Raw genomic sequence first — 115343 nt, forward strand, 5'->3', positions numbered from 1 at the left:
TGTACCAGTATTTAATACTGTTGCAGAAGCAAAAGAAAAGACGGGAGTAAATGCTTCGGTTATTTTTGTGCCTGCTAAATTCGCATCAGATAGTATTCTGGAAGCTATAAACGCAGAATTAGACGTTGTAGTTTGTATAACAGAACATATTCCTGTTGCTGATATGGTAAAAGTTCGTCGTTATTTAAAAGGCAAAAAGACACGTATGATCGGACCTAACTGCCCAGGAATAATGACTACTGATGAATGCAACATCGGTATTATCCCAGGTTCAATACACAAAAAAGGTCATGTTGGCATAATCTCCCGTTCAGGAACTTTGACTTATGAAGCTATGTATCAGATGAGCAATGCCGGTATCGGCCAGACTACTATTATTGGTATAGGCGGAGACCCTGTAAAAGGAACTGACTTCATCGATGTTTTGGAATCCTTTAATAAAGATGACGAAACAGAAGCTGTACTGATGATCGGTGAAATCGGCGGAACTGCAGAAGAAGATGCTGCTAAATGGATAAAAGCCAATATGAAGAAACCTGTAGCTGCTTTCATAAGCGGTCGTCAGGCGCCTCCGGGCAAACGTATGGGCCATGCTGGAGCTATTATTTCAGGCGGTAAAGGTTCTGCTGCCGATAAAATAAAAGCTTTGAATGCTGCTGGAATTGAAGTTGCGGACACTGTTGCCCATATGGGTGAAACAATGGTCAAGACTTTGAAAAAAGCAGGAATATATGATAAATGTCACAATTGCTGATAGAAATATTTTTGTCAGTAGATAAATTTTAAATTAAAGAATTAGCACCTATGGTATACAGCGAATAGAAATAACATAATAACATACGAGACACGGTAGATAATTGCTTATTATTTATCGTGTCTTTTATTTTATGGCTATATTATGATTTTGCAGCTCATTTATGATAAAATAGTAAAGTGAGTTTTTAGTTCAACGGATTTTCCGGTGAACTTTTAATTATGTTTAACCATATGGCTATAAAATATAGATTAGATACTTATTACAATAAGGGTTATATAAAAGGGAGATATTGATGGAGCAACTGCATAATGAAATAAAAAAAAGGCGCACATTTGCTATAATATCACATCCAGATGCTGGTAAAACGACACTTACAGAAAAATTGCTTTTATATGGTGGGGCCATACATTTGGCTGGTTCTATAAAATCAAGAAAAGCACAAAGACATGCTGTGTCAGATTGGATGGAAATAGAAAAGCAGCGTGGTATATCTGTAACATCAAGTGTGCTGCAGTTTGACTATGCGGACTGTCGTATAAATATCTTAGATACTCCCGGGCATCAGGACTTCAGTGAAGATACTTATCGTACATTGATGGCAGTAGACAGCGCTGTAATGGTCATTGATGCTGCAAAAGGAATAGAAGCGCAGACGAAAAAGCTTTTTAAGGTATGTAAACAGAGGAATATTCCTATATTTACTTTTGTCAACAAATTGGACAGATTTGGCAAGGCGCCGCTTGATTTAATGGCAGAAATTGAAAGTGTTTTGGGAATACGCGCTTATCCGATGAATTGGCCTATTGGTATAGATGGTCAATACCATGGTGTATATGACAGAAGAAAAAAACATGTAGAGCTTTTTTCGGCGGATGATTCACATGGGCAAAAAGAACGTGAGTCTGCTATTTATTCTATGGACGATAAAGAAATAATAAATAGAATTGGCGAAAATGAATACCAAACGCTTTTAGGTGATATAGATCTTTTGGATGAAGCCGGGGAAGAATGGAATGATGAAAAAGTCTTTCATGGTGAATTGACGCCGATGTTTTTTGGTAGTGCTATGACGAATTTTGGCGTGAGAAATTTTTTGGAAGAATATCTGCGTCTGGCGCCGGCACCTCAACCACATGAATCGACAGCAGGCACTATAATGCCGGAGGATGAAAAGTTTTCGGCATTTGTCTTTAAAATCCAGGCAAATATGAATCCTGCGCATCATGATCGGTTAGCTTTTATTCGTATTTGTTCCGGTAAATTTGCACGTAATATGCAGGTTTTCCATGTACAGGGAGATAAAATCATAAAACTTTCCCAACCGCAGCAGTTTTTAGCGCAGGACAGGCAGATAATAGACGAGGCTTATCCTGGAGATATAGTGGGACTGTTTGATCCGGGCATATTTGGTATAGGTGACACTATTTGCGATATTAAGAAGAAATTTAAGTTTGCTGATTTTCCAGTATTTCCACCGGAACGTTTTGCGCGGGTCGAAGCTAAGGATACAATGAAGCGTAAGCAATTTATAAAAGGAATAACGCAATTGACGCAAGAAGGGGCAGTCCAATTGTTTGAACAGCCCGGTACCGGTATGGAAAGTTACATAGTTGGCACAGTTGGCCAATTGCAGTTTGAGGTTTTGGAGTATCGTTTAAAAAATGAATACAATGTTGATATAGTGATAACTATGCAGCCTTTTGAAGTGGCAAGATGGCTGGAATTTAGCAATGGGGCACCTGTAACTCCTGAGTCCTTGCATGGGGCAGATAGAGGCATGTTCGTTAAGGATATGAAGGGCAGGCCTGTCTTGTTAGTGAATAATGAATGGGCACTTGGCTGGATAACAGAAAATAATCCCGGACTGGTGCTGCATAATGTACCACCTGATAAAAAAGAAGCATAAATACTATATCATTATATAAAACTTAAAAGAAGTCACTGCACATTGACGAAATGCGCAGTGACTTCTTTAGGTTTTTGTAGAAAGATATTAATAAATTGCGTACCATACTTTTTATAGTAAATTGGTGTCAAAAGTAGTATTATTCCTTTTTTGTAAAAGAACCATATATTTTTTCTTTTTTCTGCGGGCAAGGTATTTTCTGGCAAAGATATGGGGAATAGCTACGCCTATCGCTATTGCCAATATAGTAAGGCTGGCAATGACACCGCTTTGGAATACTTGAATGAGCGATGTTGTATCGAGGTCATTTATATTTATTAAGCCGAACATTAGTCGGTACATGAATACACCAGGTATCATGGGAATAACAGAGGGGAGTGTTATGACATGCATTGGTGTATGGACATAGTGCACAGCTTTTATAGCTATGAAACTAACCACCATGGCACCGGCGAAGGAACCGGCAGCCAACCCCATATTTAAATCGAAATTTATAAAGTTTCTGGTGCATACGGAGATCACACCGCCCAATGCAACCACCCATAAAAGGCGGCGGGGAACATTAAAAATAGTAGAAAAACCGATTGAAGCGATCGCGGCAGCTATGCTGTAAATAAAATAAGAGCTGTCAGGGCGAGTACTCAATGTTGTGAAGTCCTTTACCTGGCAAAGTTTTATGGCGAGTACGATACCAAAGCTCATACTGCCTACCATCAGTATAGTGTTTACCGCCCGTGTTATGCCAGAAACAATGTAGTTGTCCAGCAGGTCATCAACAGAATTGATTAAGGGGATACCAGGCACGATGAATAGGGCACAGGCTAAAAGGGGATGCCACGGGGTGGCTGAACCGGGAATAAAATGAGTCATATAGGCTAAAATAGTTGCTGCAAAGGAAGAAATAGCTATAGATGCATAAGCATTTATGTCTAATTTGTTGCAGTAAGTGCGGATTATAAAACCTATGGAAGCGCATATAGCAGTATAAAAAAAGGCGAGCCAGTCACAGCCAAATAATTTGCAGAAGCCGCCGCAGGCAAGTCCGGCACCTATAGCAATGAAGCAGCTTGTATATTGTTTTTTTAAGGTAAGGATTTTATTTAGTTTATTTTCATATTGGTCTAAAGTATAATCTTTTTCTATTGCCCGCCAGGAAAGTTTGCTTATGGCGGAAATCTTAGACATATTAATGCCATGCCTGATACATTTTTGGAACTTCGTTATTGAATGGTTGCCGTCACTTATATTAATCATAATAGTGGTGTAGGTGATGTGAATATGCAGCATTTCAGCTGTTATGCCCATGAAAGCAGCTACTCTTTTCATCGTCCTTGTTATGCGGTTTGTGTCAGCAGCATTTTCCATAAGTATTTGACCCGTTTTTAAAATGAGGAGAAGTTTTCTGCCAATTTCAAAATACGGATCTTTCATATATACTTGATTATTATCCATAAATATCATATCCTTTAATATGTATAGTGTATACATAATGTAAAGCTGAATTAAAAAAGTGTCAAATGTTAATAGAAAATCTTATCTATTCCATAAAGTAATAAATAAAATTTTCTGGAAAAATAAACATAAAAAAGCTATAATTTATATATAATATAAATTTTTAGCATATTTACTTAGCTGAGGTTATTACTATGTAAGGATTAATCTATGCAAAAATATCATAGATTAAATAATAAGGAGATATAAATGGAGCTTCAACAATTGGAATATTTTTTATCAATAGCGCATATTGGAAATTTTACAAAGGCTGCTAAGGCTGTATCGATAACCCAATCAGCATTGAGCCGGTCGATAATACGCTTAGAAAAAGAATTAGGTGTGCAGTTACTAAACCGTAATACTAAAGAAGTGACACTTACCAGGTATGGAGAAATGCTTTTAACACACGCTGAACGCATCGTAAAGGAAGAAACGGCAGCGAAGATGGAAATAGATAAACCTGATAAGCAGATAATAAACCTGTCTTTTCTCCATTCTTTAGGAAGTTATATAGTACCGCGCCTTATTAGTAGTTTTCGGCAAACGCATCCAAGCTGCAAATTTAAACTAAACCAAGATAACTCCACTGTCCTTACAGAACTGCTCGTAAAGGGAAAGACTGATCTATGTATATGCTCAAATCTTTTGATGAATGAAACGATTGGCTGGCTCCCCTTATGCTCGGAAGAATTATTTGTGATAGTGCCCCTTAACCATCCTCTTGCTAAAAAAGACAGCGTAAATCTGCAGGACATTGCCGATGAGTCTTTTATAACTTTAAAACCCTTTTATGGTTTGCGCCTTTTGGCAAACCAGCTTTTTGATATGACTGGTGTCACACCGCATATTGAATTTGAGGGAGATGAGATAGTTACCGTAGCCAATTTAGTTGCTGCTGACCTTGGTGTGTCGCTCATACCGAAAATTCCGGGAATGGATCGCTTGAATTTAAAATTTTTACACTTATCGTCACCGCATTGCCGCAGAACTATTGGCATAGCATGGGATACAAGTAAAATGCTTTCTCCTTTGGTTTATGAATTCCAGAAGTTTGCACTTGACAGTTTTGCTGATGAACGGTAAAATTCGAGTTTATTGATTTTATATATCTGGTATGTTAAAATTTTGTTTATAGTAGATAATCAAGGTCGCAGTTATGATATACTGCGACCTTTGTTATTGGCGTGAATGTTTTTTATAGTTAAGTGAGATGAACAAATTGTTTAATAGAGGACTAGTTTTTGCCATGGGAGCTGCTCTGGCATTCAGTATAATGAATATGCTAGTAAAAGAGCTTAGCTTTTCAATGGGCAGTGGGGAAATTGTTTTCGGTAGAAGTATTATTGGTATAATAATATTATTACTAATAATGAAGAAGTTCAATATAAAGTTTTCTAATAGGGATATTTCGGCTTTGGTTTTTCGTGGCGCGGCTGGTGGCCTTAGTATGTTTTTGATTTTTATAGCTATTTCCGGTATGCATTTGGGAGATGTGGCTATACTTCAGCAGTTATCAGCAATTTTTGTTCTTTTTTTATCAGCAGTTTGGCTTAAGGAAAAAATACCTGCAAAAGCGATTCCACCGCTTGTGGTAATAATACTAGGAACGGTTTTACTACTTCGGCCGTGGGAATACAATTCTTTTTCAATATATGCAGTGTTCGCTATTATGGCAGCATTTTTAGCGGCAATGGCATACGTTACGATTAATAGGCTGTTTAAAAATGGTGGACATAATTCATGGGAAATTGTTTTTTATTTTCTCCTTTGCAGTACGTTTATAGGTATGGCTGCCATGCTGAAAAATTTCCATTATCCTAATAACCATGAAATGATTTTACTAGTGGCAATAGGTCTATTTTCTCTTTTAGCGCAAGCTTTGATGACACAGGCATATGGTCTGACAAGTGCCGTATTCGTAAGTTTTGTGCTATATCTTGGTGTCTTTTTCAATGCTTTGTGGGGATATTTGTTCTTTGATGAAATCATGCATGCATTGTCAATAACAGGAGGGGTATTGATAATAGGTGGTTCAATACTTCTAACGATAACAAAGAATAAGCTTCGTAAAAAAAGAATAGATGTTATAAAGAAAGAATGAATTTCGTAAAGAAAGTAGCACTTGAGAAAGGCTGTTTTTATGAATAAGGGAAAAAATAAAATTTTAGCGGGAAAAAGACTGTATATTTTCTTATTTTTTATCGCAGTATTGGCGGGCAGCGGTCTTTTTTATTATTTTTATTGGATGAGAACACCACAATATGCCGTAAAAATAGTAGCTGATGCTGTAAGTAAGCACGATACGGAAACGTTTTATAAATATGTAGATGTTGATAGCGTTTTAGATGGGGCTTACGATGATTATTTTACAGTTTATTTTGCGGAAGATCCTTTTATGAGTAAAAACCCTATCAAAAATTTTGCTGCCGTATTAGTAAAGATGGCTAAACCGCTTGCTGTGTCTGAAATGAAAAAGAAAGTTGATTATTATGTCAAAACAGGAAACTGGCAGGAGGAAAATACCGGGCAGGATAATAATGAAGCAGCTGCCCTAACAGGGAAAAACAGTGATATAACCGGTTTGGCAGCAATAAAGGATATGCATTTCCAAAAGATAAAATTTACTAAAAAAGAGTCTGATAAAGCGATTGTCGGCCTGGCATTTACTGAGGACGGAGAAAAAGATGAAACAGTAATAAATATAAAAATGGAAAAACAGGCTGATGGAGTATGGAAGGTTGTCAGTATAGATAATATGAAAGAGTATGCTGAAAAAATAATTGCGAGAAAAGCGAGTAAAGAAGGTTGAGTTTATGCCGGAAATGCCTGAAGTAGAAACTATACGGCGTACGTTAGCCAAAAATATATTGGGAAAAAGAATAGAACATATAGATATATTATTGCCCAGGCTTATAAAGTTTCCTGAGCCGGATTTATATAGGCAACGTCTTACCGGACAGAAAATAGTAAAAATGCGCCGTGAAGGTAAATATCTTGGTATGCAGATGGAAAATGGCATTATGGCTATCTTTCATTTGCGGATGACGGGACGGCTTTGTTATTTTAAAGATGGGCAGCAGGAAGATAAGTATGCAAAAATTATCTTTTATCTTGATAATGGTGCCAGGCTTATTTACTCGGATATGCGTACTTTCGGTACTCTATACGCAATAAATGATAAGGAACGAGAAAAAATAAAAGGCTTATATGAACTCGGACGGGAACCTTTGGCAAAAGATTTTACGACTGAGTATTTATTGGCAAAGTTGAAAAAGAGCAATGGTAAGATTAAAATGTTTTTATTGAACCAAAAAAATATTGCGGGCTTGGGTAATATTTATACTGATGAAGCATTGTTCCTGGCTGGAATAAATCCTGAGCAGATATGTTCAGCAATAAGCAAGGAAAAAGCAGAAAAGCTGCATAATTCAATAAACCAAGTAATAAGTGCCGGAATAAACGACGGAGGAACCACTTTTCGCGATTATGTTAATGGTGAAGGAATAAAGGGAAAACATCAAAATAATTTGTTTGTTTATGGACAGGCTAAAAAGCCATGTAAAAAATGTGGTACAATAATAGAAAAAATAAAAGTCGGCGGGCGTGGTACATGTTTTTGCCCTAAATGTCAAAAATTGAAATGAATTTTGTAAGGATTATAAGATGTATAAAATTGGTTTGACTGGTGGTATCGCTTGCGGAAAATCAACGGTGTGTTCTTTTTTGCGGCAGGCGGGAGCGGATATAATAGATACGGATAAAATAGCCCATGAGTTATCATTGCCCGGACAGGTTTTATGGCAGGCATATGTCGAACATTTCGGCAGGAAAATCCTGGGTGCGGATGAAAGTCTTGATCGACGCATGATTGGCAATATTGTATTTACTGACAATAGTGAAAAAGAATGGATAAATAATGTAAGCCATCCCCTTATTTTACAAAGGGTGCAAAAGCGGATAGAAGAGTTGGCTAATAAAAAGAAAAAAGTGGTCATTATCGATGTTCCGCTGCTTTTTGAAACGGGCTGGGATAAGTATGTCGATGAAAAATGGGTAGTTTTTGTAGATAAAAAAACACAAGTAAAACGTTTGATAACGAGAAATAGATATAGTTTTGCTGAGGCCAAAAGGCGTATTAGGGCACAGATGCCTTTGGCGTGTAAAGTGAAGCAGGCGGATAGGGTAATTAATACCAGCTATGAGATTGCAAGAAACAAGAGGCGGGTTTTTAGATTATGGTATTCTCTGCTGAAAAGGCTGGAGTATAAAAATGAATGATAACAGCAGATCAGCAATAGATTATTTGTTGAGCGCGGCACAGGGATTTATCATTATTATGATATTTTTGTCTGTAGTTTTTGTGGGTATTTATGAAGGCTTGCAGACGCATGTGATAGAAAAAGTGGAAAAAAAATATTTTTATCCTTATCCGTATGAAGAAGTAATAGATAAGTATGCCAGACAATACAATGTTGATAATTCGCTTGTTGCGGGAATAATTCTTGCTGAGAGCCGCTTTTCCCCTGAGGCTAAATCACATCGCGGGGCTATAGGCCTTATGCAGATAATGCCGGAAACTGGTGCTTGGATAGCTAATAATATAAATGACCAAGGCTATAACGAGAATAAACTTTATGATCCGGAGACGAATATACATTATGGTGTATGGTATTTGTCGTTTTTGATGAAAGAGTTTGGCAATAATGAGATTTTAACAGTGGCTGCTTATAATGCGGGACATGGACAGATTGAAGAGTGGAGCAAGCTTTATGGATGGCGGAAAAACGGGTTTTACGATTATACGCAAATTCCTTTCAAGGAGACACGTGATTACGTCCATCGGGTATTTGACAATAAAAAATCATACCAAAAATTATATGATAAAAAATGATTAATACATTTGACAAATAAACTTCTTCTATGATATTATTTGAACGATATCAATACAATATTGGCCCTTTAATAAAATCCAGCGAGGTTGAAAGGGATATCTGATCTATTTAATGGGATAGCTATACGCTTTCTTGTGCCTTGCGCATGAGAAAGCTTTTTTTATATATGAAAAGGGGCGGATATGGTGGAAAGTAAAAATGTTTCGCTGCGTGGTAAAAATGTTCTTGGTTTAGAATATTTTTCTGCTGATGAAATCGAACTGGTTCTGCAAACTGCTAAGGAAATGAAGAATATTATCAAAAGGGACATAAAAAAGGTTCCTACACTGCGCGGTAAGGCCATAGTAAATTTATTTTATGAACCAAGTACGAGGACACGCAGCTCTTTTGAACTTGCAGGTAAGTATCTGGGCGCCGACGTTATAAATATAACTGCGGGTTCAAGCAGTATCGTTAAGGGAGAAAGCCTTCGCGATACCCTCCTCACAGTTGAAGATATGGGCATTGATGCCATCGTTATGAGACATAAAGCCGAAGGGGCTCCCGAATATGCCACAAAAGTGGTTAAGGCGGCTATAGTTAATGCCGGAGATGGTGCACATGCGCATCCTTCGCAAGGTTTGCTCGACCTGTTTACTATCAGACAGTATAAGGGCGGATTTAAGGGAATAAAATGCGCTATAATAGGCGATATCCTGCACAGCCGTGTTGCCCGGAGCGATATATGGGGTATGCGGAAAATGGGCATAGAAGTGCATTTGGCGGGGCCGAAAACCTTGATACCGCGTTTTCTTTATAAGGAAAAAGGAATTTTTATCCATGACCGTATTGAAGATGCTATCGAAAATGCCGATGTCATAAATGTTTTAAGAATTCAATTAGAAAGACAAAAATCAGGACTTTTCCCTTCGACAAGAGAATATGCCCGTATTTTTGGTCTGAATGATAAGCGGTTAGCTTTAGCGAAAAAGGATGTTTTGGTAATGCATCCTGGACCGATGAACAAAGGCTGGGAAATTTCACCTAAGGTTGCCTACAGCAGTAATTCTGTTATTCAGGAACAGGTAAAAAATGGGGTGGCTGTGCGCATGGCCATTTTAACGCTTATTTTGACAGGAGGAAAAGGCAATGAAGTTATTGCTTAAAGGTGGCAGAGTAATAGATCCGGCCAATGGTTTGGACAAAATTGCTGATGTTCTTATAAAAGATAAGAAGATAGCGGAAATAGCAGCAGATATTCAGGCAGATGATACGACTAAGGTAGTTGATGTAACGGGGAAAATTGTTACACCAGGCCTTATCGATATGCATACACATATGCGGGAACCGGGACAGGAAGCAAAAGAAGATTTTGCCTCCGGTTCACGGGCAGCAGCAGCGGGTGGTTATACGACGATAGCGACAATGCCGAATACGGAACCAGTCGTTGATAGAGCAATTTTGATAGAAGGATTAAAACAGCGGGCTAAAGAAGCTGCTGTCGTCAATATAGAAATAATAGGGGCGTTGACCAAAGGGCAAAAGGGAGAAGAATTGGCAGAAGTAGGCGATATGTGCCAGGCAGGTGCTGTAGCTTTTTCCGATGACGGCCATTATGTACAAAATTCAAAGGTATTGCTTAACGGCCTTGATTATCTGCGCACTTTTGACAAAATCATCATATCGCACGCAGAAGAAACTACTTTGGTAGAAGAAGGCGTTATGAATGAAGGTAAAAGAAGTGCGATGCTAGGGATGAAAGGGCGTCCTACAGTTGCTGAAGATATAGCGGTCATGAGAGATATTTTGCTTGCTGAATATGCCGATGCGCGGATCCATATAGCGCATATCAGCAGTAAAAATGCTGTCGAACTTGTGCGCCAGGCAAAAAAACGCGGAGTAAAAGTGACGGCTGAAGCTACACCACATAATCTTACATTAACTGAAGATATGGTGGATATAGCAGATTCCTCGATGAAGGTCAATCCGCCACTGCGTACAGATGAAGATGTAAAAGCTGTGCAGGAAGGGCTTGTCGACGGAACTATTGATGCGATAGTAACAGACCATGCCGCCCATGCCGAAGAAGAAAAAGACAGGGAATTTAGATACGCGCCAAGCGGTTTTCCTGGCTTGGAAACAGCAGTAGGCGTTCTTTTGACGGATTTGTACCATGCGGGAAAAATCACTTTGCCGCTGTTGATAGAAAAGATGACAGCTTCACCGGCTAAGGTATTTAAACTGAAAAAGGGGACGTTGAGTAAAGAAGCGCCTGCTGATGTTACGGTTATAGATACTGAAGCGGAATGGATAGTTGAAAAAGAAAAGTTTTATACAATGGGGACTCATTCCCCTTTCATTGGCAGAAAACTTAAGGGAAAGCCGATAATGACAATTGTCGATGGTAGAATAATTATGCAAAATGGTATAATTATAGATTAAAATAGATTATAATATATTCTAAAGGCAGATTGTGTAAAATGCAGCTGTCTGCTTTTAGAAGTGTTTATAGATACAGGGACGGTATAATCTTCGGAGGTGCTCTATTTGAAAGGAAAATTGGTTCTTGAGGACGGCAGTACGTTTACTGGTGATCTGCTTGGTGATAAGCCGGCTTCTGGTGAAGTCGTGTTTAATACAGGAATGACTGGATATCAGGAAATTTTGACTGATCCATCCTATTGTTCGCAGATTATAACTTTGACATATCCATTAATAGGCAATTATGGGACTGCTGAAAAATTTAACCAAAGTCGAAAATGTTTCGCAAACGGTTTTGTAATAGGTGAGCTTTGCGAGGTTGGTAGTAATTGGCAAAAAGAAAATGAGCTCAGTGAATTTTTGCAGGCTAATGGCATTCCCTGCCTTTATAATGTGGATACACGTGCGCTGACCCGTCGTCTTCGTTCGGCAGGAACGATGAAGGGAATAATAATAACGACAGATACACCGAAGAACGAATGTGATGAGTTGATGGCAATACCGCTTGAACATAGAACTGTTGATAAAGTAACCACTCCGGAAAAATATGTGCTGGAAAATGATGGACTGCACATAGTAGCAATGGACTTTGGGGTGAAAAAGCACATGCTCGAATCAATGCATGAACGCGGTTGTAAGATAACAGTTGTTCCGGCGCATACTACAGCACAGGAAATTCTTGCGTTGCAGCCAGATGGGATATTTTTGTCAAACGGTCCTGGTGACCCTAAAGACGTGTTGGATATAGTGGAAACAATAAAACAGCTTATAGGCAAGAAACCTATTTTTGGTATCTGTCTTGGCCACCAGCTGATAGCATTGGCCTGTGGCGCGGATACTTATAAGTTGAAATTTGGTCATCGTGGTTCAAATCAGCCTGTCAAGGATTTGCGGACAGGGCGCGTTTATATATCGGCGCAAAATCATGGTTATGCAGTCGATGAAAAATCGCTTGCAAAATTGCCTTTTGACATAACGCATATATCAATGAATGACGGTACGGTAGAAGGAATGCACCACCAGAAACTGCCTTTGTTTTCGGTGCAGTACCATCCTGAGGCGTCTCCGGGACCGGACGACAATACGTATCTTTTTGATGAATTTTGCGCAATGATGAAGAAAGGGGCCAATTAATCGTGCCGAAGAAGGAATATCTGAAAAAAGTAATGGTAATCGGCTCCGGCCCGATAATTATCGGCCAGGCGGCAGAATTTGACTATGCAGGCTCACAGGCCTGCCGCGCTTTGAAAGAAGAAGGACTGGAAGTAGTCCTGGTAAACAGCAATCCAGCTACGATAATGACGGATACGCATATTGCTGACCGTGTTTATATAGAACCGTTGACTGTAGAATTTTTGGAAGAAATTATCAGCAAGGAACGGCCGGACGGCTTACTTGCCACTCTCGGTGGACAGGCAGGACTTAATTTGGCTGTTAAATTGTCTGAACGCGGTGTATTGGCAAAATACAAGGTTGAACTTTTGGGAACGTCGCTGAAAGCCATAAAAAAAGCTGAAGACCGTGAGTTATTTAAAGAAACAATGCAGAAACTGGGCGAACCTGTACCGGAAAGTAAGATTGTCGAAACGGTAGAGGATGCTGTTGCCTTTGCCAATGAAATAGGTTATCCGATTATAGTGCGGCCAGCTTATACTATGGGCGGGACAGGCGGCGGCATAGCCGAGGCGGAAGACGAACTCATAGAAATTGTCATCCGCGGTTTAAAATACAGTATGATTGGACAAGTCCTGATAGAACGTTCTGTAGCTGGCTGGAAGGAAATAGAATACGAAGTAATACGGGACAGTAATAATAATTGTATTACCGTTTGTAATATGGAAAACTTTGATCCAGTCGGTGTCCATACGGGAGACAGCATTGTTGTCGCACCGTCACAAACACTTACAGACCACGAATACCAGATGCTTCGTTCAGCATCGTTGCGCATAATACGCGAATTGGGGATTGAAGGCGGCTGTAATGCCCAGTATGCACTGGACAGTAAAACCAATAATTACTATGTAATTGAAGTTAATCCGCGTGTCAGCAGGTCTTCAGCGCTGGCATCAAAGGCTACCGGCTATCCTATTGCCAAAGTATCGGCGAAGATAGCGATAGGCTATACACTCGATGAGATAACAAATGCCGTGACGCAGAAAACAAAAGCCTGTTTTGAACCGGCTTTGGATTATTGCGTTGTAAAGTTTCCGCGCTGGCCTTTTGACAAATTCGTTTTGGCTGACCATACATTGGGTACGCAGATGAAAGCTACGGGCGAAGTTATGTCCATTGACCGCAGTTTTGAAGGTGCCATACTGAAGGCAATACGTTCATTGGAAATAGGCGTGCATTACCTCAGTATGCAGCATATAGCTGCATGGGATGATAAGACAGTCCTGAAAAATCTGGCACTTATCAATGATGAAAGAATATTTGTCATAGCCGAAGCATTGCGCCGCGATGTTGCTGATGTAGACAAAATAAACGAAATTACTAAAATAGATAAATGGTTCATAAGAAAAATAAAAAATATCATTGATATAGAAAAAAGAATAAAAAGCGAAACCCTGACAGAAAAGTTATTGCTGACAGCTAAAAATGTGGGCATTGCTGACCGTTCGATAGCAGAAATGACAGGGAAAACCATGCTGCAAATTCGTGTCATGAGAAAAGCATTGCGGATTTTGCCCTGCTATAAGATGGTTGATACATGTGCTGCCGAATTTGAAGCGGCAACACCGTATTATTATTCCACTTTTCATGCGCAGGAAGATGAAGTACAGCCTTCCAACAAGAGAAAGGTAGTCGTTTTAGGTTCCGGGCCGATACGCATTGGCCAAGGCGTTGAATTCGATTATTGTTCCGTCCATTCGGTATGGGCTTTACGCGAAATGGGTATAGAAGCAATCATAATCAACAACAATCCGGAAACTGTAAGTACTGACTTTGATATATCTGACAGACTTTATTTTGAACCGCTGACACCGGAAGATGTCCTTAACATAATAGATAAGGAAAAACCGGAAGGGGTAATAGTCCAGTTTGGCGGACAAACGGCAATAAATCTTGCCAGTTCCTTACAGCAGGCAGGCGTGAAAATATTGGGTACGTCAGTCGATGATATAGACCGTGCTGAAGATAGGGAACGCTTTGATGAATTACTGGAAAAGACACATATATTGCGTCCGCGTGGTGAAAGTGTCACCAATGTTAAGGATGCTATAAAGGCAGCAGAAGACATAAAATATCCTTGCGTGATCAGACCGTCTTATGTACTTGGCGGCCGGGCAATGGAAATCGTGTATAACGAAGAAGAGTTATGCGATTATATGGGGCGTGCAGTAAAGGTATCACCGAAACATCCTGTGCTCATAGATCATTATATGGAAGGCAGAGAAGTTGAAGTTGACGCCATTTGTGACGGTAGTGATGTTGTGATTCCGGGTATTATGGAACATATCGAACGCGCCGGCATCCATTCAGGGGACAGTATAGCCGTATATCCGCCGCAGACTTTGTCGGCAAGGGTTATTTACACGATCGTCGATTATACAAAGAGGCTGGCACTTGGTCTCAATGTAAAAGGATTGATGAATGTCCAGTATGTAATATTGAATGAACATGTCTATGTAATAGAAGTAAATCCACGTTCAAGCCGGACAATACCGTTCTTGAGCAAAGTAACCGATATAAAGATGGTCAATGTGGCAACAAGGGTTGCACTTGGACATTCTTTGCAGGAAATGGGATACCATTCGGGGCTTGTTACCCCGAAGCCGTATATTGCGCTGAAAGCACCGGTATTCTCCTTTGCCAAAATGCAGGATGTAGATATTTCCCTCGGACCTGAAATGAAATCAACAGGCGAAGTGATGGGCATAGATTATCATTATTCACGCGCATTGTATAAGGCAATTACTGGGGCAGGTATGAATATACCGACAAATGGGACAATCCTGTTCACAGTAGCGGATAAGGATAAGGAAGAAATGCAGCAGCTTGCTAAGGCCTTTAGTGAATTAGGCTTTAAGCTGGTGGCTACGAAGGGAACTGCAGACTCGATAAGTAAGATGGGAATTGATGTGGATATCGTAGGTAAAGTGCATGAAAGTAAAGGCGATATTCTGGAAATGATCAAGGCCGGAAAAATAAATATGGTAATAAATACGCTTACGCCGGGAAAAACTTCTGCCAAAGACGGTTTTAAAATACGCCGGTCTACAGTAGAACACGGTATAGCCTGCCTTACAGCGCTTGACACAGCATGGCAGGTGCTGCGGGTACTTTCCTTTATGCGTGAACGTCGTTTGGTTTATACATTGGCATTACAGGACTATGTTGGCGGCGGTGATGATCTTGCATAAGCATTTTTTAGCGGATGGTGCAATAATACGCCATGAAAAAATAGGGGCTAATGATGTTTATCTTTTGGATATAGATATTTTTACTAATGCAGAAAGTTTTGCAGCTGGACAGTTTGTCCAGCTGCAAGTTCCGGATGGAGAGATCCTGTTGCGCCGTCCTTTGAGTATAGCGGATGTATCGGGCAGCCGAATAGTATTGATCTACCGTTTGATCGGTAAAGGCACAGAACGCTTGGCAAGGGCTGCTGTGGGTAGCAAAGTGAGTATATTAGGCCCGCTGGGCACAGGCTTTGGCCTTGAATGCAAAAGACCTTTGCTTGTGGGCGGTGGACTTGGCATAGCGCCATTGTTGCTTTTGGCTAAACGTTTTGCGGGACAGGCCGACATCCTAATGGGCTGTAAAAACGCGGCACAAATGGACTGGCCATTGCCATTGTTTAAAAATGTAGTGAAAAATACTTTTATTACGACTGACGATGGTTCAATGGGAATGAGGGGGTTTACTGCAGAACATTTGCCGAAAATATTAGCAGAAAATAGTTATGATAAGGTTTTTGTCTGCGGGCCTGAAATAATGATGAAAACAGTGGCTAAAATAACGGCTGGACATAAAATCGCCTGTGAAGTTTCTTTGGAAAAACGTATGGCCTGCGGCTTAGGAGCATGTCTCTCATGCACTATAGAAACTAGACAGGGCCGTAAAAAAGTCTGCAAAGACGGTCCGGTTTTTAACAGTACGGAGGTATTTTTTGATGAGTGAGATCTCACTTAAAACCGAACTGGCAGGTATAAAAATGAATTCACCGATAATGACGGCATCAGGTACATTTGGCTTTGGTGAAGAATTTGAAGACTTTGCTGATTTTTCTACATTAGGCGCTATTGTTGTAAAAGGCACGACCTTGCAACCGAGAAGCGGGAATAAGGGCATCAGAATAGCAGAAACGCCGGCCGGTATGCTTAACTGCATAGGTCTGGAAAATCCTGGTGTGAAGGTATTCATTGATGAAATATCACCGCGCATAAAAAAATATAACTGCCCAATAATAGTTAATATATCGGGCAGTACAGTAGAAGAATACGGCGAGCTGGCCAACATGCTTGATATTGATGCAGTCGCAGCGGTAGAGCTCAATGTATCCTGTCCAAACGTCAAAGAGGGCGGCATTGCTTTTGGCGTAGAGCCGAAAAGTATGATGTCTGTTATCAGGGCAGCAAAGAAGAATACACATAAACCGGTGATAATTAAGCTTTCGCCCAATGTGACAGATATCGCAATGATGGCAAAGGCAGCAGAAGAGGCCGGAGCTGATGCCATATCGTTGATAAATACCCTTATGGGGATGGCAATTGATATAAATACTTGGCGGCCTGTTTTGGGAAATATTACCGGTGGTCTTTCAGGGCCGGCCGTAAAGCCAGTGGCTTTGCGCATGGTCTGGGAGGTAAGAAAAGCAGTTAGCCTGCCGATAATAGGTATGGGCGGCATAATGAATGCCCAGGATGCCATTGAATTTTTCTTAGCAGGCGCTGATGCTGTGGCTGTAGGAACGGCAAATTTTGTCGAACCAGATATAACAGTCAAAATATACGATGGTTTGGAAAAATATCTTGGACAGAAAAATTTAACTGATATAAAAGATATAATAGGTAAATTACAAGCATAAAAAAATAACTGCATGCAGCTCCTAACTCTAGGCGGTTATTTTGGTTCTATACTAAATGTTGGGGTAAGCAAAAATTCAAGCTTACTCTGACATTATTTTTTTATAAAAAATGTCGTTACAAATATCCTCATTATAATAAACAATTTAAAGCAGCAGGATAATATTCCTACTGCTTTTATAATGCCATAAATTTTTTATAATCTTAACCATTGATGATGAACCTTAGTTTTTATTATCTATATGCAGTTTTTCAAAAATACCAAAGAAGATACTTATGACCATTGCCGAAACAGTGGCAAGACCTATTCCTTTGAGCTGCACCGGACCCAATGTAAGCACGGCACCGCTGAGACCACTGATCATAGTTACGGCTGTCAAAATCATATTTTTGGACTTTGTATAATCAACCTTTTTTTCAATGAGCATACGTATACCGGAGCAGGCTATGATACCAAATAATAATATGCTTACGCCGCCCATTACGGGAACTGGTATGGCATGGATAATAGCAGCTATCTTGCCAATGAAAGAAAATAAGACAGCAAACACTGCTGCGCCACCGATTACCCAGACACTGTAAACGCGGGTTATGGCCATGACACCCATGTTTTCGCCATAAGTCGTATTGGGTGTAGAGCCGACAAGACCGGAAATTATATTGGAAAGACCGTCAGCAAATAGGGAACGATGAAGGCCAGGGTCTTTGATCAAGTCGCGGTGGACGATACTGCCAGTAACGAGGAGATGGCCTACATGTTCAGCAAAGACCACAAACAGGGCCGGCATTATCATCATGATAGCGCTTAAATTGAATTTTGGTTCATAAAAGGTTGGCACGGCAAACCAGGGAGCATTCTGCACGCCTGAGAAGTCGACAATGCCGAGAAAAAAAGAGATAATATACCCGCCGATAACACCAATCAAGACAGGAATAATACCTATAAAACCACGGCCTAAAACAGATGCCAAAATAGTGATAACCAGCGTCAGGCCTGAAGCAATCATGGCCAGATTGGGAGGTATGGAAGGCGCCGCGGCAGGGTCAGGGATGAAACCGGACATAGTGAGGGCAAGCGGTGCGAGCTCTAAACCGATAACACTTACAACTGCGCCCATGGCAGCCGGTGGCAGGACGAAGTCTATCCACTGGGTACCTGTCTTATTAATGATAAATGATAAAATGATAAAGGATAAACCAAAGGCGATAAATCCTCCCTGTGCATCTCCATAGCTCATGTTAGCTGTAGCAAGGACTGCCAGCACAGGTGAAATGAAAGCGAAGCTTGAGCCCAAATATGCAGGAAGGCGTCCTTTACAGATAAATAAGTATAAAATAGTGCCGACACCATTCATAAACAGAGCTGTGGCCGGATTTACTTTTAGGAGAAAAGGCACGAGAACGGTGGAACCAAACATGGCAAACAAATGCTGCAGACTAAGAGGTATCCCTTCTAATAACGGGACTTTCTCTTCAACGTCGTAGTATTTTTTCATGTATTACATCCTTTATAGAGTTTTAAGTTGCCAACCGGTAGAAACATAAAATCAATTTGGCTGGTTTTGTATTTGTGAAATAGCAGCATTTTGGCTGCCCATTTTATAACCGTTCATATCAAGTGTAATAAATGTAAAACCTAATTCCTTAAGTTCATTATAAATCTTTGTACGGAAATCAGGCAGTGCGAATTTGGCAAATTCTTCCGGCATTATTTCAATGCGGGCAAGCTTACCATGGTGGCGGACTCGTATCTGGCCGTTTATATACTGCCGCAGCAAACGTTCAGCCTTATCAACCTGTTCGAGCCTGTCAGCTGTTAAGCTTAAGCCATAAGCAAGGCGTGAGGCCAGACAAGCTTGGCTCGGTTTATTCCAGACGGGCAAATTATATTTATGGGCTATTTGCCGTATTTCCTTTTTACCGATGCCGGCTTCCAGGAAAGGCAATTTTACCATATCTGATAATTCGGCTATAGCTTTCATACCAGGGCGGTAATCCGTTTTGTCGTCAAGATTGGAACCTTCTATGATGTAATTAAAGCCATTTTCTTTAGCCCAGTTACACATATTGGTAAAACGGAATTTTTTGCAATAATAGCAGCGATTTTTATCATTGGCTGCAATTTCAGGAACAGCAAGGTCGTCACTTTTCATTAAAATATGTTTAATGCCGACAATCTTGGCAACTTTTACAGCATCATCCTTTTCATTATCCTGTAAAAGAGGAGAATCAGCGGTGACAGCAATGGCTTTATCACCCAGGGCCAAGTGGGCAGCCTGTGTCAATACGGAGCTATCGACACCACCGGAAAAAGCCACGACTATTTTTTGGTAATCTTTAAGAATTTTAATAAGTTTATCAAATTTGTCCATTTTACACCTCAATAAAAGGTTAGCAGGGAAAATAAACTGGCATTTAATTAGCCATATACAATCCCTATACTATAAAATACAAGTTTTTATAAGTGCAAGCTTTATCTGATTTTAATTATACGATTTGGTTTACGTGGGTTATTTTGTTTGCAGGACTGGGCAGGATAACCAAGTAGACAATGGCCTATGGCAATATATTCGCCAGTTATGCCCCATTTTTTTAGCAGGGATTTTCCTGTTTCACTGGCAAACTCTTCTCGTGCACGGTGTATCCAACAGCTGCCAAGACCGAGAGAGCGCGCAGCGATAAGCATATTGCCTATGATTAAGCTGCCATCTTCGACACCAGTAGGACAGTCTTTTTCGGAAAGGACAATAAGTACCGTCGGTGCACCATAAAAAGGATCTTTGGTATAATTAAACAAATTTGCGTTCATTTTCGATAAAACAGCGATATCTTCTTTATTTTGCAGCGCAATAATTTTCGAGGACTGCCTATTCATACCGTTAGCCGCATAAAGACCGGCTTTTAGGACAAGGTCGAGTTCTTCGTCCGTTATTTGCTTGGCAGTATACTGTCTTACACTGCAACGTTCTAAGATATCAGTTATTGTCTGATTCATAACATAACACCTCCCTGTAAATTATTATTTTACAGCTAAAATATAAATTTTACAAATAATAAACTACAATAATATTCCTGGAAATTAACCTAAAATTAATATTTAATTAAAATAAATAAGAAAAATTTATGTTAATTTTATAAAGCAGACAGATTTTGCCTAATAAAAGAAGAGAAAAACCTGCTGATATAGTAAATATTAATCTGGAGGTATGCCGCGTGGGAATGAAGGGCAGATTGGTAATAAGTTTTGCCATTATTATTTGCTTGACAGCCGCAGTTGGTGTTTATGCTGCCTATTCTTTGCAAACAGTAAACAGTTATTTGCAAATGATGGCAGGCACCAATTTAACGAGAATGACAACAATGCAGGAAACAGTGAGCTTATTGGAAGGGTATCAGGCAGATATATATAAATTGCTGTGGGAGCGAAAAAATGGTGGGCAGTCATCACCGACAGCGGCATTTACAGTAAAGGATTTGGCTGATAAAGCTAAAGAGATAGATGAACATATAGATAAAATGAAGAGATCGGCCAGAGAGAACCAAGCGGAAAATGTCACGGATGTTGAAAATACATGGCAGAGTTATAAAAAAGCTGTAAAGGAAAGAATTATTGATGCGAACGTAGACGATAATGCCGGCATTGAGAAAAGTCTGTCAAACACGGGGGATATGGGTCAAGCCTATAGTAAGTTGATGACCTTGGCAGAAGAGTTCAAACAGTTAAATGAAGGATATGTAAACATAGTAGTAAAAGATGGCGATGCCCAATATAAAAAAGCTGTCATCGTCATGACAGCAGGCGTAACGGCTGTTATATTGGTAACCATCTTGATAGCAGTGTTCTTTGGTAGATATATAAATAAATTTATCAGAAAATTTTTGGATACAGCTGCCAGAAATGCTACTGGAGATTTACGGGCACATTTAGACTTCAAAGGAAAAAATGAATTTGCTAAAATAGCTGATTCATATAATGGGATGCTTGATGATATCTGTATTTTAGTTGGCAATATCAAAAGTATGGCGAAAAAAGTAGTAAATACAGCAGGACAGATAACAGAGATTTCTGCCCAATCGTCAGAAGTGGTGAACCAGGTCGCAGTAGCGGCTTCGTCGTCAGCGGACTCCGTTGAAAGACAGGTAAAAAATATTAATGCCACGGCCTCATTGGTAGATAATATAGCTGACAGTATAGAAAATATGGTGCAGCAGGCAAAAAGTTCAGCAGATGAAGCGGCGGCATCGGCGGAAATTGCAGCAGAGGGCAGCAAATCCATCGGCCAGACCAGAAAACAGATGGAATCGATATCAGAGACAAATAGTAAATTAGTCGAAGGTATAAATTCTCTGGGGAAAAATTCGGAACATATCGCCGAGATTGTCGATACGATAAAAAATATTGCCAGACAGACAAATCTGTTAGCTTTAAATGCGGCAATTGAAGCTTCAAGGGCAGGACAATATGGGAAGGGGTTTGCTGTAGTTGCCGACGAAGTGAGAAGACTGGCAGAGCAATCCCAAACAGCAGCTAAGCAAATAGAAAAGATTATCAATAATATATGTACGCAGACAAGTAATACGGTTCAAATAATGACAGTCAATAGCCGGGAAGTGGATGCGGGGGCGGTAGATGTTAAGCAATCAGGAGAAAGTTTTGAACGGCTGGCAATAATGAACAGTAAAATGTCAGGAAAAATAGAAATGATATCAAGTAAGGCAGACGTATTGTCAGGTTCCTCCCAAAATGTGGTAGAAAGTGTCGGCCGCATAAAAGGGGAAATTGATAATGTAAATGACCAAATCCAAAGCACCTCAGCATCCATAGAAGAGCAATCGGCATCACTCGAAGAAATAGTAGCATCAAGTAAGATGCTAGTCGATATAGCCCAAAGCCTGACCGGGCAAATAAGTAAATTTCGTATATAAAAATATTTTTATTAGAAAGGTCGAATATTAAAGGGAAAATATTAGAAGCTAAAGTGTTTTAAAAAGGAAATGGGGCCGTCGCGGCGAAAGAAATAGGAATGGTATTGATATAGCGTATGGAAAAGAGGTTTCCTTATGAATAGAAAAATTTTGGCTATAACATTCGTTCTTACATTTTTGGCGACGGCAGTAGTTTCAGCCGCAGAACCGCGTTGGCAAAAGATAATAAACGCTAATGAATACAGATATTATTTCGATACATTAACAATTTCGTACGGCAAAACTGCACCTAAAAGTACACGTGATGAAGTAAAAATAGATAAGAATGTAATAAAATTTTATGCGCAGGAAGTATATGTGAATCCGCAGGATATAGCTGAAAAATTGCAACAAATTAATAATAGTGTGAACTGGGGCAGCGTAGCGTATTCGGTAGAAGCATGTGAGTATGATGTGAAAAACAAAAAGATTTGTCAAAAGGATATATCTTTTTTTGACACTAATGGAACATATATAGGAACTGTTACAAGAAATACATGGCATAATATAGTACCGGGCAGTGATGAAGAAACAATATATAATTATATTATCCAATATGCGAAAGACCACAATAAGGAATTAAAACAGCGGTCTTAAAGAAAACTTGATAATAGAAAAAATAATTGGGCAAATAAAAATGGATAGCAAACACCCCTATAAATCAGTAATATTAGGATTTATAGGGGCTTTTTTGTTAGGGATTATTAGTGATTATATTTTAAACACATTTATAGCGTCTTGCAGCTCTTGGGCCATCTGGGAAAGGCTTTGGCTGGCAGAGGCTATTTCATCCATTGAAGCCAACTGCTGCTGAGCAGCGGCCGAAACCATTTGTGATTCATCGGCATTTGATTTACTTACATCATCAATAGTCTTTATAGATTTATTTAGTTTTTCACTATGGGTGGCAATTTCCTGTAAAGCAGCATGGATGTTTTTAATGCCGCCCGTGCTGTTGTGGATGAGGCCGGCTATTTGTTTTAAACTATTGCCGACTGTATTGACACTTTCCACACCTGATTTCACTTTGTCATTACCGGCAGACATGGTTACTACGGCAGATTCCGTATTCTGCTGTACAGTGAGGATTTCTTCGGATATTTTCTGTACAGCCAGCTGGACTTCTTCTGCCAGCTTTCTAACTTCTTCGGCAACAACGGCAAAGCCGCGTCCCTGCTCACCGGCACGGGCTGCTTCGATAGCGGCGTTGAGTGCCAGTAAATTTGTCTGGGAAGCTATACTGGAGATGGTTTCGGTTATTTGACCGATCCGTTTGGATTGTTCGCCCAGTTTTATAATGACATTAGTGGAATCCTGCACGGAAATTTCTATTTCTTCCATATTTTTTATCATGCGGTCGACATCATTACTGCCATCATCAGCGTATTTTGCCACCTGTATTGATTCATCGGCAACATGGACACTGTCATTGACGATTTTTTCAATCGTAGTATTCATTAAATTTACTGTTGATGATACTTCATCAGTGGAAACTGTTTGCTTGTGGATGCCATCAGCCACAGTCGTAATTGAATTGGCCACTTGGTTGGCAGATTGGACTGTTTGGGAAGCGCTGGCAGTCAGTTCTTCACTGGAGGCTGCGATATGTTCGGATTTTTCCTGTACTTTTTTGATAAGACTGTACAATTCATCGCGCATTTTATTGAAACCAGTAGATAAAAGAGCTATTTCGTCTTTACCTGTTACTGTTATTTTTTGGGTAAAATCGCCGGCAGCAATTTTTTCTACATGTTCAGACAAAGCCTGTAAGGGACGGGTAAACTTTTTGGCCAATAAATTAGTGGCAATAAAGACGATCACTAAGGCAAGAATAGTGCCTATTACAAATATCCATCTGAGCGTGTTGAGTGGAGCATAAGCAACAGCTGTAGGGACATTTATACCCAATATCCATTGTGTGGACGGGATTTTTTCATAGACGAGTAAAAGTTCTTTGCCATCTAAGGAATAAGTTGTCATTCCTTTGGTTTGATTGGCACTGTCTAATTGGTCAAGGGCATCACTCAGCGGTTTAAGGGCAGCTGTTTGTTTTATGTTTTTATTTACAGCGTCTTTATCAGGATAAGCCATTACCGTTCCCTGGGTATTAATAAGAAAGGAAAAACTTTCATCAAATGGTTGTATTTGATTTACTGTTTTTAAAATAGTATCGATAAGTACGTCCTCGGATAATACACCACGTAATTGACCGGCACTGTTTTTCATAGGAATGCCGATAGGCAGCGCCATTTTGTTGGTGACTTTATCAAGGTAAGGTTCGCCAAAAGTGAGTTTGCCAGAAGAGGTGGCATCCTTGTACCATGAACGGGTACGGGAGTCAAAATCGGCAGGAGGAGTCCAGCCGGAGCCATCGACGATGGAGCCATCAGCATTGCCAAAATATAAATCACTGATATCGTTGTCAATGTTTTTGAAACCGCTTACCAGAGAATTTGAGATGGGGCCATCTTGGGAAATTTCATTGATTGTTGCAGCCTTGGTGTTGATTACGGCCGCCTTGCTAGAAAGCCAGCCATCAAGCTGGTTTGTGGTTGAGCTGATAATTTCTTGTGCTCTTGCTTCAATTTGTTCCTTCAGCGTTCCTTCTGCATAAAAATATGCCACACATGAGATCATTATGACGATTACGGTCATAAGCAGTGAGAAAACAAGAGTCATTTTACCTTTTAAATCCATTTAAATACCCCCGATTCATTTCTCAGGATAATAAAAAAAAGACTTAAGACAGCGGAAGCTTCTTAGTCTTCTTCGACAAAGAATATTGATTTTTGTCAGCTGGCTATATTCATGCCTATAATACGTTTACTAAAGTAAATTGGGCAGAAAAAGCAGCTAAATAATTGCCATGTAAACAAAATTTAGGCAAAAAAAGATTATCAAAAACTTTCCTTATATAATACAATAATTGCAGTATATTGTCTATATATAATATTTAATTTGTGTCAATTTGCGAAAAAAATAAAACAGCAGATTAAAAATACCTTGAAACTTTCATTGGCATTGAATAGTTCCAAGGTATTTTGCTATTTAGGGATATTGTTTTTATTATCTATATTATTTTAAGCTTTGGCAAAAAGCATACCAAAATTATTACAAGCTTTTTTGTCTTTTTCATCTGGCGTACTATGTACAATTAGACCTTTGTCGTCAAATAAAGAAGCTTTATCATTTTTAACTCTTTCCTGCCAGGTACGCATCCATTCACCGTCTCCCCAGTCATATGAACCAAACAGAGCAACAAGTTTATTAGCAAGATGCGGTTCGAGTTCTGAAAATACCGGTTCAAATTCATCTGCATCTAATTCTTCCGCGCCCATAGCGGAGCAGCCAAATGCTACTTTGGCAAATTCGTCTATGCGGTTTACGGGAAATTCAGAAACCTGGAACAGTTCACAATCACTGCCGGCCTGTTTTATTCCCTCAGCGATAGAATGCGCCATTTGTTCTGTGTTACCGGAGGAGCTCCAATAAATAATTGCGATTTTTCCCATGATATTACCCCTTTTCTTTAATTAGACAGCTGTTTCGATAATATTTTCGAGACTTTTACCTTCTGCCAAATAAGAACAAAAACGATTACAACATTTAGTATACTTGGAAAATAATTTTTCAGCCGATTCAATATCCGAGTATACTTTCCATTGACCGCAGAATTTAAAATTTTGTCCGTTGTTTTTTATAAAACCTTTAACATCAAGGAGCGGATATCCTAAAAAGAGACCTATCTCATGCGGGAACCCTTTTTGCAGATGCATACGTATTTTTAAGTAACGAAGACACGACAACACACTCGTAAAATCTTTGTAGCCATAATATCTCAGAAAAGCTTGATTGCACTCATCAGAGAGAATTTTAGCAAGATTTGCTTTGTGGTAGATAAGTAGAAGACGATAATTTTGTGATTCAGATACGGTAAACATAAAAACATTATTGCAACTTAGGCATTTTCTATATTTTTGCTGGATTTGCCTGAAATTATTTATTTTGTTTTTATTTATTGAAATTAAGTTGCCGGATTTTATTCCAGCCAATGTCGGGGCGCAATGAAACGCAAGTAAATGTTCAAATTGCTTAAAAGACTCCATATATCCACCTCCAAATAGATGATAATGATTTTCAATAGCAACAATCAAATTATAATATAAATGATAATTATTTTCAACAACTTTTTAAAAAAAAATTAAAACGTTGTTGATGTTAATTATTAAAATCTATATAATAAAGTTATGTACATGTAAAAAATGTTTTAACAGACGAGACATTTTTTATTATATTTGTAATATGTTTATATAAAATAAGGGGGATTTACTTATGTTTTCCAGAGGAGATTTTTGGATTGGAATGGCTGTTGGTGTAGTTGCAGGGATTGTGGGATATAAATATGCGGCAAGCCGTAACGCTTCTTTTCAGCCTGCAACTGTAGGTACAGCGGAAGTACCGATGGCTGAACTTATCAAACAGAAGGAAGAATTAGAAGATATGATCGCTGCACAAGAAGCAGCAAAGCAGGAAAAATAATAGCTTTTGATTCATAAGGAGAGATGCTTGGCAAGGTAGTTTAGGCATCTCTTTTTTTATAAGAAGAAAGTTGATCTGACAAAATAGTGGATAATAATTGAAGATGTGGTAAAATCAGCTGGACTGCTTATTTTGTCTGTATTTTTCTGAGAAGATTTTAAAAATATATGAGAAAAGAAAAATAATAAGTTGTCCAGTTTTTTTATTTGCCGATACCAGTTCGGGGAAGGAAGGATCATTATGCGAAAAATGTCTTTGCGATTGCCGTTGTTGTTAAGTATGGGCGGTACGATTTTTTCTTTGATGGGCAGGCGAGGTATGCATAAATATTGGGGAGTAATTTTTACATGTTTTTCGTTTTGGCATGTTTATCAATACAGAAGAAAAATATACAAAGATTTTTATGATTTAATGGAGGAATGGAAAAAATTGGATATATTTTCGTCATTTTTGCCGAGCATGGATTTGGCATCAATCATTAAAAAAGCGGAAATTGCTTCATATATCCCAGGACGGATAAGAATTTACAGCAATCAACTGGTGAATAACGGCTATGCTGAAACCGTCCTGCAAAAAATGATTGGCAGTTATAAAGAAATTGATAATGTAAAAGTAAATATTGTTACGGGATCAGTACTCATAGAATACCGTCCAGAGGTACTTCGCAGAAATAAGGAGTTAGCTGATATTGAACGATATATAAAAAACAAGATAAATAGATAAGAGGAGGTCTTTATATGTCATATGCTGCCGGAATGGCTTTAGGACTCAGCATCGGCCAGAAAGTTTTTGAGTTGTTTAACGATGGGGTAGCAAAATCCAAGAGTAAGGTTTGCGATGTTGTAGTATGTATGCATCTAGTTCATTCACTACCGGGGCGGCGCCGTTATGTTATAGCGGGTTTGAAAAACAATATAGGTCTTGCTGCCATATTGGAAAATTATTTATCACAATTGATATATGTAAAAAAAATAAGTGCAAATCCAATTACCGGATCACTTTTATTAGAATATAATTGCGAAGAAGAAACAGTAGATGATTTAGTAAAATATTTATCAGACCGGGTTTTCGGAACAGTTGACTGTATTAGTAGAATGGGAAATAAAGAATTGGCTGGTCTCGGTAGCCAGCTTTATGATTTTTTTGTTTATTGGAATAATTACTTGAAAGAAAAAACAACTAATGCCATTGATTTTCGCTCTCTCACCGCCTTTATGTTTATAGTTGCGGGATTGCGTAAACTTGTGATGAGAAGACAGACGCCGGCTGCACCGCAATTATTATGGTGGGCGTTTTCTCTGCTTAGGAGATGAAGATGTAGATGAAAAAGTATTTTTTTCGACGGATAAGATTGTCCGTGCCAATGAACAAACGGATGCAGTTCCTTCTTTGTATGCGCTTGCAGACGGGTTCAGATATTGCTTTTGCCAACATAAAAAATGGTGTTCTGACGGTTTATTATGAAGGCAGATGGAAAAATAGCTGGTTAACTGATGCCATGAGCGGTAAAATTGTTGAAGCTGCCCCTAGAAAGAGCAAGGGAAAGAAAGGGAAGGGCAAAGAGGTTGCTGCGGCGGAAACCCAAACTGAAAAATTTGGGCGGGAAGCTTTTGTTTCATTAGGTGGCTTTGTTTTCTTTCAAGTGCTGAAGAAATTTTATCCACAATTTTATGTTAGTATAAGATTACTGCGCAGTGCTTTCGTTTTATTTTCTGCACGTAAGATTATCCATAAAGGATTCGACAGTATTGTCAAAGAAAGGGAAGCCAATGCGGATACACTTACGGCTACTGCCGTAATAGCTTCCGTTATCGCCGGCAAACCTGAATCCAGCTTGACTTTGTTGAGCTTGTCCAATGCGGCAGAAATGCTCACCAGTTATGCTGCGGAACGGGCGAGAAAGCATATTTCCGATTTGTTGAGCCTTGACCAGCAGTTTACCTGGCGGATAGATGCTGATGGTGTAGAACGCCGTACTGCTATAGAGGATATACGGCCTAACGATAAGATTTGCGTTCATTTAGGCGAAAAGGTATGTATTGATGGTATCGTAATAGAAGGCAGCGCTGCAGTCGACCAGGCATCTATTACTGGTGAATCACAGCCGGCCATGAAGCATAAAAATTCACGTGTATATGCGGGCAGTGTGGTGCAAAATGGCGGACTTACCATTTTAGTTGAAAAAGTCGGCGATGATACCTCTATTGCCAGAATAGTCCATTTGGTAGAAGAAGCGCAGACACGCCGCGCACCTGTACAGAATTTTGCTGATCGTATGGCTAATATGCTTGTACCTGTTTCTTTTATAGGAGCGGCATTAGTATATGGGGTAACACGGGATTGGCAAAGAGTGATGAATTTGCTGTTTATTGATTTTTCCTGCGGGTTAAAATTGTCAACGGCTACGGCTGTTTCTGCGGCCATCGCCAGAGCTGCCCAACAGGGGATATTGGTCAAAGGCGGCAATTATATAGAAACACTTGCTGATATTGATACCATAGTATTGGATAAGACAGGAACGATAACTTTAGGGATACCGCAGATTGCTGCTATCCATACTACAGGTGGAGTAAAAGAAAAAGAACTGCTGCTGTTAGCTGGATCTATAGAAAAACATTCACTGCATCCTTTGGCAGTAGCTATCCAGAAATATATTAAAGACCATAAATGGGAAGCACCACCGCATATCAAGACAGAAACAGTAGTAGCCAGAGGTATAAAGGGTACAGTAGCTGATTTTGATGGCGGTAAAGGCGGAACGGTCATTGTGGGCAGCCGTAGGTTTATGCGTGAAGAAAATGTTGTCAATTACAATGAGATAAATGACTTTAAACATACGCTTGGCTCTTCTGTAGTATATATTGCCCGTAATAATAAATTTATCGGCTGCATAGAAATAAATGATCCGATCAGGCCGCAGATGAAGCGGACGCTCAATCAGCTCAGACGCCGCGGCATTGATGAAATAGTAATGCTGACAGGCGATACCGAGGAAGCTGCTAAAGAAGTGGCTTTGAAAATGGATCTTGATTCTTACTACGCAGAAGTATTACCGGAAGATAAGGCGGATATTGTTCGGCGCTTACAGAAGAATGGACGTGTCCTGATGGTCGGCGACGGCATCAATGATGCACCGGCACTTTCTTTTGCTGACATTGGCGTTGCCCTTGGCGGACGGCGGACAGATATTGCTGTTGAATCATCTGATATAACGATAAATTCGGATGACCCGTCTAAACTTATGGAAATAACGCAAATTGGCGATGATACCATGAATATGATCAGACAGAATTTTACGGCCACGATCACATTAAATTCTGTTGCAATGCTACTAGGTGCACTGGGGCGGATTAATCCACTTATTGCAGCTGTAATCCATAATGCAGCTACACTGGCAGTTGTTTTAAACAGCGGCAGAATTTTAATTCCACCGCAAAAAGGAATATTACCGATTGGTAATAGAAAGATAAAATAAAAATTATTTTGTCAAATTTTAAAAACGCAGTATATTTTATGCTGCGTTTTTTTGTTTGCAAAAAATAGCTCATATAGTGTATTTAATTGAACTTATCCACAATGTTATGCACATTTTTGTTGATAAGTTAATAATAATGGGGACGAATGTACGTGAATTTTTTTAAAATAATTAATAGAAAAATGATAAAAAGTCAAATATAACTTATGCACAAAGTTATACACATCCTGTGGATAAAATAGATTACATATTAAATCAGTCATAAATCGAAAAATCTTTATAAGACAAGTAAAAAACATAGATTATGAAGCAGAAAAATCATTTGTTATTTATTCACAGTACTATGTGAATAAAATAATTAAAAATTTTTTATGGATATAGAAAAATTTGTAAAACGTTAATATAAAAAAATAAAATTCCGCAAAAAAAACACATTTTTAGAATAAAATATAAAAAATGAGTCATATATTGATTAAATATACTTTTAAATAACTATGCACGTACTGAAAATATAGTTGTTGATAATTTGTGGCAAAAGTTAAAAGAAAATATTACAGATAATAATTATCTTTTAGTATAAAAAACTAAGGGAAAATGAATATCTACAATAAAAAGAATATAGATGAGAAAAATTGAGAATTATGAATAAAAACATATAAAAAACACTTAATATGGAAGTTTTAAAAATATTAAATACTAACTATAATAGGCACATAGAGAAAATACAGCTGCCGAACAAGCTGGATAATAGTTACATATAATTGGAGGAATTTTTTATGAAGAAATGGGTTTGCAGTGTTTGTGGATATGTATTTGAAGGAGAAAAACCACCAGTTCAGTGTCCTATATGTAAAGCACCTGCTTCTAAATTTGTTGAACAGGCAGGAGATTTAGTATTTGCTGCAGAACATCGCGTTGGTATAGCAAAAGGTGTTGACGAACGTGTAGTAGAAGGACTGCGCCAGAATTTTAATGGTGAATGTTCTGAAGTAGGTATGTATCTTGCTATGAGTAGAGTTGCTGAACGCGAAGGTTATCCTGAAATATCGGAAGCCTACAAGCGTTATGCTTTTGAAGAAGCTGAACATGCGTCTAAGTTTGCTGAATTACTCGGTGAAGTACTGACAGACAGCACCAAAAAGAATTTGGAAATGCGTGTTGCTGCTGAACATGGTGCATGTCAGGGTAAGCTTGATTTAGCAAAATTGGCTAAGGAATTAGGCCTCGACGCTATCCACGATACTGTACATGAAATGGCTAAAGATGAAGCACGTCATGGTTGCGGATTCAATGGCTTGCTCAGACACTATTTCGGTAAATAATTTTAGGATAAAATAATTTTGCCATTTATGAAACTCTTATATAAAAAAGAAAAGCTGTGTGCCTAAGGATGGGCACACAGCTTTTCTTTTTTTATTGGGGTGATTTTATATATACATTAAGGGGTAACCTGTTTATTATAGGGAACACGGTATATTGTTTTAGCCTACCCTAGGGAAATTACGCTCACAATTTATATATGAAAATAAATGGGTCTAATGGATAGCAAGTGGCTTTAATTACTGGTATAGCGATAGGCTGCATATAAAGCATCGGTAAAAAATGATTTTAATCAGCGCTTTCGACAGACCCGTTTTCCTGGGCGAATTGGCTATTGTAAAGTTTTGCATAATAGCCATTTTTTTTCAATAATTCTTCATGTTTACCGCATTCGACAACGTGTCCCTGATCCATGACAATTATTTCATCCGCATTGCGGATGGTCGATAAGCGATGCGCGATGATGAAACTTGTACGTCCCTGCATCATTTTTAAAAAAGCTTTTTGGATACGCAGCTCTGTACGTGTATCAATGTTGCTGGTTGCTTCGTCTAAGATGAGTATAGGTGGGTCTATCATCATAACGCGGGCAATGGTGAGAAGCTGTTTTTGACCTTGCGAGAGGTTACCACCGGCATCCGTTATTATGGTGTCATATCCTTGTGGTAAGCGGCGGATAAAGCTGTGCGCATCTGAGGCCTTAGCAGCGGCTATTATTTGTTCCTCTGTTGCCTCAGGCATACCATAGGCTATATTTTCACGAATGCTGCCTGTAAATAACCAGGTGTCCTGTAATACCATGCCGAAGTTGCGGCGCAATTCATCGCGGGAAAGGTCGGTGATGTTTTTACCATCTATCAATATACGGCCTTCATCTAGTTCGTAAAAACGCATTAAAAGGTTGACAAGTGTTGTCTTGCCTGCGCCGGTACGCCCTGCGATAGCTATTTTTTTCCCTGGGGCTACAGTAAGGTTAAAATCTTTTATCAAAGGACGGTTTTGTTCGTAGGCAAAGCTGACATGGTCAAAGACAATATGTCCTTTGAGCTGAAGTGGAACAGGCGAAGCTGGTTTGTCCGCCTCGCTTGGGAGATCCAAAAGATAAAAAATACGTTTGGCTGAAGCAGCGGCACTTTGCAACTGTGTAAAAACTGCGGTGATATCGTTGAAGGGTTTGGCAAAGAGACTCGAATAGATGAGGAAACTGGCTATATCACCTACGGTTATCTGCCCCATTATGGTCAGAACGCTGCCGCTGACACCGATCACGGCATAGGTTATATTGTTGACAAGGCGTGTTGACGGGTTAGTGAGAGAACCAAAAAATTGCGCGCGGACACCTTTTTCATACAGTAATTGGTTTAAGGCTTTGAATTTGGCAAAAGATCTATCTTCACAGGTAAATGCCTTGATGACATTTTGGCCGGCGATGCTTTCTTCGGCATAACCGTTCAGTAGGCCTAGATAACGAGCCTGCGCTTTAAATAAGTTTTGCGTCTTTTTGGTGATAAAACGAGCCATAAAATATGTTCCGACTGCGGAGAGAAAGACAACAATTGTCATTTTGGGGCTTATATAAAGCATGAAACCTATAGCTCCGAAGATAGTGACTATACCGGTGAGGAGGTTGGCCATGCCTTGAACCATACCATCGGCAATGGTATCAATGTCATTGATAAAGCGGCTGACGATATCACCATGTGAATTGTGGTCGTAAAAACTTACGGGTAATTTGTTGATTTTAGTGAATAACTGATGGCGCAGTTTATTGGCAGTTTTATATGAGATTTCATTGGTAAAATATGTTAAAGTCCAGACAAAAAAACTATTCAAAATGTAAATTAGTGATAATAATTTTAAGATGTCAATGACCATGGCGAAATTAACCATGCCTGGCCCAACCATGGTATCAATGCTGCGGCCTATGTATAAAGGACCGAGCAGGCTGGCAATGACGCTTATAAGTGCCGAAACCAGTGAAAAAGTAAGATAGCCGGGATAACAGGTAATGTAACTGACGCAGCGCGATACAGGCCGACTGATTTTCATGCGTATACCTCCTTGGAAGAAAGCTGTGACAAACAGATTTCGCGATATACTTCACAATCTTTTATCAATGCTGTATGTGTACCGCAGCCAGCTAAAAGACCGTCGTTGAATACAAGAATTTTATCGGCATATTTTATTGAACTGGCTCGTTGTGAAACAATGAGGACAGTGGTCTTTGTATAATTTTTTCTAATGGCGAAACGGACGGCAGCGTCAGTAGCAAAATCAAGGGCACTGGTCGAATCGTCGAGAATGAGGATTTCGGGCTTTTTTACTAAGGCACGTGCTATTGTCAGCCTTTGTTTCTGCCCGCCGGAGAAGTTCAGGCCGCCGCGTTCCACCATGGTTTTATATCCGTCAGGTAATTGGTCAATAAATTCTGCTGCCTGGGATATTTGGGCAGCCTTTTGAAGTTCATCTAGTGAGGCTTTTTCGTCACCCCAGCGCAGGTTTTCTTCAATAGTGCCTGTAAAGAGAATTGCTTTTTGCGGAACTATACCAAATTTTTTTCGCAGATGTGCCAATTCCCAGTTGCGGACGTCAACACCTTCAATGAGCACCTGACCTTCAGTAGTATCATAAAAGCGCGGCAATAGATTTACGAAGGTGGATTTACCGGAACCGGTACTGCCGATTATTCCCACTGTTTCACCGCTATGGATATCAATGTTTAGATGGGAAAGTGCCATATCACCGGTGCTGCTGTATTTAAAAGATACATCATGCAGGCTGATCAGAGGAGCGTCATTATTGGCCGACAAAGGAATGGATACTGATGATTCGGGCAGAGAGGACACTGTATCGAGCACTTGGTTGACACGGGTAGCTGAGGCAAAGGCTTTGGTGAAAATTACCACTAAATTAGAAATAACAATGAGTGCGAGCAGGATTTGTGTTACATAATTGGCAAAGGCAATTATTTGGCCCTTAGCCAGAGTACCTTCATTGATGTGGCTGCTGCCGACCCAGAGGATCATGATAATAACGGTATTCATGATAAAAGTGGTAAGTGGGTTTAAAAGGGCGGAAACATGGCCTATTTGCAAGGCGTTAGCCATAAGGTCATCATTTGTTTTATAAAAGCGCTTTTTTTCTTTTTGTATTTTAGCGAATGCCCGAATAACTCTTACGCCTTCTAAGTTTTCCCGCAATACTGCAGCAGTGCGGTCAAGTTTCTTTTGGTATGAGCTATAGAGGCGGGAGGAGCGTTTGACGATGAAATAAAGAAGTAAAGCAAAGATCGGGGCTGCTCCCCATAACAAGAGGGACAACCGTAAATCCAGCAGCATGGACATGACAATGGCGCCAATGCAGATGAAAGGAGTACGGACAACAAGGCGGATAAGCATGGCAACAGCGAGCTGGAGTTGATTGATATCATTGGTTATTCGGTTGATCAGTGATGCGGTTCCTAAATTATCAAGTTCAGTATGGGAAAGTGATTGTATATGTTGAAATACAGTATTGCGCAGGGTGGTACCAAAACCTTGTGAAGCTTTGGCGGCGAAGTACTGGCAGACCATAGAGCAACAAAAGCCCAAGATTGCCATACCAAGCATCCAGCCTCCCATACGAAGTACATAAGGTAGATCGTGTTTGGCTACCCCGTTATTAATAATAAATACCATCATTGTGGGCAGCAAAAGTTCTAAAATAGCTTCGAATAATTTAAAGATCGGTCCTATAAAACATTCTTTTTTGTAATCCTTCAGGAAAACAGCCAGCTTGAACAAAGTGACCATACCCTTCCATAAGCTTTTTACTTGTAATTCATAATAATTACAAGTATGATTATAATATAAAAAAATATATATTAAAAATATTTAAATTATTAGTATTACATATTAAAAAAATATGGGAGAATATATATGGATATACGGCAGTTAAAATATTTCCTTACCATAGCTGAAGAAGGACAAATCACAGCCGCGGCCAAGAAACTCTGGATGGCACAGCCGCCGCTCAGCCATCAGATGAAAATGTTGGAGGAAGAGCTGGGCGTAGTACTTTTTGAGCGTGGGCCAAGGCAAATATACCTGACGGATGCTGGTAAAATACTTTTTAAGCGAGCCAAACAGATAATAGAGCTTGTCGATTCAACGAGCAAGGAAATAGAGGATTTAAAACGGGGCTTTAGGGGAACGTTAAATATAGGGACAGTATCTTCTTCAGGTAATATTTTATTGAATGAGGGAATTGCAAAATTCCATAAAGAGTACAGCGGTGTAAAGTTTGAAATACACGAAAGCAATACATATACACTCATTGATTTACTTACCAAAGGACTCATTGAGGTCGGTATAGTCCGAACACCATTTAAAAATGAGCTTTTCCACTGTTGTTACGCAAAGGAAGAGCCCATGGTGGCAGCCATGGATAAGAAGTATGATTGGTGCGGTGATAAGCAGATAGAAATGAAAGAATTGGCAGGACGTCCGTTGATAATTTATAGGCGTTTTGCTAAAATTATAAATGAAGTTTGCGAATTTTATGATTTTGTTCCTGAGGTTTTTTGCCATACAGACGATGCGCGTACTTCCATACTTTGGGCCAATGCCGGACATGGTATAGCAATAGTACCAGCTTCGGCGGTCACACTGGCTTCACATGAAAATCTGTGTGTAAAAGTAATTAAAGAAAAAAAATTGCGTACTAAAATAACGGCTATCTGGATGAAGGGACGGTATTTATCCCTTTTAGCCGAAAAATTTATAAATTATTTTGCCTCGATATAAAGAAGGATAATTAACTGTAAAGGAGAAGACAAATACGGTCAGAAAAATTTAAAGGAGGGCAGGCTGCTTTTATCAGCAGGTTGGTATTTAGAGAAGTTTGATGGGATAAATTCTTAGGGATGAGAGAGAGTAAGCATGGAAAAGAAGATTAGTGACATATTAGAGGCAACGACTGGTGCCGAAGTAGCCTGTGCAAATGACAGAAGAATTTCCTATTTGGCAAGGATTAAGCTTGTCATGAATAGCGAAATAGATTTTACGTTAGTCAAAACAGTCAGCGGCAAAGCTTGTAATGTAAAAGAAGTGCCCTTTAAAAAGGATGATGATATTCTTGTCATATTAAAGACCGCAGACTGTTGCTATAGTTACCAAGAAAAATGTACATACATAAAGATGGGGCATTTCTTCACATTAAGTGTAAAACATCCTACCGTTTTACGCCGGGAACAAAAACGTGAGTTTGTCCGCACACCAATAAGTAAAGATATATTGATTTTTATTGTTGCGCAAAATAAACGACAGGAATGTGAACAGCTATTACAAAACGGTTTTTCGATAAATACACGCCAAGTAAAGAGTTTTGATGTAAGTGGCGGCGGGATAGCTTTTTATGATAAGGCGGCCATTGGCACGAAGACGAATCTGCTTGTTAATCTCTCTTTTATCGCACCTGAATTGAATGATTTTCACCAACCGGCAGAAGTGCTGCGCTGTACAAAAGTAAAGGAAAATGAAGAATTATATCTCATCGGTGCGCGTTTTGTGGAGCTTTCTTTTATGACCCAGCAAAAAATAAACCGTTTTGTGTTCGCCCAGATAAGGGAACGTACGCGGAAGAAAAAAAGTATAGAATAATTATTAACAATAACACCGTATAGATGGTACTTATTAATAGACGAGCTTTACGTTTTGTTTTTTCAGAAACGATACCCATTTAGCAGAGGGAATTTTATCAGTTACTATGTAATTTATTTGTTTGAAATTAAGTGTTTTAGCAAAACCGTTATTATCAAACTTAGAATGGTCGGCAAGCAGGATAATCGTCCTGGCTTGTTCGGCCATTTTCTTTTTTATGATGCTTTCTGCTTCGTTGGATTCGGTGATACCTTGCTCTATAGATAATCCCTTGCAGCCGATGAGTGCTATATCAACACAATAATTGTCGAGCGTGTTGAGGGCATCGTTGCCCGTTAAGGAGTAAGAATGGTTGCGGAGGATACCGCCGCTGGCTATGACTTTGGCACTGTTGTGGATAAGGGTATGGACGATCTTGATAGAATTGGTTATCCATGTTAGGGATTTTTCGTTTTTTAATAATTGGACGACTTCAAGACATGTAGTGCTGGCATCAACCATTATAGAATCATCGGTATTGATAAGCGTACATGCTTTTTGGGCAAGCTGTTGTTTTGCCTCTAAATTTAGGGTTATTCTCTTTGAAAAAGAAATATCATCATATGTATGTTCTTTTAGAATTGCACCGCCATAGCTGCGACGTAAAAAATCCTGTTTTTCAAGTTTTTCAAGATCACGGCGTATTGTTTCTTCGGTGACGTTGTATAAAATAGCCAGTTCATTTACATATACTTTTCGTTCCTGTTGTATTTTATTGATTATTTTTTGTCTGCGTTCTATTCCAAGCATTTCAAATACCTCATTTTTGCATTTTATAAAGTGCTGTTCAACTAATTATTATACATCACCGCATTATTATGGACAATTGTATATTTTATACATCGTGAAAAGAAAAATTATGAGATTGCAAAATAATATAATAATATAATTCACTACAAAACAACATAAAAAAATATATTGTTGGTACAAACAGACACAAACAGATAAAAATAGTTGACAAAAAAATTTATGAATGCTAATATAACATTAACAAAGAAAAACAGACAATAAAGCAACGAATATATGATAGATATATCTGTTATTCAAAATTGTCTAAAAAGATTAAAATTTAATTTTCTGATAAAACAAAAGATACTAATTAAAGAGAAAGGGAGCGAAATGGGTGGAAAATTATTATCTGGCCATTGATATTGGTGCTTCAAGCGGTCGTCATATTCTGGGGTGGATGGAAAACGGTAAGATGCGGATAGAAGAAATTTATCGTTTTGAAAACCATCTTGAAGACAAAGATGGGGAGCTTTGTTGGGATATTGAAAGGCTGTTCGCAGAAGTAGTAAAAGGTATACGCAAATGTGGTGAACTTAACCGTATCCCTAAAAGTATCGGTATTGATACATGGGGTGTTGATTTTATCCTGTTAGACAAAGATAACAAAATGCTTGGTGATGCAGTAGGTTATCGTGATTCCCGCACAAAGGGAATGGATAAAAAAGTATATGAGATCATTAGCGAAAAAGATCTGTATAAGCGTAATGGTATACAGAAAATGCTGATTAATACAATTTATCACTTATATTCAGTCAAACTCAATAAACCTGAACTTTTGGAAAAAGCTGAACACTTTTTGATGATACCGGAATACTTAAATTACCGTCTTACCGGAATAATGAAGAATGAATATACAAATGCCACTACAACGCAGCTGGTGAATGCTGAAAGCTGTGATTGGGATTGGGAACTGATGGATATGCTGGGGCTGCCGCGTAGAATTTTCGGCAAATTACATATGCCGAAGGAATCAGTCGGTATGCTGAAACCAGACATTGCAAAAGAAGTTGGTTTTTCCAGCGAAGTCGTTTTGCCGGCCACACATGATACGGGATCGGCCGTCCTTTCTGTACCGACTAATGATGAAGAAGCCATTTATATAAGTTCCGGTACCTGGTCATTGATGGGTATAGAACGGCTTATACCGGATTGCACGGAAGTGAGCCGTATCCATAATTTTACCAATGAAGGCGGGTATCATTACCGTTACCGTTATTTGAAAAATATTATGGGATTATGGATGATGCAGTCCATAAGGAAAGAGTTTCCCCATAAATATACATTTGAAGAACTTTTTACGTTGGCTTATATAGGACGTTATTTTAAATCTATAGTTGATGTTACTGATATATGTTTTCTAGCACCGAAAAGCATGAAACAGGCTGTCCAGGAATATTGCCGTAAGACTGACCAGCCGGAACCGCAGACAGAATGTGAATTGTTGTTTTGTGTCTATAATAGTTTGGCAAAATGTTATGGCGATGTGGTTAATGAGATTGAAAAAGTCACAGAAAATAATTATGAAAATATATACGTTGTCGGCGGTGGCTGCCAGGACAGATTTTTGAATAGGCTTACAGCACTGTATACTAAGAAAAATATTTATGCGGGACCTGTGGAAGCTACGGCAATCGGCAACTTGACAGCACAGATGCTGAAAGCAGATGAATTTAGTGATTTGGCACATGCACGCAGAGTAATAGCAAAATCGTTTGCCGTAAAAAAGGTTAATGATGATGAGTTTTGTTTTGAGGACTGAAATAGCAGAGAGATGTTCTGTATTTATAACTTAGCTGGATAAGTTATAAGATATGCGCATGTCTGTACTATTTAAAATAAATATTTATTATTTTAAGGAGAGTATGCAAAAATGGCAAGTATTGATGAAGCAAAGGAAGTCTATGGTCAGATTGGTGTAGATGTAGACAAAGCAGTAGAAACTTTGAAAAATGTACGTATCTCCATGCATTGCTGGCAAGGCGATGATGTCTTAGGTTTTGACTCCAAAGAACTTACGGGAGGCATATCGGCAACAGGAAATTATCCGGGCAGGGCAACAAATCCTGATCAGTTGATGGCAGATATGAAGGAAGCACTGTCATTGATACCAGGCAAGCATAAAATAAACCTACATGCATCTTATGCCATTACTGATGAAAAAGTGGACCGTGATAAGCTCGAACCGAAACATTTTAAAGCATGGGTTGATTTCGCTAAGGAAAATGGTCTCGGCTTAGATTTTAACCCAACATTATTTTCACATCCTAAAGCTGCTGACAATCTTACCTTATCCAATCCCGATAAAGAAATCCGCGATTTTTGGATAGCACATTGCAAAGCCAGCCGTAAAATCGCCGCATATTTTGGTAAAGAACTTTCTATGACATCACTCAACAATATCTGGATACCAGATGGGTATAAGGATGTTCCGGCTGATCGGTTTGGACCGCGCAAACGTTTGAAGGAAGCTCTCGATGAAATTTTCACTGAAAATTATGATGGAAAATATTTAGCTGACAGTATTGAAGGCAAAGTGTTTGGTATTGGCGTGGAATCCTATACAGTTGGTTCACATGAATTTTATATGAATTATGCAGCTAAAAATAACAAGATCTGTTTATTGGATACAGGACACTTCCATCCGATGGAAATGGTTTCTGATAAAATACCGACAATGCTGTTGTTCAATAAAAACCTGGCATTGCATGTAAGCCGTCCAGTTCGCTGGGATAGTGACCATGTAATTTTGCTGGATGATGAATTAAAGGAAATTGCTAAAGAACTTGTCCGTTGTGATGCACTTAACAGAGTATTTATCGGTCTTGACTTCTTTGATGCTAGTATAAACCGTATTTCAGCATGGGTAGTAGGAATGCGCAATATGGAAAAAGCATTGCTCTTAGCATTGCTTACACCGCATAAAGCTTTGAAGAAAATGCAGGACGAAGGTAATTTCACTGAACTTATGGCTTCAATGGAAGAATTAAAGACCTATCCGTTTGGTGCGGTATGGGATTATTACTGTCAAGTACAGGGTGTACCACAGAAAAAAGAATGGTTTAAAGAAATAAAACGTTATGAACGTGAAGTATTAGTAAAGCGTTAAGCAATATTGGCAATACAGTCTATTATATGGCTGCTGCTTGCAGGCGGTAAAGTAGATAAATCGCTTTGTTGCGTTTTTGAAAAAGGTGTTTCTTGGATATTACTGCCGGTTGATTTTAAAATATTAGATTAAATGAGGGAATAAAATGGCTATTACGGATGCAAAATTTATGCAGGGATATATTAGATTGACCGACGATGCTTTTAAAAAAGGCTGGCATGAAAGGAACGGTGGTAATTTTAGCTATCGCATAAAAGAAGAAGAAGTAAAGGAAATAATGCCGGCTTTAAAACCGGCTGTGGATTGGCAGCCGATAGGTACTACTGTACCTAACATTGCCGGTGAATATTTCTTGGTTACAGGCAGTGGCAAATACATGAGAAACGTGATCTTATGCCCGGAAGATAATATAGCTATTATTAAGATAGATGATAAAGGTGAAAAATACAGTGTCCTTTGGGGATATGAACATGGTGGCAGACCAACAAGTGAATTGCCGACACATCTTATGAACCACGGGATAAAAAAAGCTGTTACCAACGGTGCAAACAGGGTTATTTATCATGCCCATCCAGTTAATGCAATAGCGCTTACTTTTGTATTGCCGCTTAATGCAAAGACATTTACGCATGAATTATGGGAAATGATGACAGAAGTTCCCGTAATTTTCCCGGAAGGCATAGGCGTTGTACCGTGGATGGTACCAGGCGGAAAAGCTATTGCTGACGTTACCGGGGAATTGATGAAAACCTATAACGCTGTAATTTGGGCACATCACGGTGTTTTTTGTGCAGGGAAAGATTTTGATGAAGCATTTGGTTTTATGGACACAATAGAAAAGGCATCGGAAATATCTGTAAAGGTTCATGCTATGGGCGGTAAAAAGCAGACTATAAGCAACCAAGATTTCCGTGATCTTGCTAAAGCATTTAATATAAATCTCACTGAAGAATTTCTGCGCTAATTGTGTTTTACAGGGAATTTTGCTTGGCTGGGCAGGAGTAGAAATGCCCGGCCAGGCAAGTCTATAGCTATTATATATAACTGAATAATTCTCTGTAAAATACATTTTACAATATTTTCTTGATTTTCATAATTTGCAGATGAGATTATATCTTAATAAAGAAATGAGGGGTCATAATGGATCGTACAGAACCATCGCCTTGGAAAAAAACGATACTTGCCGCGATGACGAGTTATATTGATGCAGGATCTATCGTCGCAGGTGCTGCCGGGCTCAGTTTGTGGCAGGCGTATCTCGGTATGGATGGATACCAAATGGGGGCTTTGGCAGCATTGTCTTCAAATGCCGGCTCAGCAGCAGTTGGAGCACTTATAGGTGGACGTATATGCGATAAATACGGTAGAAAATTCGTTTATACTTACGATTTGCTTGTTTATATTATAGGGATGCTTTTAATTGTTTTCGGTGTGAATTACCCGATGCTCTTGATCGGTTATATTATTGTAGGTCTTGGTGTAGGTGCTGATATTGTTGCCTCCTGGACTTTGATCGCTGAAGAGGCACCAGCGGAAAACAGGGCTAAGCATTGTGGTTCGGCCCAGTTTGCATGGGCCTTGGGACCAGCGGTCGTGCTTTTGATTTCAGCATGGATAAACCAGTTCGGTATAATTGGTAACCGTATTGTTTTTGCACATTTAATAATTGTTGCTGCCTGGGTATGGTATCAGCGTTTGAAAATGCCAGAATCAAAAGATTGGCGTGCTGCCAAGGAAGCGGAAGAAAAGCTTATTGCTGAAGGCAAAGTAGAAAAAATGTCTTATTCTACCATTTTATCAGGAATTAATTTAAAAACAGTTTTATTCCTTTGCGGTGTTTACTCCGTATGGAATCTTTGCGCAAGCACCTGGGGATTCTTTATGCCGTACATTTATGAACATGTAGGCAATTTGTCAAATAGTATGTCACAGCTTATGTCAGTAGGTTCTTTTGTCATTTCCTTTATTGGTACTTACTTCATATTTATGCGCTTGGGTGATAAAGTAAGCCGCCGTCTTTTATATCTGATAATAGGTGGTATTTATGTTATCGGCTGGGGTGTATGGGTACTGCCGCCGGAAATGCTCAGCATGTGGATGTTGGTGATGTTCACTGTTTTTGCTGGTATTAATAATGGTTCAGGACAACAGGCCTTTTATCAATTATGGTGTTCGGAACTTTTCCCGACGAAATATCGTGCTACGGCACAGGGGCTGACCTTTTTCATCACGCGTATCGCCGCGGCTGTTTGGGGATTCCTTGTTCCAATAATCATGAGTACTTTGGGTTTCCGCTATGCAGCAATGCTGATGGTTGCATTTGCTTTTATCAGCTGGCTGGTAGGCACGATTGGTGCACCTAATACAAGCGGTAAGACATTGAAACAAATTGAAATTGAACGCTATGGACATGAAGTTAAATAAAAATATGATAATAAATAGATATTGTTAATTTAATGATGAAGGGGGTATAAAATTGGAACGGTTCGCATGGAAGGCTGTTATTAAAGAAGGCAAACTTGCTGAATACCAAAATCGTCATGCACATATTTGGCCGGAAATGAAGAAAGTATTGAAGGATGCAGGCATTAAAAATTATACGATATGGAACACTGGCAATGAAGTATTTGGTTATTTTGAATGCGAAAAAGGTGTTGCCTATGCTGAAAAATATCAGGCCCAAAGTCCGATTGTTGATAAGTGGAATGAATACATGAAGGATGTAATGGTGATGGAAATGGACCCGTCCACAGGGGCACAGCCTAAAATGAAACAGGTATTTTTCCTGGCGTAAGTAAAGCTGGAATTTGGAATTTGCGATAAAAACTGCCTAACCGTTTGGTTAGGCAGTTTTTGTATGTTCGGCGAAGAAGACAATATGTTATAATAAAAAAGAATATTTTTATGAATAATATAAAAGTTTATTATCATAAGATGGTATTAAGGGGGGAATGCCGTAATGCTTTATACATTGAAGAACGCTTATGTTCAAATTAAAATAGAGAGTTTTGGTGCAGAATTGAAATCATTGCTTTCCCAACAGACTGGCAATGAATATATATGGAAATCGGATCCTGCCTATTGGAAAAGAAGTTCACCTATTTTATTTCCTTTTGTAGGCCGCTTGAAGGGACAGCATTATTTACATAAGGGAAAAACATACGAGATGGGACAGCATGGTTTTGCAAGGGATATGGAATGGTCAATACTGGCAAAGAAAGATGAAAGCATAGCTTTTTTATTGACAGATAATAAAGAAACATACAAAAAATATCCATTTCATTTTCAACTTATCCAAAAATATTCTTTATTCGGTCGCAAAGTGACAGTTCGGTGGACGGTCATAAACACAGATAAGAAAATGATGTATTTTTCTATTGGTGCCCATCCAGCATTTATGTGTCCAGTTCTTACAGAAGAAGGAATGTGCCGTATTCAGTTTGATACGAAAGGGTCCTTGTTTTACAAAAAACTCAATAATGAATCGCTTGTGCAGGAACGGGTATATGAGCTTCCGTTAAAAAAAGGCGTATGGGAATTTACAAAAGACGTTTTTGACCAAGATGCGTATGTATTTGAAAATTACCAAATAGGGCACGCTGCTTTTTTGGATAATAATAATAAACCATATTTGTCTGTATCCTTTAACGCACCGGTAACAGGTATTTGGTCACCACCACATAAGAATGCTCCTTTTGTTTGTATCGAACCTTGGTTTGGCCGATGTGATGCAGACAATTTTACGGGAGAGCTTAAGGACAGGCAATTTGGCAATAGCTTGGCTGGTGGGGCTGAATTTGCAGCGCAGTATGAAATTGAAATTTAAAATAACAGCAGGTATATTGCTAAGAAAGAGGAGATAATAATATGCCGTCTTTATCGAAAAGGACACAATATTTTACAGATTCAGTAATCCGACGAATGACCAGAGTATCATTGAAATACAATGCAATAAATCTTTCCCAGGGATTTCCTGATTTTCCGCCACCGCAGAAATTGCTTGACGCATTGGCTTCTGTAGCTTATAAAGGGCCGCATCAATATGCAGTCACCTGGGGAGCGCAAAATTTTCGGGAAGCCTTGGCGAAAAAACAGGAACATTTTATGGGGCGGAAAATTGACGCCGATAAAGAAATAGTCGTGACTTGCGGTAGTACGGAAGCAATGATGGCAGCAATGATTAGTGTTTCTGATCCGGGAGATAAGGTAGTGGTATTTTCTCCTTTTTACGAAAACTATGGTGCGGATGCCATTCTCAGTGGAGCCGAACCAATATATGTGCCGCTTCATGCGCCGGATTTTCATTTTTCGGCTGCTGAACTTGAGGCTGCTTTTCAGCAAAAACCAAAGGCTTTGATTTTGTGTAATCCCTCTAACCCGACCGGTAAAGTGTTCAGCTATGATGAATTGAAATTGATTGCTGATATGGCTGTTAAATATGATGTATTTGTAATTACGGACGAAGTATATGAACATATTGTATATAAACCGTATAAGCATGTTTATATATCTTCTTTACCGGGAATGTATGAACGGACGATTTCTTGCAGTTCCTTATCCAAGACATATTCTATAACAGGCTGGCGCCTCGGGTATATTATCGCTCCGCCCAATATTATTGACAGGGCTAAAAAAGTCCATGACTTTTTGACCGTTGGTGCAGCAGCACCTCTGCAACAGGCTGCTATGGCAGGTTTGGCTATGGATGATGCCTACTATACCGATTTGCTTGATATTTATACGCGTAAAAAAGAATTATTCCTGGATGGCTTGAAGAGCCTTGATATACGCTATACTAAGCCGCAGGGAGCCTATTATGTGATGGTGGATATAAGTGAATTTGGCTATAAAAGCGATCTGGAATTTTGTGAAGTATTGGCAAGGGATGTCGGCGTGGGAGCTGTACCAGGCTCATCTTTCTTTCATGAAGATGTAAATGATTTTATCCGGTTCCATTTTGCGAAAAGTGAAGATGTGTTAAATAAAGCATTGGAACGCTTGGCAACAATGAGACAGAAGATAAAAAGAAGAGCCTAAGGGAAAGTTTACATAAAGACGAAAAAACTGCTTTGGAAAATTAATTCCAAGGCAGTTTTTTATATCATATAAGCTACATATAGCTGAGTAATACCATATAGATAGGAATAGTTATTATGGAAAGGATTGTAGTGATGGATACGATCACTGTAGCATATTCAAGGTCTGTTTTGTAAAGGCTTGAAAGCACTACAGTTTGGATCATGGCCGGGAGGGAAGACATGACGATAAAGTCTTTAAACATGAGTTCAGGAATGGGGAAAAATGAACCAACAATATAGGTTACAATAGGTGCCGCGATAAACCGGCCAAGAAGGACACCATTTAAGTCACGGTCAAATTTGAGTTTTTTAAAGTCCATAGAATAAAGTGTCGCGCCAATAAAAATAAGGGCGATAGGAGTGGTCATATTGCCGAGGTATTTAGCTGTATCCATTAGGAAAGGCGGTAGTTTTATATCGGTTAATATGAAAAAGACGGATATAAGAAAACCGCAAATCGGTGCCGAAAAAATTTTTTTCAAAGTAGCGACGGTCATATAATCTTTCCATGAAGAAGACTTGTTGGCGTCAGATTGAATGGAAGCGTTACCTATTGTCCAGAAGAAAGTAGTATTGGCGAAGAAAAATAAGAGTGCATAGGGAAGTGCTTTTTCGCCAAACAGGGCAAGTGTGACAGGCACGCCGACAAAAATAGAGTTTGAATTGGTGAAGGAAGCACTAAAGGTGCCCCGATGTCCATGTTTGATATGTAAGATACGTACGAAAAGAAGACTGAGAAAGTAACAGATTATCATGGAAAGGAAAGGTATGGCTGCTCCTGTAATTAAATGTTCGAGCTGGTCTTTGCTGAAAGTGGTAGTAAGATTGTAAATAAAGAATAGGGGCAGAGAGATGTAATTTACGAGTTTTGGCAATAATGCCCGGTTGTTTTCGTCTATCCAGCCCTTATAAGACATGTACCATCCGGAAAGGCCCATAAGAAGAAGAGTGATAACACCTTCTATTGCATGAAGGAAAACGGACATTAAAAAGCCTCCTCTAAAAATTTACGAATATCAAATTATCCTGTTATGCAGGCCAGCTGATAAGGTTAAACACAACGGGTAATAGGCTGCCCTGTTAATAACTAAACTGTTGCGAACAAACTAGTAATACCATCATATACAGTATAGCATAGCGATGCCAGACTGAATCCTCTGGTACTTGATTTATCGGCAAGCATAGGAATTTCACCAACTTTTTGGTTGTTGTAAAGTATATCTATTGAACCGACCTGATCACCGCTTTTTACAGGTGCTTCAAGATAGCGGGGAAGGTTTATCTTCATTGAATAGGCACTGCCAGTTTCGCCATTTATGAGAGGATAGGATATATCAGTTTGCGGAGTGACATTTATTTTGCCGATTTTTCCGCCATGTACATGGATGGATTGGATGAAATCAGATTTTTTATGGCTTGGCTGCATCTGAATATTTTTGAAACCATAAGCCAGAAGTTCCTGGGCTTCTGTAAATCTGTCCGGGCCGTCTTCTGTGTGCATGACAACAGCGATGAGTGTAACACCGTTATACGTTGCCGAAGCGGCAAGACAACCGCCGGCATCATCAGTGTAGCCTGTTTTGATACCATTGGCATAAGGATAATTCCATAACAGGCGGTTAGTGTTTTCAAAGACATTCTTTTTGTTAGGGGTTATCCAATGTATTTCTTTTTCTTTGGCGGCTACTATTTTACGAAAATCATTATTTTTATAAGCATAGGCAGCTATTTTGGCCATATCACGTGCCGTTGAATAATGGTTTGGATCAGGCAGACCGTTAGGATTGTTGAAATGCGTATTCACAGCACCTATTTCCTGTGCTTTTTTGTTCATGAGTGCTACAAAGGCAGGAGTTGTACTGCTTATTGCATCAGCGATTGCCACAGCAGCATCGTTGCCGGAAACGAGCATCATTCCCTGGCGCAGTTCATCCATACGCATGACATCACCTTTTTCCAGATAGAGAGAAGAGCCGTCTACATCTGCGGCTTCGTCTGATATATGTACAATGTCGTTAGGTTTACTCATTTCTATCGATAAAATGGCTGTCATCATTTTTGTCATACTGGCAGGATACCCCTGTGCATCAGCATTTTTTTCAAAAATAACACGGCCGGTTGAAGCTTCAATCAGTATTGCGGATGTGGCAGTCAGTCCATATTGGGGTGCCGCATCGGCGGAAAATTGCTGTGGTCCAACATCTTGGGCTGATGCGGATGAGAAAATTGCAATAGAAAAAACGGCTGCAAAAATTAAGTATCGTAAAAATCGCACGAAAATACTCCTTCAAATTTATTTCTGCAATTGGCCTAGAACAAACATTGTAGCACGGCTTTTGCAGCATAAATGGCCTTCGCTGTCAAAAACAGAGCATTCGCCGACAACTGTTTGTCTGCCATCGTGGATAATTTGTGTTGTTGCTGTAATAATATTGCCTTCTGGTACGGATCTCAATAAATTTATATTGAAGTCAAGAGTTACTACGCGTTTGTTAAGACTCAGGCAAGCTGCCCCTATTGCGGCGTCAGACAATGACATCAATACACCGCCATGGGTTATATTATATACATTTGTATGGCAGTGTTTGATGTTGAGACTGATAGAGACGCTGCCTTTGTCAATTTTATTTATAATTATTCCTAATTCTTTTGTAAAAGGATTGTCATCATAGAATGATTTAATGGCTTCTTCCAGTGTACAATTATTCAGATGAAAGTCGAATTTTGACATTAAATTTATTATTTTCCCCCAATAATATTAAAATATTTTAATATTATACACCATTGCAAATCAAAGCTCAATAAAAATTGAACGCAACAATAGCAAAATATAACAAATTTTGCATATGGTATTAATCGGTCATTTTCAGACCGCATTTTTCCATGAGTTTTTTTGCTTCTACGTATTGGGCAATCCCTTTGGCAACCAGCTTGGCATCCTTCATGGCCTTTACTACGGTAGCGGGGCCGTTTACCACATCTCCACCGGAGAATACACCGCTGCGCATGCTCATACCGTAAGGTATATCGCGTGTTTTTACATAGCCGGCTTTATCTACTTCGATACCTTTGGTAGAACCTATGATACGGCTGGCAGGTCTTTGGCCGATGGCAATAATAACCTTATTGGCAGGGAGAATGGTAGTTTTGTCTGTTGGCATTAACTCTTTTGTTTCACCGGGATCATCAATTACGCGGCAGAGTACACCTGTGACGAAATATTCACCAATTAATTCGACAGGGCTGCGCAGGGATATAAATTTTACGCCTTCTTCGCGTGCCATTGCTACTTCAGAGGCAAGAGCCGCTATATGGCTTTCCCGATCTCGGTTGATGATTGTAACGGAGGCAGCTTCCCGCCGGACAGCCGTACGGGCAGCATCAATGGCAGTATTACCGGCACCGATGATGACAACATTATCACCGTTATGGATAGGTACTTCTATAGGATCAATGCTTCCTTGGTTGGCTAGTTCGACCATCTGTAAAAAATAGGTAGCCTGTACTACACCGGGCAATTTTGTGCCGGGCAGAGGAAGAGATTTTGCCAATGCGTTGCCGGTGCCGATAAAAATAGCATCAAAACCCTGTTCAAATAAATTGTCGAGGGTAAGGTTGGGACCGATCATTGTATTAAGCCTAAATTTTACACCAAGATTTTCTATCTTTTTTACTTCACGGCGTACGACCTGTTTGGGCAGACGAAATTCTGGGATGCCGTACATTAAAACACCACCAGCTTCCTGCTGGGCATCAAATACTGTTACAGAAAATCCCATTTTGGCTAAATCCCCGGCGACAGTGAGGCCGGCAGGGCCTGAACCGATAACAGCGATCTGTCCACTTTTCTTTTCTTTGATGACGGCTGGTGTCAGGACGAGTTCGCCGTCCATATCAGCGATAAAGCGTTCGATTTTGCCGACTTTAATGCCTTTGTTTTGTTTGTTTAATATACAAGAGCCTTCGCATTGTTTTTCATGTGGACAGACGCGCCCGCACACTGCGGGGAGATTGCTGCGTTTAGCTATGATAGTACTGGCGGTGCCTAGGTTGCCGTGCGCCATTGCTTCTATAAAATCAGGAATTTCATTTTCGATTGGGCAACCCATACGGCAATGTGGTTTTGCGCAATGCAGGCAGCGTTTTGCTTCTATTATTGCTTCGCGAAGAGTAAAACCTGCCGGATCATATTCAATGAATCTTTCTAAATTTTCCAAAATCATCTTCCTTTGCGAATTTTTTTACTAAAATTACTTAATATTATAACATTTTTCTATTATTGATAAAAATAAAGATAAACTAAGCATGTATAAATATAAGTTATTATACATGCTCGGTTTATTCGCTCATTATTCGCTTAGGATAGATAAATTTTGGAAAACAAAAGTGAATACAGATCCTTCATTGGGGACACTGTTGACTTTGATATCAATACCGTGACGCATGGCTATTTGTTTAGCGATAGCAAGCCCCAGGCCGGTGCCTTTCTTGTTGCGTTCATTGTCTACTTTGTGAAAGCGGTCGAAGATATGTGGTAATATATCAGGACTTATACCACAGCCGTTGTCTGTTATTTTAAGCAGGGCCAGCTGGTCGTCAAGGCACAGTTGCAGCTTTATTTCACCGCCTGGTTCAGAGAATTTTATGGCATTATCCAAAACGACCATGATCATTTGCCGTAGTCGACCGTAATCGCCAGTCATTTCTGCGGGCGGCAGGGTCAGCTCAGTTAGAATATGAATATGTTTTGCTGCGGCAAATGGACGCATTGCCCGTGCGGCATCACTTATGAGGTCATTTAGGATAAATTTGGACATTTCAATTTTGAAATCAGGATTTTGCAACTTGGATAATTCCAGCATATCATTGACAAGACGTTCCAGATAAATGGTTTCGTTCAGCATTTGCTGGTGGTATTCTTTTTGCATGGTTTCATCTTTTATGACACCGCTGGTAAGTGCTTCTAAAGAAGCGCGTAAAACAGCTACCGGTGTTCTTAGTTCATGGGAAACATTGGCGGTAAAAATGCGTCTGGCCTTGTCCAAACGACCGCTTTCTTTAGCAGCCTCATCTAATTTTACAGCCATTTGGTCAAAGGAAGAGGCCAGTTCACCTATTTCATCTGATTGATGGATATTGGTTTTAATATTGTATTTACCATCAGCAATGGCGAGCACCATTTTCTTCATTTTTCGCAACGGCTCGGTACAATAATACGAAACGAGAAGTGAGGCGGGCAGGGCAATCATCATAGCAAAAAGGGAACTTATGATTAAAAGCCTGATGGCATAGTGGATGGAATTGTTCATTTCATTGATAGGCGAATGCATTGAAACTGCACCTACATAGCTGCCGTCAGCACCCTTTATCGGTGCCGCTGCTGTGGTGGCAGGGGTACCGAGAACACCGCTAAAGCTGTCCGCTACCACAATATTTCCTTGGAGGGCCTCATTTATAACGTCGACGCCACCCGGTGGCAATTCATTGTATTGCACTGGCCGGTGATGGCGGTTATTGCTTATTAAAAATTGATGGTTATCATTTATTATCCATATATCGGACATATCCATTCTGTTCAATAGTTTTATATAGTAAACAAGTGCCTTATAATAAGGAATTGCAGTATCGGACATATTTCTGCCCATATGCATGCCCATATGTTTGTTATGGGGATTTGGCGATGTATTATTGTTATCATCATTGTCATCTGATTTGGAGGAGTCTTGCTGTGCATCAGAGGTATCATTTTGGATGAAGAGACTGATGGTATTGGCTATCGTGCCTACTTTTTCCCGCAAGTCAGTGCGGCGTAATTCGACCGTTTGTTTATTGAAAAAAAAGTAAAAAAGCCATTAATTATAAGCATGAAAATGAAAAGAACCGCGGTAAAAAATGCAAATAATTTATAAACAATCTTATTCTTCATTTTCGGCAGTTTCAAATTTATACCCCACTCCCCAAACAGTTTTAATCATTTTACCATAAATGCTTTTGGCATTCAGCTTGGCGCGCAGCCGTTTGATATGTGAATCAACTGTTCGGGTATCACCAAAGTAATCATATCCCCAAATACTGTCAAGTAGATTATCGCGGGAAAAAACTTTACCATAATTGGAAGCAAGGAGCCATAAAAGCTCTATTTCTTTTTTGGTAAGCGATATATCCTTATCATCAACGGTGACAGTATAGCTGTCTAAATCAATTTGCAAACTATCATATTTTAGCATATTTTTTTGTCCGGCAGTGGTGTCCATACGACGCAGCACAGCTCTGACCCTGGCCATTACCTCCGCAGGGGAAAAGGTTTTACTATATAATCATCGGCACCGATGTCAAGTCCCATTATACGTTCAAAATCTTCACCGCGTGCTGTTATCATTATCACAGGAACATTTGATGTTTTTCTTATGTCCCGGCATACAGCGAAACCGTCTTTTTTAGGCATCATGATGTCGAGTAGAATAATATCGAGTTTTTCTTTATTAAAGAGAGAAGAAGCAGCTTCTCCGTCGGCAGCAAAGAAGACATTAAAGCCCTCTTGTTTTGCATATTCGCCAAGAACGACAGCTATTTGTTTGTTGTCCTCTGCTATGAGCATGTTTTTCATAATAAATCCTTCCTTTATACGTGAAACGACTGTTTTCCCCACTGCCATATAAGGTATTGCACCAATAAAAGGATGGGAGCAAGGGTAAGAATATCGGACAGTCAGTGTATAATTTTTTCAAATCAAGTTTAGAAAACCATTATTGAAAATTAAAGTTACATTATATTTTACTGCAATAAATTCTCATTTGGTACTTTTATAAGCTTATTTATGCTATATTATAGTAAATAAATTTGTTTTTTTTATGTTATAGAATATTTATTTATGCGATTAATTTAGAGGCGTTGGAACCTATAAAAACAGCAATTGGGCGAATTTACATAAATACAGAAATTTTGCCACAGATTTGTCATACTTTATTGATAATATATAATTGTTGTTAAGAAAAAAATTAAGATTGTAAAGAATGATCTATAAAATATTGAAGTTAAAAATCAATTGAATTTTAGGAGGGAAAAATAATTTTATGAAAAGTAAAAAGATGATCGTAGCAGTATGTGCTGCACTGGCAATTGGCATGGCATCTATCACGGCTTTTGCGGCAACAGCCAGAGAAACTGGCAGAGCAGGTATTGTGGCCGAACTGACAGACCGGAGTGTAAACAGCGTTTTACAGGAAAGCTACCAACAGAATAAATCGTTTGCACAGATTGCTGATGAAGCTGGGAAATTAAGTGATTTTCAAAAAATAGAATCAGTCCAGAAAAATAATTTTTTAAAACCAGCGGATTTACGCTGAGAATTAACATATAAAAATTCACTGCTAAAAATTTTTCAGGAATAAAAACACCCACAATGCTTGACAATTAGATGGAAATAAAATATTATATAGTTACTAAGATATACATTGTGAGGAGGAGTTCATTATGGCTATAATACATGCAGATAAAGAACTTTTTGATAAAATGATAGCGGATAAAAAGACTTTTTTGGTAGATTTTTTTGCAACATGGTGCGGTCCCTGCAAAATGCTGGGACGTGTTATCGAAAACATCGATAATAAAGGTGAATTACCTGTAGATATCGTTAAAGTTGATATTGATCAGGAACCTGAATTGGCACAAAAATATGATGTTAGTGTCGTTCCTACACTTTACTTTATTGCCAATGGAGAAGCCAAGGGAAATATGAGCGGCTTCGTGGCGGAAAATGTGCTTATGCCAAAATTGAAAGATTTGGCAGCGCAAAATGTTGAGTGATGCTATGGAAAACAGTAATATTTATGATATCGTAGTAGTTGGCGGCGGCCCGGCAGGTATGACTGCCGCTATCTATGCCAGCAGGGCAGGTTTGCGGACTGCTGTTTTAGAGGCTGACGCTCCAGGCGGAAAGCTTGTAAAAACCTTTGCTATTGAAAATTGGCCAGGTGTCAAATCAATAAATGGTGCTGATCTGGCTTGGTCTATGTATGAACAGACTACAGCTTTGGGGCCAGAATATATTTTCGCTGAAGCCGCTGACATAGAAGACCATGGTGCAGTGAAGACTGTATTGTGTAAAGATGGCAGCAGCTATAATACTCGTGTGGTAATAATAGCATCGGGAACGGTTGAAAGACTTATGCATATACCGGGTGAGCAGGAAATGATAGGTAAAGGTATCAGTTTCTGCGCCGTATGTGATTCGGCGTTCTATAAAAATGAAGATGTTATCATTGTCGGCGGTGGTAATTCTGCTCTGGAAGAATCTGTTTATCTTACAAGGGTTGTAAAGAAAATTACCATTGTCATCAGACGTGATGTTTTTCGTGCTGATGAAGTTATCCAGAAAAAAGTTTTGGCTAATGATAAGATAGAAGTTATTAGGAATAAACTTCCACAGGAAGTATTGATAAAGGATAATAAAGTAGCAGGACTCAAGGTCAAAGATGCCAAAACCGGTGAGCTTACCGATATTTATGCAAAAGGAATTTTTCCTTATATTGGTAATGATCCAGTTACACAGTTTGCCAAAAAACTTGGTATTACTGATGAAAATGGTTATATTTTGGCCGATGAAAATATGCAGACAAAGGTCAAGGGAATATATGGAGCCGGCGATGTTTGTAAGAAATTTTTGCGGCAGATTGTGACTGCGGTTAGCGATGGTGCTATTGCAGCACAGTCCGCGGGAAAATATATAGAGTCATTGCAGGAATCCTAAATATGTACTTGGCAATAAGGGTATAAAGAATAATTGTTTTGCAACCAAAAGCCCCGGTGATTTTTCACCGGGGCTTTTAGCTGCAAAAATATATGTTAATTATTATGGAGAGGAATATCGTAAAATATTCAATGGAAGATAGGCCACGCTGTCAGCAAACTGGACAGTATTCTTTATTAGTAAGGCCAAGCCGTTCCAACATTTGCATATCTTCGTGGATCGTTGTACCAGAGGTAGTCAGCATATTACCCGTAATGGAAGCGGAGGCACCGCCGATTAAAGCTGTTTCACCATTGCCAGGCAAGAGTTTGCGGCCGGCTGCAAGACGGATATTCGCTTCAGGATTGATAAAGCGGAAAAATGCTATGGTTCGCAAAACATCCTTGGCATTGAGTTGTGGTAGATTTTCTAGTGGTGTCCCTTTGATAGGCATAAGAGCATTTACAGGTATGGATTGGATACCGAGCTCAGCAAGGCTTACAGCCATGTCAAGTCTGTCTTCCCAAGATTCGCCCATACCGATTATACCGCCTGAGCAGACACAGAGTCCTTCTGCTTGGGCTATTTTGATAGTGCGGATTTTGTCATCGTAAGTATGGGTGGTGCAAATATGTGGGAAGAAACGCCGCGATGTTTCGATATTGTGATGATAGCTGCTGACACCCGCCTGATGGAGCAGATGAAATTGTTCGGCTGTGAGGAAACCATGTGAAGCACATAGATCTATATGCAATTCTTTATGCATTTGTTTATAAGTGTCAAGGATATGGGCAAAAGCTTTACCAGTAACGGTTCTTCCTGAAGTTACTATGGAGAAGCGATTTACGCCAGCCTGCTCATTTGCACGGGCGTTATCTATGATGGTGTCTTTGTCTAAGAGATCGTATTCTTCTATACCAGTATGATGGCAGCCTGCCTGCGCACAGTATTTGCAATCTTCACTGCAACGGCCGCTGCGCCCGTTTATTATAGTACATAGATCAATATGATTACCGCAAAAATGCTTTTGCAGTATTTGGGCATCATTTTGCAGTTCTTCAAGCGGTGCAGTAAGGAATACGGAAAAATCTTGGCCACGTTTTAGACGATATCCCTTAATAATCTTTTCTGTGAGTTCGGCAAGCAGTAAATTTGACATATATTCCCTCTCCTAAAAACAAATGGCAGTATTACAAACGTGCTGTCAGGATAATTTTGCCCGATAATGGGTTTTAAAAAAGCTTGTATGCATACAATTATATTTTAGATTGAAATATATGTCAACTTAATTATTTATATAGTTAACGATGAACTGCTATTTTAAATATTTTTAGAGGCAAGTGCATTTTGCAGGCGATGCAGGGCATCCTCTAGAACAGTTGTCGGGCAAGCGAGGTTGATCCTTTCAAAGCCTTCGCCTTCCTTGCCGAAAATATAACCTTCATCAAAGAAGATAAGAGCTTTTCGGGTCATAAAGAATTCCAAATCTTTTTTGTTCATGCCAAGGCTGCGGCAATTCCACCATTGTAAATATGTTCCTTCCAAGTTAGTAATTTTTATTTGGGGTATATTTTTTTCTATGAAATCGGCACAGAGTTTTTTATTTTGGCTAAGCAGGTTGATAAATTCGTCTAACCATGCTTCACATTTATTGTATGCTAGTTCACACGCCTTGTAGCCAAGTGCATTTAATGCGCCATAGCCGGCTTTAAGGGCAGTCTTAGTAAATTTATGCCGAATATCATCATTCTTGATGATGATATTGGATACTTGTAGTCCGGCAAGATTGAAGGTTTTGCTTGGTGCAGTGCAGATTAGGCAGTTATCAGCAGCTTCTGTGCTAAGGGTGGCCAAAGTGGTATGTTTAAAACCGGGCAGGATGATGTCGGAGTGTATTTCGTCAGCGACAAGTAAGACGTCATTTTTTAAACATATGTCGACGACTTTGCGCAGTTCTTCTTTTGTCCAGACTCTGCCTACCGGATTATGGGGACTGCATAAAATCAAGAGATGGGTTTGTTTGTCACGCGCTTTTTTTCCAGATCATCAAAGTCAATATGGTAAGTACCGTCATTATAAATTAACGGGTTTTCTATTACCTGGCGGTCGTTTTGCAGGATGGCGCGGTAAAAAGGATAGTATACGGGTGGCATAACAATAACGCCATCCCCTTCTTGGGTGAAAGCACGGACTGCATTAAAAATAGCCGGAACAACTCCCGGTGAGGAGATAATCCACTGTGGGTCTATTTTAAAATCATGGCGCCGCAGCATCCAGCTGCATACTGCCCGCAGGTAGTTGTCTGTGGGGATGGTGTAGCCGAGGATGTTCTGGGAAAGATACTCCTGCAGGCCGGTGACTATTTCCGGTGCGGTGGGCAGTTCCATATCCGCCACGGATAGAGGGATGATTGTGTCAGGAACCTGCGGATAGTTCTTTTTCATGGCTGCCCATTTTGCTGAGCCAGAATTTTTTCTGTCAGGACTAGTCGAAAAATCGTACATATAAGATACCTTCTTTGCTTAAATAATTTAGAAAATAGATATACCGGATTAGAGCTGCCCTTTATTAATAGGAAATGATTTGTTTTAGAAGCTTGCCTGGATAGAAATTCATTTATAATAGTTTACTATTTTTGGACGGCTTTTTCTATATGCTTGGCGGGATATAATTGTAATACTATTTAATTGTGGTAACGATAAGAAAAAAAATTATTTAATTTCATTTACAAATATTAAATGTGTTTTGTATGTTAAAAAACCCGCAAAACCACATTAATCACAATTAAATAAAAGATTAAATTAAAATAAGCACAAATATCATGTTAAATAATTATATACTTTATGTAAATTTATGCTGGTAATTTTTCATTCTATTCGGTATAATTTAAGAAGTGCAGTCTAACTGCTATAAATTCAATTTTTTTTAGATAAAAGGGGATATGACTCATGGAAAAAACATTAACTATCGAAAACAAAACAGGCTTGCATGCACGTCCTGCATCAATGTTTGTACAAACAGCAAACAAGTTTAAAGCTAAAATTAAATTAACAGCTAAAGGAAAGACCGTAGATGCTAAAAGCATTCTTATGATTATGAGCCTTGGCTTGCAACAAGGTACAGATGTTACCATTAGCGCTGAAGGTGAAGATGCACAGGCATCTCTTGATGCATTGACAGAACTTGTAAAATCTAAGTTCGGCGAAGATTAATATTTATCACAAAGCCCCAAGGAGGTCTATTGATGTCAAGTAAATTACGCGGTAAAGGTGTTATTGCCGGTATTGCCATAGCTAAAGCTCTAATTCTGGAACAAGATTTGGAAAAGTACATTGCTTTATACACTCCGGGGAATGCCGAAGCAGAAATAGGCAAAGTAAAGAAGGCAATTGGAGAAGTTGCTGACATTCTTGCAGAAAATGTGAAAACTCTCACAGATAAAAATATGTCTGAACAGGCTGGTATCATGGAAGCTCATCGTGTCATGGTACAGGATCCGATGTTTGAAGATAATGCAGTAGCTAAAGCCGGCGAATTAAAATCTGCACCGAGAGCAGTTTTGGCAGCATCCGAAGAATCAGCGGCAATGTTTGAAAACATGGAGGACTCTTACTTCCGTGAACGTGCTGTGGATATTCGTGATGTAGGAAAACGTGTTGTACGTCAGATTTTGGGGCTTAAAGGACCAGATATAGGTGAAGAACCAGTCATCTTATGCGGACATGAAATAGAACCATCAGTTATTGCTAATATTCCTACAGAACAGATTGCCGGTGTTCTTTTAGGACAGGGCAGCACGACCTGCCATGCGGTAATTATCGCAAAGGCTCGCGCTATTCCGACTGTTGTTGGTCTTGGCGATAAATTAAAAGAAATAAAAAGCGGTGCATCACTGGTCATTAACGGAGAAACCGGCGAAGTATACGTAGCTCCTACAGAACAGCAATTAATTGCTTTTAATGAACAGATAAAAGAACAAAACAGGCTCAAGGCGCATTATGCAGAGCTTACATCATTACCAGCGGAAACTACCGATGGCCATAAAGTCATGCTTGTAGCTAATATCAGTACACATCTTGATGTAGAAGCTGCTGTCAGTGGTTTTGGTGCTGAAGGTGTTGGCCTTTTCCGTTCCGAATTTCTATTCATGGGCAGAAGTGAAGCACCTGATGAAGAAATGCAATTCCAAGCTTATAAAGAAGCTGTCGAAAAATGTAAGGGTCAGTTATGCGTAATTCGTACGATGGATATTGGCGGAGATAAACCACTGCCGTATTTAAATATACCGAAGGAAGATAATCCTTTCTTAGGTTGGCGTGCGCTGCGTATCTGTTTGGCGCGCCGCGATATATTTATGCCACAGGTGAAGGCTATCCTGCGTGCTGGCGTATATGGCAAGGCGGCTATGATGCTGCCAATGGTAATCAGACTGAGCGAAGTCGATAAAGTAAAACAAATTATTGAAGAAGCAAAAGTATTGCTGACACAGGAAAATAAACCGTACTCTAATAGTGTACAGCTTGGCATAATGGTCGAAACACCAGCAGCTGCTGTCATGTCACCAATATTTGCTAAGCATGTTGATTTCTTCAGTATTGGTACGAATGACCTCATTCAGTACACTCTTGCTGTAGACCGCGTCAACAGTAATGTCAGCTATCTGTATGATCCTTTTAATCCTGGTGTACTTGCCCTTATTAAACGGACAATTGATTCTGCTAATAAGAACAAGATCTGGGCTGGAATGTGCGGTGAAATGGCAAGTGATCCTTGTGCAGCCGTTTTATTGATGGCTATGGGAATTACGGAACTTTCCATGAGTGCACCGTCCATACCGCGCGTAAAAGAACTTATCAGAAAAGTAAGCATGGTTGAAGCAAAGAAAGCTTTAGATAAAGTAATGTCGATGGAACATGCAGCCGATATAAAAGAATATCTGCATGAAAAGTTTAATGATAAGAAATAGTTTGTGTAAAACTGAGTGTCGAATATGAGTGAAGTGTCTGGGAAACCAGTTTACGGCAAAGAACAAAATGTTAAGATGGCTCTCATGCAGATGATTAATGAGGGCCAGGACCCGTATGAAATAATTCTTTATATGGCTGATTATCTTGAAAAAGTATCAGGGGAAAAAGGCTATAAGGAAAATGTACGGGAATGTCTGCATGCCGTTTACGGGATAGGCCTTAATGAAGAAAAACCTTTGAATGCTGCACTCGTACAAGTCCAGCAGCGTTGTAAAAAGCTGGAGGAAGCGATGGGCAGTATAGAGGTGGAAGATATCAAGAAGCGTATTTTATTCGCCATTGAGCATCATAAAAAATTTGCTGCCTTTCTTGAAGAAAAAATTAAAAAAGGTAAAAAATGAATATTGATAAATAGATAATGTATTTATTTAATCGATAATATGTCTATATATTCCTTGATAGATGTATATTGTGGCAAGTATAATAAATTGTCTTAAAATGACGTAATATTACAAAAATCCGGGTTTAAAACCCGGATTTTTGTAATATATGGTATAGTTAATTTTATAATACAGAAAAATAACAAGATATTAAAAGAAATAGGCAGGTGTATTGCGAATAAAAAGCGTATTAATATAATGTACAGTAAGAATTTATTAAGAAAGCTTATCTAACGAAAAGAAATACGGTATCAATTTTAATTATCAATTAATAATAGATTGCATTTTTCCTTATAAAAATTTATACTATAAAAATAGATGTAATATTTTATTTGATAGGGAGGATACAAGTATGGATGTCATTACACTGTCGCGATTGCAATTTGCGATAACTACTATTTATCATTTTTTATTTGTCCCGTTATCCTTGGGGTTGTCTTTGCTTGTTGCTATATTGTCGACAATATATTTGAAAAACGGAAATATTGTCTATAAGCGGCTGGCAAAATTGTTTGGCAAATTATTTATTATTTCTTTTGCCATGGGTGTTGTCACGGGTATTGTCCAGGAATTTCATTTTGGTATGAATTGGTCTGAATATTCCAGATTCATGGGCGATATTTTTGGTGCACCTTTAGCACTTGAAGCTTTATCTGCTTTTTTCCTGGAATCTGTTTTCCTGGGTGTATGGATTTTTGGAGAAGACAGGCTGCCTAAAAAGGTGCATTGCCTTTCTATATGGCTTGTAGCATTGGGAAGTAATTTGTCATCTTTTTGGATATTGGTAGCCAATTCCTTTATGCAGCATCCAGTAGGGTATGTTATTAACAACGGGCGTGCTGAAATGACGGATTTTTTTGCACTTATAACTAATCCATATGTTTTTGGGCAGTTCGCTCACGTCATGACGTCTGGTATTGTTACGGCAGGAATTTTGGTGGTAGCGGTAAGCGCTTATAAACTGCTCTGTGGCGAAAATGTAAAAATTTTTAAAACGGGTATAAGGGCAGGTGCCATATATGCGGCTATTGGTCTTTTTGCCGTCATGGGCAGTGGCCATCTGCACACGCAGTATATTGGCAGTGCGCAGCCGATGAAGTTATCGGCAATGGAAGCTTTATGGAATGATGCCGATCCTGCTCCATTTACATTGTATGCGACGATTAATACACAAAAGGAAGAAAATGAAAACGCTATCGAGATACCATATGCCTTGTCTTTTATGCTGCATAATTCACCAAATGGAGAAGTTAAGGGTATAAAAACGCTGCAAAATGATATCCAAAGAGAATACGGTTACGATGATTATGTTCCCCATGTGACGTTGTTATTCTGGAGTTTTAGAATAATGCTTGCTTGCGGTGGACTCATGCTCTTAATGATGCTTGTAACTTTATATATGAGTTTTACAAATCGTTTGTCAGAATATAACACTGTGTGGCTGCGCTTATTGGGACTCAGTATATTTTTGCCGTTTATTGCCAATACCGTAGGTTGGTATATAGCAGAAGGCGGCCGGCAGCCGTGGATGGTAACTGGCCTGCAAAAGGTTTCTGATGCTGTATCGCAAAACATAACATCAACGGAGGTCTGGATATCACTTATTGGTTTTACTGTGATTTACGCACTGCTGGCAGCTGCCGCATTGTTTGTCGCTGTTAAAATCGTTCGGCAGGATGTTACTGAAGGGAGCGGTTTATAATGGATTTACAAGTTGTCTGGTTTATTTTGGTGACTGTTTTATTTATCGGCTTCTTCTTTTTGGAAGGTTTTGATTACGGTGTGGGCATTCTTTTACCTTTTGCTGCTAAAACTGATGATGAACGCCGTATGTTTATAAATAGTATAGGTCCTGTTTGGGATGGTAATGAAGTTTGGATGATAACGGCAGGTGGCGCATTGTTTGCGGCTTTTCCACATGTTTATGCCACGATGTTCAGTATGCTTTATATGGCATTGTTTTTGATGCTCATGGGGCTTATCGTCCGTGGTGTAGCCTTTGAATTTCGGGGTAAACATGATACTGCCTGCTGGCATAATTTATGGGATTGGTTAATCTTTATCGGCAGCTTTCTTCCCGCTTTTTTATGGGGGGTAGCAGTTACAAATCTCATGAAGGGATTTATGATCAACAGTGACAAGATTTATATGGGAACTTTCTGGGATCTGCTTTCGCTGTACACTATTGTCGGTGGGATAACTTTTGTGCTTGTTTTTGCTTTTCACGGATTGACCTTTTTGTCGCTTAAAATTGATAAAAAATCACCTATTATGCCGCGCCTTCGTTTTGGGGGCACCTGCCTGGGTGGTACGGCAGCGATCTTTTATCTTTTCTGTGTAGCGTTGACAGGTATTTATACTGATGTCTATAAATCTTCGTCATGCCTCGGCTTGCTGCTTTTGGCTGCTGTGGTGTTTGTGTTGGCGATAATCGCACGGCGTCAGGATAGATGCGGCGCTGCTTTTATCGGTAGTGCGCTGGCTGTTGCTTTTACTACAATTGGAGTATTTGTGGGATTGTTCCCGAGAATACTCATCTCGACAATGAATCCTGAATGGAGCCTTACTATAACCAATGCTTCATCTTCACCGTATACACTTTCCATTATGACGGTAGCGGCACTCATTTTTGTACCGTTAATACTCATTTACCAAGGCTGGACTTATTGGATATTTAGAAAGCGTATAACGACTAATGATTTAAAACATTGATAGAGCGTTTTCTGCAATGAATAGATAAAATTCTCAGCTGACAAGGGCAGGTGATACTGCTGGCTAGTGCACTGGCCTTTTGTCATGGGAAGGAATACAAATTATGATTGATAAAAATTTGCTAAAACAATTGCGGCCTTACAGATATGGAGCGGCAGCGGTTGTTTTGCTGGATATTGTTTCCGCTGTTATTATTACAGCACGTTGTTATTGTCTGGCTGCCATTATTGATGATATGCTGTTTTCCCGTTTGGACAGGGAGGCAGCAGTGCCGCGACTGGCGCTGCTGCTTTTTCTTTTTTTACTTGAAGCAGCATTTAATTTAGGCGTGAGGTTTATAGCGCACAATGCTTCTATTGGAATACGGGAAAAAATACGCTGCACCTTTATTGACAGGTTAGTCAGTAGTAGTCCGTTTTCATCCGTGTACAATACGGATCTGCTGCAACTATTGACAAGGGGGATTGACTCTTTTGACCCGTATTTTGCTAAATTTCTTCCGCAATTAGTATTGACTGTAACACTGCTCTTTGTTGTTTTAATCGCTGCCTTTTATAATGATTGGGTATCAGGTATTATTTTTTTGGTGACATTGCCCTTAATTCCCTTTTTTATGATGCTGATAGGAAAACGGGCACAGTTGGAAAATAACAAACAATGGGCGGCATTGACGCATTTAAGCGAAGTCTTTTCAGAGCTTTTGGCGGGTATGGCTGTCATAAAAATTTATAATCAAGGTAAGGAACAGTTGAAAAATACTTTGCGGGCAGGCGAAGAATTTTCGCGGGCGGTGTTAAAAGTTTTGCGGATAGCTTTTTTATCTGCCTTTTTTTTGGAACTTATAGCGACTTTGAGTATAGCTGTAATCGCTGTTAATATAGGGTTGCGGCTATTGTACGGCCATGTCGGTTTTTTGCCGGTCTTTTTTGTTTTACTTTTGGCTCCAGAATTTTATAAACCGCTGCGGCAAACGGGCAGTATGTTTCATGATGCCATGGGGGCATTTACAAATGCGGAGAAAGTTTTTGCAGCGATTCAAAAGAAAAACACGGTTGGCGGAAACAGGTGTATTGATTTTACAAAAGCACCGCAGATAAGATTTTCTAAGGTTTATTTTCAGTATGCCAAACAGCGTGAAAATGCTTTAAACGGAGTGAATTTAAATTTTGCCGCAGGCAAAGTAACAGCTATAGTGGGACGCAGTGGGGCTGGTAAGTCAACAATTTTTTCGTTACTGTTGAGATTTATTTCACCGACAGCGGGTAATATATTTGTTGATGATATTGATGTTACGTCACTAGCAGAGAAGTTTTGGCATCGCAATATTGCATATGTGCCGCAACAGGCACATATATTTAATGCCACTTTGCGGGAAAATATCTGCATGGGAAAAACTGTGGACGACGAGAAAATAAATGGGGCAGTAGAAGCGGCAGGTTTGCAGGAGTTGGTTTCCTCTATGCCGCAAGGACTCAATACGCTTGTCGGTAACGGGGCACGTGGTTTAAGCGGTGGACAGATAAGACGGGTAGCGATGGCCAGGGCTTTTTTAGCAGAGGCTTCAATTTTGATGCTGGATGAACCGATGGAAGGACTGGATATAATGACTGAAAAAGTTGTCCAGGCTGGATTAAAAAAGATTGCCCAAAATAAAACGGTTATAATTATAGCGCACCGTTTGGCATCAATAAGAAATGCTGATGTTATTTATGTCCTGGAAAAAGGGACTGTGGTTGAATATGGGACGGATGCGTATTTGTGTAAAAATGGCGGCCTGTATTGTGAAATGCTTGCAAGTAGTACAGGAGGGCGGCAGCTATGAGAAAAAAAGGATGGCTTTTGCTGCGGCCGATACTGCCGTTTCTTTTACTTTCGGTATTCGTAGGCTTTTTGTGTAATATCAGTGTTGTTGGGCTTATGGCGGCTTCTGCCTATCTTGTTACCAGTGCGGCTTTGCATACACCGCTTTATGTTTTAGCGTTGGCGATAACTGGCGTGCGTGCCTGCGGTATTTGCCGGGCAGTTTTTCGTTATGCTGAACGGTATATTTCGCATAATGCGGCTTTTGCCGCATGGCGGGAATTGCGGCTTGAAATTTATAAAAATGTCATGGCGGCCTTGCCTTTTTCTGAAAAAATGACGCATAACGGCAATATATTTATGGCAGTTATAGAGGCGCTTGACGATCTACGTGATGCTGTCCTGCGGCTTTTTTTACCGCCATTGGGCGGATTGCTGCTGACAGTGGCGCTGTTTCTTTTTCTATTGCCTTATAATAAGATGGCGGCAGGTGTTTTTGCAGCAGCTTTCTTTATTATAGTTTTGCTGATACCGTTTATTTTTCGTCCACGCAAGAAAAAATTGCTGCCATCGTTGCAGGCAGAGGTGTATGAATTTATGGACGGTGCTGTTGATATGGCGGCCTTTGGCTATGCGGACAGACGGGCTGAACTGGCTTATGTCAGAATAAAGCAAATAGCCTTGGCGGAAAAGAAGATGTTTTATACCACGGCATTGGCAGAAACTTTTGCCCAATTTACTGCTGCTGGTGCAATAGTAATTATGCTGGGGATTTTTATAGAAATGCAGCCTGCACTGACAGCAGTAGAGACAGCCGTCTTACTTTTGGCTGTTATGGCTGCTTTTGAAGTGCTGGTACCGCTGGCGGGACTGGGCGGGCAATGGCGAAAAGCAGCTGATGCTTTCGGGCGGCTGGAAACTCTTTTGCAGAGCAGGAAAGATGAATTACCAGCGCCCTTGACGTTGACGCTGCCACAAGAAAATTTATTAACGGTAAATGACGTTTCTTTTGCCTATGCAAAGGAAAAAGCACTTTATGAAAAATTGACGTTTACCCTGCATAAGGGAGAAAAAGTAGCACTTATTGGCAGCAGTGGCAGTGGTAAAAGTACAATCGTCAATTTGCTGGTGAGATTACTAGTATATAACAGTGGTGCTATCTTTTGGCAGGAGCATGTTTATAATGAACTCTCGGCAGAAGATGTGAGAGAGAAGATAAGGACGGCACTGCAAGAGCAGTATGTTTTTGATACGACGATAAGGAAAAATTTTCAGATGCTTTATCCTCAAATAAGTGATGCAGAAATATATATGGCATTGCAGGCTGCCGGTTTAGGTGAATTTATTGCCCAGGTACCACAAAAATTGGCTACACGTACAGGCCGCGATGGCAGGTATTTGTCAGGTGGACAACGTAGGCGGCTGGTTATTGCTTTGGCACTTGCCCGCAAAACGCCATTACTCATTCTTGATGAACCGACGGCGGGACTTGATGCCCTATCAGCCGGTGAAATAATAAAAACAATAATGCACGTGTCTACAGATAGGACAGTTTTGGTAATAACGCATGATTTAAGCCGTATTGAAGAATTTGACAGGGTACTTATTCTTGATGATGGGAAAATAGCTGAAGCGGGAACCCCATCAGAACTGCAAAACCTGAATGGTTTATTCGCACAAATGCTGCGCTGTCGTAATGTTATTTAATCGAGCTGCTAATGCTGACAGCTTGACCAGGTAGTAGTTATCTATTATAATATGGGCGGCGCAGACGAATTCCCTTTAAGCGTAAGTATGGCAGCAAAGATTTATCTATAGGACGAAATTGCTTTTATAAATGATTAGGAAAGCAAATAGAAATTGGAGAACAAAAAGTATATGGAATTTAATAAAGTAAAGGTTTTGACCAGTATGGCAATGCTGATTGCGATATCATTGGTATTAGTAGCAGCGGTCACTTTTCCCGTCATTCCGGCAGCACCGTATTTGAAATATGATCCGGCGGATATCCCTATATTGCTTGGGACATTTTTGTTCGGTACACCGGCGGGGTTATTGCTGACGGCGATAACTGCCGTATTGCAGGGATTGCTAATAAGCACCGATGGTGGTCCAATTGGTATATTGATGCATTTTCTCGCTACAGGAAGTTTTGTTTTGGTTGCTGGTGTTATCTACCACCGCGGCAGGACGAAAAGGGCAGCTTGTGTTGCGCTTTTGCTGGGGACGGTGACAATGACAGTAGTCATGGTGGTTTTTAATTTGATTTTTACACCGCTTTTTCTGGGAGCACCGATGAAGAAAATAGTGGAAATGTTGTTGCCTGTTATAATTCCATTTAATTTATTGAAAGCAGGAATAAATTCTGTATTGACTTGGATAATTTATAAACCTGTGAGCAGATTTGTACATAAGGTTTAGTATTTATTTGTGAATAGACAGGGGTGCTGTGGTTGGCAGCAGATATCCCTGTTTTTTTATGGGCAAGAACAGCTAGGACAGATATGCTTTTGATTAGGCATAAATTTTATACAGAAAGGGGATATTGCTTGAATATAGACAAGTATAAGAAAAATTTAAAGACAGAAATAGTGGCAGGCGTAACATCTTTTTTTGCAATATCATATATTATTATAATAAATCCATTAATTTTGGCGGATGCAGGTATACCAGTCGATTTTAGTATTTTTGCAACGATCATTATATCAGTAATCGGCTGTTTACTGATTGGTTTTTGGGCTGATGCGCCACTTGTAATCACACCGGGAATGGGGGTTAATGCCCTCTTTACATATACGGTAGTAGGCAGCATGGGATTTAACTGGCGGGAGGCACTTGCTATATCTATGGCAGCAAGCATCATATTTGCCTTTGTAGCTTGTTCCCGATTGTCGGTATTTTTTGCGGATAATATACCTAAATCATTAAAATGCGGTATTACAGCAGGGATTGGTTTATTTTTAGTAGAAATAGGATTAGAGAAGGGCGGCCTGATCGTACGGGGAACAAATTCACTGGTAGCACTGGCACCCCTACAAAATGCGGCACTCTTGACAATTTTCGGTCTGCTGTTGAGCTTAGCCTTATATTTGCGGAAGGTAAACGGCTGTTTTTTTATCGCTATAGTTATAACAAGTATTATTGGGATTGTTATGGGGATGGATTCATCGCTGCCGGTAAATGTTGATCTTGGCAGACTGAGCGCATACGGTAGTGTCGTTTGGCAAATGGATTTTTCCGCCGTATTGAGTTTTCGCTTTTGGCTGGCAGTATTTTCTATGGCGATGCTTTTGATTTTTGATACTATGGGAATTTTGGAAGGATTATTACCCAATAAGGATAAATTTAAGAAATCTTTTGCGGGAACATCAATAATTTCAATCCTTTCCAGTATTTTTGGAACAAGTCCAGCCATTGCAGCTGCTGAAAGTGCGGCCGGCATCACCAGTGGTGGGCGCGGTGGTATGACTGCCATTACGGCGGGAATAATGTTCTTCCTTTCTTTATTCTTCGTTCCCTTTTTGGCCTATGTACCACAGGCAGCTGTCGCCCCGGTCATTATTATCACGGGGATGATAATGCTCAATCAGCTTAAAAATGTTGATTTTGCTGATTTCACAGAATGGTTTCCGGCTTTTATGATGGTGATTATGATACCGCTTTCAGGCAGTGTTTCAGCAGGGATGGCTTTTGGTTTTGTCCTTTTTCCACTGCTGAAAATTTTTGTTGGCAAAGCACGCCAGGTAAACTCGTTGATATATATATTGGGTTTTTTGTTTTTACTTGACTTGTTTTTTAATTCGTCTAAATAAGCTTTAGTGAATTTTTGGGGGCTAATATATGCCCTCGTATGTTTTGGAGGTATAAAAATGGCTATAAATAGAGTGTTTGTTATTGTACTTGACAGTTGTGGAATGGGAGCCGCGCCGGACGCAGGAGAATTCGGCGACCATGATTGCAACACGCTGCGTTCGATTGTTTCCTCAAAGGAATATTCCACACCAAATATGAAAAAGATAGGCCTTTTTAATATTGATGGCGTCGACTATGCAGAAAAAGAAGCTTTACCTCTTGGAGCATTTGCCCGTTTGCAGGAAAAATCGAGGGGAAAAGACACAACGATAGGCCATTGGGAAATAGCGGGAATAGTTTCCCCGGATGCTTTACCGACTTATCCAAATGGTTTTCCGGCAGACGTAATTGCAGAACTGGAAAGGGCTTTTGGCAGGAAAATACTTTGTAATAAACCTTATTCGGGAACGAAGGTAATTCACGATTATGGGCAAGAGCATGAAAAAACAGGAGCGTTGATAGTATATACGTCAGCAGACAGTGTTTTGCAAATCGCTGCACATGAAGATGTTGTGCCGTTGGAAAAATTGTATGAATATTGCCGTATTGCGCGTAAAATAATGCACGGAAATCATTCGGTAGGCAGAATTATAGCAAGGCCTTTTATCGGCAAATACCCAAACTATGAAAGAACACCGCACCGTCATGATTTTTCATTGCTGCCGCCAGCGGATACAATGCTTGATGTGTTACAAAAGAAAGGTTTTGCCACAATTTGTGTTGGCAAAATTTCAGATATTTTTGCAGGCCGTGGTGTAGGACAGTATATTCCAATCGAGGGCAATGAAGATGGAATGAAGAAAACGATAGCGATACTGGGGAAAGATTTTAAGGGATTGTGCTTTGTTAATTTAGTTGATTTTGATATGAAATATGGTCATCGCCGTGACGTCGACGGCTATGCTCGGGCAGCGACAGTCTTCGACAAACAGTTGGGCGAATTCATGGGAAAAATGCGTGCGGGAGATGTATTGATGATAACAGCTGACCATGGCTGTGATCCGAAAGCACCGGGGACAGACCATACAAGAGAATATGTGCCTTTGCTCATTTTGGGTAAAGCAATAAAAGCAGGTGTGAATCTCGGAACGCGGCCTACTTTTGCTGATATTGCGGCAACCGTAACAGATATATTTGGCGTTCATTTAAAAACGCAGGGGATGAGTATGGCGGATAAAATCTTGCTATAGTGTGGAGAAGGTAGCTGCTGGGAAAAGGCAAACTTTGTGGAGGTATGCTGATGCGAATATTCGATATCATTACAAAAAAGAAACACGGCTGTGCTTTAACGGATGCAGAAATAGAATATATGGTAGACGGTTTTGTGCAAAATGATATTGCTGATTATCAGATGGCGGCGATGCTCATGGCTATTTGGTTTAAGGGTATGAATGACCATGAACTTTTTGTTTTGACGCAAGCAATGGCAAGATCAGGAGATATGATTGATTTATCAGCAATTACAGGTAAAAAAGTGGACAAACACAGTACCGGCGGGGTTGGCGATAAGACTACGCTGGTAATTGCACCTATTGTTGCTGCCTGTGGTGGCAAGGTCGCTAAAATGTCAGGGCGTGGACTCGGACATACTGGCGGAACTATTGATAAATTGGAATCGATACCTAAAATGCGTACCTCCTTGCAACAGGCAGAGTTCTTTTCTATTGTAAATAAGATTGGCTTGGCAGTTATCGGCCAAACGGGAAATCTTGCTCCGGCTGATAAGAAAATATATGCACTGCGTGATGTAACCGCAACGGTTGATAGTATTCCTTTGATTGCGTCATCAATTATGAGTAAAAAACTTGCGGCTGGCAGCGATTGCATTTTGCTTGATGTCAAGACAGGCAGTGGTGCTTTTATGAAAACCTTGGATGAATCAATCCAGTTGGCACAGAAAATGGTGGCTATCGGTGAACAGGCGGGACGAAAGACATTGGCTTTGATTACGGATATGGATATTCCGCTCGGTGCAGCTGTAGGTAATTCACTGGAAGTTATTGAAGCAATTAATACTTTGCAGGGGAATGGGCCAAAAGATTTGACTAACATTTGTTTACAGCTGGCAGCTAATATGCTTTATTTATTAGATAAGGGCAGTATGCCGGAATGCTTGGCGATGGCGCAGAAAACAATAGAAGACGGCAGCGCTTTCACTAAGTTTGCCGCAATGGTTGAAGCCCAAGGCGGAGATACAGCTTTTGTTTATGATACCAGTAAGTTTGCCCGGGCACGCTACTGTAAAAGAATTTTGGCGGATGCAGATGGTTTTATCAGTAAGATGAATGCTGAAAAATGTGGCATTGCATCAGTTATGCTGGGAGCAGGACGTGAGGTCAAAGACGCGTCAATTGATTTTTCGGCAGGTATCATGATTCGTAAAAAATATGGTGAAGCTGTGAGAAAAGGGGATATACTGGCGGAGCTATTTACCTCTGAGGAAAAACGACTGGAGGAAGCGGCACTTGTATATAAAACAGCGATCATTATAAGTAAAACAAAACCCGTGCAAATCCCTTTGGTTTTTGCACGGGTAGAAAAGGATAAAGTAGAAAAATTTTAGGGGGGCTGCTGTATGGCGATGGCTGATACACTGCTGGAGGCTGCCAAAAAAGCTAGAGAATTTGCCTATAGTCCGTATTCAAAATTTAAGGTAGGCGCTGCCGTCTTGGCAAAAAGCGGCAGTATATATACGGGGTGTAATATTGAGAATGCATCTTACGGACTTACTAATTGTGCTGAGCGAACAGCTATATTTAAAGCCATTGCAGCGGGAGAAGTGAATCTCACAGCGCTGGCAGTGGTTGCTGATACAAAAGAACCAGTTTCGCCTTGTGGTGCTTGCCGGCAAGTAATGGCAGAATTTAAGATAAATAAGATTATTATGGGTAACTTGCAGGGAAAAATGAGAGAGGTAACATTGGCAGAGTTATTGCCATTTTCTTTTACTGATACTGATTTCACAGATAAACATAATGGATGATAAGACGGCTGACCGTGCAGTCAGCTAAAAAGGAGGGGTTTTGTGATTATAAAGCTTGAACAATATATCCTGGATAGATTGACTGCTACGGAGAAAAAAATTATTGATTATATCAATGCTAGTGATACGGAATTGAGTAAGATGTCGATTGTCGATATTGCTTTTGAAACATTTACTTCACCTTCTACAGTGTCGAGGGCAATTAGAAAATGTGGTATAAACGGATTCAATGAATTGCGATATTTGCTTATGAAACCGAATGATAATAAGAACATAGCCAGTGTCAACGAAATTATGAATAAATCTCTAGTAGAGGCAGCGCAGACGATTGAACGGGTATCTATTAATAAGCTACTGGAGATAATAAACACGATTATTAGTTATAAAAATAAGAAAATTTATGTATTTTCACGTGGCCCGACAGCAATGGTAGCAGCGGAATTTTGTTTTAAAATGGAATTACTTGATTATAATATAACGCATACAGATGATCCGAAAATAATTGAGCAGATAGCGAAAAATGCCGTTAAAAATAATCTATTTATAATGTTTTCGTTAAATGGACAGACTAGAGAATTGATAACTGCTGCAAAACTGATCAATAAAGTGGATGCTAAGCTGATAATATGCTGTTGTTATGATAAAAGCACTTTACTGCAATATGCTGACTATTATCTAATTGCATATAAGAGTAAGAATGTTTCAATTAAAGAATTTGAAGTTACATCGAGAATACCGTTATTTATATTATCGCGTATAATAATTGATTATTTGGTGGAACAAAAAAATACTTTGCTTTAACAAATATATTTATAAATGTATAAACCTTCCTGAAAATCTTTTCATGTAAACTTGGAAAGATTTTCTTTTTATTTTGTGCGATTATAAACGTATAAAAATAAATAATCTGATTTTTGGGAGGACTTATAAAAATGAATAAATTATTATCGACAAAACAAATGCTTTTAGATGCGCAAAAACATCATTACGCAGTTCCGGCATTTAATATTCACAATATGGAGACACTGCAAGTTGTCGCTGAAACTGCGGCGCAGATGAGGTCTCCGCTCATTATTGCTGCCACACCGTCTACAGTTTCTTATGCAGGCGCGGATTATCTTGTTGCGATGGCACGCGCAGCTGCACAAAATACAGATATTCCTATAGCATTGCATTTAGATCATCATGAAGATATCGAAACTATAAAAGAAGATATAGATACGGGATTTAGTTCATGTATGATAGACGCATCAAAATTACCTTTTGAAGAAAATATTAAGAAAGTGCAACAAGTGGTTACTTATGCACATAGATATGATGTGACAGTAGAGGCAGAATTGGGAAAACTTGTGGGAAAAGAAGATAACATTGTAGTTCGTGACGCTATTTATACTGATCCGGAGGATGCGGTAAAATTTGCTGCAGCTACAGGAATAGATTCACTCGCAGTAGCTATTGGGACAGCCCATGGTTTATACAAAGGAAAGCCAAAACTTGATTTTGATAGACTTCGTGTTATTCGGTCAAAGGTGGATATTCCACTCGTGTTGCATGGTGCTTCTGATGTGCCGGATGAAATGGTGAAACAGACAATTGAATTGGGTATTACTAAAGTAAATGTAGCTACTGACCTGAAGATACCATTCGCTGCTGCCGTAAAAGACTTTTTTAAAAACAATTTAGAGGAAAGTGATCCGCGTAAATATATGACACCAGGAAAAAATGCCATGCGGAAAATAGTAGAGCATAAAATCAACGTCTGCAATAGTGCAGGCAGGTATTGATTTGGGAGAGCAGCGGATGATTTATACTTTGACGATGAACCCTGCTATTGATTTTAATATTACGGGGAAAGATATTAAAAAAAATTTTGTTAATAGAACATGGAATCCAGTGTATACGCCAAACGGTAAAGGTGTAAATGTTTCTCTGGTGTTAAAGCATTTTGGTTATAAGTCTGTTGTGATGGGTTTCTTCGGGGGTTTTAGTGGTAAATATATCGTAGATGAATTAGAGCGTGCCAATATTGACGTACAGCCTGTATGGGTCGATGATGTGACCAGAATAAATATATTTTTGAATGATGGTAGTGATGAATATAAATTTGTCAATAAAGGGGCTTTTGTGTCATACCAAAATCAACAAGAATTATTGCAAAGGATACAAGCTCTTACTGACTGTGAATATTTATCCATAAGTGGCAGTCTGCCACCAGGAATAGATGAAGATTATTATGATGAAATTGCGCAGATCTGTCGAGAAAAAAATATAAAATTGATTTTAGATATAAGTTCGCCTCATTTAAAGGAATTACTTAAATATAAACCTTTTTTAATAAAACCTAATGATGACGAAGTCAAACAGATCTTTGGCTATGATGTAATTTCCGATGACACTGCGGTGGTGGCGCTGAAAGCTCTCACAAAACAAGGCGCTAGAAACGTTTTGCTGACGATGGGGAGTAAGGGTGCGTATTTTACAAATGGAAGAGATGTATATTTTTCTACTGCTCAGAAAATAAAATTGCTCAGTTCAGCATGTGCTGGAGATTCAGCTTTAGCAGCTTTTTTAAGCGAGTTTTTATATGAAGGGAGTATTGAAGAGGCCTTAAAAAAATCGGCAGCGACAGGAGCTAATGTTGCTGAGAGCAATGCGCTGGGAGAGATGGAGAAGGTAGAAGAGTATATGAATCATATACAAATTATAAAGAAAGGAAAAATAAAATGAAAAAATTATTAGCAGTTACAGGCTGCCCTACGGGAATTGCCCATACTTTTATGGCAGCAGAAGCCTTGCAAAGGGCAGCAGAAGCTAATGGCGTTCAAATGAAAGTAGAGACGAATGGCGCTGTAGGGGTTGAGAATGAATTAACAGCAAAAGAAATAGCAGAAGCAGACTGTATCATAATAGCGTGCGATAAAAATGTTGAAATGGAAAGATTTAATGGGAAGCCAATAATAGAGGTATCTGTGACAGACGGTATAGCCAAGGCGGACGCTTTAATAAAGAAAGCCATATCAGGAGGAGTTGCTGTCCGTGGTGAAGAAAAGAAAAAAAATTCTGAGATAACAGAGGAATTTTCTGGAGCACCATCTGTGGGACACGAAATATATAAACACCTAATGGCCGGTGTTTCCAATATGATTCCTTTCGTTGTTGCAGGTGGTATTTTAGTTGCTATATCTTTTTTATGGGGAATTTATTCTTTTGATCCTAATTCGGATCAATACAATGCTACTGCTGCTTTGCTTAAATCAGTCGGTGGAGCATCTATGGGATTAATGGTACCTATTTTGACGGCCTATATAGCAAATTCTATTGCTAATAGACCAGGACTTGTCGCTGGATTTGTTGCAGGGACTATTGCTCTGACAACTGGGTCAGGATTTATTGGTGGTATTATTGGCGGCTTTATGGCTGGCTATTTTGCCAAATGGATGGTTAAAATACTTTCAGGATTACCTAAAGAATTTGAGGGATTAAAATCAATTTTTCTCATACCATTGGTCACTGTAGCGGTTATTGGAACTATTATGGCTTTATTGGGCGACCCTGTTTCAGCGGTTAACAAATTTATGATGGATTTTTTGTCTAACCTGCAAAATTCGAATCCAATATTTCTCGGTATTGTAATTGGGTGTATGAGTGCGTTTGATATGGGGGGACCAGTTAACAAAGCAGCATATGTAACAGGAACGCTTTTGCTTGGACAAGGTAATTTTTATTTTATGGCTGGTGTTTCAGCAGCGTGTATTACACCACCTTTGGTCATTGCAATTGCAGTTACTATTTTTCCGAAAAAATTTACTAAGGATGAAAGAGCAGCAGGCTTTGTAAATTATATACTGGGATGCACACATATTACTGAAGGGGCGATACCATTTGCAGCAAAATCACCATTTAGAGTATTGCCAATATTGATGATGAGTTCATCCATATCGGCTGTGCTTACATATATGATGAAGGTACAAGTACCGGCACCTCACGGTGGTTTTTTGATATTGGCATTAGTAGATAAACCTTTGGTATGAGTGGCATGTATACTAGTAGGGTCAGTCATAGGTGCGTTAGTATACGGAATAACGAGAGGAAAACCGGAATAGGAGAATAAAATGAATTTATTTGACGAAAAAACAATAAATCTTACACTAAAGGCAAGAAACAAAGAAGAAGCTATAGATGAAATTATAAATATGTTGTTTGCAGATAATATAATTAATGATAAGGATAAATATAAAGAAGCTATTTTAAAAAGAGAAAAAGATGCCACAACAGGGATTGGTTTTGGTATAGCTATTCCACACGCTAAAACAGATGCTGTTAATAAATCCCGTGTTGCAGTGGCAATTTCTCGTGATGGGGTAGATTTCGATAGTGCAGATAATAATTTGGCAAATTTGATTTTTATGATAGCAGTTCCAGAAGATGCTAATGATGAACATTTGCGGATATTGGCAAAATTATCAAGAAAACTTATTAATCCAGTTTTTCGTGAACAGTTAATTACGGCAAAGGATAAACAGAGTATTTTGCAATATTTAGCCCAGATATAAAACCAAATATTATTAAATTGTAGCTATAAAATTAAAAGAGGCTGTTGAGCATAAATTGTAATATGCGTACAGGCTCTTTTTTTAGTGCGGTAATTTTATGTATTGCAAACAAAAAGTTTCCTAGCTGAGTAGAAATATACGAACTATGTTGATGGTCATATTTTTGGTATAGTAAAAATATAGATAAAGACATAATGCAAGGAGGAGTAAAATTGTTTCAAGAAAAAATTCCTGCACAAATGAAGGCATTGGTCGTAGAAGGACCACAAAAATTGATATATAAAGATGTACCGGTGCCTCGAATAAATGCAGATGAAGTTTTAGTTCGAGTGAAAGCTTGTGGTATATGTGGGTCAGATATTGCAAGAGTTAGAGATGGTGGGGTACATTTTTTCCCGATAATAGTAGGTCATGAATTTTCCGGCGTAGTGGTCCAAACAGGTAATAACGTAAAAAATGTTTCACTGGGAGATCATGTATCAGCAGCACCGTTACTGCCATGTGGTAGTTGTGAAAGTTGTTTAAGTGGACATCCGGCGATGTGTAATAGTTATTCTTTTATCGGTTCGCGGCAAAATGGGGCAATGGCTGAATATGTAGCGGTTCCCAGTAAGAATATTTTGCAATTGCCCAAAGATATGGAATTTGATAAAGCTGCATGTATCGAACCACTGACGGTAGCAATTCATGGAGTCGAAAGAGCTGGATTACTGAGGAGTGGAAGTAGTGCGGTGGTTTATGGCTGCGGAACAATTGGTGTGCTTACAGTGCAATGTTTACTGGCGAAAGGAATAAAAAAAATAATTGCAATAGATATTGATGAGCATAAACTGCAGTTAGTAAAAAATATGGGTGTTAATGATATTATTAATTCTAGCAAGATAGATGTTGAAAAGTATTTCCAAGAAGAAGGGAAAGCTGATTATGTTTATGAAACTGCCGGAGTTAATTCTTTACAGTCACAAATTTTGAAATTGGTCAAGAAAAATGGAAGAGTAGTATATATAGGGACAGCACAAAAAGATGTTACTATACCTGCAAAATCATTTGAGCTCATACTTCGGGGTGAATTAAATGTAACCGGTTCTTGGATGAGTTATTCTTCTCCGTTTCCAGGTAAGGAGTGGCGTGCTGCAATTGAGTATTTAAATTCAGAAATAGTAGATGTCAGTAAAATTATTACACATCGATTTCCACTCGAAGCAGGATATGAAGCATTTTTAACTATGCTTGATAAAGATAAAAGACCACTTAAAGTTATGTACTGCCTACCCAATTAATTGATGATAAAAGCTGATTGAGGGATATATGATGTTTACGCAGCGGCAACAAAAAATTTTGAGATTATTGGAAAAATATAAGAATATAACCAGCGACGAATTAGGAAGACTTATTGGCGTTTCTTCCAAAACGGTACGTATGGATATAAAAAAAATAATACCAACGCTTAAAAAAAATGTGGCACGAGTAAATATATCTACTCGTGTAGGATATAGTTTAGAAATAATAAATAGAGAGCTTTTCGTGCGATTATTGGACGAAAATCAAGGAAATGCGTTAGATGCCAGCGGTAGAGCAAAGTATATAATACACAAACTGCTTATTAATGCTTTGGAAAATAAAACAATATGCCAACAGGAATTAGCCGATGATCTTTATGTGGGGATATCAACATTAAAAATTAGCTTAAAAGATGTGGTTAAGAAATTAGCAAAATATAATTTGGCTATAATAACTTATAAAAATAAAGGTATGCGAATCAAAGGTAATGAGAATCAAATTAGATATTGTATTTCTGAATATGTTTTTAGAATGGAAGACAAAAATGATAAAACAGATGATCTCTATAAACAGTTGTTTAGTGATATAGATATCGCAATTATTAAAAATATAATTATAAAAGTTACTTCTTCTTATGAAATTATGTTTACAGATAGCTCCTTGAAAAATCTACTTGTTCATATTTTAATCACAATAAAGCGCACATTGTCCGGTTATAGTGCCTCATATACTTTGCAGGAAAGTACAAAAATAGAAAAATGTAAAGAATTTTTGGTGGCAAGATCAATATTTGTAGAAATATACAGACAACTGCAAATTGATATTGCGACCGATGAAATTTATTATCTGACACAGCATCTTATTGCTAGTAAAAAATATAATGATGTTAATGGGCAGTCATCTGGATATGCAGGAGAATTGGTACGTGCGATGTTGGAACGGGTATGCTTGGTTGCCGGAATGAATTTTACGCAGGATAAAAATTTAATAAGATGGCTTAAAGTACATTTGGAAGCGGTTATCCCGCGAATGAGATTTCGCATGAATATAAGAAATGAAATATTGGATGTTATAAAAAATGAATATCCATTAGCTTTTCAAATAGCTATAATCGCCAGTAAAGTTATAGAAGAACGTGAAAAAATTGTAGTGAATGAAAATGAAATTGGTTATATTGCTATACATTTTGGAGCAGCACTGACTCGCATGGATGCAAGAAACAATAACAGGAAAAAGGCATTAATAATTTGTGGTGGAGGAATAGGTACTGCAGTATTATTAAAGGCTAGGATTGAGGAGTATTTTAAAGACCTTATAACGATAGTAAAAACAGTACCGGGATATAAACTCAAAACAAAAGACTGTAATGATATTGATATAATTTTTACAACGATGCCTTTATCTTATATAAAGAACATAGATGATAGTCAAAGAGAAAAATTAATTTATGTACAAAATCTCTTAAATGATAAAGAAAGGACACTCATACAACAAAAATTTTTTAATCCTGCTGAAGTATATAAAACTAATATTGAAAAATTTTTTCGTGAGGATTGTTATAACATAGGAGGAAATTTTAAAGGGAAAAATGATGTTTTGGAATATTTAACAACACAATTAAAAAATAAAAAATTAATAGATGATTTAACTTGCCAATCAGTATTTGAAAGAGAGAATACATCACCTACAGAGATTAGTAATTTAGTGGCTGTTCCACATCCTATGGTTAATAATGCTACGGTTTCTTCTATTGCGGTATTGATTCTTGATAAACCTATTCTTTGGGTAGAAGAAAATGTACAGGTAATATTTTTAATAAGTATAGCCAAGCCTGAGTTTTGCTTGTGGGAACCGATATTTTTGAAATTATTTGAATATCTTGTTAAAGAAAATGGTGTGAAGGAGATGATAAGTGGACAGAGCTATACGGAGTTTATAAAAATAATTAAACAAAAATTCGATTAAAACAATCAGGGGGGCTGGTTTTATACATGCTCAAAGAAGAGTTTTTTAATGAAAAGATTATATGTCTTGATGTTGAAGCCAATAATAATGAAGAAGTTATGAAAAAATTAGGGCAAATGCTTATAAAAAATAAATATATAGATGCATCTTATGTACAAAGTGTTATTTTACGAGAAAAAAGTTTTCCTACAGGTTTGGCTTTAGCAAATACGGGAATTGCAATACCACACGCTACTCCTGAAAATAATGTATTTAAGAATGGGATGGCAGCTGTTCGTCTGAAGACTCCAGTTCAATTTAATTCTATGGAAGATCCTGAAAAAAAAATAGATGCTAATTTGGTATTCATGTTAGCTTTATCTGAAGTTGGAGAACATCTTGGTATATTAAAAAGGCTTTTTACTATGTTTCAGAATGAGGAGCTGGTAAAAAAATTACAAAAAAGCAATGATAAAGAAACTTTTTTTAAGGTATTAGCAAATAGTTTAATGGATAAGTGAGTTAGGTATTTAATTATAATAAAAGGAGTTAAAGTAAAATGAAAAAGATTATTGTGGCTTGCGGTGGTGCTGTAGCAACTTCAACTGTGGCAGCAGATGCAATTAAGGAATTATGCGAAAAAAATGGAATATCAGCTGAAGTCATCCAGATGCGTATTATTGAGATAGAAAATAATTTGGACGGGATTGATTTAGTAGTTACAACTATGAAGATAGTACCTAATTTTGATATACCATATGTCAATGGTATGCCGTTTTTAACTGGTATAAATAAAGAGGAAACGGAAAAAAGGATTTTATCGTATATAAAAGACTAAGAAAGGTGGAGGCGACATGGATTTCATTTTACAAATAGTTCAGTATTTTGTGAATTTAGGACCAGCAGTTATGCTACCAATTATTATTTTTATAGTATCCTTGATTTTAGGACAGTCATTTGGAAAGTCTATAAAAAGTGGTATTTCTATTGGGATAGGTTTTGTCGGCATTGGTCTTGTAATCGGATTAATGCTTAATAATTTAGCACCAGCTGCTAAAGCGATGTCTCAAAATTTTGGGATAAGTATGAGTTTAATTGATATTGGTTGGCCAGGTTCATCGCCGATGACGTGGGCAAGTAGAATAGCATTGGTAGCCATACCGGTGGCAATTATTGTAAATATTATAATGCTGGCGTTGAGGTTTACGCGTGTTGTAAATATTGATATATGGAATATTTGGCATTTCGCGTTTACTGGTGCCATTGTGGATATAGCAACAGGCAGCTATACTCTGGGAATAATTGCGGTAGCCGTGCATGCGGCATTTGCTTATAAAATTGGTGACTGGTTTGCTCCTGTTGTTGAAAATTACTTTGGTTTGGAAGGAATTGCAATGCCTCATGGTACGACTGGTTGGTTTGCACCAATTTCGGTTTTTGTAGATGGAATAATGGACAGAATACCAGTTGTTAGAGATATTGATATAAATCCTAAACATTTGAAAAATAAATTTGGTATTTTATGTGACCCGGCTGTTATGGGCGGAATAATGGGTGTTATTATAGGAATTTTGGCGGGCTACGATGTTCAGCAGATTTTGACATTAGGAATACAAATGGCAGCTGTAATCGTCTTAATGCCGGTAGTTGTCAAGTATATTATGGGAGGATTAATTCCCGTATCTGAAGTCGCAAGGACAAAATTGCAAAAGAAATTTAAGAACTCTAAATTTTATATTGGTTTAGATTGTGCACTGTTATTAGGAGATCCCGTCGTAGTTACAGCATCGCTTTTATTTATACCATTGACGATTCTTATAGCGGCCATTGTTCCAGGGAATCAAATACTGCCATTTGGTGATTTACCGACAATTGGTTTTTTTATAGCGATGGCAGTAGGGGTACACAAAGGCAATTTGTTTAGAACATTAATTACAGGATCAATTGTTATGTTTATGGCTATATGGATATCTAACCAGATGATTGGTTTTCATACAATTCTTGCGGCTAATGCAGGACAATTGACTAATTCGGCAGCTCGAGTAGCTTCTTTGGACCAAGGGGGAAGTCCTGTAACTTATATAATAACTCAAGTATTAGATATGACAAATGTTGCAGGTTTTGCAGCAATAGGGTTGTTTTATCTTATATGTGTAATTTGTACAATAGTTTGGTCTAAAAAACAGTATAAGATGCTTAATAATAAATGAGGCATCTTATAAATTTAAATGTAGTTTTGGAAGTTAAAGGCATGTACCGTAATTGTATATAATTTAGGAGAAATAAATGATTTTATCAACAAGAGAAATGTTACTGAAAGCACAAAAAGAACATTATGCTGTACCGGCATTCAATATTCATAATATGGAAACATTACAAGTAGTTGCACAAACAGCAGCAGAAATGAGATCACCTTTGATTATAGCAGCTACACCATCGACAGTGGGATATGCCGGTGCAGACTATATTGTAGCGATGGCACAGGTAGCTGCACAAAAAGCAAATATACCAATTGCAGTTCATCTTGATCATTTTGAAGATATAGAGCAAATAAAAAGGGCTATCGACGTTGGTGTTAAATCATGCATGATTGATGCATCTAAGTTACCTTTTACAGAAAATATAAATAAAACGGTAGCAACAGTGGCATATGCGCATCGTTATGATGCTGTTGTAGAAGCTGAATTAGGGAAACTTATTGGCATAGAAGATCAAGTGGTAGTCAGTTCTAAAGAGGCTGTTTATACTGAACCAGATGATGCAGTAGCTTTTGTTGCAGCCACGAAAATAGATTCTCTGGCAGTAGCTATTGGGACTGCGCATGGATTGTATAAAGGAGTACCTAAACTTGATTTTGCACGTTTGCAGAAGATTCGTGAGAAAGTGGATATTCCTTTAGTATTGCATGGTGCCTCCGATGTACCAGATGAAATGGTAGAAAAGGCTATAAGTTTAGGAATTTGCAAAGTTAATATAGCAACCGATTTAAAAATTCCTTTTTCCGCCGCCGTTAAAAAATATTTTGTGGAAAATCCGTCAGCAAATGATCCACGAAAATATATGACACCAGGGAAAGAAGCAATGAAGGCTGTGGTTAAACATAAAATAAAAGTCTGTGGTAGTGCTGATAGATATTGAAGATGGTGATAAATATTGATTTTAGTAATAAGCTTAAACTCATCAATGGACAAAATATATACTGTTAAGAACTTGCTTTACGGTGGTGTAGCACGTGCAGATAGTGTAAATAATACTGCCGGTGGAAAAGGGATACATGTAGCTAATGTAATAACAAATATAGGTGAAGAGTGTCTTTTAACCGGTTTTGTCGGTGGTAAAACAGGGGAGTTTATACAAAAGCGTCTCAATGAGAGAAAGATAGAACATGAATTTGTTTGCGTAGAGACTGAAACACGTACTTGTATTAATATAATGACACCTGACGGGAAACAAACAGAAATTTTAGAACCGGGATCTTTTATAGAACAGGCACAGCAGCAGCTTTTTTTAAGAAAATATAAGCAGCTTCTTCAAAGGGCAGAAGTAGTAGTTGCCTCAGGGAGTTTACCTGTTAATGTAAGTAGTGATTTTTACGGAGTGCTGGGAAGTTTTGCTAATGAGGCGGGTAAAAAGTTCTTATTAGATACAAGCGGAGATGCGTTGCAAAAAAGTATTTTTTGTAAACCGTATTTAGTTAAACCTAATTTAGCTGAAGCAGAAAAATTTACTGGGTGTTCAATAAAAGATGTATATACTGCGGCAAAGGCTGTTCACGCACTTCAGAGAAATGTCACTGTACCGGTTATATCTATGGGAAAAGACGGGGCTGTTATTAGTTATGAAAATAATGTATATCATGTGCTTCCACCACAGATTCCTTTGGTAAATGCTGTGGGGTCAGGGGATGCTTTTGTGGCAGGAATGGCGATAGGTTTTTATCGTAAAGATAGTATAGAAAATATAATTAGGCTTGCTTGCGCGTGTGGCACGGCCAATGCGATGGAGGCCGAAAGCGGGTGTGTAAAAAAAGCAAATGTTGAAAAGTTGTTGGAAAAAATTGTAATAAAAAAATTGAATATATAATATAGAGAAAATGAACGACTTTTCTAGAAAAATCATTTTTTATGCAAACCGTCAGACTGGTATGATAAATTAGTCTGGCGGTTTTTGGTGTATGATAAAACGAGTGAAAATAATTTCCAAGCCTATAAAGTTTGGAAATTATTTTTTTATTATACTTCCACAATATGTGGAAGTATAATGTCTAGGTTGTGATGAGTGATATAGATTATAATGAATTTAAAGGAAGGGAGGTGATCTATTTTGGTAATTGATACACAAAATAAACGTATAATAAAAATTCTAAAAATGTTTACGCATAATAATAATAATCAGAGTGTAAGTAGTGCCAATATTGCCGCTTTGTTAGGCGTCAGTTCAAAAACTATAAGAAATGACATTAAAGAATGCAATACTTTTTTAAAGAAGTATGGTGCTGTTTTTCTTGCAGAGCCAAGTGTCGGTTATGTATTGAAAATTAATGATGAAAAAAAATTCATGTCCTTCAAAAAGAGCCAATGTTTTAATGAATGTTCTGGTTGGAAAAAACAGAATATTATTCCTTCTGAATATAATGATCGTGTTTCTTTTATAATTAAAGAATTACTCATTAATGCCTTATATAGAAAAAGTATTACCGAAACAGAATTAGCAGATGAATTATACATTAGTTTGTCTACCTTGAAAAAATATATTAAAGATATTAAAAAGAGTCTATATAGATTTAATATTGAACTTGTTGCGGATAATACTGGTATTAGTTTGAAAGGGAAGGAAGAACGAATAAGGTATTGTATTTCTGAATATGTTTTTAATAGTAATGATTTGGTAGATCTAGAAAAAAATGCATTTTATAAGGAAATGTTTACTTCAATCAAAACAGATGATGTAAAAAAAATACTGTTTGATAATATTCAAAAATATAATATCCATTTGACGGACATTGCTTTTAAAAACTTGCTAGTACATATCATTATTACAATGAAGCGTGTCGGAAGTAAAAATACAACCGATTATGAAAAAGAAGAAATGGAGCTGTTGGAAAAGTCAATATATTTTGCTGCTGCCTATAATATTGTGACAGATATCTGCACAATATTGAATGTAGATATAAAAAATGAAGTTTATTACTTAACACAGCATTTTATTTCTAGTAAAAAATTGATGATTAATGATGATACAAATGGTAAAGATATACATAAAATTCTCGTTAAGCAAATAATACAAAAAATTAATGCCAAGATGGGAATAGATTTTTCTGAAGATAATGAACTTATTTCTGGATTGATAATTCATTTGGGGGCGGCAATAACACGATTAAGATTTAATATGAATATTCGCAATGAAATATTGGCTTCAATAAAAAAAGGGTGTCCCTTAGCGTTTGAAATGGCCATTGTTGCTGGAAACATACTAGAAATAAATGAAAAATTGCAAATGAATGAAAATGAGTTGGGCTTTTTAGCAATTCATTTTGGGGCAGCTTTAGAACGTAAAAAAATGTTTACGTGCCCACCAATCACCGCGATAATTGTTTGTGCTACAGGTCTTTCGACAGCAATGTTTGTAAAAAGTAAATTACAGCGTCGTTTTGGTAAGACTTTAAAAATCATTAAGGTTATTCCTTTATATGAACTGACAGAGCAATTGATTGATGGAGTGAATTTCATATTTACTACAGTACCAATAAGCAGTATAAAATCCACCAAGATCATTCAAGTAGAGCCAATTTTAACGGAAAATGACATGGATAAAATTGAAGAAAAGCTTATTAATGATGACAATGAAAATGCTGAAGATATATTTTTTCATGAAGATCTGTTCTTTCCAGCTTTACAAGCTGATGATAAATATGAAATCTTAGAAAAATTGACAACAGTCATGTTAAAAAAAGGCTATATTGATGAAAAAGTAAAAGCTTCTGTGTTCATTCGTGAAAAATTATCTTCTACGGAATTGGGTGGTCTGGTTGCCATACCGCATGCATTGGAAAATTATAGAGATCAGTCGATAGTTGCGGTAGCCGTATTGGTAAAACCAATTGTTTGGGATAAAGAAAAGGTTCAAGTAGTGTTTTTATTGAGCATACCCAAGAACAAATGTAAAAGCTGGGAGCCAATATTTGAACGATTATATAATTATTTCATAAGTGAATTTGGGGTAAATGACTTAATTAAAAATCCTACTTTTAATGTATTGATGGAGAAAATAAAACGGTAAACAAAAGAGAGGTTAATAATAATGCTGAAGGATCTGACTAATGAAAAATTGGTCTGCTTAAATATTGAGGCGCGTGACTGGAAAGAAGCAATTTATAAATCGGCAGAGCCTTTATTATTGGCCGGGAAAATAAAGAAGAGTTATATTGAGGCAATTATAAATACTATTGAAGAAACCGGGCCGTATATAGTAATCACAAAAAATGTAGCATTACCTCATGCAAGAGCCGAATACGGTGCAATAGAAAGTGCCATTGGTATTGCCACATTAAAAAAACCTGTATGTTTTGGAAGTGAAGAAAACGATCCAGTTAAGTATATATTTTGTTTGAGTGCCCATGATAATACAAGTCATTTAATGGCATTGGCTGATTTGACTGCTTTGCTGGAAAGAAAAGATTTTTATAAAATGTTGGATCAAGCACAATCAGCTAGTGAAATTATTAGTTATATTAATAATCTGTGATCATAAAAAGAAAGGTGATAAAAATGGAATTCAAAGGGTTAGTTGCATGTCGCGCAGGGGTCGGGTCAAGTTTAATGCTTAAGATTAAGTTAAATCAAGTGATAAGTGAACAAAAGCTGCCAATCAAAATAGAACATGGTTCACTTGATGCTATTGCTGGATTTAATGGTTCTCTAATTATTACATTAAGTGATGTAGCCAAAGAATTAGAGGTAAAGAAACTTCCTCAAGAAATTATTGGAATAAATAATATTATGGATAAAAAGGAAATATTAGAAAAATTAAAGACGTTTATAGCGAAAAATGGATAAATAAAATAATTTATGTTAATGGAGGAACAGTATGGATTTTTTAGTCAGTTTGTTGAGTAATCCAGCCATTCTCTTAGGGTTAGTAGCTTTTGTAGGTCTTCTTGCACAAAAGAAATCAGGAACAGAAGTAATTACGGGGTCAACAAAAACAGCTATAGGCTTTTTAATCTTTGGCATAGGCGCAGGGACTATGACATCGGCCCTACAACAATTTAATACAATGTTTCAGGCAGGATTTCATATAACAGGGGTTATTGCTTCGCCGGAGGCAGCTACAGCAATGGCTCAAAGTACGTATGGTTTTGTAACATCATCTATTCTCATTTTGGGCTTTATTATGAACTTAGTTTTTGCACGGTTAACACCTTTTAAAAATGTATTTTTTACTGGTGGACATAGCTTGTTTTTTGCGTGTGTGCTGGGATTACTTTTAAAATTTCATGGATTTAGTGATGGAATAGCAATTGCTATTGGTGGGATTCTTTTAGGCTTTTGCTCAGCTTTTTTGCCGCAACTATGTCAACCTTTTATGCGCAAAATGACAGGGCACGATGAACAAGCTATAGGCCATTTTAATATGCTGGCTTATGCACTATCGGGATATATAGGCAAAATATTTTTTTCGAAATGGGAAAAATACAGTACTGAAGATATTAAATTTCCTAAATGGTTATCCTTTTTCCGTGATTTCCTTATGGGATGCGCTACTGTAATGACCATATTGTTTTATGTTTCGGCATTGTTTGCAGGCCCAGCAGTAGTAGGAAAATTAGCAGGTTCTGTGCATTGGTTAGTATTTCCAGGAATATTGGCATTACAATTTACTGCTGGTATGTCAGTATTAATGACAGGCGTAAGAATGTTTTTAGGGGAAATAACAGCAGCTTTTGTAGCTATTTCTGAAAAATTTATTCCTGGCTCCAGACCAGCACTTGATGTTCCGACAGTATTTCCATATGCACCTACAGCCGTTATTGTTGGATTTATTTGTTCATATGCAGCAGGGTTAGTTGCGATTGCAGTCATGATAGTTTTTAAATTTTCTGTCGTTATTATTCCTGCCGCCCATATTTGCTTTTTTTCTGGGGGGACAGCTGGTGTTTTTGGTAATTCCTTCGGAGGTTGGCGGGGAGCAGTAATAGGTTCTTTTGTTGTAGGTTTGTTGTTGGCATTTTTACCGTGCGTTTTATATCCTTTATATGGTGAAATGGGTGTGCTTGGTTCTACCTTCCCAAATGTCGATTACAATATTGTAGGTATGATTTTGAATAGTGTCTTAAATATATTTCAATAATTGAATGGATAGAATTTACATTAATAAAGGAGTATGTGGTATGCAGTCTAATGAATATGATAATTTAAATATGCTTAATAAATATTTGAATACATCTATGAATGAGTTGCAAAGATTTGTGGACAAGTTAAATAAAGATGGGCTCCAAAAGGCATTGCAATTGATTTTGAAGGCAGAGTGCAACCATCATCGGATACATGTTACTGGGATTGGCAAACCGGCACATGTCGCAGGGTATATTGCTTCACTTTTTTCTTCAATAGGAACGCCAACTTATGAATTGAGTGGCATCGAAGCCGTTCATGGTTCATCCGGGCAGGTAATGCCAGGAGATGTTGTTATAGCGATAAGTAACAGTGGAGAAACAAAAGAATTGCAATACACGGTGCAAACATTAAAAAATAATGGGGCACAGATTATTGCGGTCACAGGAAATCCTTCTTCATGGCTGGCCACTGAATCAGAAATATGCCTTTTTGCTGGAGTGAACTATGAAGGGGATTCTTTGAATAAACCGCCAAGAACATCCATTTTGGCTGAAATAATTTTATTGCAATGTTTAAGTGTGATGTTGCAACAGGCAAAAAATCTAACGATTGATACGTATGTAAAATGGCATCCAGGTGGTGCAATAGGTAAATCTATAAATGAAACTAAGGTGAGAGTATGAAAAGCACGCTTTTAAATGGGATTATTTGTGCGATGGTAACTCCTTTTGATGATCAACAAAAAATTAATTTAGAAGCAACGAAAAATTTAATTGAACAATTACTACAAAATAAAATTAATGGTATTTTTATTTTAGGTACAAATGGTGAATTTCATGTTATGAGTAATGAAGAGAAGCTTTCTTTTGCTGATTTTGTTGTGCAGACGGTAAAGCATAAAGTGCCGGTTTTTGTTGGTACAGGAAGTAACAGCACTCAAGAAACTATTGAACTTTCACAAAAGATGGAGAAAATTGGTGTAGATGCGTTATCAATAATTACACCTTTTTTAGTACCTATAACACAGAATGAATTAGTTGAGCATTATAAAAGAATTGCCGCTAGTGTTTCTATACCAGTTATTTTATATAATATACCAAAAAATACAGGAATTAGTATAGCAGTGGAAAGTGTAACAAAATTGGCACAAGTCAAGAACATCATAGGTATAAAAGACAGCAGTGGTAATATAGATAACATTATAAATTATATACAGGTAACAAAGGAATATGATTTCTCAGTTCTCTCTGGATCGGATTCCTTGATATTAAAAGCATTAAAAGCAGGGGCAACAGGTGCTATCGCTTCAACAAGTAATTTATTGAGTAAGATTGATGTAGGTATATATAATGATTTTTGTATTGGTAATATGGAAGAAGCTGAAAAAAACAACAGTCAATTGAACAGTTGAGAGCTGTGCTTAAATTAGGGACAGTACCTTCTGTTATCAAGAGAGCAGTATCTTTAGCTGGTATTAATGTGGGACCTGCACGTTATCCCGTTGCTGATATAAGTGAAAATATTGATAAAGAAATTGTAAAGATGCTTGATAGTTATGGCATAAAACATGTCGGATAGAGGGTTGGCAATTATGCGATAAATGCAATTACCAACTTAGGTGTATATTCTTTAGAAAGCAGGGGGAGGACCATGTGGAAAAAAGCGGCAGCTTTGCAAATGATTTCGGACACGGGAATGATGGTTATTATACGTACTGATGAAGAAGAGGAAGCATATTTAATTGCAAAAGCGGTGATAGAAGGTGGGGCACGCGCGTTAGAGTTTCCTTATGCTGTTCCCGGAGCGTTGCGTATTGTACAGAGGCTAACGCATGAATATAGTAATATATTAATTGGTGTGGGGACTGTCTTAGATAGTGAACACGCTGCTGCCGCACTTCTTGCCGGAGCAAATATGTTGGTCAGTTCAAGTTTTTCTCCTTCAATGTTAAAAATGGCACATCAATATCAAGCAGTGACGGTATGTGGTGCTATGTCACCAACTGAAATAGATGCAGCTATGGCAGTGGGTACTGATATGGTAAAATTATTTCCGGCCGATTTTTTCGGACCGCAGTATATAAAAACTGTTCACGCACCTATGCCATATGCGCCTATTGTGCCGTTTGGTGGGGTGACAATAGAGAATGTTGGTGAATGGTTTGCTGCAGGAGCTGTTGCTGTAGGTGTCGGTAGTTATATAACAAAAGCCCACAAAAAAGATGGCAATTACGATCATGTTGTAGAAGCTACTAGCAAATTTATAAAAAGAATCAAAGATATTAGATGACTTTGCCCTTTTGCATACAGAAGGATGTAAACATAAAGAAATACCCTCTGGATAGACTGTAAATGTAGTGCCCCCATAAGTTAAACTAATTCTAGGTCTAACTTATGGGGGCCAGTACAAAATGTCTATTCCATAGGGTATTTTTCTGACGGAGATTTATTAAAGGTCTTATTAGTAAATAAATATATTTGCAAATTTGTTTAGTTGCCAACTTTGCGATCTATTCAAAATGATATAGATACATATTTTAGATAGGATAATCTAAACCCATAAGATAAAAATTTGGTGCTGCTTATATTCGGCAGTTAATTATTAAAAGATATTACTGCTTTGTCATGTCTATGTATAAAAGTTCAATGCCGTTTTTGTTGCTTTGATTACGGGTGTAAGTTTTGTCCCGTGTATTTGTCCAGTGTTCATGGGTGCCGAGATTTTTTACAGCATGGCCTGTTCCATCATAATAAGTGACACCGGATGGCGCAGCTGCTATTTGGCCTGCTTCATGCAAATAACTTTCTATTTCTGGGTGATGGCGAATGGCACCATTTTCACTGAGAATAGTCGGTTCATTCATCAGCAAATCCGCGCCGACGGAGTCGATCGCCACGGGGTCTTGCGAGACAAAGATGCTGGCCGTGTAATTATTATCAAAAGGTGGTTGCTGCCATTTCGTATTTTCACCAGTGACAGCTGCTTCTTCGCTGGGGGCAGATATTAAAGCGTCCAGCATGTACAGAATAGTTTTGCCACCGAGCTGTTTGTTAGCCATCAAATCAACTAAAGGAGTATATGTGTCCATCTTTTTATCTGTCATAAAAGGATGAAGATTAGCACCGACAGGAGGGCGGACATAATTATCGTTTATAAATGAACCAAAATTATTTTTGGCACAAAGGGATATTCCCCAGCTGTGTCCTTTTAGATTGGCTAAATTGATAATATACGAGGCTTCGGTTACAACGGTGGGAAGGTAGCTGACTACATCGCTGCCGTCAAATTGCTGTGACCAGACTATTGGTGCGGTCTTATCAGCTACGGCAGTATCTCTGCCTACAAAATTTACACCGTTAAGCTTTCCTTCGGTGCACATAGCAACCATGTATTTAGGAAATAAGCGTGAGACATCATAGACTGTGATATCTTCTGGACGGACACCGGCATCATCAATTAAGGAGGTCAGGACTGTTTTGAGAAGAACCGGATTAGCATAGCTGACTTGAGTTTCTCCTGAACTATCTTCACTGTATTCTGAGGTGCCGTTAAGATTTACTTTTATGGCTATTTTTTGCCCAGGAATATATCCGGTTTGGTTGCCTTGCGCTTCATTATGTTTGGTAAAAAGCATATTCCAGCCGTTGGCAGCAGTATCGGTGCCAGTGAGTGACATAATGTTTTGGCGTACCATTTGGCCGATTATTTTTTCGTCAAAATGGTCGGGGTTCCACCAATAGCCCTTGCCATCCCATGCTACACTGGCCGGATCATGTGTCCAGACTACGCGCCCTGGATATATGCCTACACCTGTACCATATGGCTGGTGGAAAGGAAATTCTGATTGCTGGTCATGATAAATGATATCTTGGAAGGCACCGCTGGCTGTGTTGAAGACATCAGCCAATTTTGTTCTTGTCGGTGGTGATATGAGAAAACTTAATTTTTCTTTTCCTGCGGCCAGATTAACATTGGTTAATATTAAATACAGTAGCAATGTGACAGGTATAAATATTAAAAGTATTTTTAGCAAAATTATCGCCTCGAATTTTATACAATAAAATAATAACTAAAATATTACCTTTTCCCTGACAGATTAAGCTAAACAAACGGTAATAGCTGTCCATAGCCAGTCATTCTTCATTTTCAAATATGGTTTAGTTCAATTAACTAAAGGCTTGAGAAAAGCAGAGTACACCTGCTTTTTCAAGCCTTTATATTTTCAATAAAATTATCGTTGTATTGTTATAATATGCTACTGGATATTAAGTGTAAATTTTTCTTCAATTTCTAAGGCGATTTATGAGTTGCTGCCTTGGGCAGTTGTCGTATCCGAACCTGCAGGCGGAACGGAGTTATCAGAAGTATCTTCAGATGAAGAATTTGACTGATTAACTGTCTGGGCGGCAGAAATGAGATTATTGTTTGCCGAAGTGTTATTTGCGGCTACACCATAAAGGGATACATCTGATTTTGTTTGGATAAACAGTTCAGTTCCTGCTGGTAAATTAATATTTTTCCCTTTAACAAAAATGCCGCCGACAATTCCTATCGGCCCGAGTAATGCTATGCCTGCGATACTGGCACCTGCGGCCATGGCTTCTGACTTCATTTCTTCTTTGGCTTTTTCACCTAAGGTAGTATCTACCATAGTGCCGTCAAATGCCTGCGTCTGACTAAAATCAATGTCGACTTTACCATCGCGGCCAAAATTCCTTGCATCCTGTACGCTTGTTACATGTCCTTCACCAGCACCGCCGGCAGCAAAGACTAGATTGCCATCATCGACAACATCTTCGGCAACCTGGTATTTTACTGTGTCACCGGCCTTCATTGTTTCAGAATTAACTGGTGTGACAAGTTTAATTTTTATCAAGGTATTAGCAGGTACCAAGGTATGCGAAAGCGGAATGGACTGCTGGGAGGTGCCAAAGGCTACACTGCCGAGCGCCAGCATACGGCTGTAGAAAGTACCTTCTTTTGGTTTGCCATAAAGTGTAGTTTCAAGATCAGACAGGCGCTGGCCGATAGAATGCATTGATACCTGATGCATCAATGTCCATTCTATGCCATTCATCTGTGCAATGGCTGATGGGGCATAGGTGTTGTCAAATATTTGGCTGTAGATATTATCTACACGTACAGCAAGGCTGCTGGTTTTATGCGTTCCATAGTAATCGCGTTCCAGTTTATTAATTCTATCGATTATGGCACCAGTCTGCGGTGTGCCATAGACTGCTTTTTCGGTATTGGCAAGTTTATCTTGCAGTGCGTTGCTGTTTACAGTATCACTTGTAGAGGCAAGCGAAGTTCCTGTCGTTATAGTTGCCGCGTCAGCAAAAGCGACGGATGTAGTGGAAACAGTAAGGGCAACGCATAATGAAACGGATAAAGCTTTAAAACCATTCTGGGAAAATTTTTTCATATTGTATCCCCTTTCCGGAATATAGCGAGGTATTTGTTTACGACATAGGAACAGGCTGGTGATTTTTAAAATACACAGGTGTTAGACCGCACCTTTTTAAAAATTGTTCAGCTTCTGCGAGTTTATAACCAATAGCATCAATAGTATGCGCATCTGAACCTATTGTTGCATAGCGGCCGCCCATTTCATGATAGCGCTTGTAAATGGGAGCGAGCGCAGTAATATTTTCTTTGTTAGTAAATCGTCTAGTGTTGATTTCAGGAACGACATTGTTGGTTAATGCAGTTTGCCATATCTTATCTATATACGGAGCAAATTCATCATAACGAAGCTGTGTGTCTTCATATGGTGCTTTGCGGCAGATGTAGTCAATATGGCCTAAAACATCACCAAAAGGATGTATTGCCAACATATCGGCTATATTTTGTAAATATATACGGTATGCCTCATTTTTGCATTTGCTTTGATAGTATTCGGGATAATAGATGTCGAAACCTTCTATAATATGTTGCGACACGATGACCATATCAAAAGGTGCCTTTTGGGTAAAATGCTCACTGCGTGAAGCTGTCTGCTGCTGCATACCGACTTCAACGCCGAGTAAAAGGTTGTCGGAATCACGGTATTGCTGGTAGCGGGCAAAATATTCATCAGTGTCAAATTCATACAGATCATCGCCCGGAAAATCAAAATCGATATGTTCAGTCGTGATAAGGCCGATGCCCATTGCCTGGGTTATTTTTAGGGCATCTTCAAGTTTCATAACAGAGTCAGCCGAAAATTCTGTGTGAGAATGGCAGTCAAATAAAATAATGCTCACTTCCTTCTAAAAAATATGGAGGCAACAGTGATTAATGTTTAGCCGCTAAGGCTTCTTTAAGTGCTTTGGAAAGCTGGTCAGGACATGAAGTAGCGCGCGGGCCACATTTTATGCCGCTGAAACGGGTGATTACATCGTTGGCATCCATACCACGGGTAATATTAGCAATACCCTGTAGATTACCATTGCAGCCACCGGTAAAGGCAATATTTTTGATGATAGTACCGTCCAATTCTATATTTATTTGGCTGGAACAGGTACCAGTCGTTTTATAAGTATAGCTGCTCATAGTTCTCTCTCCAATTGTCATAAAATTATTTAATGCTATTTTATGCAAATAAGCATATATATTTTCTCTCTTTCTAGCATTATACATGTCATTATAGCAAAATTTGTCAGCTTTTTGTAGAGTGGTAGAGAAAAACGTTGTGCAGACACGATACTTGGATTGTAGAAAGCCATATATTGGTGATGGTTTAGGATGAGCACATATAGTATAATAATATAAATATGTTATTTTGTAATAAGGAATGGTTTCGTTTAAGCTCTTGTAAATTTCTTATAAATATAGGACAATATAGGTTAAATGAATTATATAATGCGGTTTTTATGTTGTAACTGCCGAAATAAAAAAGTTATTGGGTAAGATTATGAGAGCCGCAGTTAAAATATAAAATAACCGTTTGAGGAGAAGAGTATTTTGAAAATAGCGATGATTGGCACGGGTTATGTAGGACTTGTTACAGGAACCTGTTTTGCAGAAACTGGCAATGATGTTATTTGCGTTGATGTCAATGAAAAGAAAATAAGTGAATTGACTGCGGGTCATATTCCGATATATGAGCCAAATCTTTCTGATATGGTAAAAAATAATTATGCGCGGGGAAATCTGGCCTTTACTACTGACATCAAGGAAGCTCTCAACAAAGCAAATATTTGTTTTATTGCTGTGGGAACACCTATGGGAGAGGATGGCAGTGCTGATCTGCAATATGTATTGGCTGCCGCGCACGAAATAGGCAGATATATGTCACATGATATGTATGTAGTAGATAAGTCTACGGTACCAGTAGGAACGGGAGAAAGAGTCAGGGCTGCTATTGCGGAAGAACTTAAAAAACGGGGCAGCACGCTTAAATTTGATATTATATCAAATCCAGAATTTTTGAAGGAAGGAAATGCCTGCGCTGATTTTATGACACCGGATAGAGTTATAATCGGTTCAGAAAATCCCGCTTCTATCGATGTAATGAAGGAACTGTACGAACCTTTTATACGTTCTCGGGAAGTCTTTATAATTATGGATGTAAAAAGTGCTGAACTGGCTAAATATGCGGCTAATGCCATGCTGGCAACGAAGATATCTTTTATCAATGAATTGGCTAATATTGCTGAACGCGTTGGTGCTGACATAAATAAAGTACGCCATGGCATAGGCAGTGATAGACGGATTGGCTACAGCTTTATTAATCCGGGCTGCGGCTATGGCGGCAGCTGTTTCCCTAAAGATGTACAGGCGCTGATCAAAACGAGTAGTGATTACGGTTATGAAGCAAGACTTTTGCAGGCTGTGGAAGCAGTTAATGCCAGGCAGAAAAAAATTCTTGGCAAAAAAATCGTAAACGTCTTTGGCGACGATTTAACAGGAAAGGTTTTTGCTGTATGGGGACTAGCTTTTAAACCGGGGACAGATGATATGCGTGAAGCTCCTTCTATATCGCTTATACGGGAACTGACTTCCCGTGGAGCGAAAATAAAGGCATATGATCCGAAAGCGGTTGGTACGGCACGTGGATTTTATTTGAAAGATATTGATGCTATTACGTACACGGAAAACAAATATGCTGCACTTGAACAGGCCGATGCGCTTATTTTGGTGACAGAATGGAAAGAGTTCCAAAGTCCTGATTTTATGGAAATCCAAAAAAGACTACGGGGCAAATATATTTTTGATGGGCGCAACCAATATAAAGTAAAAACTCTCGAAAAATTTGGTTTGTCTTATATACAGATGGGTGTCAGGGTAGAATAAGGCACAAACGGAAAAATACACTACTGTTTATAGGTCAAAATTTACTGTAGGGAGATTTTAGAAAATATGGATGTAAAAGAAACAAAGTTAAAAGATGTTTATCTAATTGAACCTAAGGTTTTTGGTGATAATCGCGGTTGGTTTATGGAAACTTATTCTTATAGAGTGCTGGCAAAATATGGTATAAATGCCCAGTTTGTGCAGGACAACCAATCCTATTCAGCACCTAAAGGCACATTGCGCGGCCTGCATTTTCAGAATCCACCGATGACGCAGGCTAAATTGGTGCGTTGTACACGTGGAGCAATGATGGATATTGCGGTTGATATACGGAAGGGTTCGCCTACTTATAAAAAGTGGATTGCCGTAGAATTGTCTGGAGAAAATAAACGGCAGCTTTATGTACCGCGGGGATTTGCACATGGTTTTATAACCATAAGTGACGATGTAGAGGTACAGTATAAGGCAGATAATTATTATGCACCTGAGACCGAGGGCAGTATTATCTACGATGATCCAGATATTGGCATTACATGGGAAGATTGGCACCATGGGAAATATACCTTTTCTGCCAAAGATAGGAAGGCACCGTATTTTAAGGATTTTGAAACACCGTTTGTTTATGGAGAGTATTGAAGACCGATAAAAAATGGACAGGAGGAAATGCGTTGTCAGTAGCGGTAAAAGTGCCAGGAGCATGCGGTGAGTTGGTACAAGGCGTCATCGATGGCACGCCCTTTCTCGTTACCTGTCCCATCAATATGTGGTCGACAGCGACTGCGTTTATTAAACCAAATGAAGCTGGAACTGTTTTGCAGGAAAAGGCGGCATATGCTCTGCAAAAATTATGTGCCCAGTTGTCGATTGACAAGAAAAATATTACGATCGGGCTGTCTACACAGTTATTGAAAAGTAAGGGAATGTCTTCCAGCAGTGCAGATATAGCAGCTGTTTGCAAGGCAGCGGCACTTTCCCAGAAAAAAATATTGACTGAAGCGCAGACAGCTAGGCTGGCAGCAGGCATAGAACCGACTGATGGTGTCTTTTGCAGAGGTATAGTGAAATTTAACCATATCACAGGAGAAATATTGGCCTATTTGGGAGATCCGCCTCCCTTAAAAATTTTAGTGTTCGATTGTGGCGGAAAAGTCGACACTGTCGTTTTCAACCAACGTGGTGAGCTGCCACACCTTAATGAGCAAAAGCAGTGCCAGGTGAAAAAGGCGCTTGCCTTAGTTGAGTATGGCATCAAAAATAAAGATGTAGAAGCTATTGGCGAAGGGGCTACAATAAGCGCTGTAGCCAACCAGTCTATTTTATATAAAGAAGATTTGGCTGATATTATCGAAATTGTAAAGGCATATAAAGGACAAGGTGTAAATGTAGCACATAGCGGCACATTGATTGGGGCCATCTTTACTGCGCAGGAAAACATAGAAGTATTGTATGGTTGTATTAAGGCAATCAAAGAGCGTTGTCCATATACAAAATATTTATTTGCTACGGAACTGGTGTCCGGCGGTTTTTTCGATAATATGGGCAAAAGGATAAATTAGGGAAAGGGGAACCTGTTACATAATGGATAAGTTTGAGCATGGCGGCGCCGTCAATGAAATAAGTACGGCGGTCGGGGGAAAGAAGCTAGTCGATTTTAGTGCAAATATCAATCCCATGGGACTCGGTAAAATGGCAAGACAAGCCATAGAAGAAAACATTGAAAATATAATACATTATCCTGATGTCGATATGATAACCCTTAAAACAGAAATAGCACAGCTATATGGTATAGATGCTGATAGTATAATAGTTGGAAATGGAGCGGTGGAACTATTATATATTTTATGCCGTGTACTTGAGCCGAAAAATGTATTATTGCTTGCACCAACTTTTAGTGAATATGAAAGGGCGGCAAAAAGTGTCAACGCCAAGATAAATTATTTCTTTTTGCGGGAACGCAACGATTTTGAACCGCAGTTGCAGCAATTGATTATTTCAATAAAAAATAATAATCTTTTATTTCTTTGTAACCCTAATAATCCGACAGGGACACTGTTTTCCGTACAGGATTTAACACTTATCATCGAACATGCCGAAGCAAATGGTTGCTTTGTAGTTGTTGACGAATCCTTCATGGACTTCATCAGTGATAATGAGAAGTTTTCGGTCAATCCGTTGTTGAAAACATGTCATAATTTACTTATTGTGCATTCGTTGACAAAATTCTTTGCTTTGCCGGGATTGCGCTTAGGTTTTGCGGCGTGCCCTGATAAAGAAGTGATAAAAAGAATGTACTTGAGTAAAGATCCTTGGAATGTCAATTGTCTGGCGCAGAGCGCAGGGGTAGCAGCTTTGGCCGATAAGACATATCAGCGGCGGAGCCGTAGCTATATGCATAGCGAAATAAATTACCTGTATGATGAACTCAGTCAGATAAAAGCGATAAAAGTTTATAAACCGATTGTTAATTATATGCTTATCAACATCCATAATACTAAAATGACTTCAACGCAATTTTGCGCGAAAATGCTGGAGCACAATATTCTGGTGCGGGATTGTGCGAACTATCCTGGTTTGTCCAACGATTTTATACGCATTGCCGTAAAAAAAAGAGAAGAAAATGATCTTTTGCTGGATGCCTTTGAGCAGATTATAAAGTGAATTATGTTGGAATGGCAGTATTAGTTTTCGCCTTTTTTCTTTGCAAAGTTATTATTTAAAGATAAAAGGTGGAGCCTGCCTATAGCACATAAAATTTACTATGGATAGTCGGTTTTTATTAAAAATATTGAATTGACATAATTTAGCAAAAAGTGATATGCTGTATGTAACAAAGAAAAGGTTTACAATATATGGCATGGAGGTATAATGATGGCTATTGAAAAATGTTCATTTGGTCGTACCACGGACGGCAGGGCAGCAGAACTGTATACGATGAAAAATAAAAATGGTATGGAAGTGTCTATATCTACGTTTGGTGGTGCTGTACAAAAAATACTTATACCGACAAAAAAAGGAAATATAGACGTAGTTTTGGGGTATGATGATGTTTCCGGTTATGAAAAACAGGATACATATATAGGATCACTGATAGGCAGAGTGGGCAACCGCATTGCAAAAGGTCGCTTTATTTTAAACGGAAAAGAATACAAGCTGTATATAAATAATGGTAACAACCATTTGCACGGTGGCAAGGTCGGTTTTGATAAAAAGATTTGGACTACCCAGGCGGAAAATGATAATGAAATAAAACTTTCATACATAAGCCAGGATGGAGAAGAAGGTTATCCGGGTGAATTGTCTGTCTGCGTAAGTTATAAATTAGTAGGCTGCAATACACTGATAATCGATTATAGGGCACATACAACGAAGGATACACTTTGCAATCTTACAAACCACAGCTATTTCAATTTGTCTGGATATGCAAGTGGTAACGTAGGTGAACAAACTGTGCAGTTGTTTGCGGAAGAATATACTAGCGCAGATAGAGAATCTATACCACATGGGGAAATTTTACCAGTCAAGGGCACACCATTGGATTTGCGTGAAGCAAAGCCTATGAAGGCAGGCTGGGATGCTGATTTTGAAACAATTAAGGATGCAGGCGGTTATGACCACAATTTCGTAGTGCCTGAATATAATGGCAATCTGAAAAAAATTGCCAAGGCACATAGCGATAAAACAGGCATAAACATGACAGTATTTACCACTTTACCGGGTTTCCAATTTTATACAGGGAATTATCTTGATCCAAAAGTAAAAGGGAAAAATAATACACCGCTGGAAAGACGTTCGGGCTATTGTTTTGAAAGCCAGTATTTCCCTAATGCGATAAACGTATCGTCCTTTGTTACACCAATACTTAGAGCGGGAAATGTATATAGAGCTACCACCGCCTATCATTTTGATGTAGAGTAAAGTTAAAGTATAAATAATAAAGCTAAGAGCCAGCTGTTTTGAGCTGGCTCTTAGCTTTATTTATTTTAATGGAAAAGCAAGAAATTATTTTATGGACTATGCAGAGAATGAATGAGCTTGTAAAAAATCTTTTAAAGCTTTTAAGACAATTTCGGGTTGTTCTTCAGGAACGAAATGGCCGCACTCAGGTACACCGAAGCCAGTAACATTTTTAGCGTGTTTTTGCCAGTTTGCCAAAACGTCCCAAATCTTGCCGACAACGCCGTCTTTCCCCCAAAGTACTAACAAAGGCGTTTGGATGATGGTGTCTTTATCAACCAGATCATATTTTAGATCAATAGTAGCTGATGCCCGATAATCTTCACTGATACCATGCACAGTCATGGGATTGGAAAAACAGTTGATGTATTCCTGCAATACATCTTCAGAGAAATTATTTCTAGCCTTGGGGCCAATTTTTAATTGTAGATTGAAACGGATAAAAAAGTCTGCATTTCCGGCCAACAATTTTTCAGGCAAGCCGTTATTTTGGATATAAAAAAACCAATGCCAGTATTTGGTGGCAAATTCTTGGTTTGTATCATGGTACATATCATATGTGGGAAGAATATCCATTAAGGTGCAGCTGGTTACCTTTTCCGGATGGTCTAAAATTAACCGGTGACAGACGCGTGCCCCTCTGTCATGACCAACTAAATGAAATTTGTTAAAACCAAGTTTTGCCATAACTAGGATGGCATCATTGGCCATTGTCCGCTTGGAATAATTGGAATGATCAGCTAATCCTCGCGGTTTTGTGCTGAAACCGTAACCGCGGAGGTCTATTAACACCACCGTGTATTGAGTTGTAAGTTTGGGGGCAACAAAGCGCCATGTCAGATAATTTTCGGGATGTCCGTGCAGAAATAAAATCGCTTCTTTGCCACAGCCACCAATGAGTGTGTTAATTTTTACATTTTCACCAACATCAATTAATTTATTGCTAAAGCCAGGAAAATATTTTTGGGCTAACATAAGATCCTCTCCTACATAATATGAATATGAAAATAGAAAGCACACAATTTATTTTGTTTGTAAAGTCTTTTTTTCTTTTTGCATTTTTAAGATCATTGCTTTAATGCCGCCGCTTTGTAAAATGTTCATTATATAATCATTCATTGGTTCAGCATAGGCTATTTTTCCAGTGTTCAAATTTTTGATTTCACCAGAGGTAAAATTGATGCTTATTTGGTCACCACTATTAATCAGCGCATGTATTCCTTTACAAGTAATTGCCGGTAAACCTAAATTTATGGCATTACGGAAAAATATACGGGCAAATGATTCGGCTAAAATAGCACTGGTACCAATTCCCTTTAAAGTTATGGCCGCATGTTCACGTGAGGAACCGCAGCCAAAATTTTTACCGCCGACAATTATATCACCGGGTTTAAATTTATCTACTAGGTCAGGAATTTCACTACCGCTCATAGCATGCTTTTTGATATCGGCTATTTCGGTAAGTTCAACGAATTTACCGGGGTAAATTTGGTCAGTATCTATATTGTTTCCGAAAACAAAAGCAGTTCCCTGTACAATTTTTTTCATGAACATAGCCCTCTTTCAAAGAATTTTTGGGGTGATGTGATTTCACCGTAAAGCGCAGCAGTTGCTACTGAGGCTGGTGAAGCAAGATAAATCCGCCCTTTAAGGTTTCCCATGCGTCCGGGAAAGTTGCGGTTTGTTGAAGAAATACAGACTTCATCAGCAGCGATAAGCCCCTGGTGGATACCGAGACAGGCTGCGCATCCTGGCGTTGCAAGGGTTGCGCCTGCAGCAATTAATGTTTGGATGTATTTTTTTTCTATGCATTTTTCTAATACGGAACGTGAAGCTGGTACTAAGATCATACGTGTACCGTTGTGCACCTTTTTGCCTTCCAGTATTTTAGCAGCAATGGCAAAATCTTCTACACGGCCGCCAGTACAAGAACCAAGGTATGCCTGATCTACATGCAGACCTGCGAACTTATTAATATTATCTACGTTGTCGACACTGAATGGTGCAGCGATTTGCGGGCCGATGTTGGTTACATCATATGTAAGGTCTGCGGTATATTTATAATCTTCGTCAGTATGGTAAATCGTATAGTTATGAACGCCATGTTTTTGGAGAAAATCAGTAGTAATTTTATCTGGCTGGATATAGCTCGTTTTTGCACCTAGTTCAGTAGTCATATTGCACAATGCCATGCGTTCGGATATGTTGAAATCCTTGAGTATAGGGCCGCAAAACTCAATCGCTTTATAAACACCATAATCTGCTTTGAGATCACCAATAATATGCAAAATTACATCCTTGGCGTAAACGCCCTTTTGCAGTTTACCGATGAGATTGATGCGAATTATTTCAGGAACTTTGAACCAGAGTTTGCCCGTTACAAGGATAGTGGCAAGATCAGTAGCACCGACACCTGTGCCAAATGCACCAAATGCACCGTGCGTAGTCGTATGCGAGTCCGTAATAACAATAATTTCACCGGGGTGTGAGAAACCATAGTCAGCCATGAGTTGGTGGCATACCCCTTCATTGATGTCCATGAGTTTTTTTATTCCCTGTGCTTTGGCAAATTCTCTAAATTTTTTGTGGTTATCTGCTTGCTTTTCTGTTGCACAGGGGGCGTAATGGTCGAAAAAAAGAATAATTTTTTTGTTATCGAAAACTGTTTCACCACCCATTTCCCCAAATGATTTAACTGTTTGGTAATAAAGGTCGTTAATTCCGGCGATATCAATAGTACAGTTGATAAATTCACCGGCATGAACAGTTGCTTTACCAGCTTTTTTTGCTAATAATTTTTCAATGGCATGCATGCTGACCACTCTTTTCTTATATTTGAAAATTATCTTACTCTTTTGTCATTGATTTTAGATTAAAATAATTATAAAATCAATTTTATATATTATATAAAGGTATAAAAACATTTTATAATTATTCAAATAAGGAGTTTCTATGCAACCGGAAATGATTTATATATATGAAGTTTATCGAACAGGTAGTTTTTCTAAAGCAGCAGCTAATCTTTATCTGTCGCAGCCGGCTTTGAGTATTGCGGTGAAAAAAGTGGAAAAAGAGATCGGTATGCCCCTTTTTGACCGAAGCCATCAACCCTTGCAGTTAACTGAAGCCGGTAGAATTTATATTAAAAAAATTCTTAAAATAAAATTATTGGAAGGCGATATGGCAAATGAACTGCAAGATATTGCCAATCTTGCTACGGGTGAATTACATATCGGCGGTACACAATATTTTAACTCTTATGTTATGCCGGCAATTATAAAAAAATATATACATTATTATCCCCATATCAACATTTCTTTGTTGGAGGATAATTCCGGATTGCTTGATGATAAGCTGGCGGACGGTTCAGTTGATATTATGTTTCACTGCGGCAAATTTGATGAAAAATCTTTTGCAGGGGCAAAGATATTTGAAGATCATCTGCTTTTGGCCGTGCATAAGGAATTACTCAAGGATAAGGAGATAGCAATACAAGGATTGACGGCCGGACAAGTGCAAAAAAATGAGTTTGAGGAAAAAGATTGTCCAATTGTGCCATTAAAAATTTTTGCTGCTATGCCCTTTTTGATTTTGACCAAAAGTAATAATTTGCGGGAACGAGCACTAAATATTTGTCGATCTGCTGGTTTTACGCCTAAAGTCCGTTTTTATGTTGAGCAGTTGGAAACGTCCTATCATCTCGCCTGCCACGGACTCGGTGCGGCATTTGTAAGTGATCGGATGGTTAAGGAACATTCACCGCAGGATATGCTTTATTATAAATTAACAAACGAGGAAGCCGATCGCTGCTTTCAGGCAATTACCCGAAAAAATGGTTATATGTCACATGCAATGCGGCGTTTTATTGAATTGGCACGTACTATTTGGCTGTAGTAAGTACGAATGCAATTTGAAAAGGGCAGGTAGGTGTATTAACTTATTATAATAAGTCGTATTAATGGCAGCTAAGAGGATATGTAATTAAAGATATTTACCAGCGTATTTTCAATAAAGGGGTGCAGGTTTGGTTTTTATGGTACCTGTCTAAGCGATATATAACTGCCGAAAGGTTTACAATATGTTAAAATATAAAAATACACTATAATAATTTTAAGGAGCAGGTTATGAAAATATTAGTTACCGGTGGAGCTGGCTTTATTGGCAGCAATTTTGTTTATTATCAATTGGCTAAACATAGTGATGAAATAATATGTCTTGATTTGCTAACTTATGCAGGCAATTTATCAACATTGGCAGAGGCTTTGCAAAATAAAAAATTTAAATTTATCAAGGGCGATATAGCGGATAGAAAATTTGTTTATGGGCTTTTTGCGACAGAAAAGCCGGATGTTGTTGTCAACTTTGCGGCGGAAAGCCATGTCGACAGGTCGATTGAATTTCCGGAAGTTTTTTTGCGCACCAATATAATGGGCACAAACGTTTTATTGGATGCCTGCCGTAAATACGGTATAAAGCGTTACCACCAAGTTTCTACAGATGAAGTTTACGGCGATTTGCCGCTTGATGCTGTTGATAATTTTTTTACCGAAACCACACCCCTTCACACCTCAAGTCCGTATTCGGCATCTAAAGCATCTGCTGACCTGCTGGTACAAGCTTATTATCGTACCTATGCACTGCCGGTGACTATTTCACGCTGTTCAAATAATTACGGGCCTTATCATTTCCCTGAAAAACTTATTCCTTTGATGATTATTAATGCATTAAACAATAAAGCACTGCCTGTTTACGGCAAAGGCGAAAATGTACGTGACTGGCTTTATGTGCAGGATCATTGTGAAGCTATTGACCTCATTATCAGAAAAGGGACGGAGGGAGAGGTTTATAACATAGGCGGGCATAATGAAAGAACAAATTTAGAAGTTGTCAAAACTATTCTAAAAGAATTAGGCAAACCACAAGAGTTGATCAAATTCGTTACAGACCGGCCGGGACATGATAAACGGTATGCCATTGATCCCTCCAAGATAAAAAAGGCATTGGGCTGGCAACCACAGACTTCCTTTGATGCGGGTATAAAGAAAACTGTAAAATGGTATTTGCAGCACCGGCAATGGTGGGAAGATATAATAAATGGTTCATATCAGGACTATTACAATAAAATGTATGGTAATAGGTAAACAACTGCATAATATTGATGATATATGCAGTTATATGGGCGGGCTTGTTCACTACTATGGTATGTTATGCATAGAAAGCAGGAAAAAACACTATTATGTGATTTTTTTTACAAAATTAGAGGAAATACTATTGCTTTTAGAGAAGTAATCCCTACTTATGAATAATAGTTATTCATTTGTAAAAGTAATGGTTAATTGGAATGTCACCAGAGAAATTTATTTCTTTGGCAGCTGTTACGTTACTATGGAAATTTTTCGTAACCGATTGGATGATTTTTATGACAGTAGAAAAATTTAACCTTCCTAAAAAAGTATTAAAAGGTTGGCAGGAAATTTTAAATTTAGTGGTAAGTATGGCACATACCCGGGCCGCGCTCATTATGCATTTAGAAAATGACTATTTGGAAACGTTTTTAGCCAGCGAGAATAAGGGTAATCCTTATAATGTCGGCGAGGCATCGTATTTCTTTAATTCAGGACTTTATTGTGAAAGAGTTATAGAGAAACAATCCATGCTGCTTGTAGCTAATGCAAGAAAATCTGTGGAATGGGAACATAATCCGGATATGAAGCTTGGAATGGTGTCTTATCTGGGATTTCCAATAAGATTACCTGATGGTAAGCCATTCGGGACAATATGTTTACTGGATGATAAGGAAAATGCTTTTTCTCCGGATATTATTAATTTTATGAAGCAGATGCGCAATTTAGTTGAAAATAACCTGCTGGTGGAAGAACAGATTTATGTGGAACGTGATTTACTTCGCAAATTGCGCAATAGTGAGAGAAAGTATAAGCTAATTGCAGAAAATACGCTGGACATTATTTCAACGGTAAATTTGAAGGGTGAACTGACCTATATTAGTCCGTCAATACAGAAGCACACTGGGTATACACCGGCGGAATATGTTAAATTACCAGTGACAAAGATGTTTACGCAAGCATCATGCAAGCTATTAGAAAAATATTTTACTAAAGTGCGTGAGGATGTCGCCCAAGGAAAGAAAGTAGGTACTTTCCAAGAAGAATTAAGGGGTATCTGTAAGGACGGTTCAGTCGATTGCGTGGAAATGGTTTTGAGCGGTATACATAATAATGTCGAAGGTGAGCCTATTGAATTGGTTGGGGTTACACGCGATGTGACAGAACGCAGGAAACTGGAAGATAAGGTTTTTCATTTGGCAATGCACGATGCCCTGACTGATTTACCCAATATGAGATTTGCCAATGAGTTTTTAGGCCAGGCTATCCAAAAGGCAGTAAAGCATGGTACGAAAATAGGGATTATGTTCATTGACCTCAACCGTTTTAAACCAATTAATGATACTTACGGGCACCGTACCGGCGATTTACTTTTGGGACATGCGGCTGAAATGATAAAGGCTGTTTTGCCCGCAGACGCTATTGCCGCGAGGATAGGTGGGGATGAATTTTTGGTTATCGCCAGTAATATAAACTGTAAGGATGAAGTTGCGCGGTTGGCTGAAAAGATAATTAAAAATCTCGTGAATCCGTTTTTGTATAAAAAGGAAAAGATAGTTGTTGGCGCAAGTCTGGGTATAGCCATGTATCCGGATGATGGCAGGCAGGCTGCTGATCTGATAGATTTGGCTGATGATGCAATGTATAATGCCAAGAAATGCGGCGATGATAAATACATGTTTGTTTCATAAAATAAATGCTTTTTGTATAGGGGCTTTTTAACGAAAAGCTATGTATTAAAAATGAAAAGATGATTTTTGCGGTGTTTGCAGAAGTCATCTTTTTGTTTTATTATATATGGCAACCGTGGGGGGGAATGTATATATTTATCGGAAGAGGAATAAAATGGATAAATTGTTTTATGACACAAATTTGTAACAAATAGATAAGAGGATGGTAATATAATATAAAACGTATAGCTTAAAATTTAAGTGATTTATTTTACTACATAGGTACAGTGATTAGATTTTTATATGAATAATACGAGCAAAAATAGAATGGATGCTATGTTTACCATGCCGCTTAATTTTATAACTTGGCATAATATAAGGACAGCTGCGAATATATGAATATGATAAATTCTTTAGTGTAGTTTCACCGAGGGGGAACCTTAGCGGTTTTTGTTTTAGAATAAAATGACAAAAGGCGGAAAATGGGAATGCAATTGGGAAACACAGTAAATACAAAGAAGAAACGGCTCTTTTTTATTGGCATAGGTATGGTGGTATGTATAATTCTTATAGGTATATATCATTTGTTCTATCAAAAACAAGCGCAAAGTGAGAAAAAGCTTGTTACGGCAGTACATAGTGTAGAAGTGGAGAAAAAAGACCTAATTAAAAATATTTCACTTGTAGGCCAGATGGTGCCTAAGGCACAGGTCGATATTGCAGCAAAATATCAGGGGAAAGTAGTAGCTGTCAATGCGGCGCTCGGCCAAAATGTTTCAGCGGGACAAGTAGTAATTGAAGAAGATGTTGATGATGCGGCGCTGGCAGTCTCTGCAGACCAGCATGCATATAATCAGGCTGTCGCTGACGCAAAAACAACTGAAGTGCAGTTAAATGCGAATTATGATAAGGCAAAGGCCGATTATGATAAAGCGCTGATGACGTATCAGCGGGATAAACGGGTTTATGATGTGGGCGGAATTTCTGCTGATGATATGGATGCAGCACAGCAGCAGATGGATGATGCGCAGGCAACTTTGGCGGCCATCGAAAACCAGATGGACGGAGGAACGGCATCATCTGTTATATCCGCACAGGAAAACATGGCTAAGGCGAAGAGTTCCCTGGCAGCGGCACGAAAACAGGAAAATGATATGTACCTGACTTCATCAACAGACGGGATCATAGGCTATAGACAAGTGGAAGCAGGCGATATGGTAACAGCCGGACAGAAGCTAATGAGCGTGTATGATAACAGCATGATGTATGTCGATTATCAAGTTTCAGAACAAGATTTGCCGGCTTTTTCGCTCGGTACACCATTGACGGTAGATGTTGAATCGTTGAGTAAAAGCTTTGAAGGAAATATCATTTATATAAGCCCGACAATTGATACAACGACAATGACATATGTGCTGCGGGTAGCCTTAGATAATTCTGACGGTGTATTGAAAGGCGGGATGTTTGCGCGTGCGGCTGTGCAAAGTGTACTGCGCAGTGACGTAATAACGATACCCCAAACAGCATTACTTGCCAAAGATGGCAAGAATTATGTTTTTGTCATCAATGACGATGATACGGTAACGCGTAAAGAAGTTTCAGTTGGGGCATCAGGTGACGATGACGTTGAAATTCTCAGCGGTCTTTCGGAGGGAGAAAAAATAGCAACGGACAATTTGTCCCGGCTGAGAGATGGTCTGAAAATAAATCCTTTGGCTGACGGGAGCGATGCATCATGAACATCACCCGGTATTGTATCAAAAAGCCTATAGGTATATCGATGATCGTGTTGTTCTTTGTTGTACTGGGGCTTTTTAGTTTTTACCGTATTGGGGTAGAATTGTTGCCGGCAATCAATATCCCTTATGTGACAGTGACGGTTGATTATCCTGGAGCCGATTCGGCAGAAATAGAGCAGGATGTCATAAAGCCACTGGAAAATTCATTATCGTCCTTAACCAATTTGAAACACATGACAGCTGTGGCCAGACCGGAAAAGGCACAGATAACCTTGGAATTCCAGTTTTGGACAAATATTGATGCGGCTGCGATTGATACCAACCAGTATGTTAACGCCGCACTCAATAAACTACCAGACGGTATTCAGACACCGACAGTGCTGAAAAGAGATGTTGACGCACTGCCAATTTTGGAAATCTCCGTGCTGTCTGATAAACCGCTCGGTGAGGTTTATACTGTTGCCAATGATACTTTTATAGAACGGCTGCAACGGGCGGGGGGCGTTTCTGATGTCCAGCTCGGTGGCGGGCGTGATAAAGAAATTGCGGTCAATGTCGATAAGGATAAACTGACATATTTTAATTTGTCGCTTTCACAGATTGTTTCCCGCATTAAACAGGAAAATGTTTTGACACCGGCAGGCTCTGTGTTTGGCTCGAACTCGGAAACCAATGTCCGTTTGACGGCGCAGTTTAAGTCGCCGGCAGAAATTTCCTCCATACATGTGAATAACAGTAAGGGGGTAGCTATCCCGCTGTCGAGTATTGCCGATGTGCAGGAGCAAGACCAAAGGGTTACAAGGTACGCGAGAACTAATGGGCAGGATACTGTGTCATTGTCTGTGTATAAGAACAGTGATGCGAATCTTGTAGATACTTCTAAGGCTGTTTTAGAGCAGTTGGACTCACTGCGCAAGGATTATCCTGATTATCAGTTCGTGGTAATTACAAATTCGTCTACTTATGTTGAAGATGCATTGCACAACACGTTAGAGGCACTGATCGAAGGACTTTTTACTACGGGTTTGGTACTATTTTTGTTTCTGCGTGGCTGGCGGTCTACTGTTGCGGTACTCATTGCCATACCTACATCGCTGATAACGACATTTTTCATGATGTATATAGCCGGATTTACCTTTAATATGTTGTCACTCATGGGGATGTCATTGTGTGTTGGTATATTGGTCGATGACTCCATTGTTGTCTTAGAAAATATACACAGGCATTTGGCAAAAGGGAAGAGTGCAGCACAAGCGGCTGAAGACGGAAGAAATGAAATAGGGACTGCGGCTATAGCAATCACTTTATGTGATGTCGTAGTATTTATGCCGATTGCTTTTATGAACGGTATGACAGGGCAGTTCTTTCGGCAGTTCGGTTTGACAATAGTTTTTGCTACGCTTTGTTCATTGGCAGTTTCTTTTACGCTGACACCAATGCTGGCATCACAGTTTTATAAGAATGGATTGGGCACGCCCCATAAGGGTAAACTCTGGGATTTTTTGGACAACTTGGGCAATAAGGTCATTTTATATTATGATAAAATCCTAAACTGGAGCTTTTTTCACACAAAGAAGATTACAGCGTCAGTTGTCGTACTGCTTTTATTGTCGATAAGTCTTTATTATCCATTGGGGATTATCGGCGGGGAATATATGCCAAAAACAGATGAAGGCTCATTCCGGATTATGATGCAGTTTCCGGTGGGGCAGAATATTGATGCGACAAATGATAAGGTTAGGGAAGTGGAAGAGTATCTGCTGCAACAGCCTGAAGTAAAAAAATTATTTGTCGAGTGTCGGTAAACCTGCTGGTAACTACGGTGGAATCAGTGTGCAGCTGGTTGATAAAAGTCAGCGAGAGAGCATATGGCAGATTACTGACCGTGTCCGTACTTATTTGCGGAAACAATTTCCTGACGCGTCTGTGCAGGTTAATGAAACTGAAAGCTCTATGCCGGGTGTTTCCGGTGGTACGGGGACAGGAAACTCCGCAGGCAATACAGCACCTGTGCAGATAGAAATCAGTGGCAATAATTTGGATGACACGGTAGCAGCTTCATATAAAATACAGGATGTCTTAAACAATACTGCCGGCATTAAGGATGTGCGCAGTTCTTACACTGAAGGGGCTCCAGAACTGCGGCTCATAGTTGACCGTGATAAATTACGGTTTTATAATACCACTGCCAATGATATCCAGGATGTATTTTCTGGGGCTATTGCAGGGTCGTTGGCAGGTTATTTAGTAAATGATCCTAATAATGACCATCAGGATACTGATATATATGTACGGTTAAAAGACAGTGACGGTTTCAAGGCTTCCGATATACGTTCTATTCCGGTCAGTACAAATTCGGGACTTATCAGGCTGGGTGATGTCGCGGATGTAAAGCCTGATGTGGGACCGGTAATGCTCAGACGTGTTGATAAGCGTGAAGCGATAAATATATCGGCTAATGTAGATGACAGTCGTTCATTGCAGGATATACTTTCGCAGATTTCGGAAAATTTGTCAGCACAAGATCTGGGCAACAATGTTTCGTACCGCTTTACGGGGCAGGCTGACAATATGCGGGACACCTTTATGGAAATGGGACAGGCAATCCTTCTTTCCTTGCTTTTGGTCTACATCTTATTGGCAGTTCTGTATGAGTCCTTGTCCACACCGTTCATAAGAATGCTGTCCTTACCATTTGGGTTGATCGGCTCGTTTTTCTTCTTAGCTATGACGAGAAATACGATCAATCTGTATTCATTACTGGGGATTCTTGTTATGGATGGATTAGTGGCTAAAAATGGGACTTTGCTGCTTGACTATACACTTACCCTCATGCAGAGGGGGATGGGCGCCAAGGAAGCAGTAATAGAAGCTGCCAAGACCAGAATAAAGCCAATCTTTATGACCTCCATAACTATGATAACAGGTATGCTGCCTACAGCATTGGCGATAACTCCGGGCTCAGAAAGCAGGGTCAGTATGGCCTGGGTCGTAATAGGCGGGCTGTTGTCTTCGACATTTTTCACATTGGTAGCTATTCCGTTGATATTTGTTTATTTTGCGCATTTACATCCTTCCCTGAAGTTTATTCCCAAACTCTGGCGAAAACTTGCAGGAGATAGGAAACATTGATATAAAGATTACTTTCAATAAAACTCCCCCCATAAATCAGCTTTTAACGCTAATTTATGGAGGGAGTTTTTATTTTCTATGTTTTTTTTATTAATCTAGGTGGCTGCTAGGTAGAATGGGAAACCGCATGGGCAAATTTTTTATTAGCCTTTTTGTAGACATATTCATGTACCCCCAGCACATTGATAAACAACAGGAAGCTAGTGGAAAAGAATAAAGTTCTTATGCCAAAGTGGGCAGCTATCTGCCCGCCGAAAACGGAACCGCAGAAGACACCGAGAAATTGGGCTGTCTGATTGTAGCTGAACATGCGGCCTGCTATTGCTGAGGGAATATTTTGCTTTAGGATAGTATTTATTGAAGGCAGCATTGCTCCTGTAGCTATTCCTACGAGAAAGCGCAGGCCCATAAGCTGCCATTCATTTTTGACGAATGCCTGCGGTATGAATAATATTGTCGCGCAGATAAGTGCCATGAGAATTACCTTATGCGCGCCGACGTGGTCAGATAGTCTGCCGAGCCAAGGCGCTGCAAGTATGCTGGAGAATCCGGACGAGGCAAATACCAGGCCGGAGATAAAAGCGAGATGGTCTGTATGTACTGATAGAGTAGACACGTAGACTGTTATGACAGGTTCTATGGAAAAAAGTGCCATTTGGACGATAAAAGTAGTGACAAACATGCCGACAATTAAGGATTTATCATTTAGGGATTGCCAAATCGCCGAAAAAGACATAAGACTTTTTTCTGAAGGGGTAAAATTTTCGTGGACGAAGAATAATGTCAGGAAAAAGGCAATCAGCAATAAGAATCCCATTACAAGAAAAATATAGCGTACACCTAATATTTCAACAAGATAGCCGCCGATCAACGGTCCTAAAAGCATTCCGCTGACGGCACCGGTCGACAGTGTCCCCAATGCCCAGCCTGCTTTATCCTTTGGTGCCTGGGTGGCGATCAATGTTATAGAACCGGAGTTGTAACCGGAGATGGTGCCCATGATAACACGCAGGGCAATTAGCTGATATACTGAATGGGCTAAGCTGATACTGCCCACGACTATGGACATGCCTAAACTTGCCCGCAGCAGCATCGGTTTTCTGCCATATTTATCGGCTAACTTTCCCCAAAATGGAGAAAAGAAGGCCATAACAAAGGTTGTGCTGCCAAAGGCGATACCTGACCATACTTCGATGGCGGATAGATCGTTGATACCCAGTTCTTGGATATAAAGGGGCAGTATGGGCGCAACCTGGCTTAAGGCTGACGACGTAGCAAAGGAGCCGAGCCAGCAAATTAATAAATTTCGTTTCCAATTTTCCATGTTAGCACCTGCTTAAATTATTCTTTTTCGATAGCTTCAATACCATAGATAAATGTCTGCACCAATAAGAGATAGCTGTCCTCTTTGTCTATGGGCTGGCGAAACCATCCCGAGGCTTCTAAAGATGCGAAACCATGCATGATACTGCGCAAGCCTCGTACGGCATGGGTAAGATATTCGCCGCGCAGCTGGTATTGGGAGAGAACCTTGAATAAAATATCCATAAGCTCTCGTGTGGCGGCTCTAAAATTTTCGTTGTCCTTACATTCCCAGGCAAGTGAGATAATGGCCTGATACTGCCCAGGAAATGTGTGGGCAAACTGCCTATAAGCTTTAGCCACTTCCAAGACCGCTTCATCACGGGATTTTCCCACAGCCGCGTGCATTAGATATTGTTTTAAATGTGAATTTGCCAAAATGACCAGTTCACACTTTAGATGAAATAAGTTGTCAATATGATTATAAAGAGATTGTTTTTTTATATTGAGTTTTGTTGCCACATGCGTCAATGTCACAGCGTCAAGGCCATTTTCGTCGGCTATCTTTGCCGCTGTTTCGATGATCATACTGGTATTGAGCTTTCCGCGCATTATAAATCACTCCTAAACTGACCAGATACATTTTAAAACTTACACTGTCAGTTGTCAACAAGACATTACCATGAAAAAGAAAAACCCCACTAAGAAGACAGAAAAATTAATACATATAGATACATTTTCTGTTCTTCTTGTGAGGTTATCGAGTTATATACCTAAAAATTATGTGCTTATGAAAAAGTATAGAAATTTATTTAAGGGCTATGGTTTCTATTTCAATCAACATATCTTTGGGCAGGCGTGCGACTTCTACACAAGAGCGTGCAGGGCAGACACCTTTGAAATACTGGCCGTAAATTTCGTTGACTTTGGCAAAATCGTTCATGTCTTTGATAAAGACAGTAGTTTTTATCACTTTAGCCATTGATGAACCGGCTTCTTCCAGTACGGCTTTGAGGTTTTCAAGTACCTGTTTGGTTTGGGCTTCAATGCCTTGCGCTGTTTTGCCTGTTTCCGGGATAATTGCTATTTGGCCGGAGGTGAAGATCAGTTTATCACAAATGGCTATGGCCTGTGAATATGGACCTAAAGCAGCTGGTGCTTTAGCAGTATGGATTTCTTGTTGCATAGTATAATCTCCTTTTTATTTAGGTAATATATAATTAATGTGCGTTTTTTATTGACGTGCAGCCCAATGGCATAATGCACCCGTATATTGGTTGAGCTTAAAGGATTCAGCCACCGCTTTTTGCATAAAAGTCTGGGTGGTCTTAAAAGCGTCATGGACGGTAAACCCTTTGGCTAAGCAGGCTGTCATTGCGGCAGAAAAACTGCAACCGGCACCGCTGTTGTAAACACCGGTTAATTTCGGCTTTTCTTCGATCAGGAAATCTTTACCATCGAAAAGGACATCTGTCATTTTGTCAGACGTAAACCGGCTGCCTGATTTTATGACGACATTTTTAGCGCCGAGTTTATGTATATTGATACACGCCTGTTTTATATCATCAACGTTTTCTATTTTTTCCATGTCAGCAAGGTAGGCGGCTTCGATAGTATTTGGTGTGATGACGTCAGCGTATTTGACCAATTTTGTTTTTATTGCGGCAGCCGCTTCAGGTACCATTATGGCATCAATACCTTTACATACCATAACAGGATCAATAACAATGTTTTTGAATTTGTATTTTTTAATGGAATCTACTACTAATTCAACAAGTGCCGCTGAGCCGAGCATTCCCGTTTTGATGGCATCAGCACCTATGCTGCCGCCAACAGTGGCTATCTGGCGTTCAACGGTCGTAATGTCAATCGGAAATATGTCGTGTGCCCAGTTTTTCGGCGACTGTGCTACTATGACAGTGAGTACCGCCATTCCGTAGACGCCTATTTCTTCAAAACTTTTCAGATCTGCTTCCATACCGGCACTTCCCGAAGTATCCGAACCAGCAATAGTCAGTGCTTTAAATTTTTCTGCCATAGAAATCACCCTCATCAGTCAGTA

At 38.9% G+C, this 115343-nt stretch carries 107 protein-coding genes (1 of these 107 only partly in view); 76 read left to right on the forward strand and 31 right to left on the reverse strand.

Annotated elements, in window-relative coordinates; translation table 11 throughout:
- Together sucD and EDC37_RS00270 are read left to right on the forward strand one after the other, a co-directional pair.
- Positions 1-754 carry the 3' portion of a succinate--CoA ligase subunit alpha gene (sucD, locus tag EDC37_RS00265; RefSeq protein WP_132546871.1) on the forward strand. Its footprint begins 149 nt before the window's first position, so 754 of the gene's 903 nt are visible here — the last part of the coding sequence; its start codon lies off the left edge, out of view; the stop codon is at positions 752-754.
- Positions 755-1049: 295 nt separating this feature from the next.
- The gene (locus EDC37_RS00270; RefSeq protein WP_132546872.1) at positions 1050-2663 is read left to right on the forward strand and encodes a peptide chain release factor 3; all 1614 of its coding nucleotides are present in this window, start codon (positions 1050-1052) and stop codon (positions 2661-2663) included.
- Between the two features lie 111 nt (positions 2664-2774).
- On the opposite strand, the gene EDC37_RS00275 is transcribed toward EDC37_RS00270, so the two are convergent.
- Complete coding sequence (locus EDC37_RS00275; RefSeq protein ID WP_231040008.1) at positions 2775-4115, reverse strand: threonine/serine exporter family protein; 1341 nt, start codon at positions 4113-4115, stop codon at positions 2775-2777.
- A 249-nt stretch (positions 4116-4364) separates the two neighbouring features.
- On the opposite strand from EDC37_RS00275, the gene EDC37_RS00280 reads away from it, so the two are divergent.
- The 12 genes from EDC37_RS00280 (at position 4365) to EDC37_RS00335 (ending at position 17540) form a co-directional block, all read left to right on the forward strand.
- On the forward strand, positions 4365-5240 hold the full coding sequence (locus EDC37_RS00280) for a LysR family transcriptional regulator (RefSeq protein WP_132546873.1): 876 nt from the start codon (positions 4365-4367) through the stop codon (positions 5238-5240).
- Between the two features lie 136 nt (positions 5241-5376).
- Positions 5377-6258, forward strand: coding sequence for a DMT family transporter (locus EDC37_RS00285; protein ID WP_165874426.1), 882 nt, complete (start codon positions 5377-5379; stop codon positions 6256-6258).
- A 39-nt stretch (positions 6259-6297) separates the two neighbouring features.
- Positions 6298-6966 (forward strand): hypothetical protein, encoded by a 669-nt coding sequence (locus tag EDC37_RS00290; protein ID WP_132546875.1) that lies wholly within the window; start codon positions 6298-6300, stop codon positions 6964-6966.
- A gap of 4 nt (positions 6967-6970) precedes the next feature.
- The gene (mutM, locus tag EDC37_RS00295; protein ID WP_132546876.1) at positions 6971-7801 is read left to right on the forward strand and encodes a DNA-formamidopyrimidine glycosylase; all 831 of its coding nucleotides are present in this window, start codon (positions 6971-6973) and stop codon (positions 7799-7801) included.
- A gap of 19 nt (positions 7802-7820) precedes the next feature.
- Positions 7821-8435 carry a dephospho-CoA kinase gene (gene coaE, locus EDC37_RS00300; protein ID WP_132546877.1) on the forward strand — a complete coding sequence of 205 codons (615 nt, stop codon included), beginning with the start codon at positions 7821-7823 and terminating at the stop codon, positions 8433-8435.
- Positions 8428-9048: a lytic transglycosylase domain-containing protein gene (locus EDC37_RS00305; RefSeq protein ID WP_231040009.1), complete on the forward strand. Its 621-nt coding sequence runs from the start codon at positions 8428-8430 to the stop codon at positions 9046-9048. Before coaE ends, EDC37_RS00305 begins: the two co-directional genes overlap by 8 nt.
- A 183-nt stretch (positions 9049-9231) precedes the next feature.
- On the forward strand, positions 9232-10194 hold the full coding sequence (locus EDC37_RS00310; protein WP_132546878.1) for an aspartate carbamoyltransferase catalytic subunit: 963 nt from the start codon (positions 9232-9234) through the stop codon (positions 10192-10194).
- Positions 10178-11470, forward strand: coding sequence for a dihydroorotase (locus tag EDC37_RS00315; RefSeq protein ID WP_132546879.1), 1293 nt, complete (start codon positions 10178-10180; stop codon positions 11468-11470). Before EDC37_RS00310 ends, EDC37_RS00315 begins: the two co-directional genes overlap by 17 nt.
- Positions 11471-11575: 105 nt before the next feature.
- Entirely contained in the window at positions 11576-12643 is a 1068-nt protein-coding gene (locus EDC37_RS00320; protein WP_132546880.1) for a carbamoyl phosphate synthase small subunit, read from the forward strand.
- A gap of 2 nt (positions 12644-12645) precedes the next feature.
- Positions 12646-15873: a carbamoyl-phosphate synthase large subunit gene (carB, locus tag EDC37_RS00325; protein ID WP_132546881.1), complete on the forward strand. Its 3228-nt coding sequence runs from the start codon at positions 12646-12648 to the stop codon at positions 15871-15873.
- Entirely contained in the window at positions 15860-16633 is a 774-nt protein-coding gene (locus tag EDC37_RS00330) for a dihydroorotate dehydrogenase electron transfer subunit (RefSeq protein ID WP_231040010.1), read from the forward strand. Before carB ends, EDC37_RS00330 begins: the two co-directional genes overlap by 14 nt.
- Positions 16626-17540, forward strand: coding sequence for a dihydroorotate dehydrogenase (locus EDC37_RS00335; protein WP_132546883.1), 915 nt, complete (start codon positions 16626-16628; stop codon positions 17538-17540). Before EDC37_RS00330 ends, EDC37_RS00335 begins: the two co-directional genes overlap by 8 nt.
- Positions 17541-17762: 222 nt before the next feature.
- Here EDC37_RS00335 and uraA read toward each other — a convergent pair whose 3' ends face one another.
- The 3 genes from uraA to EDC37_RS00350 all read right to left on the reverse strand — a co-directional run bounded on the left by uraA (position 17763) and on the right by EDC37_RS00350 (position 20533).
- Positions 17763-19034: a uracil permease gene (uraA, locus tag EDC37_RS00340; protein WP_132546884.1), complete on the reverse strand. Its 1272-nt coding sequence runs from the start codon at positions 19032-19034 to the stop codon at positions 17763-17765.
- A 51-nt stretch (positions 19035-19085) separates the two neighbouring features.
- Entirely contained in the window at positions 19086-19910 is an 825-nt protein-coding gene (larE, locus tag EDC37_RS00345; protein WP_132546885.1) for an ATP-dependent sacrificial sulfur transferase LarE, read from the reverse strand.
- A gap of 101 nt (positions 19911-20011) precedes the next feature.
- Entirely contained in the window at positions 20012-20533 is a 522-nt protein-coding gene (locus EDC37_RS00350) for a nitroreductase (RefSeq protein WP_132546886.1), read from the reverse strand.
- 155 nt (positions 20534-20688) lie between these two features.
- On the opposite strand from EDC37_RS00350, the gene EDC37_RS00355 reads away from it, so the two are divergent.
- Together EDC37_RS00355 and EDC37_RS00360 are read left to right on the forward strand one after the other, a co-directional pair.
- The gene (locus EDC37_RS00355) at positions 20689-22464 is read left to right on the forward strand and encodes a methyl-accepting chemotaxis protein (protein ID WP_132546887.1); all 1776 of its coding nucleotides are present in this window, start codon (positions 20689-20691) and stop codon (positions 22462-22464) included.
- Positions 22465-22599: 135 nt separating this feature from the next.
- Positions 22600-23100, forward strand: a complete 501-nt coding sequence (locus tag EDC37_RS00360) for a hypothetical protein (protein ID WP_132546888.1) — start codon at positions 22600-22602, stop codon at positions 23098-23100.
- 114 nt (positions 23101-23214) lie between these two features.
- Here the strand turns inward: EDC37_RS00360 and EDC37_RS00365 are convergent, their stop codons facing one another.
- The 3 genes from EDC37_RS00365 to EDC37_RS00375 all read right to left on the reverse strand — a co-directional run bounded on the left by EDC37_RS00365 (position 23215) and on the right by EDC37_RS00375 (position 26609).
- A complete protein-coding gene (locus tag EDC37_RS00365; protein ID WP_132546889.1) occupies positions 23215-25200 on the reverse strand; it encodes a methyl-accepting chemotaxis protein in 1986 nt (661 codons plus the stop codon).
- Between the two features lie 383 nt (positions 25201-25583).
- On the reverse strand, positions 25584-26015 hold the full coding sequence (locus tag EDC37_RS00370; protein ID WP_132546890.1) for a flavodoxin: 432 nt from the start codon (positions 26013-26015) through the stop codon (positions 25584-25586).
- Between the two features lie 21 nt (positions 26016-26036).
- Positions 26037-26609: a DUF3793 family protein gene (locus tag EDC37_RS00375; protein ID WP_132546891.1), complete on the reverse strand. Its 573-nt coding sequence runs from the start codon at positions 26607-26609 to the stop codon at positions 26037-26039.
- 226 nt (positions 26610-26835) lie between these two features.
- Here EDC37_RS00375 and EDC37_RS00380 point away from each other — a divergent pair, with 226 nt between their 5' ends.
- The 5 genes from EDC37_RS00380 to EDC37_RS00400 all read left to right on the forward strand — a co-directional run bounded on the left by EDC37_RS00380 (position 26836) and on the right by EDC37_RS00400 (position 31839).
- A complete protein-coding gene (locus tag EDC37_RS00380; RefSeq protein ID WP_132546892.1) occupies positions 26836-27042 on the forward strand; it encodes a 50S ribosomal protein L9 in 207 nt (68 codons plus the stop codon).
- 240 nt (positions 27043-27282) lie between these two features.
- On the forward strand, positions 27283-27765 hold the full coding sequence (locus tag EDC37_RS12460) for an HMA2 domain-containing protein (RefSeq protein ID WP_231040011.1): 483 nt from the start codon (positions 27283-27285) through the stop codon (positions 27763-27765).
- A gap of 14 nt (positions 27766-27779) precedes the next feature.
- Positions 27780-28355, forward strand: a complete 576-nt coding sequence (locus tag EDC37_RS00390) for an HMA2 domain-containing protein (protein WP_132546893.1) — start codon at positions 27780-27782, stop codon at positions 28353-28355.
- Positions 28356-28363: 8 nt separating this feature from the next.
- Positions 28364-30517, forward strand: a complete 2154-nt coding sequence (locus EDC37_RS00395; protein WP_231040012.1) for a heavy metal translocating P-type ATPase — start codon at positions 28364-28366, stop codon at positions 30515-30517.
- 776 nt (positions 30518-31293) lie between these two features.
- On the forward strand, positions 31294-31839 hold the full coding sequence (locus tag EDC37_RS00400; RefSeq protein WP_132546894.1) for an NADH peroxidase: 546 nt from the start codon (positions 31294-31296) through the stop codon (positions 31837-31839).
- A 286-nt stretch (positions 31840-32125) separates the two neighbouring features.
- On the opposite strand, the gene EDC37_RS00405 is transcribed toward EDC37_RS00400, so the two are convergent.
- A complete protein-coding gene (locus EDC37_RS00405) occupies positions 32126-33886 on the reverse strand; it encodes an ABC transporter ATP-binding protein (RefSeq protein WP_132546895.1) in 1761 nt (586 codons plus the stop codon).
- Positions 33883-35619 (reverse strand): ABC transporter ATP-binding protein, encoded by a 1737-nt coding sequence (locus EDC37_RS00410; protein ID WP_132546896.1) that lies wholly within the window; start codon positions 35617-35619, stop codon positions 33883-33885. Before EDC37_RS00410 ends, EDC37_RS00405 begins: the two co-directional genes overlap by 4 nt.
- Positions 35620-35754: 135 nt before the next feature.
- Here EDC37_RS00410 and EDC37_RS00415 point away from each other — a divergent pair, with 135 nt between their 5' ends.
- Together EDC37_RS00415 and EDC37_RS00420 are read left to right on the forward strand one after the other, a co-directional pair.
- Positions 35755-36621, forward strand: coding sequence for a LysR family transcriptional regulator (locus tag EDC37_RS00415; protein ID WP_132546897.1), 867 nt, complete (start codon positions 35755-35757; stop codon positions 36619-36621).
- A 135-nt stretch (positions 36622-36756) separates the two neighbouring features.
- Entirely contained in the window at positions 36757-37476 is a 720-nt protein-coding gene (locus EDC37_RS00420) for a flagellar brake protein (protein WP_132546898.1), read from the forward strand.
- A gap of 33 nt (positions 37477-37509) precedes the next feature.
- On the opposite strand, the gene EDC37_RS00425 is transcribed toward EDC37_RS00420, so the two are convergent.
- The gene (locus EDC37_RS00425; protein WP_132546899.1) at positions 37510-38265 is read right to left on the reverse strand and encodes a DeoR/GlpR family DNA-binding transcription regulator; all 756 of its coding nucleotides are present in this window, start codon (positions 38263-38265) and stop codon (positions 37510-37512) included.
- A gap of 373 nt (positions 38266-38638) precedes the next feature.
- Here EDC37_RS00425 and rhaB point away from each other — a divergent pair, with 373 nt between their 5' ends.
- The 7 genes from rhaB to EDC37_RS00460 all read left to right on the forward strand — a co-directional run bounded on the left by rhaB (position 38639) and on the right by EDC37_RS00460 (position 46447).
- Positions 38639-40063, forward strand: coding sequence for a rhamnulokinase (gene rhaB / locus EDC37_RS00430; protein ID WP_132546900.1), 1425 nt, complete (start codon positions 38639-38641; stop codon positions 40061-40063).
- 111 nt (positions 40064-40174) lie between these two features.
- Entirely contained in the window at positions 40175-41410 is a 1236-nt protein-coding gene (locus EDC37_RS00435) for an L-rhamnose isomerase (RefSeq protein ID WP_132546901.1), read from the forward strand.
- 145 nt (positions 41411-41555) lie between these two features.
- Positions 41556-42374, forward strand: a complete 819-nt coding sequence (gene rhaD / locus EDC37_RS00440; RefSeq protein ID WP_132546902.1) for a rhamnulose-1-phosphate aldolase — start codon at positions 41556-41558, stop codon at positions 42372-42374.
- A 176-nt stretch (positions 42375-42550) separates the two neighbouring features.
- Entirely contained in the window at positions 42551-43834 is a 1284-nt protein-coding gene (locus EDC37_RS00445; protein WP_132546903.1) for an MFS transporter, read from the forward strand.
- 52 nt (positions 43835-43886) lie between these two features.
- Entirely contained in the window at positions 43887-44204 is a 318-nt protein-coding gene (locus EDC37_RS00450) for an L-rhamnose mutarotase (RefSeq protein ID WP_132546904.1), read from the forward strand.
- 165 nt (positions 44205-44369) lie between these two features.
- The gene (locus EDC37_RS00455; RefSeq protein WP_132546905.1) at positions 44370-45236 is read left to right on the forward strand and encodes an aldose 1-epimerase family protein; all 867 of its coding nucleotides are present in this window, start codon (positions 44370-44372) and stop codon (positions 45234-45236) included.
- Positions 45237-45277: 41 nt separating this feature from the next.
- Positions 45278-46447 (forward strand): pyridoxal phosphate-dependent aminotransferase, encoded by a 1170-nt coding sequence (locus EDC37_RS00460; RefSeq protein ID WP_132546906.1) that lies wholly within the window; start codon positions 45278-45280, stop codon positions 46445-46447.
- Between the two features lie 73 nt (positions 46448-46520).
- Here the strand turns inward: EDC37_RS00460 and EDC37_RS00465 are convergent, their stop codons facing one another.
- From EDC37_RS00465 to EDC37_RS12470, 7 genes are all read right to left on the reverse strand, one after another.
- The gene (locus EDC37_RS00465; protein WP_132546907.1) at positions 46521-47474 is read right to left on the reverse strand and encodes an AEC family transporter; all 954 of its coding nucleotides are present in this window, start codon (positions 47472-47474) and stop codon (positions 46521-46523) included.
- Positions 47475-47575: 101 nt separating this feature from the next.
- A complete protein-coding gene (locus tag EDC37_RS00470) occupies positions 47576-48763 on the reverse strand; it encodes a D-alanyl-D-alanine carboxypeptidase family protein (RefSeq protein WP_132546908.1) in 1188 nt (395 codons plus the stop codon).
- A gap of 18 nt (positions 48764-48781) precedes the next feature.
- Positions 48782-49219 (reverse strand): PaaI family thioesterase, encoded by a 438-nt coding sequence (locus EDC37_RS00475; protein WP_132546909.1) that lies wholly within the window; start codon positions 49217-49219, stop codon positions 48782-48784.
- 121 nt (positions 49220-49340) lie between these two features.
- A complete protein-coding gene (locus tag EDC37_RS00480) occupies positions 49341-50705 on the reverse strand; it encodes an NAD(P)-dependent oxidoreductase (RefSeq protein ID WP_231040013.1) in 1365 nt (454 codons plus the stop codon).
- Positions 50706-50837: 132 nt separating this feature from the next.
- Positions 50838-52286 (reverse strand): HAMP domain-containing sensor histidine kinase, encoded by a 1449-nt coding sequence (locus tag EDC37_RS00485; RefSeq protein WP_132546911.1) that lies wholly within the window; start codon positions 52284-52286, stop codon positions 50838-50840.
- Between the two features lie 117 nt (positions 52287-52403).
- Positions 52404-52772, reverse strand: a complete 369-nt coding sequence (locus EDC37_RS12465) for a winged helix-turn-helix domain-containing protein (RefSeq protein ID WP_243642145.1) — start codon at positions 52770-52772, stop codon at positions 52404-52406.
- A complete protein-coding gene (locus EDC37_RS12470) occupies positions 52772-53095 on the reverse strand; it encodes a response regulator (RefSeq protein ID WP_243642147.1) in 324 nt (107 codons plus the stop codon). The genes EDC37_RS12465 and EDC37_RS12470 overlap by 1 nt, the downstream gene beginning before the upstream one ends.
- A gap of 466 nt (positions 53096-53561) precedes the next feature.
- Here EDC37_RS12470 and EDC37_RS00495 point away from each other — a divergent pair, with 466 nt between their 5' ends.
- From EDC37_RS00495 to EDC37_RS00505, 3 genes are all read left to right on the forward strand, one after another.
- Positions 53562-53834: a hypothetical protein gene (locus tag EDC37_RS00495; RefSeq protein ID WP_132546912.1), complete on the forward strand. Its 273-nt coding sequence runs from the start codon at positions 53562-53564 to the stop codon at positions 53832-53834.
- Positions 53835-53961: 127 nt separating this feature from the next.
- Positions 53962-54294 carry a thioredoxin family protein gene (locus EDC37_RS00500; RefSeq protein WP_132546913.1) on the forward strand — a complete coding sequence of 111 codons (333 nt, stop codon included), beginning with the start codon at positions 53962-53964 and terminating at the stop codon, positions 54292-54294.
- Positions 54295-54298: 4 nt separating this feature from the next.
- The gene (locus tag EDC37_RS00505) at positions 54299-55237 is read left to right on the forward strand and encodes an NAD(P)/FAD-dependent oxidoreductase (protein ID WP_132547064.1); all 939 of its coding nucleotides are present in this window, start codon (positions 54299-54301) and stop codon (positions 55235-55237) included.
- A gap of 151 nt (positions 55238-55388) precedes the next feature.
- Here EDC37_RS00505 and bioB read toward each other — a convergent pair whose 3' ends face one another.
- The 3 genes from bioB to EDC37_RS12580 all read right to left on the reverse strand — a co-directional run bounded on the left by bioB (position 55389) and on the right by EDC37_RS12580 (position 57720).
- A complete protein-coding gene (gene bioB / locus EDC37_RS00510) occupies positions 55389-56375 on the reverse strand; it encodes a biotin synthase BioB (protein ID WP_132546914.1) in 987 nt (328 codons plus the stop codon).
- A 161-nt stretch (positions 56376-56536) separates the two neighbouring features.
- Complete coding sequence (locus tag EDC37_RS12575) at positions 56537-57223, reverse strand: MalY/PatB family protein (RefSeq protein WP_279388527.1); 687 nt, start codon at positions 57221-57223, stop codon at positions 56537-56539.
- Positions 57220-57720: an aminotransferase class I/II-fold pyridoxal phosphate-dependent enzyme gene (locus EDC37_RS12580; RefSeq protein ID WP_279388528.1), complete on the reverse strand. Its 501-nt coding sequence runs from the start codon at positions 57718-57720 to the stop codon at positions 57220-57222. Before EDC37_RS12580 ends, EDC37_RS12575 begins: the two co-directional genes overlap by 4 nt.
- A gap of 444 nt (positions 57721-58164) precedes the next feature.
- Between EDC37_RS12580 and EDC37_RS00520 the strand changes: the two genes are divergently transcribed.
- The 32 genes from EDC37_RS00520 (at position 58165) to EDC37_RS00670 (ending at position 90373) form a co-directional block, all read left to right on the forward strand.
- Positions 58165-58428, forward strand: a complete 264-nt coding sequence (locus tag EDC37_RS00520) for an HPr family phosphocarrier protein (protein ID WP_132546915.1) — start codon at positions 58165-58167, stop codon at positions 58426-58428.
- A 32-nt stretch (positions 58429-58460) separates the two neighbouring features.
- Positions 58461-60182 carry a phosphoenolpyruvate--protein phosphotransferase gene (gene ptsP, locus EDC37_RS00525; protein ID WP_132546916.1) on the forward strand — a complete coding sequence of 574 codons (1722 nt, stop codon included), beginning with the start codon at positions 58461-58463 and terminating at the stop codon, positions 60180-60182.
- A gap of 24 nt (positions 60183-60206) precedes the next feature.
- A complete protein-coding gene (locus EDC37_RS00530; protein WP_132546917.1) occupies positions 60207-60584 on the forward strand; it encodes a hypothetical protein in 378 nt (125 codons plus the stop codon).
- Positions 60585-60975: 391 nt separating this feature from the next.
- Complete coding sequence (locus EDC37_RS00535; protein ID WP_132546918.1) at positions 60976-62325, forward strand: cytochrome ubiquinol oxidase subunit I; 1350 nt, start codon at positions 60976-60978, stop codon at positions 62323-62325.
- A complete protein-coding gene (gene cydB, locus EDC37_RS00540) occupies positions 62325-63335 on the forward strand; it encodes a cytochrome d ubiquinol oxidase subunit II (RefSeq protein WP_132546919.1) in 1011 nt (336 codons plus the stop codon). Before EDC37_RS00535 ends, cydB begins: the two co-directional genes overlap by 1 nt.
- A gap of 103 nt (positions 63336-63438) precedes the next feature.
- Entirely contained in the window at positions 63439-65157 is a 1719-nt protein-coding gene (gene cydD / locus EDC37_RS00545; protein WP_132546920.1) for a thiol reductant ABC exporter subunit CydD, read from the forward strand.
- Complete coding sequence (gene cydC / locus EDC37_RS00550) at positions 65154-66842, forward strand: thiol reductant ABC exporter subunit CydC (RefSeq protein WP_132546921.1); 1689 nt, start codon at positions 65154-65156, stop codon at positions 66840-66842. The genes cydD and cydC overlap by 4 nt, the downstream gene beginning before the upstream one ends.
- Before the next feature lie 171 nt (positions 66843-67013).
- On the forward strand, positions 67014-67556 hold the full coding sequence (locus tag EDC37_RS00555; RefSeq protein WP_132546922.1) for an ECF transporter S component: 543 nt from the start codon (positions 67014-67016) through the stop codon (positions 67554-67556).
- A 32-nt stretch (positions 67557-67588) separates the two neighbouring features.
- On the forward strand, positions 67589-68947 hold the full coding sequence (locus EDC37_RS00560) for an NCS2 family permease (protein ID WP_231040014.1): 1359 nt from the start codon (positions 67589-67591) through the stop codon (positions 68945-68947).
- Positions 68948-69004: 57 nt separating this feature from the next.
- Positions 69005-70177, forward strand: coding sequence for a phosphopentomutase (locus EDC37_RS00565; RefSeq protein ID WP_132546923.1), 1173 nt, complete (start codon positions 69005-69007; stop codon positions 70175-70177).
- 50 nt (positions 70178-70227) lie between these two features.
- Positions 70228-71550: a pyrimidine-nucleoside phosphorylase gene (locus EDC37_RS00570; protein ID WP_132546924.1), complete on the forward strand. Its 1323-nt coding sequence runs from the start codon at positions 70228-70230 to the stop codon at positions 71548-71550.
- 18 nt (positions 71551-71568) lie between these two features.
- The gene (locus EDC37_RS00575) at positions 71569-71970 is read left to right on the forward strand and encodes a cytidine deaminase (protein ID WP_132547068.1); all 402 of its coding nucleotides are present in this window, start codon (positions 71569-71571) and stop codon (positions 71968-71970) included.
- 42 nt (positions 71971-72012) lie between these two features.
- The gene (locus EDC37_RS00580; RefSeq protein WP_132546925.1) at positions 72013-72771 is read left to right on the forward strand and encodes a MurR/RpiR family transcriptional regulator; all 759 of its coding nucleotides are present in this window, start codon (positions 72013-72015) and stop codon (positions 72769-72771) included.
- Positions 72772-72902: 131 nt separating this feature from the next.
- Positions 72903-73754, forward strand: coding sequence for a tagatose bisphosphate family class II aldolase (locus EDC37_RS00585; RefSeq protein ID WP_132546926.1), 852 nt, complete (start codon positions 72903-72905; stop codon positions 73752-73754).
- A gap of 16 nt (positions 73755-73770) precedes the next feature.
- Positions 73771-74697: a 1-phosphofructokinase gene (gene pfkB, locus EDC37_RS00590; RefSeq protein ID WP_132546927.1), complete on the forward strand. Its 927-nt coding sequence runs from the start codon at positions 73771-73773 to the stop codon at positions 74695-74697.
- Positions 74694-76001 carry a PTS fructose transporter subunit IIC gene (locus tag EDC37_RS00595; protein WP_165874427.1) on the forward strand — a complete coding sequence of 436 codons (1308 nt, stop codon included), beginning with the start codon at positions 74694-74696 and terminating at the stop codon, positions 75999-76001. The genes pfkB and EDC37_RS00595 overlap by 4 nt, the downstream gene beginning before the upstream one ends.
- An 81-nt stretch (positions 76002-76082) precedes the next feature.
- Complete coding sequence (locus EDC37_RS00600; protein WP_132546928.1) at positions 76083-76523, forward strand: PTS sugar transporter subunit IIA; 441 nt, start codon at positions 76083-76085, stop codon at positions 76521-76523.
- Positions 76524-76735: 212 nt separating this feature from the next.
- Positions 76736-77803: a galactitol-1-phosphate 5-dehydrogenase gene (locus EDC37_RS00605; RefSeq protein WP_231040015.1), complete on the forward strand. Its 1068-nt coding sequence runs from the start codon at positions 76736-76738 to the stop codon at positions 77801-77803.
- A gap of 28 nt (positions 77804-77831) precedes the next feature.
- Positions 77832-79769, forward strand: a complete 1938-nt coding sequence (locus EDC37_RS00610; protein ID WP_132546929.1) for a BglG family transcription antiterminator — start codon at positions 77832-77834, stop codon at positions 79767-79769.
- 26 nt (positions 79770-79795) lie between these two features.
- Entirely contained in the window at positions 79796-80269 is a 474-nt protein-coding gene (locus EDC37_RS00615) for a PTS sugar transporter subunit IIA (RefSeq protein ID WP_132546930.1), read from the forward strand.
- Positions 80270-80307: 38 nt separating this feature from the next.
- Complete coding sequence (gene gatB, locus EDC37_RS00620) at positions 80308-80586, forward strand: PTS galactitol transporter subunit IIB (protein ID WP_132546931.1); 279 nt, start codon at positions 80308-80310, stop codon at positions 80584-80586.
- A 16-nt stretch (positions 80587-80602) separates the two neighbouring features.
- Positions 80603-81958 carry a PTS galactitol transporter subunit IIC gene (locus tag EDC37_RS00625; protein ID WP_132546932.1) on the forward strand — a complete coding sequence of 452 codons (1356 nt, stop codon included), beginning with the start codon at positions 80603-80605 and terminating at the stop codon, positions 81956-81958.
- Between the two features lie 76 nt (positions 81959-82034).
- Entirely contained in the window at positions 82035-82886 is an 852-nt protein-coding gene (locus EDC37_RS00630) for a tagatose bisphosphate family class II aldolase (protein WP_132546933.1), read from the forward strand.
- 15 nt (positions 82887-82901) lie between these two features.
- Positions 82902-83831: a 1-phosphofructokinase family hexose kinase gene (locus EDC37_RS00635; protein ID WP_132546934.1), complete on the forward strand. Its 930-nt coding sequence runs from the start codon at positions 82902-82904 to the stop codon at positions 83829-83831.
- Between the two features lie 240 nt (positions 83832-84071).
- Positions 84072-86027 carry a BglG family transcription antiterminator gene (locus EDC37_RS00640; RefSeq protein WP_231040016.1) on the forward strand — a complete coding sequence of 652 codons (1956 nt, stop codon included), beginning with the start codon at positions 84072-84074 and terminating at the stop codon, positions 86025-86027.
- Between the two features lie 21 nt (positions 86028-86048).
- Positions 86049-86492, forward strand: coding sequence for a PTS sugar transporter subunit IIA (locus tag EDC37_RS00645; RefSeq protein WP_132546935.1), 444 nt, complete (start codon positions 86049-86051; stop codon positions 86490-86492).
- A gap of 23 nt (positions 86493-86515) precedes the next feature.
- Positions 86516-86803: a PTS sugar transporter subunit IIB gene (locus tag EDC37_RS00650; RefSeq protein ID WP_132546936.1), complete on the forward strand. Its 288-nt coding sequence runs from the start codon at positions 86516-86518 to the stop codon at positions 86801-86803.
- A gap of 31 nt (positions 86804-86834) precedes the next feature.
- A complete protein-coding gene (locus tag EDC37_RS00655) occupies positions 86835-88097 on the forward strand; it encodes a PTS ascorbate transporter subunit IIC (protein ID WP_132546937.1) in 1263 nt (420 codons plus the stop codon).
- Between the two features lie 40 nt (positions 88098-88137).
- Complete coding sequence (locus EDC37_RS00660) at positions 88138-88767, forward strand: SIS domain-containing protein (protein WP_132546938.1); 630 nt, start codon at positions 88138-88140, stop codon at positions 88765-88767.
- Entirely contained in the window at positions 88764-89495 is a 732-nt protein-coding gene (gene dapA / locus EDC37_RS00665; RefSeq protein WP_243642149.1) for a 4-hydroxy-tetrahydrodipicolinate synthase, read from the forward strand. The genes EDC37_RS00660 and dapA overlap by 4 nt, the downstream gene beginning before the upstream one ends.
- 5 nt (positions 89496-89500) lie before the next feature.
- Positions 89501-89662, forward strand: a complete 162-nt coding sequence (locus EDC37_RS12475; protein ID WP_243642150.1) for a hypothetical protein — start codon at positions 89501-89503, stop codon at positions 89660-89662.
- 72 nt (positions 89663-89734) lie between these two features.
- Positions 89735-90373: a bifunctional 4-hydroxy-2-oxoglutarate aldolase/2-dehydro-3-deoxy-phosphogluconate aldolase gene (locus EDC37_RS00670; protein ID WP_132546939.1), complete on the forward strand. Its 639-nt coding sequence runs from the start codon at positions 89735-89737 to the stop codon at positions 90371-90373.
- 322 nt (positions 90374-90695) lie between these two features.
- On the opposite strand, the gene EDC37_RS00675 is transcribed toward EDC37_RS00670, so the two are convergent.
- The 4 genes from EDC37_RS00675 to EDC37_RS00690 all read right to left on the reverse strand — a co-directional run bounded on the left by EDC37_RS00675 (position 90696) and on the right by EDC37_RS00690 (position 94618).
- Complete coding sequence (locus EDC37_RS00675; protein WP_132546940.1) at positions 90696-92117, reverse strand: DUF362 domain-containing protein; 1422 nt, start codon at positions 92115-92117, stop codon at positions 90696-90698.
- A 267-nt stretch (positions 92118-92384) separates the two neighbouring features.
- Positions 92385-93509 carry a hypothetical protein gene (locus EDC37_RS00680; protein ID WP_231040017.1) on the reverse strand — a complete coding sequence of 375 codons (1125 nt, stop codon included), beginning with the start codon at positions 93507-93509 and terminating at the stop codon, positions 92385-92387.
- A gap of 37 nt (positions 93510-93546) precedes the next feature.
- Entirely contained in the window at positions 93547-94329 is a 783-nt protein-coding gene (locus tag EDC37_RS00685; protein ID WP_165874428.1) for a histidinol-phosphatase HisJ family protein, read from the reverse strand.
- A gap of 31 nt (positions 94330-94360) precedes the next feature.
- Positions 94361-94618, reverse strand: a complete 258-nt coding sequence (locus EDC37_RS00690) for a TIGR03905 family TSCPD domain-containing protein (protein WP_132546942.1) — start codon at positions 94616-94618, stop codon at positions 94361-94363.
- A gap of 411 nt (positions 94619-95029) precedes the next feature.
- Here EDC37_RS00690 and EDC37_RS00695 point away from each other — a divergent pair, with 411 nt between their 5' ends.
- From EDC37_RS00695 to EDC37_RS00715, 5 genes are all read left to right on the forward strand, one after another.
- Positions 95030-96361: a UDP-glucose dehydrogenase family protein gene (locus EDC37_RS00695; RefSeq protein WP_132546943.1), complete on the forward strand. Its 1332-nt coding sequence runs from the start codon at positions 95030-95032 to the stop codon at positions 96359-96361.
- A 66-nt stretch (positions 96362-96427) separates the two neighbouring features.
- Positions 96428-96997: a dTDP-4-dehydrorhamnose 3,5-epimerase gene (gene rfbC / locus EDC37_RS00700; RefSeq protein WP_132546944.1), complete on the forward strand. Its 570-nt coding sequence runs from the start codon at positions 96428-96430 to the stop codon at positions 96995-96997.
- A gap of 32 nt (positions 96998-97029) precedes the next feature.
- Positions 97030-97917 (forward strand): GHMP family kinase ATP-binding protein, encoded by an 888-nt coding sequence (locus tag EDC37_RS00705; protein ID WP_132546945.1) that lies wholly within the window; start codon positions 97030-97032, stop codon positions 97915-97917.
- Between the two features lie 22 nt (positions 97918-97939).
- Entirely contained in the window at positions 97940-99019 is a 1080-nt protein-coding gene (gene cobD, locus EDC37_RS00710; RefSeq protein WP_132546946.1) for a threonine-phosphate decarboxylase CobD, read from the forward strand.
- Positions 99020-99226: 207 nt separating this feature from the next.
- Positions 99227-100276, forward strand: coding sequence for an aldose epimerase family protein (locus tag EDC37_RS00715; protein ID WP_196589817.1), 1050 nt, complete (start codon positions 99227-99229; stop codon positions 100274-100276).
- 96 nt (positions 100277-100372) lie between these two features.
- Here EDC37_RS00715 and EDC37_RS00720 read toward each other — a convergent pair whose 3' ends face one another.
- From EDC37_RS00720 to EDC37_RS00730, 3 genes are read right to left on the reverse strand one after another with little or no spacing between them, the layout of a single operon-like run.
- A complete protein-coding gene (locus EDC37_RS00720) occupies positions 100373-101290 on the reverse strand; it encodes an alpha/beta fold hydrolase (RefSeq protein ID WP_132546947.1) in 918 nt (305 codons plus the stop codon).
- 48 nt (positions 101291-101338) lie between these two features.
- The gene (locus EDC37_RS00725; RefSeq protein ID WP_132546948.1) at positions 101339-101863 is read right to left on the reverse strand and encodes a LeuD/DmdB family oxidoreductase small subunit; all 525 of its coding nucleotides are present in this window, start codon (positions 101861-101863) and stop codon (positions 101339-101341) included.
- A complete protein-coding gene (locus EDC37_RS00730; RefSeq protein ID WP_132546949.1) occupies positions 101860-103128 on the reverse strand; it encodes a 3-isopropylmalate dehydratase large subunit in 1269 nt (422 codons plus the stop codon). The genes EDC37_RS00725 and EDC37_RS00730 overlap by 4 nt, the downstream gene beginning before the upstream one ends.
- A 139-nt stretch (positions 103129-103267) precedes the next feature.
- Here EDC37_RS00730 and EDC37_RS00735 point away from each other — a divergent pair, with 139 nt between their 5' ends.
- The 6 genes from EDC37_RS00735 to EDC37_RS12590 all read left to right on the forward strand — a co-directional run bounded on the left by EDC37_RS00735 (position 103268) and on the right by EDC37_RS12590 (position 111979).
- A complete protein-coding gene (locus tag EDC37_RS00735; protein WP_132546950.1) occupies positions 103268-104209 on the forward strand; it encodes a LysR family transcriptional regulator in 942 nt (313 codons plus the stop codon).
- Positions 104210-104439: 230 nt separating this feature from the next.
- Complete coding sequence (gene rfbB / locus EDC37_RS00740; protein WP_132546951.1) at positions 104440-105456, forward strand: dTDP-glucose 4,6-dehydratase; 1017 nt, start codon at positions 104440-104442, stop codon at positions 105454-105456.
- A gap of 278 nt (positions 105457-105734) precedes the next feature.
- Positions 105735-107129: a sensor domain-containing diguanylate cyclase gene (locus EDC37_RS00745; RefSeq protein WP_165874429.1), complete on the forward strand. Its 1395-nt coding sequence runs from the start codon at positions 105735-105737 to the stop codon at positions 107127-107129.
- Between the two features lie 467 nt (positions 107130-107596).
- Positions 107597-108847, forward strand: a complete 1251-nt coding sequence (locus EDC37_RS00750; protein WP_132546953.1) for an efflux RND transporter periplasmic adaptor subunit — start codon at positions 107597-107599, stop codon at positions 108845-108847.
- A complete protein-coding gene (locus EDC37_RS12585) occupies positions 108844-110652 on the forward strand; it encodes an efflux RND transporter permease subunit (RefSeq protein ID WP_279388529.1) in 1809 nt (602 codons plus the stop codon). Before EDC37_RS00750 ends, EDC37_RS12585 begins: the two co-directional genes overlap by 4 nt.
- The gene (locus tag EDC37_RS12590) at positions 110636-111979 is read left to right on the forward strand and encodes an efflux RND transporter permease subunit (RefSeq protein ID WP_279388530.1); all 1344 of its coding nucleotides are present in this window, start codon (positions 110636-110638) and stop codon (positions 111977-111979) included. Before EDC37_RS12585 ends, EDC37_RS12590 begins: the two co-directional genes overlap by 17 nt.
- A 106-nt stretch (positions 111980-112085) precedes the next feature.
- Here EDC37_RS12590 and EDC37_RS00760 read toward each other — a convergent pair whose 3' ends face one another.
- The 4 genes from EDC37_RS00760 to thiD form a co-directional block, all read right to left on the reverse strand.
- On the reverse strand, positions 112086-113303 hold the full coding sequence (locus tag EDC37_RS00760) for a multidrug efflux MFS transporter (RefSeq protein ID WP_132546954.1): 1218 nt from the start codon (positions 113301-113303) through the stop codon (positions 112086-112088).
- Between the two features lie 17 nt (positions 113304-113320).
- A complete protein-coding gene (locus EDC37_RS00765) occupies positions 113321-113893 on the reverse strand; it encodes a TetR-like C-terminal domain-containing protein (protein ID WP_132546955.1) in 573 nt (190 codons plus the stop codon).
- A 196-nt stretch (positions 113894-114089) separates the two neighbouring features.
- Positions 114090-114467 carry a RidA family protein gene (locus EDC37_RS00770; RefSeq protein WP_132546956.1) on the reverse strand — a complete coding sequence of 126 codons (378 nt, stop codon included), beginning with the start codon at positions 114465-114467 and terminating at the stop codon, positions 114090-114092.
- 48 nt (positions 114468-114515) lie between these two features.
- Positions 114516-115319 carry a bifunctional hydroxymethylpyrimidine kinase/phosphomethylpyrimidine kinase gene (gene thiD, locus EDC37_RS00775; RefSeq protein WP_132546957.1) on the reverse strand — a complete coding sequence of 268 codons (804 nt, stop codon included), beginning with the start codon at positions 115317-115319 and terminating at the stop codon, positions 114516-114518.
- Between the last annotated feature and the right edge of the window lie 24 nt (positions 115320-115343).

This window comes from Pectinatus cerevisiiphilus, assembly GCF_004341685.1.
Lineage (GTDB): Bacteria > Bacillota > Negativicutes > Selenomonadales > Selenomonadaceae > Pectinatus > Pectinatus cerevisiiphilus.

Excerpts from the sequence above, each read along its gene's own strand:
- EDC37_RS00555 (WP_132546922.1), top strand. The coding sequence starts at position 67,014 with ATGGAATTTAATAAAGTAAAGGTTTTGACCAGTATGGCAATGCTGATT.
- EDC37_RS00370 (WP_132546890.1), bottom strand. The coding sequence starts at position 26,015 with ATGGGAAAAATCGCAATTATTTATTGGAGCTCCTCCGGTAACACAGAA.
- EDC37_RS00290 (WP_132546875.1), top strand. The coding sequence starts at position 6,298 with ATGAATAAGGGAAAAAATAAAATTTTAGCGGGAAAAAGACTGTATATT.
- EDC37_RS00535 (WP_132546918.1), top strand. The coding sequence starts at position 60,976 with ATGGATGTCATTACACTGTCGCGATTGCAATTTGCGATAACTACTATT.
- EDC37_RS00425 (WP_132546899.1), bottom strand. The coding sequence starts at position 38,265 with ATGCTTGGAATAGAACGCAGACAAAAAATAATCAATAAAATACAACAG.
- cydB (WP_132546919.1), top strand. The coding sequence starts at position 62,325 with ATGGATTTACAAGTTGTCTGGTTTATTTTGGTGACTGTTTTATTTATC.
- EDC37_RS00405 (WP_132546895.1), bottom strand. The coding sequence starts at position 33,886 with ATGAAAATCAGTCGGCCTGTATCGCGCTGCGTCAGTTACATTACCTGT.
- EDC37_RS00500 (WP_132546913.1), top strand. The coding sequence starts at position 53,962 with ATGGCTATAATACATGCAGATAAAGAACTTTTTGATAAAATGATAGCG.
- EDC37_RS00270 (WP_132546872.1), top strand. The coding sequence starts at position 1,050 with ATGGAGCAACTGCATAATGAAATAAAAAAAAGGCGCACATTTGCTATA.
- larE (WP_132546885.1), bottom strand. The coding sequence starts at position 19,910 with ATGGACAAATTTGATAAACTTATTAAAATTCTTAAAGATTACCAAAAA.
- EDC37_RS00575 (WP_132547068.1), top strand. The coding sequence starts at position 71,569 with ATGGCTGATACACTGCTGGAGGCTGCCAAAAAAGCTAGAGAATTTGCC.
- EDC37_RS00420 (WP_132546898.1), top strand. The coding sequence starts at position 36,757 with ATGGAAAAGAAGATTAGTGACATATTAGAGGCAACGACTGGTGCCGAA.
- rfbB (WP_132546951.1), top strand. The coding sequence starts at position 104,440 with ATGAAAATATTAGTTACCGGTGGAGCTGGCTTTATTGGCAGCAATTTT.
- EDC37_RS00630 (WP_132546933.1), top strand. The coding sequence starts at position 82,035 with ATGATTTTATCAACAAGAGAAATGTTACTGAAAGCACAAAAAGAACAT.
- EDC37_RS00565 (WP_132546923.1), top strand. The coding sequence starts at position 69,005 with ATGGCTATAAATAGAGTGTTTGTTATTGTACTTGACAGTTGTGGAATG.
- EDC37_RS12460 (WP_231040011.1), top strand. The coding sequence starts at position 27,283 with ATGCGAAAAATGTCTTTGCGATTGCCGTTGTTGTTAAGTATGGGCGGT.
- EDC37_RS00610 (WP_132546929.1), top strand. The coding sequence starts at position 77,832 with ATGATGTTTACGCAGCGGCAACAAAAAATTTTGAGATTATTGGAAAAA.
- EDC37_RS00330 (WP_231040010.1), top strand. The coding sequence starts at position 15,860 with ATGATCTTGCATAAGCATTTTTTAGCGGATGGTGCAATAATACGCCAT.
- EDC37_RS00305 (WP_231040009.1), top strand. The coding sequence starts at position 8,428 with ATGAATGATAACAGCAGATCAGCAATAGATTATTTGTTGAGCGCGGCA.
- EDC37_RS00600 (WP_132546928.1), top strand. The coding sequence starts at position 76,083 with ATGAATTTATTTGACGAAAAAACAATAAATCTTACACTAAAGGCAAGA.
- EDC37_RS00380 (WP_132546892.1), top strand. The coding sequence starts at position 26,836 with ATGTTTTCCAGAGGAGATTTTTGGATTGGAATGGCTGTTGGTGTAGTT.
- pfkB (WP_132546927.1), top strand. The coding sequence starts at position 73,771 with ATGATTTATACTTTGACGATGAACCCTGCTATTGATTTTAATATTACG.
- EDC37_RS00615 (WP_132546930.1), top strand. The coding sequence starts at position 79,796 with ATGCTCAAAGAAGAGTTTTTTAATGAAAAGATTATATGTCTTGATGTT.
- EDC37_RS00520 (WP_132546915.1), top strand. The coding sequence starts at position 58,165 with ATGGAAAAAACATTAACTATCGAAAACAAAACAGGCTTGCATGCACGT.
- EDC37_RS00275 (WP_231040008.1), bottom strand. The coding sequence starts at position 4,115 with ATGGATAATAATCAAGTATATATGAAAGATCCGTATTTTGAAATTGGC.
- EDC37_RS00680 (WP_231040017.1), bottom strand. The coding sequence starts at position 93,509 with ATGAAAAAATTTTCCCAGAATGGTTTTAAAGCTTTATCCGTTTCATTA.
- EDC37_RS00670 (WP_132546939.1), top strand. The coding sequence starts at position 89,735 with ATGTGGAAAAAAGCGGCAGCTTTGCAAATGATTTCGGACACGGGAATG.
- mutM (WP_132546876.1), top strand. The coding sequence starts at position 6,971 with ATGCCGGAAATGCCTGAAGTAGAAACTATACGGCGTACGTTAGCCAAA.
- EDC37_RS00650 (WP_132546936.1), top strand. The coding sequence starts at position 86,516 with ATGGAATTCAAAGGGTTAGTTGCATGTCGCGCAGGGGTCGGGTCAAGT.
- EDC37_RS12580 (WP_279388528.1), bottom strand. The coding sequence starts at position 57,720 with ATGTACGATTTTTCGACTAGTCCTGACAGAAAAAATTCTGGCTCAGCA.
- ptsP (WP_132546916.1), top strand. The coding sequence starts at position 58,461 with ATGTCAAGTAAATTACGCGGTAAAGGTGTTATTGCCGGTATTGCCATA.
- EDC37_RS00585 (WP_132546926.1), top strand. The coding sequence starts at position 72,903 with ATGAATAAATTATTATCGACAAAACAAATGCTTTTAGATGCGCAAAAA.
- coaE (WP_132546877.1), top strand. The coding sequence starts at position 7,821 with ATGTATAAAATTGGTTTGACTGGTGGTATCGCTTGCGGAAAATCAACG.
- EDC37_RS00310 (WP_132546878.1), top strand. The coding sequence starts at position 9,232 with ATGGTGGAAAGTAAAAATGTTTCGCTGCGTGGTAAAAATGTTCTTGGT.
- EDC37_RS00280 (WP_132546873.1), top strand. The coding sequence starts at position 4,365 with ATGGAGCTTCAACAATTGGAATATTTTTTATCAATAGCGCATATTGGA.
- EDC37_RS00645 (WP_132546935.1), top strand. The coding sequence starts at position 86,049 with ATGCTGAAGGATCTGACTAATGAAAAATTGGTCTGCTTAAATATTGAG.
- EDC37_RS00435 (WP_132546901.1), top strand. The coding sequence starts at position 40,175 with ATGGCAAGTATTGATGAAGCAAAGGAAGTCTATGGTCAGATTGGTGTA.
- cobD (WP_132546946.1), top strand. The coding sequence starts at position 97,940 with ATGGATAAGTTTGAGCATGGCGGCGCCGTCAATGAAATAAGTACGGCG.
- EDC37_RS00390 (WP_132546893.1), top strand. The coding sequence starts at position 27,780 with ATGTCATATGCTGCCGGAATGGCTTTAGGACTCAGCATCGGCCAGAAA.
- rhaD (WP_132546902.1), top strand. The coding sequence starts at position 41,556 with ATGGCTATTACGGATGCAAAATTTATGCAGGGATATATTAGATTGACC.
- uraA (WP_132546884.1), bottom strand. The coding sequence starts at position 19,034 with ATGAAAAAATACTACGACGTTGAAGAGAAAGTCCCGTTATTAGAAGGG.
- EDC37_RS00655 (WP_132546937.1), top strand. The coding sequence starts at position 86,835 with ATGGATTTTTTAGTCAGTTTGTTGAGTAATCCAGCCATTCTCTTAGGG.
- EDC37_RS00495 (WP_132546912.1), top strand. The coding sequence starts at position 53,562 with ATGAAAAGTAAAAAGATGATCGTAGCAGTATGTGCTGCACTGGCAATT.
- EDC37_RS00400 (WP_132546894.1), top strand. The coding sequence starts at position 31,294 with ATGAAGAAATGGGTTTGCAGTGTTTGTGGATATGTATTTGAAGGAGAA.
- EDC37_RS12585 (WP_279388529.1), top strand. The coding sequence starts at position 108,844 with ATGAACATCACCCGGTATTGTATCAAAAAGCCTATAGGTATATCGATG.
- EDC37_RS00360 (WP_132546888.1), top strand. The coding sequence starts at position 22,600 with ATGAATAGAAAAATTTTGGCTATAACATTCGTTCTTACATTTTTGGCG.
- cydC (WP_132546921.1), top strand. The coding sequence starts at position 65,154 with ATGAGAAAAAAAGGATGGCTTTTGCTGCGGCCGATACTGCCGTTTCTT.
- EDC37_RS00725 (WP_132546948.1), bottom strand. The coding sequence starts at position 101,863 with ATGAAAAAAATTGTACAGGGAACTGCTTTTGTTTTCGGAAACAATATA.
- EDC37_RS00415 (WP_132546897.1), top strand. The coding sequence starts at position 35,755 with ATGGATATACGGCAGTTAAAATATTTCCTTACCATAGCTGAAGAAGGA.
- EDC37_RS00595 (WP_165874427.1), top strand. The coding sequence starts at position 74,694 with ATGAAAAAATTATTAGCAGTTACAGGCTGCCCTACGGGAATTGCCCAT.
- EDC37_RS00475 (WP_132546909.1), bottom strand. The coding sequence starts at position 49,219 with ATGTCAAAATTCGACTTTCATCTGAATAATTGTACACTGGAAGAAGCC.
- EDC37_RS00730 (WP_132546949.1), bottom strand. The coding sequence starts at position 103,128 with ATGCATGCCATTGAAAAATTATTAGCAAAAAAAGCTGGTAAAGCAACT.
- EDC37_RS00735 (WP_132546950.1), top strand. The coding sequence starts at position 103,268 with ATGCAACCGGAAATGATTTATATATATGAAGTTTATCGAACAGGTAGT.
- EDC37_RS00350 (WP_132546886.1), bottom strand. The coding sequence starts at position 20,533 with ATGAATCAGACAATAACTGATATCTTAGAACGTTGCAGTGTAAGACAG.
- dapA (WP_243642149.1), top strand. The coding sequence starts at position 88,764 with ATGAAAAGCACGCTTTTAAATGGGATTATTTGTGCGATGGTAACTCCT.
- EDC37_RS00720 (WP_132546947.1), bottom strand. The coding sequence starts at position 101,290 with ATGTTAGCCCAAAAATATTTTCCTGGCTTTAGCAATAAATTAATTGAT.
- EDC37_RS00530 (WP_132546917.1), top strand. The coding sequence starts at position 60,207 with ATGAGTGAAGTGTCTGGGAAACCAGTTTACGGCAAAGAACAAAATGTT.
- EDC37_RS00395 (WP_231040012.1), top strand. The coding sequence starts at position 28,364 with ATGAAAAAGTATTTTTTTCGACGGATAAGATTGTCCGTGCCAATGAAC.
- EDC37_RS00365 (WP_132546889.1), bottom strand. The coding sequence starts at position 25,200 with ATGGATTTAAAAGGTAAAATGACTCTTGTTTTCTCACTGCTTATGACC.
- rfbC (WP_132546944.1), top strand. The coding sequence starts at position 96,428 with ATGGATGTAAAAGAAACAAAGTTAAAAGATGTTTATCTAATTGAACCT.
- EDC37_RS00660 (WP_132546938.1), top strand. The coding sequence starts at position 88,138 with ATGCAGTCTAATGAATATGATAATTTAAATATGCTTAATAAATATTTG.
- cydD (WP_132546920.1), top strand. The coding sequence starts at position 63,439 with ATGATTGATAAAAATTTGCTAAAACAATTGCGGCCTTACAGATATGGA.
- EDC37_RS00335 (WP_132546883.1), top strand. The coding sequence starts at position 16,626 with ATGAGTGAGATCTCACTTAAAACCGAACTGGCAGGTATAAAAATGAAT.
- EDC37_RS00760 (WP_132546954.1), bottom strand. The coding sequence starts at position 113,303 with ATGGAAAATTGGAAACGAAATTTATTAATTTGCTGGCTCGGCTCCTTT.
- EDC37_RS00315 (WP_132546879.1), top strand. The coding sequence starts at position 10,178 with ATGAAGTTATTGCTTAAAGGTGGCAGAGTAATAGATCCGGCCAATGGT.
- thiD (WP_132546957.1), bottom strand. The coding sequence starts at position 115,319 with ATGGCAGAAAAATTTAAAGCACTGACTATTGCTGGTTCGGATACTTCG.
- EDC37_RS00750 (WP_132546953.1), top strand. The coding sequence starts at position 107,597 with ATGCAATTGGGAAACACAGTAAATACAAAGAAGAAACGGCTCTTTTTT.
- EDC37_RS00625 (WP_132546932.1), top strand. The coding sequence starts at position 80,603 with ATGGATTTCATTTTACAAATAGTTCAGTATTTTGTGAATTTAGGACCA.
- EDC37_RS00460 (WP_132546906.1), top strand. The coding sequence starts at position 45,278 with ATGCCGTCTTTATCGAAAAGGACACAATATTTTACAGATTCAGTAATC.
- EDC37_RS00770 (WP_132546956.1), bottom strand. The coding sequence starts at position 114,467 with ATGCAACAAGAAATCCATACTGCTAAAGCACCAGCTGCTTTAGGTCCA.
- EDC37_RS00765 (WP_132546955.1), bottom strand. The coding sequence starts at position 113,893 with ATGCGCGGAAAGCTCAATACCAGTATGATCATCGAAACAGCGGCAAAG.
- EDC37_RS00745 (WP_165874429.1), top strand. The coding sequence starts at position 105,735 with ATGACAGTAGAAAAATTTAACCTTCCTAAAAAAGTATTAAAAGGTTGG.
- EDC37_RS00505 (WP_132547064.1), top strand. The coding sequence starts at position 54,299 with ATGGAAAACAGTAATATTTATGATATCGTAGTAGTTGGCGGCGGCCCG.
- bioB (WP_132546914.1), bottom strand. The coding sequence starts at position 56,375 with ATGTCAAATTTACTGCTTGCCGAACTCACAGAAAAGATTATTAAGGGA.
- EDC37_RS12470 (WP_243642147.1), bottom strand. The coding sequence starts at position 53,095 with ATGAAAAACATGCTCATAGCAGAGGACAACAAACAAATAGCTGTCGTT.
- EDC37_RS00465 (WP_132546907.1), bottom strand. The coding sequence starts at position 47,474 with ATGTCCGTTTTCCTTCATGCAATAGAAGGTGTTATCACTCTTCTTCTT.
- EDC37_RS00445 (WP_132546903.1), top strand. The coding sequence starts at position 42,551 with ATGGATCGTACAGAACCATCGCCTTGGAAAAAAACGATACTTGCCGCG.
- EDC37_RS00375 (WP_132546891.1), bottom strand. The coding sequence starts at position 26,609 with ATGGAGTCTTTTAAGCAATTTGAACATTTACTTGCGTTTCATTGCGCC.
- EDC37_RS12465 (WP_243642145.1), bottom strand. The coding sequence starts at position 52,772 with ATGGCCAGGGTCAGAGCTGTGCTGCGTCGTATGGACACCACTGCCGGA.
- EDC37_RS00570 (WP_132546924.1), top strand. The coding sequence starts at position 70,228 with ATGCGAATATTCGATATCATTACAAAAAAGAAACACGGCTGTGCTTTA.
- gatB (WP_132546931.1), top strand. The coding sequence starts at position 80,308 with ATGAAAAAGATTATTGTGGCTTGCGGTGGTGCTGTAGCAACTTCAACT.
- EDC37_RS00715 (WP_196589817.1), top strand. The coding sequence starts at position 99,227 with ATGATGGCTATTGAAAAATGTTCATTTGGTCGTACCACGGACGGCAGG.
- EDC37_RS00455 (WP_132546905.1), top strand. The coding sequence starts at position 44,370 with ATGCTTTATACATTGAAGAACGCTTATGTTCAAATTAAAATAGAGAGT.
- EDC37_RS00690 (WP_132546942.1), bottom strand. The coding sequence starts at position 94,618 with ATGAGCAGCTATACTTATAAAACGACTGGTACCTGTTCCAGCCAAATA.